The 115,343-nt window shown below is 42.6% G+C and carries 109 protein-coding genes (2 of these 109 running past the window's edge); 82 read left to right on the top strand and 27 right to left on the bottom strand.

Annotated elements, in window-relative coordinates; genetic code table 11:
• Both IGI82_RS14330 and IGI82_RS14325 read right to left on the bottom strand, forming a co-directional pair.
• Positions 1–209: the 5' end (the start) of an LURP-one-related/scramblase family protein gene (locus IGI82_RS14330; protein ID WP_005228514.1), read on the bottom strand. The gene continues 313 nt to the left of window position 1, outside the view; only the first 209 of its 522 coding nucleotides appear in the window; the start codon lies at positions 207–209; its stop codon lies beyond the left edge, outside the window.
• 39 nt (positions 210–248) lie between these two features.
• Positions 249–1,118: a Cof-type HAD-IIB family hydrolase gene (locus IGI82_RS14325; RefSeq protein WP_010749892.1), complete on the bottom strand. Its 870-nt coding sequence runs from the start codon at positions 1,116–1,118 to the stop codon at positions 249–251.
• 132 nt (positions 1,119–1,250) lie between these two features.
• On the opposite strand from IGI82_RS14325, the gene IGI82_RS14320 reads away from it, so the two are divergent.
• The 5 genes from IGI82_RS14320 to IGI82_RS14300 all read left to right on the top strand — a co-directional run bounded on the left by IGI82_RS14320 (position 1,251) and on the right by IGI82_RS14300 (position 4,802).
• Entirely contained in the window at positions 1,251–1,940 is a 690-nt protein-coding gene (locus IGI82_RS14320; RefSeq protein WP_015510245.1) for a uracil-DNA glycosylase, read from the top strand.
• Positions 1,941–2,081: 141 nt separating this feature from the next.
• Entirely contained in the window at positions 2,082–3,065 is a 984-nt protein-coding gene (pta, locus tag IGI82_RS14315; RefSeq protein ID WP_005228517.1) for a phosphate acetyltransferase, read from the top strand.
• Positions 3,066–3,279: 214 nt separating this feature from the next.
• Positions 3,280–3,753, top strand: a complete 474-nt coding sequence (gene tsaE, locus IGI82_RS14310) for a tRNA (adenosine(37)-N6)-threonylcarbamoyltransferase complex ATPase subunit type 1 TsaE (protein WP_349707722.1) — start codon at positions 3,280–3,282, stop codon at positions 3,751–3,753.
• A complete protein-coding gene (locus IGI82_RS14305) occupies positions 3,746–4,270 on the top strand; it encodes a GNAT family N-acetyltransferase (protein WP_438842374.1) in 525 nt (174 codons plus the stop codon). Before tsaE ends, IGI82_RS14305 begins: the two co-directional genes overlap by 8 nt.
• A 16-nt stretch (positions 4,271–4,286) precedes the next feature.
• Positions 4,287–4,802, top strand: a complete 516-nt coding sequence (locus tag IGI82_RS14300) for a GNAT family N-acetyltransferase (protein WP_010749887.1) — start codon at positions 4,287–4,289, stop codon at positions 4,800–4,802.
• A 75-nt stretch (positions 4,803–4,877) separates the two neighbouring features.
• Here the strand turns inward: IGI82_RS14300 and IGI82_RS14295 are convergent, their stop codons facing one another.
• Both IGI82_RS14295 and IGI82_RS14290 read right to left on the bottom strand, forming a co-directional pair.
• A complete protein-coding gene (locus IGI82_RS14295) occupies positions 4,878–5,411 on the bottom strand; it encodes a 3'-5' exonuclease (protein ID WP_010749886.1) in 534 nt (177 codons plus the stop codon).
• Positions 5,412–5,495: 84 nt separating this feature from the next.
• Complete coding sequence (locus tag IGI82_RS14290; RefSeq protein ID WP_010749885.1) at positions 5,496–6,248, bottom strand: exodeoxyribonuclease III; 753 nt, start codon at positions 6,246–6,248, stop codon at positions 5,496–5,498.
• A 213-nt stretch (positions 6,249–6,461) separates the two neighbouring features.
• Here IGI82_RS14290 and IGI82_RS14285 point away from each other — a divergent pair, with 213 nt between their 5' ends.
• The 4 genes from IGI82_RS14285 to IGI82_RS14270 all read left to right on the top strand — a co-directional run bounded on the left by IGI82_RS14285 (position 6,462) and on the right by IGI82_RS14270 (position 9,441).
• The gene (locus IGI82_RS14285; RefSeq protein WP_005228523.1) at positions 6,462–6,737 is read left to right on the top strand and encodes an AbrB/MazE/SpoVT family DNA-binding domain-containing protein; all 276 of its coding nucleotides are present in this window, start codon (positions 6,462–6,464) and stop codon (positions 6,735–6,737) included.
• A 49-nt stretch (positions 6,738–6,786) separates the two neighbouring features.
• On the top strand, positions 6,787–6,906 hold the full coding sequence (locus IGI82_RS14280; RefSeq protein ID WP_284591101.1) for a type II toxin-antitoxin system PemK/MazF family toxin: 120 nt from the start codon (positions 6,787–6,789) through the stop codon (positions 6,904–6,906).
• A gap of 312 nt (positions 6,907–7,218) precedes the next feature.
• Positions 7,219–8,103 carry a UDP-N-acetylmuramate dehydrogenase gene (murB, locus tag IGI82_RS14275; protein WP_438842612.1) on the top strand — a complete coding sequence of 295 codons (885 nt, stop codon included), beginning with the start codon at positions 7,219–7,221 and terminating at the stop codon, positions 8,101–8,103.
• 117 nt (positions 8,104–8,220) lie between these two features.
• Positions 8,221–9,441, top strand: coding sequence for a hypothetical protein (locus tag IGI82_RS14270; RefSeq protein WP_438842373.1), 1,221 nt, complete (start codon positions 8,221–8,223; stop codon positions 9,439–9,441).
• A 66-nt stretch (positions 9,442–9,507) separates the two neighbouring features.
• Here IGI82_RS14270 and IGI82_RS14265 read toward each other — a convergent pair whose 3' ends face one another.
• Genes IGI82_RS14265 through IGI82_RS14250 form a run of 4 tightly spaced genes read right to left on the bottom strand, consistent with a single transcriptional unit; the run spans position 9,508 to position 12,480 of the window.
• On the bottom strand, positions 9,508–10,152 hold the full coding sequence (locus IGI82_RS14265) for an ECF transporter S component (protein ID WP_005228527.1): 645 nt from the start codon (positions 10,150–10,152) through the stop codon (positions 9,508–9,510).
• Between the two features lie 2 nt (positions 10,153–10,154).
• Positions 10,155–10,712, bottom strand: a complete 558-nt coding sequence (gene coaC, locus IGI82_RS14260) for a phosphopantothenoylcysteine decarboxylase (protein WP_005228528.1) — start codon at positions 10,710–10,712, stop codon at positions 10,155–10,157.
• A 32-nt stretch (positions 10,713–10,744) separates the two neighbouring features.
• On the bottom strand, positions 10,745–11,494 hold the full coding sequence (gene coaB, locus IGI82_RS14255; protein ID WP_074535480.1) for a phosphopantothenate--cysteine ligase: 750 nt from the start codon (positions 11,492–11,494) through the stop codon (positions 10,745–10,747).
• Positions 11,491–12,480: an acrylyl-CoA reductase family protein gene (locus tag IGI82_RS14250; protein ID WP_438842372.1), complete on the bottom strand. Its 990-nt coding sequence runs from the start codon at positions 12,478–12,480 to the stop codon at positions 11,491–11,493. The genes coaB and IGI82_RS14250 overlap by 4 nt, the downstream gene beginning before the upstream one ends.
• 386 nt (positions 12,481–12,866) lie before the next feature.
• On the opposite strand from IGI82_RS14250, the gene IGI82_RS14245 reads away from it, so the two are divergent.
• From IGI82_RS14245 to IGI82_RS14225, 5 genes are read left to right on the top strand one after another with little or no spacing between them, the layout of a single operon-like run.
• Entirely contained in the window at positions 12,867–13,409 is a 543-nt protein-coding gene (locus IGI82_RS14245; protein ID WP_015510239.1) for a helix-turn-helix domain-containing protein, read from the top strand.
• A gap of 16 nt (positions 13,410–13,425) precedes the next feature.
• Entirely contained in the window at positions 13,426–14,514 is a 1,089-nt protein-coding gene (locus IGI82_RS14240) for an ABC transporter ATP-binding protein (protein WP_005228533.1), read from the top strand.
• 12 nt (positions 14,515–14,526) lie between these two features.
• Positions 14,527–15,336, top strand: a complete 810-nt coding sequence (locus IGI82_RS14235) for an ABC transporter permease (protein WP_005234157.1) — start codon at positions 14,527–14,529, stop codon at positions 15,334–15,336.
• Entirely contained in the window at positions 15,333–16,169 is an 837-nt protein-coding gene (locus IGI82_RS14230; RefSeq protein WP_005228535.1) for an ABC transporter permease, read from the top strand. Before IGI82_RS14235 ends, IGI82_RS14230 begins: the two co-directional genes overlap by 4 nt.
• Positions 16,166–17,239, top strand: coding sequence for an ABC transporter substrate-binding protein (locus IGI82_RS14225; protein WP_010749877.1), 1,074 nt, complete (start codon positions 16,166–16,168; stop codon positions 17,237–17,239). Before IGI82_RS14230 ends, IGI82_RS14225 begins: the two co-directional genes overlap by 4 nt.
• A 558-nt stretch (positions 17,240–17,797) precedes the next feature.
• Here the strand turns inward: IGI82_RS14225 and IGI82_RS14220 are convergent.
• Positions 17,798–18,643, bottom strand: a complete 846-nt coding sequence (locus IGI82_RS14220) for a helix-turn-helix domain-containing protein (protein ID WP_181409182.1) — start codon at positions 18,641–18,643, stop codon at positions 17,798–17,800.
• 689 nt (positions 18,644–19,332) lie between these two features.
• On the opposite strand from IGI82_RS14220, the gene wgkB reads away from it, so the two are divergent.
• From wgkB to IGI82_RS14190, 6 genes are all read left to right on the top strand, one after another.
• Entirely contained in the window at positions 19,333–20,436 is a 1,104-nt protein-coding gene (gene wgkB, locus IGI82_RS14215; protein WP_438842371.1) for a radical SAM/SPASM peptide maturase WgkB, read from the top strand.
• A 6-nt stretch (positions 20,437–20,442) separates the two neighbouring features.
• On the top strand, positions 20,443–20,766 hold the full coding sequence (gene wgkC / locus IGI82_RS14210) for a PqqD family peptide maturation chaperone WgkC (protein ID WP_115232705.1): 324 nt from the start codon (positions 20,443–20,445) through the stop codon (positions 20,764–20,766).
• A 16-nt stretch (positions 20,767–20,782) separates the two neighbouring features.
• Positions 20,783–22,099 (top strand): MATE family efflux transporter, encoded by a 1,317-nt coding sequence (locus tag IGI82_RS14205; protein ID WP_181409181.1) that lies wholly within the window; start codon positions 20,783–20,785, stop codon positions 22,097–22,099.
• Between the two features lie 1,000 nt (positions 22,100–23,099).
• Positions 23,100–24,857: a 1-deoxy-D-xylulose-5-phosphate synthase gene (locus IGI82_RS14200; protein ID WP_438842370.1), complete on the top strand. Its 1,758-nt coding sequence runs from the start codon at positions 23,100–23,102 to the stop codon at positions 24,855–24,857.
• A gap of 290 nt (positions 24,858–25,147) precedes the next feature.
• Positions 25,148–26,326: an MFS transporter gene (locus tag IGI82_RS14195; protein ID WP_061053172.1), complete on the top strand. Its 1,179-nt coding sequence runs from the start codon at positions 25,148–25,150 to the stop codon at positions 26,324–26,326.
• A gap of 125 nt (positions 26,327–26,451) precedes the next feature.
• The gene (locus IGI82_RS14190) at positions 26,452–27,339 is read left to right on the top strand and encodes a MurR/RpiR family transcriptional regulator (RefSeq protein WP_008380734.1); all 888 of its coding nucleotides are present in this window, start codon (positions 26,452–26,454) and stop codon (positions 27,337–27,339) included.
• A 35-nt stretch (positions 27,340–27,374) separates the two neighbouring features.
• Here the strand turns inward: IGI82_RS14190 and IGI82_RS14185 are convergent, their stop codons facing one another.
• On the bottom strand, positions 27,375–28,196 hold the full coding sequence (locus IGI82_RS14185) for an MBL fold metallo-hydrolase (RefSeq protein WP_008380735.1): 822 nt from the start codon (positions 28,194–28,196) through the stop codon (positions 27,375–27,377).
• Between the two features lie 98 nt (positions 28,197–28,294).
• Between IGI82_RS14185 and IGI82_RS14180 the strand changes: the two genes are divergently transcribed.
• From IGI82_RS14180 to IGI82_RS14170, 3 genes are all read left to right on the top strand, one after another.
• A complete protein-coding gene (locus tag IGI82_RS14180; protein WP_008380736.1) occupies positions 28,295–28,450 on the top strand; it encodes a hypothetical protein in 156 nt (51 codons plus the stop codon).
• A 213-nt stretch (positions 28,451–28,663) separates the two neighbouring features.
• Entirely contained in the window at positions 28,664–30,520 is a 1,857-nt protein-coding gene (locus tag IGI82_RS14175; protein WP_315037105.1) for a beta-glucoside-specific PTS transporter subunit IIABC, read from the top strand.
• 11 nt (positions 30,521–30,531) lie between these two features.
• On the top strand, positions 30,532–31,956 hold the full coding sequence (locus tag IGI82_RS14170; protein ID WP_016612701.1) for a 6-phospho-beta-glucosidase: 1,425 nt from the start codon (positions 30,532–30,534) through the stop codon (positions 31,954–31,956).
• 124 nt (positions 31,957–32,080) lie between these two features.
• Here IGI82_RS14170 and IGI82_RS14165 read toward each other — a convergent pair whose 3' ends face one another.
• Positions 32,081–32,965 carry an AraC family transcriptional regulator gene (locus IGI82_RS14165; RefSeq protein ID WP_266167220.1) on the bottom strand — a complete coding sequence of 295 codons (885 nt, stop codon included), beginning with the start codon at positions 32,963–32,965 and terminating at the stop codon, positions 32,081–32,083.
• A 132-nt stretch (positions 32,966–33,097) separates the two neighbouring features.
• Here IGI82_RS14165 and bglB point away from each other — a divergent pair, with 132 nt between their 5' ends.
• Both bglB and rhaM read left to right on the top strand, forming a co-directional pair.
• Complete coding sequence (gene bglB / locus IGI82_RS14160; RefSeq protein WP_010749873.1) at positions 33,098–34,204, top strand: beta-galactosidase BglB; 1,107 nt, start codon at positions 33,098–33,100, stop codon at positions 34,202–34,204.
• 39 nt (positions 34,205–34,243) lie between these two features.
• Entirely contained in the window at positions 34,244–34,555 is a 312-nt protein-coding gene (rhaM, locus tag IGI82_RS14155; protein WP_060791390.1) for an L-rhamnose mutarotase, read from the top strand.
• Positions 34,556–34,711: 156 nt separating this feature from the next.
• Here the strand turns inward: rhaM and IGI82_RS14150 are convergent, their stop codons facing one another.
• From IGI82_RS14150 to IGI82_RS14140, 3 genes are read right to left on the bottom strand one after another with little or no spacing between them, the layout of a single operon-like run.
• Complete coding sequence (locus tag IGI82_RS14150; protein ID WP_005234181.1) at positions 34,712–36,163, bottom strand: response regulator; 1,452 nt, start codon at positions 36,161–36,163, stop codon at positions 34,712–34,714.
• A complete protein-coding gene (locus IGI82_RS14145) occupies positions 36,160–37,929 on the bottom strand; it encodes a sensor histidine kinase (RefSeq protein WP_142965484.1) in 1,770 nt (589 codons plus the stop codon). The genes IGI82_RS14150 and IGI82_RS14145 overlap by 4 nt, the downstream gene beginning before the upstream one ends.
• On the bottom strand, positions 37,898–38,554 hold the full coding sequence (locus IGI82_RS14140; RefSeq protein ID WP_010749870.1) for a DUF624 domain-containing protein: 657 nt from the start codon (positions 38,552–38,554) through the stop codon (positions 37,898–37,900). Before IGI82_RS14140 ends, IGI82_RS14145 begins: the two co-directional genes overlap by 32 nt.
• A gap of 264 nt (positions 38,555–38,818) precedes the next feature.
• Between IGI82_RS14140 and IGI82_RS14135 the strand changes: the two genes are divergently transcribed.
• From IGI82_RS14135 to IGI82_RS14065, 15 genes are all read left to right on the top strand, one after another.
• Entirely contained in the window at positions 38,819–40,129 is a 1,311-nt protein-coding gene (locus IGI82_RS14135; RefSeq protein ID WP_128488426.1) for an ABC transporter substrate-binding protein, read from the top strand.
• A 188-nt stretch (positions 40,130–40,317) separates the two neighbouring features.
• Positions 40,318–41,277, top strand: coding sequence for a carbohydrate ABC transporter permease (locus IGI82_RS14130; protein WP_016608843.1), 960 nt, complete (start codon positions 40,318–40,320; stop codon positions 41,275–41,277).
• Positions 41,278–41,280: 3 nt separating this feature from the next.
• The gene (locus tag IGI82_RS14125; protein ID WP_438842369.1) at positions 41,281–42,114 is read left to right on the top strand and encodes a carbohydrate ABC transporter permease; all 834 of its coding nucleotides are present in this window, start codon (positions 41,281–41,283) and stop codon (positions 42,112–42,114) included.
• Between the two features lie 75 nt (positions 42,115–42,189).
• Positions 42,190–43,803: a glycosyl hydrolase family 28 protein gene (locus tag IGI82_RS14120; protein WP_347482711.1), complete on the top strand. Its 1,614-nt coding sequence runs from the start codon at positions 42,190–42,192 to the stop codon at positions 43,801–43,803.
• A 421-nt stretch (positions 43,804–44,224) separates the two neighbouring features.
• On the top strand, positions 44,225–45,478 hold the full coding sequence (locus IGI82_RS14115; RefSeq protein WP_438842368.1) for a glycoside hydrolase family 28 protein: 1,254 nt from the start codon (positions 44,225–44,227) through the stop codon (positions 45,476–45,478).
• A gap of 51 nt (positions 45,479–45,529) precedes the next feature.
• Positions 45,530–47,047: an MGH1-like glycoside hydrolase domain-containing protein gene (locus IGI82_RS14110; protein WP_336682220.1), complete on the top strand. Its 1,518-nt coding sequence runs from the start codon at positions 45,530–45,532 to the stop codon at positions 47,045–47,047.
• A gap of 374 nt (positions 47,048–47,421) precedes the next feature.
• Positions 47,422–48,936 (top strand): extracellular solute-binding protein, encoded by a 1,515-nt coding sequence (locus tag IGI82_RS14105; RefSeq protein ID WP_010749864.1) that lies wholly within the window; start codon positions 47,422–47,424, stop codon positions 48,934–48,936.
• Between the two features lie 279 nt (positions 48,937–49,215).
• Entirely contained in the window at positions 49,216–49,884 is a 669-nt protein-coding gene (locus IGI82_RS14100) for a DUF1961 family protein (protein WP_159160783.1), read from the top strand.
• Complete coding sequence (locus IGI82_RS14095) at positions 49,884–50,558, top strand: YesL family protein (RefSeq protein ID WP_016608833.1); 675 nt, start codon at positions 49,884–49,886, stop codon at positions 50,556–50,558. Before IGI82_RS14100 ends, IGI82_RS14095 begins: the two co-directional genes overlap by 1 nt.
• A complete protein-coding gene (locus IGI82_RS14090) occupies positions 50,533–53,046 on the top strand; it encodes a hypothetical protein (RefSeq protein WP_438842367.1) in 2,514 nt (837 codons plus the stop codon). Before IGI82_RS14095 ends, IGI82_RS14090 begins: the two co-directional genes overlap by 26 nt.
• Positions 53,031–53,978, top strand: coding sequence for an ABC transporter permease (locus tag IGI82_RS14085; protein WP_005234199.1), 948 nt, complete (start codon positions 53,031–53,033; stop codon positions 53,976–53,978). Before IGI82_RS14090 ends, IGI82_RS14085 begins: the two co-directional genes overlap by 16 nt.
• Positions 53,979–53,989: 11 nt before the next feature.
• A complete protein-coding gene (locus IGI82_RS14080; protein ID WP_005234200.1) occupies positions 53,990–54,868 on the top strand; it encodes a carbohydrate ABC transporter permease in 879 nt (292 codons plus the stop codon).
• 86 nt (positions 54,869–54,954) lie between these two features.
• A complete protein-coding gene (locus IGI82_RS14075; RefSeq protein WP_438842366.1) occupies positions 54,955–57,165 on the top strand; it encodes a helix-turn-helix transcriptional regulator in 2,211 nt (736 codons plus the stop codon).
• Between the two features lie 193 nt (positions 57,166–57,358).
• On the top strand, positions 57,359–60,031 hold the full coding sequence (locus IGI82_RS14070) for a beta-galactosidase (protein ID WP_438842365.1): 2,673 nt from the start codon (positions 57,359–57,361) through the stop codon (positions 60,029–60,031).
• Entirely contained in the window at positions 60,003–60,854 is an 852-nt protein-coding gene (locus IGI82_RS14065) for a sugar phosphate isomerase/epimerase family protein (protein ID WP_213356853.1), read from the top strand. Before IGI82_RS14070 ends, IGI82_RS14065 begins: the two co-directional genes overlap by 29 nt.
• A gap of 150 nt (positions 60,855–61,004) precedes the next feature.
• Here the strand turns inward: IGI82_RS14065 and IGI82_RS14060 are convergent, their stop codons facing one another.
• Positions 61,005–61,868 carry an SDR family oxidoreductase gene (locus tag IGI82_RS14060; protein ID WP_151195179.1) on the bottom strand — a complete coding sequence of 288 codons (864 nt, stop codon included), beginning with the start codon at positions 61,866–61,868 and terminating at the stop codon, positions 61,005–61,007.
• Positions 61,869–61,878: 10 nt separating this feature from the next.
• Positions 61,879–62,580, bottom strand: coding sequence for a deoxyribose-phosphate aldolase (gene deoC, locus IGI82_RS14055; protein WP_438842364.1), 702 nt, complete (start codon positions 62,578–62,580; stop codon positions 61,879–61,881).
• A gap of 163 nt (positions 62,581–62,743) precedes the next feature.
• Between deoC and IGI82_RS14050 the strand changes: the two genes are divergently transcribed.
• From IGI82_RS14050 to IGI82_RS14015, 8 genes are all read left to right on the top strand, one after another.
• Complete coding sequence (locus IGI82_RS14050; RefSeq protein WP_123833593.1) at positions 62,744–63,157, top strand: PTS sugar transporter subunit IIA; 414 nt, start codon at positions 62,744–62,746, stop codon at positions 63,155–63,157.
• An 18-nt stretch (positions 63,158–63,175) separates the two neighbouring features.
• Positions 63,176–63,670 (top strand): PTS system mannose/fructose/N-acetylgalactosamine-transporter subunit IIB, encoded by a 495-nt coding sequence (locus IGI82_RS14045; protein ID WP_096741589.1) that lies wholly within the window; start codon positions 63,176–63,178, stop codon positions 63,668–63,670.
• 12 nt (positions 63,671–63,682) lie between these two features.
• Positions 63,683–64,513 (top strand): PTS mannose/fructose/sorbose/N-acetylgalactosamine transporter subunit IIC, encoded by an 831-nt coding sequence (locus IGI82_RS14040; RefSeq protein WP_123833592.1) that lies wholly within the window; start codon positions 63,683–63,685, stop codon positions 64,511–64,513.
• A 12-nt stretch (positions 64,514–64,525) separates the two neighbouring features.
• The gene (locus tag IGI82_RS14035; RefSeq protein WP_005234209.1) at positions 64,526–65,335 is read left to right on the top strand and encodes a PTS system mannose/fructose/sorbose family transporter subunit IID; all 810 of its coding nucleotides are present in this window, start codon (positions 64,526–64,528) and stop codon (positions 65,333–65,335) included.
• A gap of 36 nt (positions 65,336–65,371) precedes the next feature.
• Positions 65,372–66,271, top strand: coding sequence for a class I mannose-6-phosphate isomerase (locus IGI82_RS14030; protein ID WP_313150984.1), 900 nt, complete (start codon positions 65,372–65,374; stop codon positions 66,269–66,271).
• A 42-nt stretch (positions 66,272–66,313) separates the two neighbouring features.
• Positions 66,314–67,024: a GntR family transcriptional regulator gene (locus IGI82_RS14025; protein ID WP_096741586.1), complete on the top strand. Its 711-nt coding sequence runs from the start codon at positions 66,314–66,316 to the stop codon at positions 67,022–67,024.
• 159 nt (positions 67,025–67,183) lie between these two features.
• Positions 67,184–67,270 (top strand): LacI family DNA-binding transcriptional regulator, encoded by an 87-nt coding sequence (locus IGI82_RS14020; protein ID WP_096741585.1) that lies wholly within the window; start codon positions 67,184–67,186, stop codon positions 67,268–67,270.
• 24 nt (positions 67,271–67,294) lie between these two features.
• Entirely contained in the window at positions 67,295–68,062 is a 768-nt protein-coding gene (locus tag IGI82_RS14015) for a histidinol-phosphatase (protein ID WP_159160792.1), read from the top strand.
• A gap of 68 nt (positions 68,063–68,130) precedes the next feature.
• Here the strand turns inward: IGI82_RS14015 and add are convergent, their stop codons facing one another.
• The 4 genes from add to IGI82_RS13995 all read right to left on the bottom strand — a co-directional run bounded on the left by add (position 68,131) and on the right by IGI82_RS13995 (position 73,308).
• Positions 68,131–69,147 (bottom strand): adenosine deaminase, encoded by a 1,017-nt coding sequence (gene add, locus IGI82_RS14010; RefSeq protein ID WP_438842363.1) that lies wholly within the window; start codon positions 69,145–69,147, stop codon positions 68,131–68,133.
• Positions 69,148–69,298: 151 nt separating this feature from the next.
• On the bottom strand, positions 69,299–70,405 hold the full coding sequence (gene ald / locus IGI82_RS14005; RefSeq protein WP_081116086.1) for an alanine dehydrogenase: 1,107 nt from the start codon (positions 70,403–70,405) through the stop codon (positions 69,299–69,301).
• 148 nt (positions 70,406–70,553) lie between these two features.
• A complete protein-coding gene (locus IGI82_RS14000; protein WP_016608824.1) occupies positions 70,554–71,276 on the bottom strand; it encodes a C39 family peptidase in 723 nt (240 codons plus the stop codon).
• Positions 71,277–71,376: 100 nt separating this feature from the next.
• The gene (locus IGI82_RS13995; protein WP_438842362.1) at positions 71,377–73,308 is read right to left on the bottom strand and encodes an ABC-F family ATP-binding cassette domain-containing protein; all 1,932 of its coding nucleotides are present in this window, start codon (positions 73,306–73,308) and stop codon (positions 71,377–71,379) included.
• A 217-nt stretch (positions 73,309–73,525) separates the two neighbouring features.
• Here IGI82_RS13995 and IGI82_RS13990 point away from each other — a divergent pair, with 217 nt between their 5' ends.
• Positions 73,526–74,200: a redox-sensing transcriptional repressor Rex gene (locus tag IGI82_RS13990; protein ID WP_005228549.1), complete on the top strand. Its 675-nt coding sequence runs from the start codon at positions 73,526–73,528 to the stop codon at positions 74,198–74,200.
• Positions 74,201–74,293: 93 nt separating this feature from the next.
• On the opposite strand, the gene IGI82_RS13985 is transcribed toward IGI82_RS13990, so the two are convergent.
• The gene (locus IGI82_RS13985; protein ID WP_438842361.1) at positions 74,294–74,656 is read right to left on the bottom strand and encodes a thioredoxin family protein; all 363 of its coding nucleotides are present in this window, start codon (positions 74,654–74,656) and stop codon (positions 74,294–74,296) included.
• Between the two features lie 220 nt (positions 74,657–74,876).
• Between IGI82_RS13985 and IGI82_RS13980 the strand changes: the two genes are divergently transcribed.
• The 13 genes from IGI82_RS13980 to IGI82_RS13920 all read left to right on the top strand — a co-directional run bounded on the left by IGI82_RS13980 (position 74,877) and on the right by IGI82_RS13920 (position 85,262).
• Positions 74,877–75,824 carry a permease gene (locus IGI82_RS13980; RefSeq protein WP_438842360.1) on the top strand — a complete coding sequence of 316 codons (948 nt, stop codon included), beginning with the start codon at positions 74,877–74,879 and terminating at the stop codon, positions 75,822–75,824.
• 3 nt (positions 75,825–75,827) lie between these two features.
• Positions 75,828–76,658 (top strand): TIGR03943 family putative permease subunit, encoded by an 831-nt coding sequence (locus tag IGI82_RS13975; RefSeq protein ID WP_005228555.1) that lies wholly within the window; start codon positions 75,828–75,830, stop codon positions 76,656–76,658.
• A 145-nt stretch (positions 76,659–76,803) separates the two neighbouring features.
• Entirely contained in the window at positions 76,804–77,070 is a 267-nt protein-coding gene (locus tag IGI82_RS13970; RefSeq protein WP_005228556.1) for an IreB family regulatory phosphoprotein, read from the top strand.
• Positions 77,070–77,501 carry a Holliday junction resolvase RuvX gene (ruvX, locus tag IGI82_RS13965; protein ID WP_005234242.1) on the top strand — a complete coding sequence of 144 codons (432 nt, stop codon included), beginning with the start codon at positions 77,070–77,072 and terminating at the stop codon, positions 77,499–77,501. The genes IGI82_RS13970 and ruvX overlap by 1 nt, the downstream gene beginning before the upstream one ends.
• Positions 77,502–77,523: 22 nt before the next feature.
• Positions 77,524–77,841, top strand: a complete 318-nt coding sequence (locus IGI82_RS13960) for a DUF1292 domain-containing protein (RefSeq protein WP_005228559.1) — start codon at positions 77,524–77,526, stop codon at positions 77,839–77,841.
• A 104-nt stretch (positions 77,842–77,945) separates the two neighbouring features.
• Positions 77,946–78,362, top strand: a complete 417-nt coding sequence (locus tag IGI82_RS13955; protein ID WP_438842359.1) for an NUDIX hydrolase — start codon at positions 77,946–77,948, stop codon at positions 78,360–78,362.
• A 151-nt stretch (positions 78,363–78,513) separates the two neighbouring features.
• Positions 78,514–79,617 carry an alpha-hydroxy-acid oxidizing protein gene (locus IGI82_RS13950; protein ID WP_010749842.1) on the top strand — a complete coding sequence of 368 codons (1,104 nt, stop codon included), beginning with the start codon at positions 78,514–78,516 and terminating at the stop codon, positions 79,615–79,617.
• 176 nt (positions 79,618–79,793) lie between these two features.
• Positions 79,794–80,420 carry a glycosyltransferase family 32 protein gene (locus IGI82_RS13945; protein ID WP_010749841.1) on the top strand — a complete coding sequence of 209 codons (627 nt, stop codon included), beginning with the start codon at positions 79,794–79,796 and terminating at the stop codon, positions 80,418–80,420.
• Positions 80,421–80,533: 113 nt separating this feature from the next.
• Positions 80,534–81,043, top strand: coding sequence for a GNAT family N-acetyltransferase (locus IGI82_RS13940; protein WP_015510214.1), 510 nt, complete (start codon positions 80,534–80,536; stop codon positions 81,041–81,043).
• 122 nt (positions 81,044–81,165) lie between these two features.
• The gene (locus IGI82_RS13935) at positions 81,166–82,008 is read left to right on the top strand and encodes a DUF368 domain-containing protein (protein WP_015510213.1); all 843 of its coding nucleotides are present in this window, start codon (positions 81,166–81,168) and stop codon (positions 82,006–82,008) included.
• A gap of 258 nt (positions 82,009–82,266) precedes the next feature.
• On the top strand, positions 82,267–83,718 hold the full coding sequence (locus IGI82_RS13930; RefSeq protein ID WP_438842358.1) for an amidase: 1,452 nt from the start codon (positions 82,267–82,269) through the stop codon (positions 83,716–83,718).
• 12 nt (positions 83,719–83,730) lie between these two features.
• Entirely contained in the window at positions 83,731–84,582 is an 852-nt protein-coding gene (locus IGI82_RS13925; RefSeq protein ID WP_016608817.1) for a transporter substrate-binding domain-containing protein, read from the top strand.
• Positions 84,582–85,262, top strand: a complete 681-nt coding sequence (locus tag IGI82_RS13920; protein WP_015510210.1) for an amino acid ABC transporter permease — start codon at positions 84,582–84,584, stop codon at positions 85,260–85,262. Before IGI82_RS13925 ends, IGI82_RS13920 begins: the two co-directional genes overlap by 1 nt.
• Positions 85,263–85,386: 124 nt before the next feature.
• Here IGI82_RS13920 and IGI82_RS13915 read toward each other — a convergent pair whose 3' ends face one another.
• Positions 85,387–85,707, bottom strand: a complete 321-nt coding sequence (locus IGI82_RS13915) for a helix-turn-helix domain-containing protein (RefSeq protein ID WP_005228576.1) — start codon at positions 85,705–85,707, stop codon at positions 85,387–85,389.
• 255 nt (positions 85,708–85,962) lie between these two features.
• Here IGI82_RS13915 and IGI82_RS13910 point away from each other — a divergent pair, with 255 nt between their 5' ends.
• The 6 genes from IGI82_RS13910 (at position 85,963) to IGI82_RS13885 (ending at position 90,248) form a co-directional block, all read left to right on the top strand.
• Positions 85,963–86,298, top strand: coding sequence for a PTS cellobiose transporter subunit IIB (locus tag IGI82_RS13910; RefSeq protein WP_010749837.1), 336 nt, complete (start codon positions 85,963–85,965; stop codon positions 86,296–86,298).
• 13 nt (positions 86,299–86,311) lie between these two features.
• A complete protein-coding gene (locus IGI82_RS13905) occupies positions 86,312–86,668 on the top strand; it encodes a PTS lactose/cellobiose transporter subunit IIA (RefSeq protein WP_438842357.1) in 357 nt (118 codons plus the stop codon).
• A complete protein-coding gene (locus IGI82_RS13900) occupies positions 86,658–87,176 on the top strand; it encodes a hypothetical protein (protein ID WP_034858949.1) in 519 nt (172 codons plus the stop codon). The genes IGI82_RS13905 and IGI82_RS13900 overlap by 11 nt, the downstream gene beginning before the upstream one ends.
• Complete coding sequence (gene celB, locus IGI82_RS13895; protein ID WP_438842356.1) at positions 87,169–88,521, top strand: PTS cellobiose transporter subunit IIC; 1,353 nt, start codon at positions 87,169–87,171, stop codon at positions 88,519–88,521. Before IGI82_RS13900 ends, celB begins: the two co-directional genes overlap by 8 nt.
• 147 nt (positions 88,522–88,668) lie before the next feature.
• A complete protein-coding gene (locus IGI82_RS13890; RefSeq protein ID WP_159160803.1) occupies positions 88,669–89,307 on the top strand; it encodes a GyrI-like domain-containing protein in 639 nt (212 codons plus the stop codon).
• The gene (locus IGI82_RS13885; protein WP_074535512.1) at positions 89,304–90,248 is read left to right on the top strand and encodes an ROK family protein; all 945 of its coding nucleotides are present in this window, start codon (positions 89,304–89,306) and stop codon (positions 90,246–90,248) included. Before IGI82_RS13890 ends, IGI82_RS13885 begins: the two co-directional genes overlap by 4 nt.
• A 43-nt stretch (positions 90,249–90,291) precedes the next feature.
• Here IGI82_RS13885 and IGI82_RS13880 read toward each other — a convergent pair whose 3' ends face one another.
• Both IGI82_RS13880 and IGI82_RS13875 read right to left on the bottom strand, forming a co-directional pair.
• A complete protein-coding gene (locus IGI82_RS13880; protein WP_438842355.1) occupies positions 90,292–91,491 on the bottom strand; it encodes an AI-2E family transporter in 1,200 nt (399 codons plus the stop codon).
• Positions 91,492–91,693: 202 nt separating this feature from the next.
• Positions 91,694–92,062, bottom strand: coding sequence for a PaaI family thioesterase (locus IGI82_RS13875; RefSeq protein ID WP_005228593.1), 369 nt, complete (start codon positions 92,060–92,062; stop codon positions 91,694–91,696).
• Between the two features lie 188 nt (positions 92,063–92,250).
• Between IGI82_RS13875 and menB the strand changes: the two genes are divergently transcribed.
• From menB to menC, 6 genes are read left to right on the top strand one after another with little or no spacing between them, the layout of a single operon-like run.
• The gene (gene menB / locus IGI82_RS13870; RefSeq protein ID WP_005228595.1) at positions 92,251–93,066 is read left to right on the top strand and encodes a 1,4-dihydroxy-2-naphthoyl-CoA synthase; all 816 of its coding nucleotides are present in this window, start codon (positions 92,251–92,253) and stop codon (positions 93,064–93,066) included.
• Positions 93,066–94,565 carry an o-succinylbenzoate--CoA ligase gene (gene menE / locus IGI82_RS13865; protein ID WP_438842354.1) on the top strand — a complete coding sequence of 500 codons (1,500 nt, stop codon included), beginning with the start codon at positions 93,066–93,068 and terminating at the stop codon, positions 94,563–94,565. Before menB ends, menE begins: the two co-directional genes overlap by 1 nt.
• Complete coding sequence (locus tag IGI82_RS13860; protein WP_438842353.1) at positions 94,543–95,907, top strand: isochorismate synthase; 1,365 nt, start codon at positions 94,543–94,545, stop codon at positions 95,905–95,907. Before menE ends, IGI82_RS13860 begins: the two co-directional genes overlap by 23 nt.
• Positions 95,900–97,612 (top strand): 2-succinyl-5-enolpyruvyl-6-hydroxy-3-cyclohexene-1-carboxylic-acid synthase, encoded by a 1,713-nt coding sequence (gene menD, locus IGI82_RS13855; protein ID WP_438842352.1) that lies wholly within the window; start codon positions 95,900–95,902, stop codon positions 97,610–97,612. Before IGI82_RS13860 ends, menD begins: the two co-directional genes overlap by 8 nt.
• Positions 97,609–98,448, top strand: coding sequence for a 2-succinyl-6-hydroxy-2,4-cyclohexadiene-1-carboxylate synthase (menH, locus tag IGI82_RS13850; protein ID WP_438842351.1), 840 nt, complete (start codon positions 97,609–97,611; stop codon positions 98,446–98,448). The genes menD and menH overlap by 4 nt, the downstream gene beginning before the upstream one ends.
• A gap of 15 nt (positions 98,449–98,463) precedes the next feature.
• Positions 98,464–99,591 (top strand): o-succinylbenzoate synthase, encoded by a 1,128-nt coding sequence (gene menC / locus IGI82_RS13845; RefSeq protein ID WP_438842350.1) that lies wholly within the window; start codon positions 98,464–98,466, stop codon positions 99,589–99,591.
• Between the two features lie 72 nt (positions 99,592–99,663).
• Here the strand turns inward: menC and IGI82_RS13840 are convergent, their stop codons facing one another.
• Together IGI82_RS13840 and IGI82_RS13835 are read right to left on the bottom strand one after the other, a co-directional pair.
• Positions 99,664–101,202 (bottom strand): AMP-binding protein, encoded by a 1,539-nt coding sequence (locus tag IGI82_RS13840; RefSeq protein WP_266166989.1) that lies wholly within the window; start codon positions 101,200–101,202, stop codon positions 99,664–99,666.
• 194 nt (positions 101,203–101,396) lie between these two features.
• Positions 101,397–102,020 carry a DapH/DapD/GlmU-related protein gene (locus IGI82_RS13835; protein WP_438842349.1) on the bottom strand — a complete coding sequence of 208 codons (624 nt, stop codon included), beginning with the start codon at positions 102,018–102,020 and terminating at the stop codon, positions 101,397–101,399.
• A gap of 94 nt (positions 102,021–102,114) precedes the next feature.
• Here IGI82_RS13835 and IGI82_RS13830 point away from each other — a divergent pair, with 94 nt between their 5' ends.
• The 5 genes from IGI82_RS13830 to IGI82_RS13810 all read left to right on the top strand — a co-directional run bounded on the left by IGI82_RS13830 (position 102,115) and on the right by IGI82_RS13810 (position 109,171).
• On the top strand, positions 102,115–103,308 hold the full coding sequence (locus IGI82_RS13830; RefSeq protein ID WP_081116350.1) for an NAD(P)-dependent oxidoreductase: 1,194 nt from the start codon (positions 102,115–102,117) through the stop codon (positions 103,306–103,308).
• A 54-nt stretch (positions 103,309–103,362) separates the two neighbouring features.
• Complete coding sequence (locus IGI82_RS13825; RefSeq protein ID WP_005228608.1) at positions 103,363–104,016, top strand: GntR family transcriptional regulator; 654 nt, start codon at positions 103,363–103,365, stop codon at positions 104,014–104,016.
• A 135-nt stretch (positions 104,017–104,151) separates the two neighbouring features.
• The gene (locus tag IGI82_RS13820; protein ID WP_005228609.1) at positions 104,152–105,366 is read left to right on the top strand and encodes a quaternary amine ABC transporter ATP-binding protein; all 1,215 of its coding nucleotides are present in this window, start codon (positions 104,152–104,154) and stop codon (positions 105,364–105,366) included.
• Positions 105,359–107,083, top strand: a complete 1,725-nt coding sequence (locus IGI82_RS13815) for an ABC transporter permease/substrate binding protein (protein WP_005228611.1) — start codon at positions 105,359–105,361, stop codon at positions 107,081–107,083. Before IGI82_RS13820 ends, IGI82_RS13815 begins: the two co-directional genes overlap by 8 nt.
• Positions 107,084–107,410: 327 nt before the next feature.
• Complete coding sequence (locus IGI82_RS13810) at positions 107,411–109,171, top strand: family 43 glycosylhydrolase (RefSeq protein WP_438842348.1); 1,761 nt, start codon at positions 107,411–107,413, stop codon at positions 109,169–109,171.
• A 44-nt stretch (positions 109,172–109,215) separates the two neighbouring features.
• On the opposite strand, the gene IGI82_RS13805 is transcribed toward IGI82_RS13810, so the two are convergent.
• Positions 109,216–110,046, bottom strand: coding sequence for an AraC family transcriptional regulator (locus IGI82_RS13805; protein ID WP_438842347.1), 831 nt, complete (start codon positions 110,044–110,046; stop codon positions 109,216–109,218).
• 169 nt (positions 110,047–110,215) lie between these two features.
• Between IGI82_RS13805 and IGI82_RS13800 the strand changes: the two genes are divergently transcribed.
• The 3 genes in view from IGI82_RS13800 to IGI82_RS13790 are tightly spaced (at most 17 nt apart) and all read left to right on the top strand, a layout consistent with a single transcriptional unit that may run on beyond the window.
• Positions 110,216–112,630, top strand: a complete 2,415-nt coding sequence (locus IGI82_RS13800; RefSeq protein WP_438842346.1) for a glycoside hydrolase family 2 TIM barrel-domain containing protein — start codon at positions 110,216–110,218, stop codon at positions 112,628–112,630.
• The gene (locus IGI82_RS13795) at positions 112,627–114,114 is read left to right on the top strand and encodes a glycoside hydrolase family 30 protein (protein ID WP_438842345.1); all 1,488 of its coding nucleotides are present in this window, start codon (positions 112,627–112,629) and stop codon (positions 114,112–114,114) included. The genes IGI82_RS13800 and IGI82_RS13795 overlap by 4 nt, the downstream gene beginning before the upstream one ends.
• Before the next feature lie 17 nt (positions 114,115–114,131).
• Positions 114,132–115,343, top strand: partial view of an ABC transporter substrate-binding protein gene (locus IGI82_RS13790; RefSeq protein ID WP_223597542.1) — the 5' portion only. Its footprint extends 75 nt past the window's final position; 1,212 of the gene's 1,287 nt are visible here — the first part of the coding sequence; it begins with the start codon at positions 114,132–114,134; the stop codon falls past the right edge of the window.

Genomic DNA, 115,343 nt, shown 5'->3' with positions numbered 1-115,343 from the left:
TCTTTGTAGATCTCAAAGCGCGTACCAAAAGTAAAACTGATTTGTTTGATACTAGCAACCATTTGCCCATTCAAGCGGTAAAGGGAAAGAGCATCACCCTTAGTTCCCCAACGGCCCACCATTAAAAACAGTGATTTGCCTGTTTCATCTTTGACAATGGTGCGTGTGACTCTGCTAAGTTGTCTGTCTTGGATGAAAAATTCTGACATACTTACGCCTCCTCATGTATCCCCAAAAAGCTGCGTGATTTAAAGATTTTCATCAATTGCCCGAACGATCGCTTTGCCGACACCAGACTCAATATTGGTGTCCGTCAAATACTTCGCGGCTTCTTTTACCTCTAGCTCGCCATTTCCCATTGCAAAACTAACGCCTGCCAGTTGCAGCATACTTACGTCATTTAAGTTGTCACCGATCGTCATCACTTCCTCCAGTGAGATCATCCGATCCTTAGCGACATGCGCCACTGCGATTCCTTTTTGCGCGTTTCGGTGGTTGATCTCAATATTGTTTTGTCCAGAAGAAGTCACCACTAGATCGCCGTACCCATCGATGATTTTCGTGATAGGACCCAATACCCGCGCACCATCTTGATGGAAGCAGATCACTTTCAAAAATTCTAATTCTTCGATCGAAAACAACTCACTGAAATCATCGACATAATTGATCGGTAAAAATTCCAAACGGGCTGCTGTCATAGCAATCGCCATCTTATGGGTTAAATGGGGCATTGCTTCTGCCGTGTGGATCGCAAAATTTTCGATCCGACGTGTTTGGCTTTCCGAATAGATCCCGTTGCTCGTGGAGATCTCAAAATAGATGTCGTTTTCTTTGAGTAGGTCGATCAACGAACGAGTTTGTTCATGGCTGATCGGCACAGTAAATAATGAATTACCCGCTTCGTCGTAGACTTGGGCACCATTCAAGGTGATCATTGCACAGTCGATCCCGGCTTCTTGCAGCGGCGGCAAAGCCTCTTTGCGGTTACGGCCAGTTGCGACCATAAATTCGATTCCTTTGGATTGGGCATATTTGATTGCTTGGATATTTTCTTCTGAAATCTGCATACTAGCATTTAAAAGCGTACCATCCATATCAGAAGCAATTAATTTGATCATTGTCAGCGTCCTTTCTTAATCGTTTCTACAAATAGTGTACCATAAATCGCGCATTTTTTTTCTTTCGAAGAGTAATTCTTGTTTCTAAGGGGAGGGATTTGTTATCCTAGAAGAAAACAAAGGAGATTCGCCATGAAACGACTATTGGACAATGATTGGCAAGAACAATTGCAGGAATCATTTGAGCAGCCGTACTACCAACAACTGCGGACTTTCTTGAAACAAGAATATGCCCAGCAAACGATCCATCCAGCAATGGATCATATTTATGAAGCCTTAAAACTGACACCATACCATGACGTAAAAGTTGTCATCTTAGGTCAAGATCCTTATCATGGCCCTCACCAAGCCCACGGACTGTCGTTTTCCGTACAGCCGGGGGTCAAAATACCGCCTTCGTTGCGGAATATTTACAAAGAATTAGCTGATGACTTAGGGATTCCACCTGTGTCCCACGGTTATCTCGTACCTTGGGCGCAACAAGGGGTCTTATTGTTGAATACCGTGTTGACAGTACGTGAAGGGCAAGCCTATTCACATCACGGGCATGGCTGGGAGCAGCTGACTGATACGATCATCGAAAAATTGAATCAACGAGAAGAACCGGTCATTTTTGTGCTTTGGGGCAAACCCGCCCAAAAGAAAGCCGCGTTGCTAGATACTAGCAAACATATTATTATAACAGCGCCTCATCCAAGTCCGTTATCAGCGCATCGAGGATTCTTTGGTTCGAAGCCTTTTTCAAAGATCAATCAAGCATTGCTGGCGTTAGGGGAAGAACCGATTTCCTGGGCGTTGCCCGAAAAAATAACACAGTTGTAAAACTGTGTTATTTAGAATGAGTGAATTTGTGAAAAAGGTAACGATATTTAAAATAATCGACTAATACAGGATTTTTATCTGTTCTTTTTTTCGCAATTATTGTACAATGGAAGGGTATAAAAAAACTGGAGGTCTTTACCCGTGGAATTATTCGAAAGTTTAAAATTTAAAATCGTGCGTCGTCATATCAAAATCGTTTTTCCTGAAGCAACAGATCCTCGTATCCTAGGTGCTGCTAGCCGTTTACGTTCAGAAGAACTAATTGAACCTGTTTTGATCGGTAACCCGGTTGAAATCGAAAAAGCAGCGGAAGCTCGCGGAATCAACGTATCCAACTTTGAAATTTTAGATCCTGAAAATTATGATCGTTGGGATGAAATGGTTGAAGCTTTTGTGGAACGCCGCAACGGCAAAGCAACGAAAGAACAAGCAGAAGAAATCTTAAAAGATGTCAACTATTTCGGTACAATGTTGACTTACATGGGCATTACTGAAGGAATGGTTTCAGGAGCGATCCATTCTACGGGTGATACAGTAAGACCCGCTTTACAAATCATCAAAACAAAACCAGGTGTGAGCCGTACAAGTGGTGCTTTCTTAATGGTTCGTGGTCGTGACCAAGAAAAATACTTGTTCTCAGACTGTGCCATCAATGTAAACCCAACTGCACAAGAATTGGCAGAAATCGCTGTTGACTCAGCGAAAACCGCTGAATTATTTGAAATCGATCCAAAAGTTGCTATGTTAAGCTTCTCAACGAAAGGGTCTGCGAAAGCACCAGAAGTAGATAAAGTCGTTGAAGCAACAAAAATCGCCAAAGAATTGGCACCAGAATACCAAATCGATGGAGAATTGCAATTCGATGCTGCGTATATCTCAGCAGTTGCGCAATTGAAAGCTCCTGAATCTGAAGTAGCAGGTAAAGCAACCGTCTTTGTTTTCCCAGATTTACAATCAGGAAACATTGGCTACAAGATCGCCCAACGTTTCGGTAACTTTGAAGCGATTGGACCAATCTTACAAGGATTGAACAAACCAATCTCTGATTTGTCTCGTGGTTCAAATGAAGAAGATGTCTACAAATTATCAATCATTACTGCGGCACAAACACTAATGGAAAAATAAGCAGCCAATCGCTGCACTTATGAAAAACTGATCCCTTGAGGGTCAGTTTTTTGTTTTGCTCTTGGAAAGTTGAGGGCAGCAAAGGAGGAAGTGTGCGCAAAAGCAACGATCCAGTGATCGTTGGGGAATTTTTCCTAAGCTCCTTCTTTACAATTCCTTGAAAAACAAGCTATACTAGCAACTAGTAAATTAGATTGATCAAAGGATGGGGACTATGTTTACCATTAACGACTTAGAAGCAACCGCAGCATTTGCAAAAATCATTGGAGAGGCAGCCGAGCCAGGGGATAATCTGGTATTGACGGGCGATTTAGGTGCTGGCAAAACAACCTTGACGAAAGGCATCGCCTTGGGGCTAGGAATCGAGCAACTGATCAAAAGTCCGACCTATACGATCATCCGTGAATATACCAATGGGCGGCTACCACTGTATCATATGGATGTCTATCGGGTGGAATACGGTGCAGATGATTTAGGACTGGATGATTATTTCGAAGGGGATGGCTTGTGTGTGATCGAGTGGGGCAATCTCTTAGAAACCTCCCTGCCAGAGGATTATTTAGAACTGATTTTGGAAAAAGATGATACAGATGAACAAAAACGTCTTGTGAAATGTCATGCATATGGCACCAAAGCAACCGCCTTTTTGCAACGGATCACAACAAAATGGCAGGCAGCCCATGAGTGAGATCCAATTACAGATCAAAGAAGCCACGGGTGCTGATGCCAAAGCTGTGTTAGCAGTCAGTCAGCAGCTAGGAGAAGAAACGGATTTTCTCTTGATGGACGAAAGCGGCTTGGCGTTGCCAGAAGCCTTATTGGCAGAACAGCTGGAAGCTATCTATGAACGGGACGACTATTTGCTGTTGTTGGCATTTGATCAAGAACAATTGATCGCCATGGCATCAGTCAAAGGCCATGAAGAGTGGCAATTAGCCCATGTCGGGGAGATCGGTATCTCGATTTTAAAAGACTATTGGGGCTTGGGCTTAGGTTCGCTCCTGATTGAAGAATTACTGGACTGGGTAGTAGAAGTTGGCGAATTGACCCGCATCGAGTTGACCGTCCAAGCGAGAAATCTACGGGCGATCCATCTGTATCAAAAATTTGGTTTTCTAACAGAAGGCTGTATGAAAGAAGCGGTGCAAACCCGCGAGGGGCAAAAAGTTGACGTCTTGATGATGGCACGTCTTTTTGAATCATAAAAAAGGAGTGAAGGAAATGGAGTTTCGGGAACCGACGATCGCAGACTGCGATCAAATCGAAGCGTATCGGCAAGCCTTCGAGAAGAATCAAGAAGTCATCCATGGTGGGGCAGGACTTGTAGAAAGTCCGACAGCCAAAGACTGGCTAGAGGGATTGGTGGATTTTAAAACAGCAGAAACGGTACCAGAAGGATTCGTTCCCGCCCGTACCTATCTGGCTATCCAAGATCAAAAAGTGGTCGGTCTCTTGAATCTGCGTCTGACACTTAATGCGTATTTGCGCCAAATTGGCGGACACATCGGGTATTCAGTGCACCCAGACCATCGAAAGCAAGGCATCGGCTCGGCAATGTTGGCACAGTCATTGGTAAAGGCCAAACAATTTGGCTTGAACAACGTGTTAGTAACCTGTGAAGAAGCCAATCGCGCCTCCGCCAAAGTCATTGAAAACAACGGTGGTAAATTGACAGAAAAAGTCATTGATCCTGAAGATGGCGCTATAATCTGTCATTATTGGATCGATCTGACTTAAAATGAATCCTTCCTTAAATGAAAACGTGCGTCCTAAAGGCTAGCGCAATGCTGACTTTAGGACGCACGTTCTTATTTATTTGACTAAAACCAATTTTTTTAATGGATCGATACCAAATTCTTCTTCTTGACGCAATAAGATTTGGGCACATGCCCGACTATCTTCTAGTGCATCATGGTGGTTTAGTAAAGGAATCTGTAATTGCTCACAAACCGTGTTTAATTTGTGGTTCGTAAATTCTGGATACAGCTTGCGGCTCGTTCGCACCGTGCATAAGGAAAGATAATTTGGTTGTGACAACCCATAATAATCAAGACATCCCGCCAAAACTCCAGTATCAAAACCAGCGTTATGCGCAACGATCAAACTGTTCAGTTGATAATATTGTTGGATTTGTTTCCATACGTCAGGAAACTTAGGCGCTTCTTGTACATCTTCTGGACGGATGCCATGAATTTGAATGTTTTTCCAAAAAAATTCCGTTTCCGGTTGGATTAATGTGTAATATTCGCCCACGATTTTGCTATCTTGTACCATGACTAGTGCAAGGGAACAGGCACTATGCTTTTGATAATTTGCTGTTTCAAAGTCCATTGCGATAAAATTCATCAGACTCACCTCATTGCCATTCTAGCACAAAATCAAAGAATGAAAAGTGAACAAACGTTAAGAAAAACTGAAGTTTTCTTACGGTTAGTTGAGATCCAGTTCCACCGGACAATGATCACTACCAATGATATCTGTATGGATCTTGGCGTCTAGCAAGCGCTCATTTAAGTCATCCGAAACGACAAAGTAATCGATGCGCCAGCCAGCATTGTTTTTGCGAGCGTTGAAACGGTAGCTCCACCAAGAATAAATACCTTCTGCATCTGGATAGAAATAGCGGAACGTATCGGTAAAGCCAGCAGCCAAAAGAGTCGAAAACTTTTCCCGTTCTTCAGGTGTAAACCCAGCACTTTTTTGATTGGTTTTCCAATTTTTGATGTCGATATTTTTATGGGCAACATTCAAATCACCGCAGAGAATCACTGGCTTTTGTTGTTTCAATTCAGTCAAGTAAGCCAAAAAGGCATCTTCCCAAGTCATGCGATAATCCAAGCGGCGCAATTCATTTTGGGAATTCGGTGTGTAGCAAGTAATCAAGAAAAATTCAGGATACTCCAGCGTGATGACGCGACCTTCCGTATCATGTTCTTCGATTCCTAATCCATAACAGACCGATAGTGCAGGTTCTTTTGCGAAAATTGCTGTGCCAGAATAGCCTTTCTTCTCCGCATAATTCCAGTATTGATGATAGCCTGGTAAATCCAATTCGATCTGACCTTCTTGCAGCTTTGTTTCTTGTAAACAAAAGAAATCAGCATCGAGGGCTTCAAACACTTCAGAAAAATTTTTTTTAACGATGGCCCGTAAACCATTCACATTCCAAGAAATAAATTTCATTGAGACTCCTCCTTGTTTTCCACTACGCCTCCCATTTTACCTAAAAAAGCCAGAAGCGCAAAGCAAGTGAGCGGAATGAGGAAAACAAGGAGGAAGAATGAGGATTAAATTTGGATGCTAGAGAAAATTCGTTTGTAGTACGGAAAAGGAACGATGGCTCCTTACGTTTACTTCCATTTTATGATACAGTCATTTTGAAAAGGGGGCAGTTTCATGACGATCAAAGCGCAAGTTTCAGCGAAAATGACTTCGAAAAATCAAATAACTATTCCAAAAAGTGTGCGGCAAATACTAGGCTTAAAAGAGAATCACTGGGTAATTTTTGAATTTACCCCAGAAGGTGAGATCAAGGTAAGAGGCGAAAAAGCAGCACCTTCTTTTGAAGCTTTTTGGAAACAAGAATTAGCGATCATAGAAGAAATGGGAAAATTTGACACAGGTGAGATGTTTTTTGAAAAAGATTTAGGTGAGGAGAACATTGAATGGTAAGGCAAGGAGATATTCTTTTATTGACTTAAATCCCACCAAAGGAAATGAAATGGCAAAAAAAAGACCGTGTGTAGTGGTTAGTAATGATTATTATAACAAGAGTTTCAATACCGTCTTAGTGATGCCACTCAGTAGCTCAAAAAAATATGTAGAAGAAAAATTTGCTTGATCGAATGCGTTTCAAACCGTTACCGAAACACAAAAGAGTAAAGTTCAAGGGACGATTCTTTGTCAGCATATTCGCAGTGTGGACTTCTTGCATCGCAGCAACTTAGAAGTAGTCGATAAAGTCACTACCGTGATGAAAGAACGATTATCTGAAATAACAAAACACTTTTTTTGAAGCTGACTCTTTATTAATCAGGTCATTTGATTATTAAGCTTTTCTTTGATTCACCAGAGGTAGCAACTTTTCCTTGAACATGCTAAAATAAGTGAGATGTTTATTGTGAAAGGAAACCTTCTCGTGAATAAAGACTTGATGATTGCGCAATTCCCTGAAATTGCCTTATTAAAAGATGAACCCTTATTGAACTATACGTATACAAAAACTGGTGGATCGGCAGACATTTTGGCTTTTCCCAAAACAGCAGATGAAGCCAAACAGCTGCTTGATTATTGCCGAGAACAAGCGATTCCTTGGATCGTCTTAGGAAATGCCAGCAACTTGATCGTCCGTGACGGTGGTATTCGTGGCGTGGTGATCATGCTATCAGAAATGAACCAAATCGTGGTAGACGGCACTTCTTTGATCGTCGATGCTGGAGCAAAGTTGATCGATACCACCTATGTCGCTTTGCATGAATCGTTGACTGGTTTTGAATTTGCCTGCGGGATTCCTGGCAGTGTCGGCGGTGCCGTCTTTATGAATGCTGGCGCCTATGATGGCGAGATCCAAGATGTCTTTGCGTCCTGCGACGTTTTGCTGGCTAATGGTCAAATCGTGACTTATACCAAGGAAGAAATGGAATTTGCTTATCGTCATAGCAAATTACAAGAGCAAAAGATGATCATTTTAAGCAGTCGCTTTGATTTAGCAAAAGGCGATCAAGAGCAAATTAAAAAGCGGATGGATGAACTGACAGAATTGCGGCAATTGAAGCAACCGCTAGAATACCCCTCTTGTGGGAGTGTCTTTAAACGTCCAGTCGGTCATTTTACCGGCAAGCTGATCCAAGATGCAGGCTTACAAGGATTGAAATGGGGCGGAGCCCAAATTTCGGAAAAACATGCGGGCTTTATCGTGAATGTCGATCAAGCCACTGCAACGGATTACGTCGAACTGATCGCTCATATACAACAAGTCATCAAAGAAACCTTTGATGTCACCTTAGAAACAGAAGTCCGAATCATCGGCGAAGAATAGATTAGCGAGAAGATTGTCCCGAGGGGCAGTCTTTTTTTTATGAGAGCTGATAAAAAAGAGCTTAGGTTTGTAAGCTTTCTCAGTCTTCGGTACAATAAACGAAAAGGAGTGAGCAGGATGAAAAAGTGGGGACGCGTCATTTTGTTTGTTGGGTTCGCCTTTCTTTTCGGTGGTTGTACGAAATTACCGCAAGAACAGTTTGCCGAACAGTTGACGAATCAGCAAGCAGCGAATGCTGGTGAATTCCAAGCGACGATCGATACCTTTGAGATGGGCAGCAGCAGCGAATACGGTCAAGAAGCCGATAGGTATGCCTCCATGTTGATGTCACAGTTAGTCGGTTCGTCATTTAAAGGGGACTTCGTCCAGGACAAAGAAACCAAAGCGATTTTACTCAATCTGGCAGTCGCTTTTGGGGGGCAGGAGCTGCCGATCAAGCTGATCGTCGATCCAGAAAAACAAGAAGCGTATGTGTCAGCTGAAATCTATGAAACACTGCAAGGGTATATCAGCGCATTTGGTAGTGACAGTTATGGGACAAAACCAGACGCTGCGGAATATGAAGGCAAATACCTGCGCATCGATCAAGAAACCTTAGATTCTTACTTTGGCGAAGGAACTTTTGCAGAGGACGGCGAGGGGACAACCGAAGCAGAAAAAGAGCCTGAAAACCTCTTTACCATGAACAGTCTTTTTCATAATGAAACGTTTGCAGACTATTTGAAAACCTTTGAACCAGATGCTTTCAAAAGAGATGGAGATACGATCAGCCACACGTTTACCAAAGAAGAATTGGCAGATTATGCAACCTATGCTCAAGAACACGGCGCCGATCAAAATCAAGTCGCCGAATTAGAAACGATGCTGCAAGAAGTTGAGCAGTTTGACTTAACCATGACCATCAATACGAAAACAAATCAGCAGAAAATGGCTTTTCACTTCGTGCAAGCGGATGAGCTGCAAACCACTATCGGAGCCACGGTGACTTTTACAGGGAAGAAAAGTGATACTGCTGTTGCAATCCCTACAGCGGAAGAATTGATTGACCCAGAAGAATTGTTTTCTCCCTATGATTATGGTTGGGATGACAGCTATGACGATGGGTATGAAAATGATTATGATGATGAGTACTGGGATAGCTATGATGAAACCGATGATTGGTCTTCTTATATGCTGACGGATGAGGAGTTTGAAGAACTGCTGCTGCAAATCAAGCAAGAGCTGCCTTATTTGACCCAAGCAGATATCGATGATTATCTGACATTTTATGAAGAGTATTTGACCCAAGAGCAGTATCAAGAGCTTGTCGAAGCACTCCAAGTGACACAAAGTTTATAAGACACTCAAAAGGGAAGCGACCGCCTAAGTTAGCCAAAAAGCTAATTTTGGGCGGTCGCTATTTTTTTAGATACGATTTTTTTTGCGGTTCATGACTAAGCGCAAAAGGACGGTTCCAACTGCCATCGTGGCGATTCCCGCTACAATGGCTTCAGGTACACCTTGGGCGAAGATTACACCCAAAATCGCTGCATAGACAGCATTGCCAGCTTTCCCCACAACCTCCGCATATTCTTGCTGGAACAAGAAGTAGATCAAGTTCATTACCAGGATCGTATTCGTCAAGCCTCCAGCAACACCAGCAATCAGTAGCGAAAGACTTTGCTGTTTGTTTTTCCAGATTTTTTGACAGCCTTTGTAAACAAAGTAAGGAACGACACCAATCAAAATACGAGGAATCAACGCTACGAGGATCGCTTTCCAGCTTCCTTGATCACTCCCATAAATCGGTACGAAAGGGGAGAAGACAAAAGAAAGCGGGGTGATGATCCAGGTCGAACGCACCATACTGATGATCCCAAAGGCGCCGCCTAAAAAGCCGCCGATCCGAGGGCCTAATACAATGGAAGCGATGATCACAGGAATGTGCATCGTTGTCGCATTGATTGGTCCTAAGGGAATAAACCCAAGAAAGGGAACCGATGCTAAAAGAATCAAGATTCCTAAAAAGAAAGCTGTTAAGACAAGTTCAAAAGTTGATATTTTTTTCATTGTTAGACACTCCGTACTTCCAAAGCAGTCAATGCTTTTTCAAGAATCGTTTCTGTTGCTGCTAATGCGCCTCTGCCGAAATCACCGCAAGCCAGTAACGCTTCACGGGGTTCAATCTCTTGGAAGCCGACTTCTTTCAAAATTCCCAAATTTCTTTGAACAATCGGGTTTTCGTACATGACGGTATTCATGGCTGGCGCAATCAAGCGAGGCACGGATAACGGCAACGCTAAGGCAACTGTTGAGATCAAATCATCGGCTATCCCATGCGCCAGCTTGCCAATACTGTTGGCACTGGCTGGGGCGAGCAAGAAAAGATCGGCTTGTTTGGCTAGTTCAATATGATTGATCCGATCTGGTTGACGTTCTTGCATAACATCGACATGGATCGGGCGTTTGGATAATGACTGTAACGTCAAAGGCGTAATAAATTGTGTGCTGTTTTGTGTCATTAAGACATCCACTGCATAGCCCTTTTTGGTTAATTCATTGGTTAGGTCGGCTGCTTTGTATGCAGAGATACTGCCGCTGACGCCAAGCAGAACGTGTTTTTGTTTCATGTTTCTTTCTCCTTTTCTAAAAAAACATCTAGCTAAGCACGCAGGTCATTGCGTAATGTGTCAACGATCAAGGTTGCGATCTCAGCTTTTGTGCGGCCAGTCCCGATTTGTCCTTCTTGTGTCAAAAGGTGTCCGACATGCTGGTTTCCAGAAATTTGCGTCAAGTCGTTGGCTAACACATAATCCGCTTGGCTAGCCAGCAGACTTTTTCGTGCGACCGCAAACAACTCGGCTTCCGCTACGTCTACTAATAATTTGAATCCGACTAATAAGGTTGTCGGCTGTAATGCTTTGATGGTTTGGATCACTTTCGGGGTTTTCTTCAACACTAAAAACAAATGATCAGTATTGGAAGAAACTTTGCCTGCCGTTGTTTCAGATTGTGTGAGCACGTGTGCCATCAATGCCGGAGTGACCTGGTTGTCATAAGCTGGTAGGGCATCGTTGATTGCTTCATAAAACGCTGCTTCTGAAAAATGAGCAGCAGGGGTGAAATCACTGACTGCCATACTGTGGATCACAGCAGCATACGAATGGGTCGTCAATAAATCGGTCAACTGCGTCAACAAGTCCGTGGTCCCTTCAATGAAATGACAGGTAACGCGTGGATCGGTCGGCGGTTGTTTGGCAGTTTTCGTCGTAACGTAATCGATGGCCACCTCAGGGTATTGCAGCCATTCCTTGGCAATGGCTTGACCAAGTGAGCCCGTGGAATGATTCGTGATTGCACGGACATCATCGATTTTTTCGGAAGTACCGCCAGCCGTAATCAAAATTCTCATTGCGCTTGTGACACCTCAACGATCGTCCGTCCTTGGTGCGTACCAGCTAATAAAGCTGCCAATGTTTCTGGCAAGTCTTCCAAAGTGATGGCTTTCGTGTAAAGCTGATCGATCACATTCCACTCACCCGCTAATTTCTCCCATAATGCCGAGCGGATCTCATGGGAAACATTGACCGAATCGATCCCAATTACGCGAATCCCACGCAAAATAAATGGTAAGACAGTCGTTTCGATTTTGATTCCACCAGCATTGCCGCATAAGAAGGCACCGCCCCCATACGCGATTTGCGGAAGCACTGCCGCAAGCAATGGACCGCCAACTGTATCGATGACCGCTGCAAACGTTTGTTTTGCTAATGGTTTGACCTTTTCGGGTACCACTTCATCCGGACGGACGATTTTCGCTGCGCCTAGGTCCAACAACCATTGCGCATCGGTTTTCCGAGATAGCGCCACTATATTTGTATAGCCCAGTTTTTTCAATAAAGCAATGCTGACACTGCCGACGCCACCGCTAGCACCTGTCACCAAAATAGCAGCGTCTTTTGCTAAGTGCAGCTGTTCTAATTCTTGCACCGCTAAAGCTGCTGTGAACCCAGCAGTGCCATAGGTCATACTGTCTTTTGCTGAAAAACCAGCAGAACGTTTCACGAGCCACTCGGCTGGGACCCGTTGAAATTGACTGTAACCGCCTGGGTGAGAAACCCCTAAGCCATAACCTGTCACTAAGACTTGGTCGCCTGGGGCAAAATCAGCAGACTGACTGTCCACGACTTCCCCTGCTAAATCGATTCCCGGCGTCATCGGATACGTGCGGATCACGCCGCCATTTTCTTTTGCTGCCAAGGCATCTTTGTAATTGACATCTGAGTAATCAACACGGACAAGCACATCGCCTGCTGGCAGCTCGTCAAGGGTTGCAGTTGTGAGTGAAGCAGTAAAATTTGGTTCATTCATGACACGAAAGGTAGAGAAATTCGTCATTTCAGACACTCCTTTGATGGTTTGTACTCATAATACCATAAGTTTTATTTTTTTAACCAGTGAAGCAAGAAAAGGCAGGTCTTCTTATCAAAAAATCAGCAAAAACAGATCATTATTAAATCTACCTTTTCTTCGTTAAAATAGAAGTTGTTCTTTTAAACCTTTAAAAAGCGAAAATGCCGGGACCACCAATCGTTTCCTTTATAACACAAGCGTTTAGCGTCACTCCTTTTTTTGATCAGGGAGAAAAGAATTCAAAAAAATGAAGAAAAAAGGCTTGTGTTTTTTGCAATTATTTGTATACTAGAAAAAGTGAAATTAAACATGAAGTTTACTTATAGCAAACTTTTTTATTTGAAGTTGTGTCAATCAAAGGGGGAATGAACATGGAGATTGGCGAGAAGCTGCGCAATTTGCGCGTTCAAAAGAATTTGACCCAAGAAGAATTAGGCGAGCGGACCGATTTGACGAAAGGCTATATCTCACAGTTGGAGCGTGATTTGAGTTCGCCTTCTATGGAAACTTTTTTTACGATCTTAGAAGTTTTAGGCGTGACACCAGAGGAATTTTTCCGAGAAGAAAATGCGCAGCATCAAGTGGTTTATCGCGAAGAAGACAGCACGCTTTATTATGATGAAGAAAATGGCTATGAATTGAAGTGGCTGATTCCCGATTCCAATGAAAAAGAAATGGAGCCCGTCTTGCTGACTTTTGATAAAGCGGGCGAATACAAGACCTTTGAACCATCGTTAGCAGAAACATTTATCTATGTCTTAGAGGGCAGTGTGGCGTTGACACTAGGAGAAACGCAGTACAAGGCTCGTAAAGGCCAATCGATTTATTATCAGGCGACTGAGCCGCATCAATTAAAAAATATTGCGGGCAAAAAAAGCCGTGTGCTTGTAGTCGTGACAGATTCTTATTTATAGTACAGGAGGAAAGAGTGTGGGAAAAACAATAATTTCATTCAACAATGTGGTGAAGCGATTTGATGATGATGAAACAGTTTTGAAAAAAGTGAGTTTTGATATTGAAGAAGGTCGCTTTTATACATTGTTAGGTCCTTCAGGTTGTGGAAAAACAACCATCTTACGCATCATTGCGGGTTTTTCGGACGCAACAGAAGGCGACGTTTATTTTGATGGACAAAGAATCAATGACGTTCCTGCCAATCAACGGCAAGTGAATACTGTCTTTCAAGATTACGCCTTATTCCCACATATGAACGTTTTTGAAAATGTGGCATTTGGTCTGCGAATCAAAAAATTACCAAAAGATGAAGTGAATAAAAAAGTCTTAGAAGCGTTGCGGCTAGTGCAGCTTCCTGGTTATGAGAATCGTGAAATCAGCGAAATGTCTGGAGGACAACGCCAACGGGTCGCAATCGCACGAGCGATCGTCAATGAACCCAAAGTATTGCTCCTGGATGAACCCTTGTCCGCATTGGATTTGAAATTGCGAACCGACATGCAATACGAGCTGCGGGAATTGCAGCAGCGACTAGGCATCACCTTTATTTTTGTCACCCATGACCAAGAAGAAGCGTTGGCGATGAGTGATGAGATTTTCGTTATGAATAAAGGGAAGATCGTTCAAAGCGGCACACCAGTGGATATTTACGATGAACCAATCAACCATTTCGTGGCGGATTTTGTCGGTGAAAGCAACATCGTCACAGGTACGATGATCGAAGACAACTTAGTGGAATTTGTCGGCAAGCAGTTTGAATGTGTCGATGGCGGGATGCGGCCGAATGAAGCCGTTGAGATCGTGATCCGTCCGGAAGATTTGAATTTGACGACGGCGGAAAAAGGCAAGCTGGTCGTTGAAGTGGATACGCAATTGTTCCGAGGCGTGCATTACGAGATCATTTGTTACGACGAACAAGGCAACGAATGGATGGTTCACTCTACAAGAAAAGCCACTGAAGGAAGCAAGATCGGTCTTTCCTTTGAACCAGAAGACATCCACGTCATGCGTTTCAATGAGTCCGAAGAAGATTTTGATGCTCGTTTAGAGAGCTACGAAGATTAGGAGGGAAAGCTAATGACGAAAATGCGTCGTTTTTATGCGATACCCTATGTCTTTTGGTTATTGCTATTTGTTATTGCACCAGTCTTATTGATCATCTACCAATCTTTTTTTGATATGAACGGCAACTTTTCGCTGGTCAATTATCAAAGCTACTTAGGTTCTGGCAAATATTTGATCATGACCTTAAACTCGGTTTGGTATGCCTTTTTGATCACCTTGATTACCTTAGTGATCAGCTACCCGACAGCGTATTTCTTAACTAAGCTGCGGCACAAAGATTTGTGGCTGCTGTTGATCATCTTACCAACGTGGGTCAACTTATTGTTAAAAGCTTATGCGTTTATTGGGATTTTCGGCATTCATGGCAGTGTCAACAACTTCCTAGAAATCATGGGTGTTGGACCAAAGCAGATTTTGTTTACCGACTTTAGCTTTTTGACGGTTGCCGTCTATATCGAACTGCCCTTTATGATCATGCCGATTTTTAATGCCTTAGAAGAAATGAATCCCTCTTTGATCAGTGCCAGTCGCGATTTAGGGGCAAACAGCTATGATACGTTTCGACGAGTGATTTTCCCTCTGTCGTTAAACGGTGTGAAAAGCGGCGTCCAAGCCGTCTTCATTCCGTCGCTCTCCCTCTTCATGTTGACCCGTTTGATTGGGGGCAATCGCGTGATCACGCTTGGTACGGCGATCGAGCAGCACTTTCTCGTTACCCAAAATTGGGGCATGGGTTCGACCATCGGCGTCATTTTGATCATCGCCATGTTCCTCGTGATGCTGTTTACGGGAGAAAAGAAAAAAGGAGGGCAACGTAAATGAAAAAATTTCGCTGGTCCAATCTTTATCTGATCGTCGTCTTTATTCTTTTGTACGTGCCGATCTTTTATTTGATTTTCTATTCCTTCAATGAAGGAGGCACCATGAATGCTTTTACGGGTTTCACTTTTGAACATTACCAATCCGTCTTTCAAGATACCCGCTTGATGATCATCGTGTTGAACACCTTTATGCTGGCATTTTTATCAGCATTACTGGCAACGATCATCGGCACATTTGGTGCGATGGGCATCTACTATACCCGCAAACGTCGAACGAGAACGGCATTGTTGAGTTTGAATAATATTTTGTTGGTTTCACCAGATGTCATCATTGGTGCCAGCTTCTTGATTTTCTTTACGATGATCGGCAACTTGTTCCGTGGGTTTAGCTTAGGCTTTTTCAGCGTATTGCTTTCGCATATCGCCTTTAGTATCCCGATCGTGGTGTTGATGGTCTTGCCGAAACTGCAAGAGATGAACGATTCAATGATCGACGCTGCCCGTGATTTAGGCGCGAATAATTTTCAAGTCATTAAAAATATCATTTTGCCTTTCTTGACACCTGGCATCATCGCCGGCTATTTCATGGCATTTACTTATTCACTCGATGATTTTGCCGTGACATTCTTTGTGACAGGCAATGGCTTTAGTACCTTATCGGTAGAGATCTATTCTAGAGCACGTCAAGGAATCAGTTTAGAAATCAATGCATTAAGTACACTTGTCTTCTTATTCTCCATGATCCTGGTGGTAGGCTATTACTTTATCAGTAAAGAAAACGGCGCGAAGAAATTGCGTAAAAACCGCCGTGTGGAGGTGGCAAATCTGCGATGAAACGACTACAATCTCTGATTATCGGTATTGTTGCGATTGTCCTGATCTTGCTCTTTGGTGTCCGTGAATTGGAACGCTCCTCTGGTATGGCAGGCGCTGAGGTCGTCAACATCTACAACTGGGGCGACTACATCGACCCAGATTTGATCAGTAAGTTTGAAGAAGAGACTGGCTACAAGGTCAATTATGAAACCTTTGACTCAAATGAAGCGATGTTCACGAAGATCCAACAAGGCGGCACGTCCTATGACATCGCCATACCGAGTGAATACATGATTGAGAAAATGATGGAACAAAATCTTTTAAAACCATTGGATCACAGTAAAATCAAGGGGCTAGACAATATCGACCCTCGCTTTTTGGACCTGAGTTTTGATCCTGGCAATCAATATTCGATTCCTTATTTCTGGGGAACACTGGGGATCGTCTATAACGATAAGTTCTTTGATGAAGGTGAGATCACCCAATGGGACGATCTTTGGAAACCCGAATTAGCAAACAGCATCATGCTGATCGATGGCGCGCGTGAAGTGATGGGATTAGGTTTGGACAGCTTAGGCTATTCTCTTAACAGCAAAGACGATGATCAGCTGCAAGAGGCATTCAATAAGCTTCGGACCATGACTCCAAACATCAAAGCCATCGTCGCAGATGAAATCAAGATGTACATGGCCAACGAAGAAGCATCGGTTGCGGTCACATTTTCTGGGGAAGCAGCCGACATGATGTACGAAAACGAGCACATTCATTACGTGATCCCTTCGGAAGGCTCCAACCTGTGGTTTGATAATATGGTCATTCCTAAGACCTCACAAAACGAAGCCGGTGCTTACGCCTTCTTGAACTTTATGCTAGAACCCGAGAACGCTGCACAAAACGCAGAATACATCGGCTATTCCACACCTAACCAAGAAGCCATGGCATTACTGCCTGACGAGATCACCGAAGACGAACAATTCTATCCATCCGATGAATTAATGGAACACCTCGAAGTCTATGAAAACTTAGGTGCTGAGTATCTGGGCATCTATAATGATTTGTTCTTGGAATTGAAGATGTATCGGAAATAAGAATTAAAAATTAGATAAAATTGGTTAAATCAACGAGCAAAGAATAATAAGTCGCTTATGGATTTTTTAGGTTCTATTTTACTGGGCTTTTTGTCAATAATGACTGATGAGTTGTGTAAAAAAATCTGGGTCAGAATGAATTTCATTCTGACCCAGATTTTTTTATTGGCGTGAGTTATTAATGAAGATGGAGTTGAAGAATCATTTCTGATACGTCAATTCCGCAAACTATAGAGTCTAGAAATTACTCCTTTAAAACTAAAGTGAAGGAGATATTATTTCATATTTCTTAAAGTGAAAAAGTACAGTTTTAAATGCAATATGAACAATAAGTATTAAATGTGTAACAGATATTAAATGAAGTAGCCAAGTTAGAGGAGAAAAATTAAAGCATACTTATTTGGTAAGTTTTGAAAAGATGGCGATCCATTTTGTTTAAGTTTGTACTTGTAAGAAACGTTAATTGTTGATGGTTTCTCTTTACTATAAAGTTGTCTCATAACATAACGTATAGAATTATCTCATGACAAATAATGTCTAAAATGATTGAAGGTAATTTCAAAAAAATAGTGCTTCTTCTTTTTTTATTGATTCAAATAATAATTGATCATCAAATAAGTTCGCAATTTGCAAGGATTTTTTTAACAATTTTTTATCTTTGCACAAAAAGCTTTTTCGAGCAATCGCTATGGAGTAATAATCGGAACGCTTTATTTTTTTTGCAAGAGGAATTACTAACTCTAGAGTTGTCTCTGCGTCTTTAAACTGTTGATTTTGCAAGCATAACAAAACAATATTCAAGTGAATTGCACACTCTAAATAAGCTGTGTTTTCGAAGTCATTATAACGTCTTAGTTGAATAACCAACTGGTTTGCAATACTTATTGCTGTTTCAGTTGGAAATAAATATAAGCAACAGTTTATTAATTTAATGTCATCAATATTCCACCATAAATAATTCTGCATATCTTCCCACGGAACAGTCAGAAGAATTTTAGGAAAACAAGGAATCACTTTTTTATTATTTTTAGATAGTTCTATTAGAGAATCGATTATATAGACTAGTAGATCTATCGTTTTACTAAATGATTTTTCTTGAAAATCTAGGCATTCATTCTTTAAACCAAGCAATTTAGATACTTCATTATTTGAAAATAGAGAATAAAATTGATTAAGAATTCGTTGTTTTTCATTTGTTCGATATCCTTGATTGATATAAAGAAATTCGTTAAAACTAACATCAATCCTGTTTATGAGTTCAATAAAAGTTTGAACAGAAGGGATTACTTTTCCATTTTCAAATTTAGACAAGCTGGTTCTTGAAATGAAATCTTTGCAAATCTCTGATTGTGTTATTCCTTTACTTTTTCTTATTTCGCAATAAGTTTTTCCGTAATCGCTCATAAGCAACTCCTTTCCTAAAATAAATGTGATTTTAGTTTACAAGTTAAATTTTTCTTTTTGAATCCAGTATAGTTAAATTATAACAAATATAACTTAATTTTAGGAAGGAGCATTGTTATGGAACTATTTGAGATTTTCACATGCTGGTTAATTGGCGGATAGGTTCTAATATTTAGAGTGTGGCGACTCTTCATATAAATATTATTGAAGGAGGTGATTTATTTGAAATTTAAAAAAGAATTTAAAACTCCAAAAATGGAAAGTGTTCATGTATGGGGGAAAAATTAAAACGTCATGACTATCAGATAAAAATAATTATGGAGAATGTGTTTTTTTCGTGAGGATATATTCTGATAATCAACGACTAGCAGGTTATTCAAGAGGTGTCATTAACACTATTTCTTGACATACCAATTAGAAAACGAAATAAATATTAGTTATTTCCGTGGTAGAATCTATTTTTTCATCTCTCTAATATGTAGATAAAGTAAATAGCGCCACGGAAATGACTATGGTTACATATTAACGATTAAGGAGTGTTAAACGGAATATTCAATACCCTCTGAATATTCTAGTTGACATTTTTTATTTTTATATGATTTGTATAGTTTCATAGAATGCTATCTCAAATCACATAGATCGTACGTTATTTAAAATTTGATTCAAGAACTAACTTGAAGGAGGTTAATATGAGAAAATTTTATAAAAGCCCATTACTTGTAGATTTATGTGTAACGAATAGGTGTAATCTTAGTTGCGAGTATTGTTCCGCTGAATCTGGTCCTTTTGCTAGCAAGAAAGGGGAAATGACTGTTGAAAAAATTGATTCTATCTTTAGAGAACTTGATTTAGCGGGAGTTCCACGAGTAGCAGTAACGGGTGGTGAACCGTTTATGAGGACCGACATAATCGAGATATTAACGCATTTTGATAAGTATAATTTCACTAAAATTCTAAACACAAATGGAAATCTGATTACTCAGAAGAAGGCAAAAGAGTTGTCAAAACTTAATTTAGATAGAATTTGCGTTACTGTAGACGGTAGTAGATCATCAGTTCATGATATGTCAAGAGGAATAGGTAGCTTCAAAAAAACAATAGAAGGTATCAGAAATCTACAAAAATATAATTTACCCGTATCAACATTATTCACTTTAGGTAAGCATAATGTAGATGATTTGATTAATACTATCAAGTTAAATGATATGCTTAATATAGATTTTATGAGCGTTATGGTTATTTGCCCCACAGGACGAGCCAATGATGGGAGTATATTGGCTGATAAGGAGCATTGGTATCCTGTTTTCATGGAGTTAACAGAGCGTATACAAAAAAAAGAATTTAAAGTACATTTTAAAATTGTTCCACCCAATGAAAGTGATATTTTTTGGCAACATTATTTTCCTTTAGCCTATTATGATAGACTTGACTTATTAAGCGTTTGGGGCTTTAGTATGAATGAGTTTGATAAAGAAAGAGAAATTTCTTGTCAAGCTGGGATCAAATCTTGCTCAATATCCCATCAAGGTGATTTATATGGATGTGATTTAATGAATGGTATAGATAGTTTGATTGCTGGTAATATAAATAAACAATCATTTTTAGAAATATGGAATGATTCCCCTGTATTCCAAAAATTAAGAAATATTGAATTTAAAGATATCTCCGGTAAGTGTTCTGTTTGCCCTCATACATGGTGTGGCGGCGGGTGTCGGTGCAGTGCATTAGAAATGGATGGAAGCTTATTAGGTTCAGACCTTGCATGCTTTTATGATCCAGAAGAAAGTAGGTAAGAATAAATGGAAAAAAAACAGTTCAAAATTAAAGGAAAAAAAGATTTGTTTTTCAAAAGAGATGGTGATTCATTTACAGTATTTGATCCTGTATTTTTAGAATATTATGGTGTAGATATTGTAGGAGCCGAAATTTTGTATTGTTTATCAAAAAACTTTACTCTGAATCAAATAGCAGCCTGTCTAGTTGAGGAATATGATATCGATACCGAACTTTGTAAAGCAAGTATTATTGATTTTCTAAATAATGTCCCTATAAAAGATTTAATTTATCCGAATCTAATTCTAACTGATATTTATCTAGAGCTAGAACCTTTTGCCAAAGTATGAGTAAGGAGAATTGAGAGTGAACAAGAAAATTCAATCGTTTACACTGCCATTAATTGCATCTAACATATTGCAAGTAATTATCTCGCTAGTTTCACTATCTATAATCTCTCGTAAATCAACTGAGTCGCTTGCTGCTATTGCCATGATCGATAGCTTTCTATATGCTTTTGGAGGAATATTAGGGGTCATTTGTTTTGCTTTCAATATATACGGAGCAAAAGCGTTAGGCGCTAAAGATGATAAAAATTTAAAAGTCTATATTTCCTCGATATTTTATTTAAGTATAATAATTGGAATAGCTTTCATGTTGATTATTCTACTTTTTGGTAGAGAAATTCTTCGTATTGTTTATGGTTTTACGGGGGATTTATTAGGAACTGCCACTATTTATCTTTTTATTATGTCTCCATATATTCTGTTTACATTACTATCATTTGTTTTTACAAATCTTTTAAAAATTGAAAAAAAGACCAATCACATTTTTTATGTTTCAATGTTCACCGCTTTATTGCAGGTTGCTCTAAGCTATATATTTATTAATGGTGAGTTAGGAATATCTCCTTTGGGAGTGTTAGGAAGTGGTCTTGCAAGTATAGTTTCGCTGATTTTTATGGTGATAATTTATTTCATTAATTTGAAGGGAATTCTATTAGGCAGTATTAAAAATGCCCCACGCAAAATGAAATTTCTATTGTTCAAGTCTATTCCAATGGTTCTTCAAGAATGCTGTGAAGGAATTTTGTTTATAATCGCATTTGAAGGTGTTGTTGCTCGATTAGGCGTCAACATTCTAGCAACTTATGCTATTATTGGTCAAGGATTAATGATTGCAAGGTTACCAACATTAATGTATGGGAATGCAGTGACAGTTTTTGCGAGTGAAGCAAATGGTAGAAAGAGCAGCAAGGGGGTTTTTCAAATTGGAAGGATTACATTATTTTCTTCTTTGATGATGTATTTAGGAGTTATATCCCTTATATGGATATTAAAAGACTCCTTCTTTCAGTTTTTCACTAACGATCCTAGTGTATTTCAGTTAATGCCGAGTATGTTGCCAATAATATTTATTGTGATGGTGGTTAGTCCATTATATGAAATATCCAAATATCTTTTACAAAGCTTGGAACGTAGTACAACTGTTTTTACCTTGACAATCAGTATAAACACTATTGTAATGATTATAATTCTTATTTTGATGGATTCGGATAAACTAAATTTCACGCGTTTGTATAGCTTATATGGAATAAACTTTCTTGTACTTGGTATTTTATTTACTCTTACATTTATGTCTCATATGAAAAATAAATTTTATTATAAAGAGATGGGAGATTAATAAGATAATTTAATACATATATATTATCAAAATTATCTTCCAAAGAGATAGTTTTGATATATATATGATTTTTCTATAGATAACAGTAGAAAGTGCTTTGTAAAATAACCGATTTCGTAATGTTTCTACTGGTTGGGAACATTGTTTTTTTTTTATAAAAAAAATGGGTATAAATGGTGATTTCTGATACTAAGGATAGCTCTTATCATTTTTATATCATTTTAAATAATCAACCAGATTTTAGCAAAAATCTGTATCAGAAACTATGTAATTGTAACTCCAGTAAAAAATGGTGGGAGCTCATATAAGAAGAATGAACTAACAATTTAACATTTGGTATTTCATTTTCTAATAGAGATTTAAGATTATTTGTCAATAAGGAATATTTAATTTTGCAAAATTAATGCCTAACAAAATAAGATATTATCTTGATTTATCAGCCAATAAATTATAGAACTGTTTTGTTAAGAATAACTTATATTGTGATTTCCTGTAGTTTTTAAATCGTGAACTTAATGATTTAGGAATCATATTCAAGGTACCTTAATATCTTTTTATTCTTAAGGGAAATAGTAATTGTCTATATAAAAGGGTATTGTATAATATAAATTTATATTAATTACTTGCGTTTCTACGAGAAAATAATCATTCTGTTAATTAATGAAAAAAATAGAGAATAATAAGTTAGAAAAATCCCTTAGATTAGATTGGAGAGTTCTTGTTAAAAATGTTTCAATAACCACTTGACCTAAAGTCAACTCTAGGTGGTATCTTTTTAGATAGAAGAAATGAGCAGCGATTGTTAGAACTAAGAAAAATCACAATTTCCCTTCAGGATAACTTGCTATTTCTTGGTTTGACAGGAATTTAAAAAAGAGCGTCCATCTCCGATTGCCGCTTTTTTTCATTTTAGAGAACGATCCACTCATTTCGATTTCGTGTCTTTTTCCTTGTGAGTAAACACACGAACCATTCAAACATTTTTACAGGAGGTATGTACATGTTATTAGAAAAAATCAAAAGCCCCAAAGCGTTAAAAAAATTGACCAGTGGGCAACTTCAAGAACTGGTAGTAGAAGCACGAACTGCTTTATTGGAAAAAATCAGTCACCATGGGGGGCACAATGGCCCCAATCTGGGGATGGTTGAGATGACGATCGCGTTGCATAAGGTCTTTGATTCCCCCACCGATAAGCTGATTTTTGATGTGTCTCATCAGACCTATATCCACAAAATGTTGACGGGACGCGCCCATGCCTTTCTTGATGCTGCTCAGTATGATGCGGTTTCTGGTTACACGAATCCGAAAGAAAGCGAGCACGATCTCTTTACGGTCGGTCATACCTCCACCTCAGTTTCGTTGGCAAATGGTGTGGCGAAAGCCCGTGACCTAAAAAATGAAACGTATAACGTCGTTGCCGTCATTGGCGATGGTTCTCTATCAGGTGGCTTAGCGTTTGAAGGCTTGAACAATATTGTGGAATTAGGCACCAATACCATCGTGATCCTCAACGACAATGACCAATCAATCGCAGAAAACCATGGGGGGATGTATCAGAATTTGCGGGCATTGCGGGAAACCAAGGGGCAAGCAGCAGATAATCTGTTCAAAGCGATTGGTTTTGAGTACCACTATTTAGATGACGGAAATGACCTCGCTGCCTTGATCGCTTTATTTGAAAAAGTGAAAGACATTGATCATCCTGTTTTATTACACATTCATACGATCAAAGGCAAAGGCTTCAAGTTTGCGGAAGAAAATCGTGAAAAGTTTCATGCAGGTGGTCCCTTTCATTTAGAAACAGGCGAATATATTTCTGCTGGCGGCAATCAAGTAACCTACAACAGCTTAACGACGGATTATTTATTAGAAAAAATGGCGACAGATCCTAAAGTTGTGGCAGTAAATGCTGGTACACCGATGCTGCTTTTTTCTCCAGAACAACGAGAAAAAGCAGGTAAACAATTTGTAGATGTGGGTATTGCAGAAGAACATGCGCTATCGATGGTTGCTGGGTTAGCAAAAAATGGAGCGAAACCTGTCTGGGCCGTTTTTTCTACCTTTATGCAACGTAGTTTTGATCAAATTTCCCATGATTTGGCCCTAAATCATCTGCCGGGAACGATTCTGGTATACGGTGCATCGATTCATGGAATGAATGACGAGAGCCATTTGGGAATTTTTGATATCCCCTTTTTGGCACATATTCCCAACCTTGTTTATCTTGCGCCAACCTCTAAAGAAGAATATCTAGCAATGTTGGATTGGTCGCTGGAACAAACCAACGCTCCAGTTGCGATCCGAGTACCGGTTGGACCTGTCAACGAAACGGCAGTGGCAGCCTCTACTGACTACAGCGATCAAAAAAATGAGGTGACTCAAGCTGGTACGCAGGTAGCCATCGTCGGTGTCGGAAACTTTTATGCGCTAGCAGAAGAGATCGCTGAACAATTGGAAATGCAACATGGAATTACGCCAACGGTGATCAATCCTAAGTTTATTTCAGGGGTCGACAAAGAGTTGCTGGATGCTGTGGCACGAGCGCATAAACTCGTTGTCACGTTGGAAGACGGCATACGAGAGGGCGGCTATGGACAAATGATTGCCAGCTATCTTGGTGATCGTGAGATTGCCGTCAAAAACTATGGCTTAGAAAAGAAATTTTATGATAACTACCGAGCAGCGGACGTTTTATCCGAACTTGGTATCACTGCTGAGGCAATTACGAAAGATGTCATAGAACAGCTGCAGAAATAAGTTCTCTTAGGGTGTTTTGTGTAGCTGATAGGATTGTTAAAAAATGAATGATCGAAGGAAACCTTGCAGTAAAACAAACTGCAAGGTTTTTTCGCAAACAATCGGTGACGATCTCCAGCAAATGCAGAAAACCAATGCTTTTCAAGCATAAAGCCTCAGCGTAGGAAGCATTGGTCAAAAGCTGGCGATCCAGCAAATAATAAAGAGGTAGGAAAAGATTGCTTTGGTGTCTTATCCGGTTGAGCTCAGAGAAACAAAAATAGTATTTTGTAAAAAGAAAAGGGGTAATTATGAAATTTTTTTCTATGAAGTTGTTGGCACTGCTGTCGGTGGCAATGGTTGTCTATTCGGCACCGGCGATTTCTGCCAATGTCCCAGCGATTGCGGCAAGTTTTCCAGAAGTTGATGCGGTCTACATTGGGTTACTGACCACGATTCCATCATTGTTTCTTTTACTGGGGATTTTTACTACCAGCATGATCGAAAAAAGGATCGGCAAAAAATACACGATGGTCACCGGCTTGGTCATTGTGGCGGTTTTTGGCACGCTGCCGGCATGGTATCAGGGGAGCTTTCCCGTCTTGTTTCTTTCTCGAGGGATTCTTGGCTTCGGGATCGGCTTATTCAATCGTTTGGCGATTCAAATGATTAGTTTGCTGTTTCAAAATGAGCCGCAAAAGAAAGCCAAAGCTCTTGGATTAGAAAGTGCCGTCGGTGGCTTAGGTGGTATCTTTATGACTTTGCTGGTTGGGCAGCTAGTGAAAATCAGTTGGGAAATGTCCTTCTTGGTTTATGGCTTTGCCCTGATCAGTCTCTTCTTTGTCCAGCTGTTTATTCCAAACGAAACACAGGCTGTGACTAATGAGACGTTATTGGCGAACGTCACGGTTTCAAAAGAACGGAAACAGCGATCATTCGTTCTGGGTGTGCTCTTGTTTCTAATCGTTGTCTTATTTATTAATTACAATTTACAGATCACACCATTGTTATTGGAAAAAGGAATCGGGGACGCCACTGAAGGCAGTAACATGATTGCCGCCATTGCGACGGGAGCATTTATCGCCGGCAATGCCTTTGGCTTGATATACAGTCGCCTACATCGCTGGTTGCTGCCCATTGCGGCATTGCTTGCAGGAAGCAGCGTCTATTTGACTTATCCATTGCAGACAGTGGGGCTACTCTTGGGTTGTTCTTTATTATTAGGCTTTGCCTTTCGCAGCATCATGCCTTTTTTCACCCACTTGCTGACGACTGGTGGTGAAGCAGAAGCTAAGTTTGGCACGATCGTCTCGATCGTTGCTTACAATTTAGGGGTCACGCTCGCACCCTATGCATCACGCTTGCTGATACTAGTCAGCGGCAATGAAACAGCAGGGATGCAGATGATCTTATCAGGGGGCATGCTATGTCTGATTGGTATGATCGCCCTTTTGGGAAATAAATTCTTTTTGTATTTTGAACGAGGGTAGGCATACGCTGGCGTGCTCCACGCTTTTCTGTCTTCAATTCATCACTTTCAGTGCTTTTAGATAGAAAGAAACGTGAATGAATGGGACGTGTAAAACTAACAGCAGCAATCAGAAGGGAGAACCAGATGTATCTTTTTCAAAAAATTGAAGAAGCAGCGTTTAAACAAAATGATGCAAGAAGGACGATCGGTGATTTTTTACTAGGCAATCGGGAAAAAGTCAGTGAGTATACTATGGAAGAAATCGCAAAACTGACCCATACCTCAAAGCCGACGTTAGTCCGTTTTGCAAAATATTTTGGCTTTTCCGGTTGGAAAGAATTTGTGTATGCCTTCGTGCATGAACTGGCACACTTTGATGATGGCTCAGCAACGATCGATGTGAATATCCCTTTTGGTGAGGCGGCAGACACATTAGAAATCATTGAAAACTTGGCGAACTTGCGCATGCAGACGATTAAAGAAACAGCGGCACTTATGACGGTAAAAGACCTGAATCAAGCCGCTCGACTAATCAATGGCGCTCAAAACGTTGTCATCTATGGGCGTAGTCCAAATTCGTATTTCGGGCAGCTGTTTAAACGCAACTTAAACACGATTCATAAAAAAGCCTTTGTTGCGGATACGGACGAAGCGGGCTTGATTTCCCAAACGCTGACCCCGCAGGATTGTGCCATTCTTATCTCTTATTCTGGCAATAATTCAGAGACCTATCCTATGAAAAATGTGAAAACATTGCTGAAAAATGGTGTGCCAATTATCAGTCTTACGAGTGGTGGGGACAACTATTTGCGGGACTATTCGACGATCGTCTTGACGATTGCTAGCCGAGAAAAACTATATTCTAAAATCGGAAATTTTTCCACAGAAGAATCGATTCAATTCCTTTTGACGGTTTTGTTTGCTCAGATTTTTTCCCTCGATTATCAGGAGAATATCCAAATGAAAATCAGCAACGCTCGTTATTTAGAAACGAGTCGAAGAACGACGTTTAAAGAGATGGCAGAAGAATAAAAGGACCACACCAAAAACGGTGTGGTCCTTTTTTCCTATTCTAAATTGTTGGAAGTGGTTGATTTCAATTCGATCGGCTCACCGGCAGCAACTAGACGAATCCGTTTCGGATTGACGATCCGATCGTACAAAGCTTCAGGGTCCCCATTAAAAGCATCGATATGCGGAGCATCCACTGTTCCCCAATGGGAGAGGATCAATTCAGCATGAGGATAGGTATTTGCCAGTTTCACGGCGTTCTCAAAGCCGATATGCCAAGCGTTGTCGTTAAAGTCAAATAAGATCGCATCTGGTTGAGGCATCTCTAATTGTTCTGGTAAAAGACGAGAATCGCCAGGAATCCACAAGGAACCATCCGGAGTATCGATCCAAAAGCCGCAATAGTCCTCAATTTGGAAGACACGGTCAAATTTTGTCGTCTCATTTTGCCAAAGGTGATACGCCTTTGTTAAAGAAATCTCCAAATTTTTAACGGTGAATGAATCATAGATTTCGTGACCTTGGGCAGCAACTTGAAAGTGCTCTTGCATAAGTTCGGCAACATATTTGGGTCCATGGAAGCTATCGGTAACCGGGACTAATTTTTCAATCGTCGGAATGCCGTAGTGATCATTATCTGAATGGGTGATCAATACCGCATCTAAGTGAGGGACTGCCGCCGGTTTGATTGGCAGATCGATCAGTAACGGCAGGTCAAATCCTTCTAAGACCGGATCGACCATGATACATGTACCACGGCTGTTTAGAAGAATACCGGAGTTTCCTAACCAGCGAATGATCGTTTGATCTGTTTTTTGAAAAGCTTCTTCATGAAAGAAAATCGTTTTTGGGGGTATTGCTTGTTTCGCGTTTGTCATGTTTCTTCGTTCCCTTCGCCTGTTTTTTATAAATCCAACCTAGAATAGCCGTTCATAACAGGCTAGACCAAATCGTTGATTCAGTAAGGATTGCTTCAATGGTTGGGGGAAGAAGCAGTGGTTTGATCCGTTGTTGCGGGATCATCGGGGCGCTCTTTTTCGGTTGGTGGGTCCATTACGTTGAAAAAGCCTATTATGATCGCGATAAATCAAAAGTAACACAATCATCTAGTAAATTATATCATTGTTTCTAGTGGCTTCGTCAAGGCGATGTTTGGTCTTTTAATGGAATGGATTTCGAAAAAAGAGCGGTTTTTAATGAAAAGATGAAATCCATTTCGTCTTTAGGAAAATATATTGGAAACGCTCTCTATAAATGGTACATTGCTGGCAGAAAGAACAGTATGTTATACCGGTAAGCACATACAACATAGATTTTCTTTGAAATTTATTTAGGGGTGGAATGTATGAGTGAAAATTATCAATCATTAGCAAAAAAAATCGTCCAGTATCTGGGGGGACAAGAAAATATCACGGATGCCTATCACTGTCAAACCCGATTGCGCTTTAAAGTCAATGAAGAAAAGCGTATAGATCAAGGAGAACTAGAGGCACTCGATGGGGTTGCCAAATACATCAATAACGCAGGGGTACATCAAGTCGTGATCGGAACACATGTCAAAGATGTCTATGAAGAAGTCACAAAATTGGTTTCGCTTCAATCATCAGGGGCGTCGGAACCTGGGGAGAAAAAAGGACCAGCAGCTGCAGTGATCGATTTTGTGGCAGGAACGTTTCAACCAATTATTCCCGCACTGTCCGGTGCCGGAATGGTTAAGGCAGTTTTGGCTTTATTGATCGTTTTTGATGTGATCACGGCTGATTCGCAAACCTATTACATGCTGAATCTTTTTGCAGATGGTGTTTTCTTCTTCTTACCAATGATCCTGGCCTTCACTGTGGCACAAAAATTGCGATGCAATCCGATTTTAGCGGCTTCAGTGGCTGCTATGATGATGCATCCTAATTGGGGTGCCTTGGTCACAGCAGGCGAACCCGTTCACTTTTTTGGGGTTATTCCTTTTACATTAGCAAATTATACGGGATCAGTCATTCCGATCCTGATCGTGATTTTTTTCCAATCGTATGTCGAAAAGTTTTTGAACAAAGTGATTCCAAAATCAGTGGAGCTGGTTTTTGTTCCGATGCTAACATTCTTGATAATGGGTACATTAGCCTTCTCGCTATTTGGACCGATCGGTAGTATCTTGGGTGGTTATTTGGCAACTTTCTTTACCTTCTTAAGTGTCCATGCTAGCTGGGTTCCAGCGGTTTTGATTGGGGGCTTTTTGCCAATCATGGTGATGTTTGGATTGCACAATGGGATTGCTCCTTTAGGGGTGATGCAAATGGCAGAACTTGGGTATGACAGTATTTTTGGTCCAGGGGCATTGGTCTCAAACATTGCTCAAGCAACCGCAGTAGCAGTTGTCGCATTGCGTACGAAAGAGAAAAAAACTAAGCAGTTGGCGGTATCAGGGGCAATCACTGCCTACATGGGGATTACCGAACCCGCTTTATATGGCATCAATTTGCCCAAAAAATATCCGTTGGTTGCGGCAATGATTGGTGGGGCTTCTGGTGGTTTGTATGCTGGCTTGACCAATACGCATCGCTTTGCGACCGGTTCGTCTGGTCTCCCAGCAATCTTACTATATATCGGTGATGATACGATGCGCTATTTTTGGAACATCATTATCGCATTGGTGATTGCAGCTGTGGTGAGTGGGGCCGTTACCTATGTCTTAAGTTTCAAATATGAAACAAAAGTGACAATTGATGTTCCGGAGATGAAAGCAGTAGTACTAGAAGATACCGGCTTGATCAATCCTGTACCGGGAATCGTGATTCCGTTGAATCAAGTCAAAGATGACGCATTTGCTTCTGAAGCACTCGGAAAAGGATTTGCGGTCGATGAACCCATCGGTGAAGTCATTGCGCCTTTTGATGGAAAAGTCGCTGCTGTTTTTCCTACCAAACACGCGATTGGCTTGGTTTCAGACACCGGAATCGAATTGTTGATCCATGTCGGTTTAGACACAGTGGAACTAAATGGTCAGTATTTTGATGCTTTAGTAGAAGCAGAGCAAAAAGTTACAAAAGGGCAGCGATTGCTGACGTTTGATGTACCGCAGATAAAAGCTGCAGGATATGTCACACAAGTACCGATCATCGTTACCAATACACCACAATATACCGCAGTCGAACGTGTGAAAGAAGGTTTGGTAGCTAAAGAAGAGGAAGTACTTGTGGTCAAAGTTTAGGAGGAAATAACATGGGATTATCAGATGATTTTTTATGGGGCGGTGCAACGGCTGCCAATCAAGCAGAAGGTGGTGTATTAGCAGGAGGACGTGGCTTATCAAATGTCGACCTCTTACCAACTGGTCCTGATCGCGCAAGAGTCGCTGCTGGTGAGTTGAAGATGTTAGAATGGCAGGAAGATTCTTTTTATCCAGCCCAAACGGCCATTGATATGTACCACCATTATATGGAAGATATTACCCTTTTTGCCGAAATGGGTTTTAAAGTGTATCGGATGTCACTTTCTTGGTCAAGGATTTTTCCAAATGGCAATGACGAAGCGCCCAACGAAGAAGGACTGCTTTTTTATGAGAAAATCTTCAAAGAATTGAGAAAACATCAAATCGAGCCATTGGTCACGATTGCCCACTTCGATGTTCCGCTGCATTTGATCAAGGAATTTGGGGGCTGGAAAAATCGTCGGCTCATTGATTTCTATGTGACCTATGCGGAAACCGTCTTCCAGCGCTATCGCGGGTTGGTCAAATATTGGCTGACGATCAATGAAATCAATATTTTGCTACATCAGCCCTTTGTAGGTGGCGGGATCGTCTTTAAAGAAGGGGACAATCGTCAAGAAATCAAATACCAAGCAGCGCATCATCAGTTAGTCGCCAGTGCCTTAGCAACCAAAAAAGCTCATGAGATCGATCCGACCAATAAAGTCGGCTGTATGCTGGCTGGCGGCAGTCATTATCCTTATACTTGCCGACCTGAAGATTACCAAGAAGCAATCAATCGTGATCGCGAAGGCTATTTCTTTATCGATGTGCAAGCCCGAGGCAAATACCCCAATTATGCCTTGAAAAAATTTGAGCGAGAAGGCTTAACGATCAAAATGACACCTGAAGACGAGGCGATTTTAGCGGCTTCTCCTGTTGATTTTGTCAGTTTTTCTTATTACTGTTCGCGAACGGTCAGTGCCCATCCAGAAGACTATGCGCAAGCGACCGGGAATCTCTTTCCATCAATTAAAAATGAACATCTACCATCGACTGAGTGGGGGTGGCAGATTGATCCGTTAGGACTGAGAAATTCATTGAATCAATTGTATGATCGCTATCAAAAACCGTTGTTTATCGTAGAAAATGGGTTAGGGGCGATCGATACCCCTGATGAGAACGGGGTTGTCGCAGACGATTATCGGATCAACTATTTAAAAAAACATATTCAAGCCTTCAAAGATGCGGTGATGATCGATGGCGTGGAACTACTTGGTTATACTACTTGGGGTTGTATTGATCTTGTAGCAGCCAGCACGGGTCAAATGAGTAAACGCTACGGCTTTATCTACGTGGATCGAGACGATCAAGGCAATGGTACCTTGAAACGAACCAAGAAAAAATCCTTTGAGTGGTATAAAAAAGTGATCGCTTCAAATGGGGAAGTTTTATAATATACAAAAAGAATGACACGAGAAAATGTGTCATTCTTTTTGTATTGTGTCGTGCAACATCAGGACAGGCAAGCAGGAACTCTTTTTTTACACGAGCCAATGGTGGACGCTTTGCAATGGCTTGCTATTTTTTCCCTGCAAAATGCGCAAAACGGACAAATTGATTTTGGGCTTCTTCTCGTAAAAATTCTTTTGGTGTCAGCTGAAATTCTTGTTTAAAGCAGCGTAAAAAATGGGTATAGGAGTTGAAGCCGCAAGCTTCGAAGGTGGCGGTGGCGCTTCTGGTTTTACGTAAAATTTCTTTGCTCTTTAAGAGTCGTTTCTTGACGACATAGGCATGAAAGGCGACGCCAGTTTCTTTTTTGAAGGTCCTTGAAAGCGAGTATGGACTCATGAAAAGGGCCTTGGCGACGGTCTCTAAGGAGAGATCAGCGGTCAAATGCTGATTGACATAGGTAATGGCAGCCAAAATGTCTTTATTTTTGTAAAGTGAATCGGATAAAAACAGCGGTTCTTTTTCCTGATAGGCAATCGTATTGATGGAAATCAAAAACGCGATCAAATGATTTTGATAAAGTAAGTCGGTGCCATAATTGCTATCCGTTTTTTTGCGCAAAGGTCGCAATAGCTGGTCTAGTTGGTCGGCATCGATCGATAAAATACGACTGTTGATGCCGCCGTTGCTACGAAAACAGGCAGTGAGATCTGTTTGGGTAGTGGAGAGGGCAGCGAGATAACTAGGATTGATATACAGGTAGGTTCGCTCGAAAAAATCAGAAGTTTGATGGACGATTCGATGCAAGACATTCGGAGGAATCAAGATGATCGTACCAGGTTCTAGAGGGAATTCTCCGCCATCGATAAAGAAGACCGCTGATCCTTTTAAGGTACAGTGAATCTCATAAAAACTATGGTAATGATAAAGGGTATTGTTTTCTTCTACGATGTCTTTGATATGAAAGGCCTCAAAGCGATCGTTGATCATCGTGTCCGCACTTTGCTTCTCCATGATTGGCTCCTTTCGTGCTCGTTTGATTTTATCATACAAGAATAGATAGTAAAGTGTCAATAACTGCTATTTTTGTGTAAATGTAAGCGTGTTACGATCAATCTATCAAAGAGAAATGAGAGGATGAACCCAATGGTGATTTTAGAACAGTTATTTGTGGAAAAACGTGTTGTGGAAGAAAAAATTGATCGCATGATCGAAAATTTAACGACGATCAAGGATGATAATGGTGAATTTCTATTAGACTTTGACGGCTTGATCGTTGATGATAAAAGCTGGGGGATTTGGAACTGGCCGCAAGGGGTGGGACTATATGGCATTTATAAAAACTACCAAATCACCAAAAATCCTAAAGCGCTCCAAGTTGTGGAAGAATGGTTTGAGCAGCGGATGTTAGAAGGCGCGCCCCCTAAAAATGTCAACACGATGGCGCCGCTTTTAGCAATGGCGTATCTTTATGAAGACACCAAAGATTCTCGTTACTTGCCTTACCTTGAACAATGGGCGGAATGGGTCATGCATGATATGCCGCGAACCGATGAAAATGGTCTGCAGCATGCGACCTATGGACCAGAAAATCGCAACCAGCTTTGGGACGATACCTTGATGATGACTGCTTTGCCTTTGGCCAAAATTGGCATGTTGCTGAATCGTCCGGCTTATATCGAAGAAGCAAAACAACAATTTATGATCCATATCAAATACTTAGTGGATAAAAAAACTGGGCTTTGGTTCCACGGCTGGACCTTTGAAGAACGCCACAATTATGCACAAGCGCTTTGGGCAAGAGGCAACTGCTGGATCACCATTGCGATTCCTGAGATCATTGAAATTCTCGACTTGCAAGAAGGAGACGCGTTACGGGGCTTCTTGATCAATACCCTCTTAGACCAACTAACTGCCTTGCAAGAAATGCAAGATGAAAGTGGCCTGTGGCACACCTTGTTAGACGATCCTAGTTCGTATGTGGAGGCTTCCGCGACGGCTGGTTTTGCCTATGGGATTTTAAAAGCCGTTCATAAGCGTTACATTGACAAAGCTTGGGAAGATGTTGCCTATAAAGCGTTAGCCGGTTTGATCGAACAAGTCGCAGAAGATGGAGAAGTCCAAAATGTTTCCATCGGTACTGGAATGGGAGAAGACTTGGCGTACTACAAAAACATCGCGATTACGGCGATGCCTTACGGGCAATCACTGACAGTCTTAGCATTTACTGAACTATTGGTTTCATTTTGTTAAGTTAAACACCTTACGCAATGAAGAGAGGAGCAGACAAAGATGATCAAAAAAGCGATTCGGATGAAGCTACATCCTGGTTATGAAGCAGAATATGAAAAACGGCATCGCGAACTATGGCCAGAACTAAAAGAGCAGCTCATAGCACACGGGGCGAAAAGCTACCAGATTTTCTTAGATCCAGAAACCCTTGCGTTGTTTGGCTACCTTGAGATTGAAGATGAAACCCGCTGGCAGCAGTTAGCGGCAACCGAGATCAACCAAAAATGGTGGCATTACATGGCAGAACTCATGGAAACAAATCCTGATGATTCGCCAGTGACACAGGAGTTAAAGGAAGTCTTTACGCTGTAAGCTAGACAAAAATGCTCATTCCTTAAAACGAACACGGTCGCATCAGTTGTTTGACATCAATCACTCGTTAGTCAAAGAGGTAGTTCGCTCACATTCGTGAGCGGACTACCTCTTTTGTTGAAATAGCAAAACAATGCTTTCGTTATAGAAGAAACGTTAAGAGAGAAGGGCTTTTTCTTGCTGCTTCAAAAATTTCTTTGGTGTCATACCAGTAATCTTTTTGAACGTTTGAACAAAATATTCGGGCGCATTGCTAAAGCCCGTCATCGCTGCCACTTCGTAGACTTTGTAGTTTTTCTTCAGCAGTTCTTGTGCTTTTTGGATGCGGTATTCGGCTAATTTTTGATTGAAGCGAATCCCGGTTTCTTTGTAATAGGTTTTTCCTAAGTATTCAGGATTTAAGTACAAAAGATGGGCTGCGATCCATTTCAATGACAATGCTTCATGGTCATAATATTCTTCGATGATCAGGTTGACTTTTTGGGACAGCTGCATGTTCTCGCTATCATCTAAGCTGCCCCGCATCAAATCGATACAGTGAAGCAGCATAAACTGGAGTTCGTGCCAATTATTCAAGAGCATGATCTTTGGGGAATAGTCATCAAAGTAAATGTCTTTTTTGATGCGATGGTTTTCAAAAATTGCCGATAACAAATCGTTGACCTGCAGCCGCAATAGTTGGACAGGGTAAAGCTCCATGCGACAGGTAGAAAAAAAGTTTTCCGTAAGAACTTGGGCTAAAGTCAGTTCGCCTTTGTCGATCAATGCCAAAAGTTTTTCACGGTATTCCATATAGAGACTATTTTCATAGACATTTTCTTGTGAGATTTGGGCTTCTTGGATGACTTCAAAGGTATCAAAATAAAACTCCTTATCCAAGTTTCGCTTGCCTAAATGATAACTGAGTAAAAATTTTTCGGGAGTTTCGACCCAGCAATTGATGGCGATCCCTTTTCCTAGATGCGCAGCCTGTACCTTCGTTTTAAAAAAGAGATTAAAGGTATTTTCCGTACTGAAGTTCAGGATATAGCCAACTTTGTTTTGATGACCGATCACCAACTCGTGATGGTTCTCATAGCTTTCGATCCGCTTAGCGATGGCGTGATAGAATTTCGAATCAAATAAGTACATACAAAATGGAAAAACGAACGATTCAGGCAGCGGTTCTTCTCCGCAGCTATTGATGTATTGTTCAATTTGTTGTTTTAAATAGAGGGTAGATTCCATTTGGCGACGTTCAGAGCGTTCGATCGTCTCAGCCAACGCTTCTGAAAGCTTGCTCGGAAAAACAGGTTTTTCAAGGAAAAATTTGACCCCTAAAGCCATCGCTTCTTTGGCAAAGGAGAAGCTGCCAAAGCCTGTCAAAATAATGATTTGAATCGCAGGATTGATGGCTTTTAATTTTTTGATCAAGGCAAGTCCATTGACTTTAGGCATATTGATGTCGGTAATCACGATGTCGATGGTGTTTTGCTGACAAAATGCCAAGGCTTCTTCACTGTCTGTGTAAATTCCTTTGACCACTAATGGGAAATCAAAAGAAGCAACGAGGTTAGCCACACCATTTGCTATCAAGGGTTCATCGTCAACAACGAGGATATTTTTCATGTTTCACTCACTCCTTTTAAGGGGATCACAAAGCGCACCGTCGTCTTTTTGAAGGGAATCGAGGAGACGATGGCTAACGACGCTTGATCACCATAATGCAGTTGCAATCGTTTTTGAATATTGGTCAATCCGATGCCGCCTTCTTTTTCAATCGAGAAGTTGGCTTTAAAACCAGGGCCATTGTCAGAGACACTGACTTGGAGAAAGGTTGCTTGTTGTTCAATCGTAAGGACGAGGCGACACGTCTCCTTCATATCATTGACGGCGTATTTAAAGACATTTTCAATCAATGGTTGAATCAGTAACTTAGGAACCTTAAAGGACAGGTCATTCACCAAAATTACTTCGATATACTCGATCCGTTTCCCGAAGCGAACGTTTTGAATATTGATATAGGCATGCACGATATCTAACTCATCTTGCAGCGTCGTGAAGTCAGACTTGGTATCGATTTTTTTACGAAACAAATAGGCAAGGGAGGTGACCATCTCTGAGATCTGCCACTGCTGATTTTCAATGGCGATCCAGTTGATCGAGTCTAACGTATTGTAGAGAAAATGTGGATCTAATTGCGCTTGCAATCCCTTAAATTCGATTTCTTGGGACAAAATACGCATTTCATAATTGTCCTTGATCAAGGCATTTAATTCATCGATCATCGTATTGTAGCTTTCGTAAAGGACCATGATCTCTTCTTGACTATTTTCTGGGACAGCGAGGGTCTTTAAAGAGGCCAGTTTTTTCGTTTTCCGCAGAACGGCCATTTGCGAAGCCAAGTCAGCTAAAGGACGGGTCAGCTGATTGCTTATTTTCCGAATCACAACAATAATCAAACATAAAAAAGGCAAACTCACAGCGATGGAAAGGCCTTGTAGTTTATAAAGATCCGCTAAGACTTGGTTTTCAGGCAGTAAATAAATGAAGGTCATATTCGGCATCGTCTTCCGATCCATTGCATAGTAGTACTGGCGATTATCAAACGTCATGGAGCCGATCGATCGCTGGAAGGTTCCCATTTTCTGCTGCAAGGTATTTTGATCCGCAGCGAGGGTTTGCTCGTCATTTGCGGTACTATAAAATTGGTTCTGATACGCCATGAAAAATTGGTTTTGTTCAGAGACAATAGGAAGACTTTCGATCTCGTTACGAAAGAAGGACGTATTGACTAGAAATATCACCGTACCAATATAGGTTAAAGAAAGATCGGCTGTTGAATAGATTTTTCGCAGGTAGACACCTTGAGAAAGGTCTTTTGCAAAAAACCAACTCCCTTTGGCAGGCTTATCGGGCAAAGTCTCGATCATATCTTTGATGGTTTGGCCATTAAAGATATGGTCGGTCTCGGCTAGAAAGTTGATCATGTTTTCGTTCGTTGGGGTAAAGAGATAGACGTTTTGAATCGTTGATTCATTGCGTACGAGGGCGTTGATTTCTGCACTTAAGGCATTCTTTTGGTCGATCGCCTCTAAGGATTGCAAGGAATCTTGTGCCAAGATCCTTTGTAGGCCATTTTGGATCGGTGCACTATCGATAATGCGAAAAGAGAGGGTTTCGACGGCAGTTAAACGTTTGGCGATATTTGTTGAAATGATCGAGACATCTTTATACGCGGCTTCTTTCAGCTGCGCCATGTAGACTTGTCGCCAAACTAAGGTCAGGAGAACAGCCAATGAGACGATAATTGCCACCGTCGCAAAAAAGACAAAATGTAACTGTCGCTCAAAAGGCTGCTTTTTAAAGTGATTGATCAGCTTCTGGGACTTCATGGACACTGCCTCGCTTTGCTTGCAATTGTTTGGTTTTTTCAATCATCTGACCATGAAAAAATTCAGCGAAAAACAAGAAAATCACCAGTCCAAAGACGAGTAACAAGGAGGTTTTGGCAGTCAATAAGAGAAACAATAAATACCAGGTAAACAACAAGGCAAGGCCTTGCAGTGGGTAGCGAAAGACTAGAAAGATACTGACGTACAAGGTCTGTTTCCAAGCGTGTTGTTCGGCTTTGGCATAGGTCATAAAGCTGATGAATGCAGTGTAAAGGAGGAGAATCGTTAAAAGTAAATAGACAGGGCGCAGCCAAGCCATTTCAGTCGGGAAAAAATGAGTAATCCGTAAGTTAAACAACAACAGGAGTACTGTACTTAATAATCCGATGCCAAAAAGGGAAAAGGTGCGAAAGGCTTGCTTGTAGGCTTGCCAGAAGGCAACAGCTGAATAGTCATGACCAGTTTTACGAAAATCATGTAAACATTTGATCGTGACAGCGGTGGCAGGACCGAAGCCAAAAATCCCCAACCCTAAAAGGGTAAAGAAAAGCCATAAAAGGTTTAATTTAGCAAAATAAGCTGTTACCGTAAAAAGACGAAACAGTCCGGTTTGTATTTTTTTCATTGTTTCCACCTACCTTGTTTTTTGAAAAGTAAGCCTTTTCAACGCTAGTATAGCATAGTATATTGGAAAAAATAGAGCATGTCTGTTTTTTTACATTTTTCATCTGTTTTTCTATTTTTTTCTAGCTATTGCCGGTGAAGGCTTAGCCTTCAGCAAAAACGGCAGTCTAGTTTTTCACATATTTGCTCTTGTTTTTTCATTTTTATTAACGAGGATTTCCATTACAATCACCTTGTAAGCGCAAACAAAAAGGAGTGTAGAAGAATGAAGAAAACTTTTTTAAAAGCAGCGAGCTTGTTGTTTCTTGGTGCGACCTTAGCAGCTTGTGGCAACAACGGCAATAGTAGCGGAAGCTCAGAAGCTGATGCAGATGGGAAAACGACGATTTCCTTTACCTGGTGGGGCTCAGAAGTCAGACACGAGAAGTATATCGAATCGATCAAAGAATTTGAGAAACAAAATCCTGACATCAAAGTTGAATATGAATATGGTTCTTGGGATGACCATTGGAAAAAACTAGCAACAAAAGCGGCTTCTGGAGAATTACCTGATGTGATCCAGATGGATGTGCAGTACATTGCGCAATATGGAACGAAAAATCAATTAGCAGATATGTCGGAATTTATCGGCAATGAGATTCAAACCGATGATATCAAAGAATCGATTTTAGCAACTGGCGAGTTAGATGGAAAAGTTTTTGGCATACCAACTTCTGTCAATACGATGGCGATGCTCTACAATCCATCATTGGTAGAACAAGGGGGCACTGGGATCGACTTTAGCAATTATACCTTCGATGACCTTGTAGAAAGTACGGCAGCGATCGCTGAAGCAACCGGTGATTATGGTTGGAATGATAACAATGACAACAGTACGATTTTGCAATACTTTTTACGTACTAAAGGCGAAGATCTATACCAATACGATGCAGACGGCAAACCAGAGATCGGTTTTACCAAAGAAAACTGGATTGAATTTATGGGGGCTATCGCGGACCTTACGGAAGCCAAAGCAATGCCAACCGCAGAAGTGACTAGCAATGCCAACAGTATGGATCAATATCCGTTTTCTCAAGGAAAAGCAGCTTATATGATGACTTGGTCCAATCAATACTTGACCTATAAGGCCTCCGCCGCAGAAGATGTCGAAATCAACTTGGCTCGTCCATTCGACTCAGAAAACGGGGCGATGGCGTATCGACCAGGGTTCTTTTATTCGATCGCGAATGCTTCTGAATCAAAAGAAGCAGCTGCGAAGTTTGTTGACTTTTTAGTGAATAGTGAAGAAGCCAATAAGATCATCGGTACTGAGCGGGGGATTCCTTCCAATGATGCCATCAAAGAATTGCTTTATGCCGACATGACACCAGAAGAACAAGAGTCCTCTGATTTCTTAGATGATATTGCAGACATCGTCGGTGATCCATCCCCAATCCCACCAATTGGGTTTGCTGAAATCAACACGTACTTTAAAGAGCTGTACGCAGAGATCACTTATGGCACCATGACACCAGAAGAAACATATGATGCCTTTACGCAACGCTGCGAAGAAATTTTTGCAGAAAACTATCAATAAACATAGATGCGGCGCCTTTACTGACTTTTTCAGTAAAGGCGTTTTTTTAGGAGAAGCAATGGAGGAAAAAATATAGGTCCTCTAGTTTTTCACATTTCTGTGCTTTTTTTTCTATTCATTCTTAAGAAGCACTTCGTTAAAATCAACTTGTAAGCGTAATCAACTATAGGAGGTAGGAAGTGAAAATTATGGAACTACAATCAAAATCACCCACGGCAAAAGAACCTGGGAAACTCAAAAGCTGGTTTAATCGATTACCAGAATCAAAACAGAATATGGTTACAGGCTACTTATTTATCTCACCCTTCATCATTGGCTTTTTTGCTTTTATTATCGTCCCGATGGGGATTTCTCTTTTTATGTCTTTTCATGACTATGATTTATTGACAGAGGCGCAATTTGTTGGCTGGAATAACTTTAAGACGATTTTTACGAATGATCCCAAGTTTGTTCAGTCACTGACTGTTACGCTGAAATATGTTGTGTTGGCAGTCCCTTTACGGCTGATCGTCGCATTAGCAGTGGCGATGCTGATCAACCGCCCATCGAAATTAAGCGGCGCTTATCGGGTATTATTTTATATCCCTTCGATTTTAGGTGGGAGCGTGGCGGTCTCGATCATGTGGCGGAATCTTTTTGGCGATTCAGGGTTGATCAATGGCGTGCTAGCGGCGATCGGCTTAGACCCGATCTACTTCTTTAAAAGTCCTGGCTTAGCGTTGATGACCTTGATTTTATTAGCAGCGTGGCAATTTGGCTCGTCGATGTTGATTTTCTTATCCGGTTTGAAAAATATTCCGAAAGATTATTACGAAGCGGCAGAAATTGATGGGGCAGGAAAAATCAGACAGTTTTTCAATATCACGGTTCCAGTCCTGACGCCAATCATCTTTTTCAATCTGATCTATCAAACGATCATGGCCTTTTTGACGTTTACACCTGCGTTTATCATTTCGAATGGGACGGGTTCACCCCGTAACGGCACGTTAGTCTATTCCTTGTACATGTATCAACGAGCCTTTACCGATTTCAAAATGGGCTATGCTTCAGCCTTAGCGTGGATTTTACTGGTCATCGTCGGGTTGATTACGATTCTGTTGTTCGCAACATCGAAATTTTGGGTGTTTAAAGAAAACGAGGAGGTTTGATTGATGCGTGAACAAAAACAAAATTATTTCTTTGATGCCGTGATCTTAGTTGCTGCATTACTGATGCTTTATCCGATTTTCTGGCTGCTGTTTAGTGCCTTTAAACCTAGTAGTGACATTTTTCGAACGGCAACGGAGTTGATCCCCCGCAGCTGGACGTTAGAAAACTTTACTAAAGGCTTTGAAGGGATCGCAGGGATTTCCTTCATTCGCTATATTTTCAACTCGTTGCAAATCGCGTTGATTTCAATGGTAGGGGCGGTCTGTTCTTCGGCTGTCATTTCTTATGGATTTGGTCGAATTCCTTTCAAAGGAAAAGGCTTTTGGTTTGCTTGTATCTTGGTCACGATGATGCTGCCGCAAGAGATCATCATGGTGCCTCAGTATCTTTGGTTTAATCAATTAGGCTGGCTTAACTCGATTCGTCCGGTAACCGTTCCTTCATACTTCGGACAAGCTTTCTTTATTTTCATGATGGTTCAATTCGTCTCTGCGATCCCGACAGATTTAGATGAAGCAGCAAAAATGGACGGCTGTGGACGGGTCGGTATTTTCTTCCGCGTGATTCTACCGTTGATGAAGCCTTCCTTGGCAAACGCTGCGATCTTCTCTTTCTATTGGAAATGGGAAGAACTGATCGGACCGATGCTGTACCTTACACGTCCGCAAAACTACACGGTATCGATTGCCTTAAAGCAGTTCCTAGATGCTAGCAGCACCTCCAATTGGGGAGCGATGTTCGCGATGTCTGTCGTCTCCTTGCTGCCTGTGTTGATCATCTTCTTTATTTTCCAAAAATACATTGTTGAAGGCATCAGCACGACTGGTCTTAAATAAGTGTGGAAAAAGATATTCGCTGTTTTGGAATATCTTTTTTCTATTGAATGAATTCGTTGAAGAAAGGACAAACCGATGCAACCATTTCAAGTAATTGATTTTCATGTCGTACCAAGCACGATCGGCGCTCATCAAGCGACCCTTATTTGGGAGAAGCCGCTGCACGCCCAAGCTATTTTTGGTTATCAATTGTTTTTAGACAACGATTTGATCCAAACCAGACCAACAAACAAGACGCATTGGACGTTGACAAACTTATCTGCCGATCAAACGTATCAAGTAACGATCATCTGCCTCGATCATCAGGGGTGCCTGCTTACAAATACCGCAGTCACGACGACCTTTCGTACAAAGAAAAAAAGTGTTGTGTTAGATGTTACGCAAGCACCCTACCATGCTGATAGCGCAGGCAAAGAAGATAGTACCGCCATTCTCCAGCAAGCGATCAACGATTGCCCTAGCAATGGCACTGTCTGGATCCCAACAGGGGCGGTGATCCTTTCTGGTGCGTTGGAGCTAAAAAGCAATATGATTTTTCAGGTAGATGGTACATTGCAAGCAAGCCTCGACATAGAAACGTATCGGGTTGCCCCTCACGAGTATTTAGGAAGCGTGAATCAAGAGGGCTTACCATTAAGCCGTTATGAAGGCTGGGAATTGTTTTGCTTCCGTTCATTGATCAACATTGGGTATATCGATCGGGGAGATCGAGGGCGTATCGTTTGTGAAAATGTCCGTCTTTGTGGCAAAGGAACGATCATTGGTGGCGGGAATCCATTAGGACTGGCGATGCGAAACTCTTATGCAGACCGTGAACAGTATCCAGAATATGTTTCTGATGGAAAACCTGGAAGACGAGTAAGGGGACGTTTGATCTGTATGATGCAGGCCAAAAACATCCATTTGACAGAGCTGACGTTGATTGATCCACCATGCTGGACTGTCCATATGATTTACTGTGACACCGTTGTGACCCATGGAGTGAATATTCAGTCCAAAGGCATCGACAATGGCGATGGTTGGGATCCTGATTCTTCGCAAAACTTGCTGATTTTTGACACCGTTTTTGATACGGGTGATGATTGTATCGCAATCAAATCTGGCAAAAATCCAGAAGGAAATCAGATCAATAGACCAGCGAAAAATATTCGGCTGTTTGATTTGGCTATTCGTGGGGGACATGGCATCGCGATTGGTAGTGAGCAATCTGGTGGTGTCGAAAATATCTCCTTTCGAGATTGTCAACTGACCAATACGCTTTATGGGCTAGAATTGAAAGCGCAGAATGATCGTGGTGGCTATATTCGTCAAGTGACGATCACCGATTGCCTGTTGGATCGTTTCATGGCTCATCCTGTTGCTTACAATGCCGATGGTCAGGCAGCCCAACAGTTACCGATCATTTCGGATATTTTGGTCAAGAATACCCGTATCGTAGGGCAGAACCCTTTGGTCGAGCTAAAAGGGTTTGTCGATGAACAAACACAGCAGGTTTCACCGATCCAACGCGTTGCTTTTGAGTCAGTTGCCTTTGAATCAGCTAAAGGGCAAAAGAAAATGATTTTTGAACAGTGTCAGGAGGTCAGCTTTAAAGAAGCAGCCGTTATTGATCGAGCGGCCATAAGTGACGCAATAAGTTGCCAAGAAACAGTCGAACTATCCATGGTGGGACAAAAGAAACTCACGTAGAACAAGCTTTTGAAAATGATCTGCGTTGGTTCTCCCAATGAGAAACAGTTAGTTAAGCACCTTATTTACTCCCTTGACAGGTTGCGCCTTTTTGCTTTTGTAGACAAAAAGGCGCATTTTTCTAACAAGAAAGGACGATGCAAAAAAAGACGATCCCCAGAAATCAAAAAGGACTTTCTTTTCCCGCTAAGGGGACTATAGTAAAGAATGTAGGGAAAAGGACGCCAGAAAGCACATGGGAAAAGACAACGAGATGTGCCAAGAGGAACGCTTTACTTGATGGACAGCGCCAGTAAGAAGCACTCAGTTCTATCCAACGAAATGATAGATGAAAAAAGGTTGGCGATGCGCAATTTTTACAATCATGGGTATCGACAAACCTATCAACAGCTTAAAACAAAAACGTAGGAGGCAAGCAAGAATGGAAGACATCACGCAATTATTGCAACGAGAAATTGACCAAGCATCAACTGTGCAGGGAACAGTGATTACACCACCCGGCGCCTATCAAATCGGCGCATTGTTTTTAAAAAGCAATGTGCACTTGATTGTCTCAGAGGATACGATTCTGTATGGTAGTCAAGAACTGGCCGATTATCCCGAAGTAGATAATCGGGTCGCAGGGATCAATATGAAGTGGCCTGCAGCGATGATCAATGTTTTTCACGCAGAAAATGTCATGATCTCTGGAAAAGGAAAACTTGATGGTCGTGGAGAAACATGGTGGCAAACGTTTTGGGGAACAGATGAAGCCAGCGGGATGATGGCGGATTATGCAAAGAAAGGCTTACGCTGGGCAGCAGATTATGATTGCAAGCGTCCACGGAATATCCTTGTTTATGAAAGTCAGCAAGTAACCATCAAAGATATTTCGTCGGTACAGTCGGGTTTTTGGAATACCCAAATCACGTATTCTCACCACATATTGATCGACGGCATCACGATAGACAATGGAAAAGGGCCTAGTACTGATGGCATCGATATTGATTCCTGTGAAGAAGTCACGATTCAAAATGCCCACATTTCCTGCAACGATGACAATATCTCGATCAAGGCGGGACGTGGGGCAGAAGCCATAGCCCAGCAAAGAAGCTGTCGGAAAATCACGATCAAAGACTGTCAGTTAGGGTATGGTTCAGGAATTGCCATTGGTAGTGAAACTTCGGGTGGGATCGAAGAGATCAAAATCCAAAAAGTTGTCTTTGAGCAAACTGGCGCAGGGTTTCGGGTCAAATCCGCCAACAATCGAGGTGGATTTATACGCAAGGTCACTGCTTCGGATTTAACGATGAAGGATGTTGGCTTTCCTTTTCTCTTACAAACAAATTGGTACCCAGATTATAGTTATCCAGAACTACCAGCTGATTATGAGGAAGAGATTCCCGACTATTGGCACAAATTGATGGTACAACCAGCTATTCCAGTAGGTCCAGCAAAGGTCTGCGACATTACTATTGAAAACGTGCAAGCCACCAAAACAGGACAACAAAGCGTGCGTGCTTTTTTCATCGAGGCCAGCCCAGCAGAACCGATCCGCAATCTAACATTAAAAAATCTTTCCATCCATGCCGACGAGTTCGGCAAGATTGCAGGAGTTGAGAACTTAAATATGGTGGAAACGATCGTCACTGCGTTAGCGCCGACCTTGGATCAAAATGATGTGTATGAGCGGTAGTAGAGAGACAACGAGAACGTACATCGCTAAGTAGGAAAAGAGAGGGGCACAATGAGGGAAAATCTTATAAAGAAATATATTGATACATTTAATCACAATGATGAAGAACTTTATTCTCAATGTATATCAAATGCTGACGCAGAAACCTGGATGATGCAAAACGTCCCAGTATTTACATGTAATCAACCATTATTTGAAGAAGCATATTATTTTCGATGGTGGGTATTTCGGAAGCATCTGAAAGCCACACCAGAGGGAACGATCATAACTGAGTTTTTACCACCCGTTCGTTGGTCAGGACCATACAATTCCATCAATTGTGCTGTTGGACATCATCTTTCCGAAGCTCGTTGGTTAAAATGTGGTCGCGAACTCATTCACGAATATGTTGATTTTTGGTTTAAAGGCAGTGGAAATCAGTATGCCTATTCGTCTTGGATCATTGATGCGATCAAAAATTATGCGATTCTTTGGTCAGATGCTGAGTATGGTGTTCAGTTATTACCTCATTTGGTAACCTTTTATCAAGAGATCGAAACGCATCATCTGACTCGTTATGGTTTGTTTTGGTCAAATGATGACCGGGATGCCATGGAGTGTTCTATTAGTGGTAGCGGATTGAGGCCAACATTAAATAGTTACATGTATGCCAATGCCTTAGGAATTGCCTATTTTGCCGAGCAAGCAGGTGATTCTTCACTTGCTAAAGACTATCGAAATAAAGCGTCACTTTTAAAACAAAATATAATAAAGTATTTATGGGATTCTGAAGAAGAATTTTTTAAAGTGATTCCCTTAGAGGATAAAGATGCGCAAATTGCAACATTTGATTTTAAACAAATACCAAAGCAACACAATGTAAAAGAATTGATTGGCTATCTCCCTTGGCTCTTTGGTATTGCCGAAGATACTCATGCGAGGGCTTGGCGCTATTTGAGTGATCCCATGTGTTTTCACGGTGAGTATGGTCTGACTACAGCAGCCAGAGATCATCTGTGTTATAACTTACCCAGTGAGAAAAATCATGAGTGCCTTTGGAATGGACCATCTTGGCCGTTTGCCACAACCCAAACAATCGATGCAATGATAGCCTCACGTCAAAACAAAAATAGTTCACTTAAAGCAACAGACATTTCACGAGAATTGCTGACCTATGCGAATAGTTTTTATCGAAACAAAGCAGATGGGACAAAAGTCAATTGGCTTGATGAAAATATTGATCCAGATACAGGAGAATGGCTTTCCAGAAAAATTTTAAAAGACCAGAACTGGCCCATAGGAAAAGGTGGCTATGAACGTGGAAAAGATTACAATCATTCTGCTTTCAGTGATTTATTCATTCGTGGATATTGTGGTATTCATCTTTCTGATGAGGGACTGCTGACGATCGATCCAATTAAAGATACGACGCTTGAGTATTTTTCTTTTGAGGATTTGCCGATGAAAGGTGATTTTATTTCTGTCTGGTATGATCGATCAGGAGAACATTTTGGCAAGGGCGTAGGCATTACGGTATTGATCGATGGCAAACACTATCAGAGTAAAAATAAGATTGAAATCAGTTTGTAAAGGACCAAGAAATTGGTCTTTTTTAATTTGAAAAATTTACAGCCTAATTGGTTTGGTCACAAGTAACTTCTTAAGAGAATGTGCTACTTGAGTAAGAAAGATCTGTCCATCTATTTAGAAGCATAGCATGAAATTAGAGACGGATAGAGAAAAGAGAGCGAAGATTTTAAGCCAAGAGCCAGTGCTTCAGATGTTCTTACTTTTTTTGGGAAGGGAAGACTCAGCAGATCGTTGTCAACAAACCCCTACCTAGCCATATATCAACGATTAACAAAAAATGTCAATTGCTGGAAATCCTGCTTTTCGTTATGCTTTTGGTATTGAAAGCGGTTTATTTAATCGGGCTCAACAACAAAATCTAAGGAGGAAAAGTAGTGAAAAAATTAAGTACGATTCTTGGTTTGGGGTTACTATCAGTCGCTTTTTTGTCGGCATGTGGGAAGGAGGAAGCAGGTTCCACAACAGATTATGATACGATTTCGATTTTATCGCCGTACATTGAAACTGAACCACCTGCAAGTGACAACGAGATTTTGAAGCAATTAGAAGCGTATACTGGCAAAAACATTGATATTACCTGGGCACCCAATACATCCTACGAGGATAAAATGAATATTACGTTAGCTTCAGATGATATTCCAGAAGTGATGGTCATTCAAGGAAAATCAGGAGGATTTATCAAGTCAGCAGAAAATGGCGCTTTTTGGGATTTGACCGACTATTTAGCTGATTATCCTAATCTCTCTCAATCTAACGAGGATGTTTTGCGTAATTCTTCTGTGAATGGCAAAGTGTACGGAATTTATCGGAAACGTGATGCGATGCGGACGGCGGTGATCATCCGAAAAGATTGGTTAGAAAACTTAAACTTAGATGTACCAGAAACGATCGATGATCTCTATGAGGTTGCCAAAGCATTTACTGAGAACGATCCCGATGGGAATGGTGAAAATGATACGTTTGGTTTGATTATTCCCCAATGGCCTGGCTCGATCAATTCAAATAGTCCTTACGATGTGTTAGCTACTTGGTTTGGGGCAGGAAATGCTTGGAAAGAAATAGACGGCACTTTAGAGCCATCCTTTATGCAACCAGAATACCTAGAATCAATGCAATTTGTTAAAGATATGGTGGAACAAGGCTATGTCAATCGTGATTTTGCAACCATGGCAGCAGATAAATGGGATGAGCCGTTTATCAATGGACGTGGTGGGATCATTATTGATACGTATTCACGAGCAGCACAAATCAGCAATAAATTATTGCAAGCTGGAGAAGAAGACCTCGTCGTCTTTACAGGGAATTTAAAAGATAATAGCGGTACGATGAATGCGTTACCGACAGATGGCTATTCTGGTTTCTTGGCGATTCCTAAGTCGAGTGTCCAGACAGAGGAACATCTAAAAGAGGTGTTGACGTTCCTTGATAAATTAAATGATAAAGAAGCACAGGTATTGCTGAACAACGGAATCGAAGGAATCAATTTTGAAGTAGTGGATGGAATGTCCGTCGCACTAGAAGGATCAGAAGCTGAAGCGTTAGCCAATGCGGTCAAAGGGTACTCACAAATTGGGATGAATGTAACGGAAGATACCCTGTACTATATTGCTAAGCCTGATACAGAAGCGGCTACTGAAAGCTATGAAAAACGATTGTCATTGATGGAAGCTGATTTAGAGCACGCTGTCTTTAACCCAGCAGCCTCCTATAATACAGATACGTATGTAACAAAAGGGGCACAGCTTGATCAGATCATTAGTGATGCGCGGGTTCAATTTATTGCAGGACAAATCGATGAAGCGGGTTGGGAAGCTGCGATCGAACTTTGGAAGAATCAAGGAGGCACGCAGCTGATGGAAGAAACGAATGCCCTTCATCAAGCACAATAACGACAGTCGAAGAAGGTTGAGTGGATCTTGCTCTCAACCTTTTTCTTTTTCAATAATTTTTTTCAGCTAATTATTCAGCTAATAAAATGGAGTACTATTTAGGTGAGACGAGACAGGTAGTAAGAAATCAGAAAAGAAAAAATGGAAAAAAACAAGTGGAAACCCTAATCTAACGCTTGATATCAAGGAATTCAAAAAAAGTCAATTGTTAGAAATGTAGGTCAAGTTTACTATGAAAAGAGAAAAGTAGCTCATATACGCATAAAAGGAGAAGAAGAAATGTTAGCGAAATTGATCTATGAAAATCCGCTGAATCAAGCAGCAGATATTCAACACTTTATTGCTGAAGGAGAGCCCAAGATTACTTTCCAAGACGGGATGATTCTGGCGAATACGTATTCTGAAGAATCAAACAAACAACCACATTTTGTTTTATGGCTGCCTCAACAATTTCCAGCGGACCTACGAATCACCTGGCAGTTTCAACCACTGGCTGAACCAGGCTTATGTATGCTCTTTTTTGCAGCAACCAATCGCAAGGGTGGCTCGATCTTCGATTCTGGAGTACCCAAACGAACCGGGGCATATCCCGAGTATCATTCTGGAGGGATCAATGCTTACCACCTTTCTTATTTTCGAAGAAAGTATGAGGAGGAACGGGCGTTTGAAACGTGTAATTTGCGCAAAAGCCATGGGTTTCATCTGGTCGCCCAAGGCGCAGATCCACTTCCGAGTGTAGCAGATGCCCGAGGGTTTTATCACCTAAAAATCGATAAGGTAGGTGCAACGATTTCCTTTCGGATCAACGACTTATTGGTGTTAAGGTACCTTGATGAAGAACAGTTTGGTCCCGTATTAACCAAAGGAGCGATCGGATTTCGGCAAATGGCGCCAATGAAGGCCCGCTATAAAGACTTAAAGGTATATTCCTTAGAGGAGGAACGGTGATGAATTGGCAGAAAGCATATCAAGCAGCAGATTTTGTCTTTTATTGTTTGCTGATAAATGTAACCGTTATTATAGGTGCACTAGTAGGTGGGATCATCTTTGGACTGGCGCCTAGCGTACAAGCAGGATTCCACGTAGCAAAGAAAACCCTTAAACAGGAATCGCCGCCTTTTTTTCAAACGTTCTTTGGGTATTACCGCAGGAACTTTTGGCGATCGAATCGCTTGGGCTTACCGATCATTCTCTTTTATTTGTGCCCCATGGTGGTGATCCAGCAAGGATTTTTAGCGGCATTGACTCAAACAGGCTTGATCCTATTGATCGTTAGCCAATGCGTCGCGATCGCTGTGATCAATACATTGCTTAGCATGTACGAATATTATGTGCTCCCAACGAAGAAGTACCTAGGCGCTTCGCTACGCTTTCTTTTTTTTCAACCTATTGGCACCTTTTTAGGCGTCCTTTGGTTTGGGATTTGTAGTACGATCAGCTTTTTTCTCCCCGGTCTCCTTCCATTTTTAAGTATTGGGATGTGGATCATTGGCACAATGGGGATTTACTTGAAATTATTTGATGAAAATGAACAAAAGCTAAAGCAACAAAACGATGCAGTTCAACCTGCAGAGAGGGAAGAGGAGGAAATCGAACATGGCATTGAAATGGCTCAAAAATAAACCTAAGGGAAAACGTGGGCTGAGTTTTGGGTATCCATGGGAAAAAGGAGCTTTACAACCTGAGGTTCTAAGGGAGGAACTGTTTTTGCTGGGGGAGGAACCGCTGCAAACGAAAGTACTGGCTTACTGGCCAGATGGCAGTGTGAAATGGACAGGACACAGTGGGCTGGTGGCAGAAACGACGCAGTTACTTTTTCAAAGAAAACAGCGTGTCCAGAAGAAACAGGCGATTGCTAGGGAAGCTTACAACGGTATTTATTTTGACAACGGTACGATCAAAGGCTTCTTCCCGAAACATGGGGAAGGGAAAAATGTTTTGGACTGGGTAGCGGTCAATGGGCAGAAAAAATTGCAAGATCTTCACGCAATCCTGCAATACCAAAACAAAAAGGTGCAGTCCAAAGTAACGGACTTGATGTTGGAAGAAAATGGTTCAGAAAAAGCCGTTATCAAAGTAACGGGCGTCATTGAGATCAATCAAGAAGTGGTGCAAGAGTTTATTTTACGGTTCCGTATCTTTCGCGAAATCAGCAAATTGGAAATCATTCATACGGTCATTATCATCAAACCACTTGCTTATGAAGGCATGGGGATAGCATTTGATTATGCGTTGACAGGTGAAAATTGGAATCGACAAGTCAAATTTATTGCAGATGCTGTGTATCATGAAGCGGCACAATTGTTACTTTCACGGCGACACTATCAGCAAAACATTCCCTATCAACAACAAGCCAGTGGACAGCTCGTTTCATTGACCCCAGCGGACGAGCCGATGCTGTCTCATGCGGTGGAAAATGCTATTTGGGACAATTTTCGGGTCAATCAAATCAATCATCGGTCATTTGAATTAGAAAAACAGACCGAAGCTGGGTACTGTTGGTTGCCCATTGGGGATGGCGAGCATTATTCAGGTACCTTTTACGCTGGGGGAGAAACCGGCGGTGTTGCTTGCAGCATGGAGAAATTTTGGGAAAAAGCACCATCTGCGATCGAGGTGACAGGCATCACCCAAAAAGCAACCCAAATCACGATGTGGCAGTGGTCACCGAATGCCAAGCCAATGGATTTTCAGCACTATTCCAAACGGGATCATATGCTTAGCGGATACGAAGGAATGGAAGAGATTCGTTCGACGGCAGTTGGCGTAGCAAATACGACGCGTTGTTGGTTGGATCTATATGAAGAAGCCCCGTCAGAAGAAGTGTTGCTGGGCTTAGCTCAAGAAAACCAAGAACCTGCCCAGATCGTTTCATTGCCAGAGCGTTATCAAGAGACGAAGGTTTTTGGCAGGATCAGTTTACCAGACGAATCAACGAAAACGAAACAGTTGCTGGAGCAACAATTGGCTAAGATGCGTCAATTCTATTTAGCAGAAGTCCAACAAAGAAGTTGGTATGGCTATTGGAACTATGGTGATGTCATGCATACCTATGATCAGTTTCGACACCAATGGCGCTACGATCTTGGTGGGTACGCTTGGCAAAACACTGAATTGGTCCCTAACATGTGGCTTTGGCTAGATTTCTTACGGACTGGTGATCCAAGCGTCTACTATCTGGCTGAAAGTATGACGAGACATACTTCAGAAGTCGATCAGTATCATGCTGGTGAATACAAAGGATTAGGGTCACGGCATAATGTCGTTCATTGGGGCTGCCAAGCAAAAGAAGTTCGAATTTCAATGGCGGGTCTCCATCGCTACTACTACTATTTGACAGCGGATGAACGCATTGGGGAGATTATGGAACAAGTCAAAGACAATGAAACCTATGCTTTTGATGCGTTACCACCGATGCGCGAGTTTTATGAACGAGAAACGAAGCGGATACCGATTCGCATCGGACCAGATTGGGCTGCGCTAGTCTCGAACTGGTTTACCCAGTGGGAACGGACGAATGATCCTGTTTACCTTGAAAAAATTCGCACGGGCATCACCTGCATCAAAGCCATGCCCCAGCGCCTATTGTCTGGTCCCACAGTGTTATTTGATCCACAAGACAAAACCTTATCTTATATGGGAACTGGGAATTTTGGCGGCTATCACATGGTCATCTCCTTTGGGGCGCCGCAAGTTTGGTTAGAACTTGCTCAAGTGCTGGAAGACCCCGAGTGGACAGAGATGTTAGGGGAGTTTGGCTGGTTTTATAGCTTGAGTCCTGAGAGAAAAGCAGAAGAATCAAACGGGGTACTGACGGAACCTCATTTTGCCTGGCCAATGTTTGCGTCGACGATGATGGCCTTTGCTGGGCGAGTGCGTAAGGATCAAGCAATCAGTCAAAGGGCTTGGCAGTTATTGCTTGATAATGACAAATCGGGTGTTCCATTGCCGATCGAAGCGACCATTGAAGCAGCGACAACGTGGAAAAAAATAAAAGAAATGCCGTGGGTATCGACCAATGTGTTGGCACAGTGGGGTCTAAATACGATTTGTTGTTTAGCATTGATCGGAGCGGAGTTAGAGGAGGAGAATGAATGGAAACAACAATAAAAAAAGTGCCGAAAACGAAAGAGCAATGGGGGAGTTTTCTCAACCATTTTAAACAAAATAAATGGCTCTATATTTTGACGATTCCCGGGATCATCTATTTTGCAGTATTTCGTTATGCACCGATGTATGGGTTGATCATTGCTTTCAAAGATTATGTGCCTTTTTTAGGAATCGCAGATAGTCCATGGGTTGGAACACAAAATTTTATGGATTTCTTCAATAATCCTGATTTCTTTCGGATCTTGTGGAACACGTTGATGATTGCCTTTTTAAACATCTTCTTTTCGTTTCCAGCACCCATCTTTTTGGCACTGTTACTGAATGAATTGCGCAACAAGCTGTTTCAGCGGACCATTCAAACCTTCGTCTATGTACCACATTTTCTTTCATGGACGATCGTCGTTAGTCTTTGGCATATCTTATTCAACATCGATCATGGAGCGATCACTCAATTTATCGCTTCGTTGACAGGCGTTGAAATCGACTTTCTCTCAGACCCGCAATGGTTCCGCCCCATGATCGTAATGCAATCGATTTGGAAAGAGATCGGTTGGGGAACCATTATTTATTTAGCTGCCTTATCAGGTGTAGATCAGGAACAATACGAAGCCGCGATCATGGATGGTGCAGGACGTTTCCGTCGTGTGTGGCACATCACTTTGCCTGCGATTCGTTCGACGATCATCATTATGCTGATCATGCGGATCGGGTCGATTTTGTCTACTGGGTTTGATCAGATTTTCTTGATGACCAATCAGTTGAACCGAACAGTAGCAGATGTTTTTGATACGTATGTGTATATGATGGGGATCACCAATGGCGCTTACAGTTACTCAACAGCCGTCGGATTATTTAAATCGATCGTTGGGATCATCCTCGTACTTTGTACCAATAAATTAGCGAAACGCTTTGGCGAAAGCGGCTTATACTAAGGAGGAAAAAGATGGATACTTTACACAATACGAAGGCAGGGAAAATATTTGACATTTTTAATGCGCTATTTTTGGCATTGATTGGGTTATTCATGGTGATTCCTTTTATTTATGTGATCGCAGGTTCATTTGCTACGGAGTTAGAATTGACCACACGTTCGTTTTTCTTATGGCCAAATGAGATCAGTCTCGACTCCTATCGCTTTATTTTTTCAACCAACACCTTTATCCGTAGTTTGCTTGTAACGGTCGGCGTTACCATCGTTGGCACGCTGGTGCAGCTTTTCTGTACCTTCACCTTTGCCTATCCTTTATCACGCAAGCACCTAAAAGGACGGAACACCTTGTTGAATCTCGTGATTTTTGCAATGCTCTTTTCAGGTGGGATGATCCCAACGTTTATCGTGGTGAAAAATTTAGGACTGATCAATTCTTATTGGGCATTGATTTTGCCAATCGCGATCAATCCGTTCAACTTAATGATCATCAAAAACTTTTTCCAAGAAATGCCGATCGAGTTGGAAGAATCCGCCAAGATGGACGGCTGTACGGAACTAGGGATCTTATGGAAAATCATTTTGCCTTTATCAAAACCAGTGATCGCGACCTTCACCCTTTTTTACGCCGTTGGTATCTGGAACGACTTCATGAGTGGATTGCTCTATATCAACGATTCAGCAAAATGGCCGATTCAGTTATTGTTAAGACAGATCACGATGGCCTCCAGTGGTGCCAATGCGTTAGCAAGTATGGACCCCAACTATGTGCCGCCTGAACAAGGAATCAAATTTGCAGTCATCATTGTGGCGACTTTACCAATTTTGATCTTCTATCCGTTTTTGCAAAAACATTTTGCCAAAGGAATGCTGATTGGATCCGTCAAAGGATGATACACTTCAATAGTTGTGGATAGGTTGTCATGCGTTTTTTCGCATGACAATTTGTTACATAAAATCTATTACAAGGGTGTTTGGGAATGAAGTACTTTAAAACAGGCGGTTTTCATCGAAAACTGCAGCTAGCCAGTCTATGGATCGTCGTGCCGCTATTAGCCGTTGCAATTTTTTTGCATGCCTATTTGATCGGACCATTACAACGATCGTATCAAGAACTAAACAATCGCCAAGTTGAAGGAATCGTTAGTAACATCAACCAACAGTTCTCGCAGCTGGAAGTGACTTTAAGCGTTTGGGGGCAATCGTTTCAAAGGCGCTACCAAGAAGATTTATTGGAAACGGCGAATTATCAGACGTTGATCCAGCTGTCGGAAGAATTGTTTTACTTAACCAATAGCTCCAATTATGTCAATCGAATCGGTATTTATTCGCTCGGAGAGGCGCCCTTTGGGATTGAAAGTGGCGGCACGTATGAATTAACGCTCGAGCAAACCAAAACAGCATTTGAACGCTATCGGATCGATAATGGTAGGCAGTATCAGTGGAAGATCATTGAAGAAGAGGATAAATTGATTTTTGTACAAAACATTGATAGCCAAGGCGAAGATCAGCCTAAAATTTTTTTAGTTGCAACGATCGACGAGCAATCATTGTTAAAGTATTTTTATGATACTCAAATTGAAAATGGTCTCGCAGCGATTTCCTTTAATCATGAGAGTTTTCGTTTTATTGGCGATCAGAACTTAGCGAATGTTATCCAACCGCTGAGTGAGGAGCATCAAGGAACCTGGGTCGAATCGATCAATGGCAATGATTATAGCATGATCGCCGTAAACAGTACGCGACTCAACCAAATATGGACATTTTATACCGTCGTTCCCTTAGCATTGATTACCGAGCCAGTCACTCATTTGGCTAGAGTGCTGATCGTCGTAAGTATTCTTTTTATTGCTTGTGTGGCAGTCATGAGTCTCTTTTTGGCAAAAAAACAATACCAACCTTTTGAAAAAACGATGGATCAGCTCTTTGGTAATACCCAATGGAAAAAAGAAAACGATCTGGAGTTTTTGGTGGACCGTTGGCAACAATTAAGTCGGGAAAAAGGATTGCTACAAAATCAGGCGGAACGCTTTCAAGATTCGCTGAAGCGGCAAGTGATCCAACATTTGATGGAAGGGTATTATGGCTATTTGTCAGAGGAAGAATCGCAACAATTACTGCAGCAAAAAAACTGGCGCTTAAGTGACAAAGGGTATCGCCTGTTTTATTTCCAACTCAATGATCTATTAAGCAATCAAGCAAATTCACAAGATGAAACCCACATTTTGTTTGCGCTAGAAAACATTATAACGGATGTCACAGCCATGTTTTTCCCAGAATCAACCATCGTTTCGTCAAATGAAGGGCGGATTTTGGTTTTTGTGGTCAATCAAGAGCAGCAACTGACAGATTACTTCACGATGGTCACCAAGCAAATCAATTTGATCGTCTGCCGTTATGTCACCATCGTTAGTTCGCAACAAGAAACTGAGATTCGCAAGTTGCCTGAAGTTGCCCAACGTCTCAAAAAGCAAATCCATCTGCAACGGTTGATTCCCGAAAATCAAGTGCTTCAAGGAGAGAAAATGCGTCCGCTGCCGAAGTATTCTCTTTCGCAAGAAAACTTGATTTTAACAGCGCTGAAAAGTGGCTATCATGAAGAATTGCAACGAAGTGTCCAGCGGTTTTTGGAACAGGTCGTGGCAGAAAACAATCAACAGGCTGCGGTGATCTATGTGGTCAATCGACTGTACGATCAAGTCGATTACCTTTTAAATGAAAATGGTGTCTCACGAACGGATTATGTATCGAAAACGGTTGTGTTAGAGCGAATCGAACGACTTTTGGACATCAATCAAATCCAAGCCTTTTTGTACCATCATTTCTTAAAGCCCGTTTCCATCCTCTGGCAAGAAAATGTCGCTAATTCTTATAGTGAAATGATCCAAAAAGTAGCGGAGTACATCCAATCTGATTTTCGCAATGAACAAATTTCGTTAGAATATGTTGCGGATCGTTTCGAAGTAGACCCAATCTTTTTGAGTAAGGAGTTCAAGCGTGCCAAGCAGGTCAACTTTATTGATTATTTAACCAATGTTCGCATCGTAGAAGCGAAACGGCAGTTGCTAGAAACCGATCATCAAATCAATGAAATCGCAGAAAACCTTGGGTATAATCCCAGTTACTTCAATCGTTTATTTAAAAAGTGCACGGGAATGACCCCAGGACAATATCGAAAAGGTCAGAGCTGATCACTGTTGGTTGCTGCGGAAAAGCTCGTATTTTCGCAGCTTTTGCTCTGATTTTTCCATGTTTTCGTCAGCCAATGTTTTGTATAATAGAAAAGAAAGCGATTTCTAATGCAGCTTAAGTTCAGCAAGAAAACCAGCGGACTTGTCAAAGCTGTTGGAAATCTGATAGTAAATAGATGGAGGAAGAAAAGAAATGAAAATCGTTCTAGGCGGAGATTCAACCATGGCGGATTATCCCCTTGATCAACAGCCAATGATGGGCTGGGGACAAGCCTTACCAAGCTATCTATCCCCAGAAGTAAACGTACGCAATTTTGCAAAAAACGGCAGTACGACTCGTTCGTTTATCGAAGAAGGGTTGTTTGAGCAACTCCTGCAAGAAGTCGAACCGAATACAGTCGTCCTACTGCAATTTGGACATAATGACCAAAAAGAGAAAAATCATGTCACGATGGAGGCGTACATTGCTCATTTGACAGACATGATCCGTCAAATCAAAGAAAAAGCAGGAATCCCGATCCTGTGTACACCTGTTGAACGGCGGGTAGGAGAAGAGGGACGATTGGCGCATACGTTGTCAGCATTTTTACCTGTCTTAAGAGAACTTAGTCGAACGGAAGAAGTAGTTTTGTTTGATTTAAATCGCTATACCTATCATTATTATGACACATTAGGACTAGAAGCTTCCAAAGCACTCTTTGTTTGGTTAGCACCGAATGAGCACCCCAATTATCCTGCAGGTCTTGCAGATGATACCCACTTTTCAAAGCTCGGGGCGCATATGATCGCTCGCTATGTAGCGATTCGTCTACAGGCGTTTTTCCATGAGCAACCACTGTTTCCTGATATTTATTACGGCGCCTGCATGTATCCAGAAGTCTGGTCGGAAGAAATCATGCAAAGTGATAGTCACACGATGAAAACGTTGGGCATGAATTTTGCTAGAATTGGGGAATTCATGTGGCGCGACTTGGAGCCTCAACCTGGAGAATATGATTTTTCGTTGTTGGAACGTGCGCTAGAACAGTACCAAGCAAATGGCATCGATGTTTGCTTATGTATTCCAACGCCGACCCCACCCCGCTGGTTTACAAAACAGTACCCAGAAGCATTGGTCACTAACCAAGATGGAACGAAGATGCATCACGGCTCAAGACAGCATGTCTGTACCAACAACGAGGACTTTCGCCGTTATGCCTATCGTTTGACGAGAAAAATCGCTGAGATTGCCGAAAAACATGAAAATGTCGTTATGTTGCAATTGGACAATGAGTTTAAATGTCATGTCGATCTATGTTACTGTACGACGTGTCAAACGCGTTGGCATACGTATTTAAAAGACAGCTATCAATCCGTGACTAACCTCAATGAGTGTTGGGGAACGAAGGTGTGGAGTGAGTGGTATGACGCATTTGAGGATGTCGTCTTGCCGCTAACAACCCCATTTTTGCATAATTCTTCCTTGATGAATGCCTTTCGCCGCTTTACCACTGATACGTTGAATGAGTTTGCGCATGATCTTTGTCATTTTATCCGAATGGAGACCGCGTTACCCATTACCCATAACTCCGCTTTTGGGTTTAACTTGCAAAATGATGAGCTATTTGCTGATTTAGATATTGCTGGTTTTGATACGTATGCACCGGCAGACAACTATCCAGCGTATACGATGAACTTGGATCGTTGGCGGAATGTCAAACCGCGCAACAAGGAAATGTTATTGTTAGAAACTTGTACTGCCAATGCAGGTCATATTGAAAATTATGCGGCACCTCGTCCTCATGGGTTTGTCACAAGTGAAGCGTTCATTGGCTATGCTGGTAATTTGAAATCCTTCTGCTTTTGGCATTTTCGTGGACATCGCTATGGTGTGGAGCAACCCCATAGTGCCGTGTTAACTGCTTGGGGAGAGCCAGATCGTGGGTATGAAGAGGTAGCTCGGATTGGCGAACTAAGACAACAGATCGCACCACTTTTAGCGGAAACGAAGTATGTATCGGCAAAAATAGCCATTATCTACTCGGATTACTCGAAACGTTTTTACACGATCGATCATGGGGGTGTTTATGATTATCGCAGCCTGTTTACCGAATTTTACGGCAGTCTGATTCGCCAAGGGATTCGTGTAGAAATTATTCAAGAAAATAGTCCGTTAGAAGAGTATGATGTTGTTCTTGCCCCATTTGTTCGTTGGATCAGTCCTACCTTGTTGAAAAAATTTGCCGCCTTTACTGAAGCAGGAGGCAAGCTGATTTTAGGCCCGATGACGGGGGATCGGACAAAAGAGCTGGCGTGGCCAGCGACGAATGGCTTAGATCGTTTAGGAGAATGGCTCGGGTTTGACCAAATCCAGCAGTTTACGGTGAAAGGACTGACTTATCAGCTAACCTATGACGGCCTAAAAGAACCTTTGGATCATTTGGTCACAGTTTTTCACTGCCCAGAAGATTGGGAAACGATCGGACGTGGGAATGACCAAACGCTACTAGCTAAGAAACAACTGGCTCAAGGAGAGATCATCTATTTAGGTGCGCTACCTAGCAATTTACCAGACAGTTTGATATGGCAGTCGTTTTGTCGCAAAGAACTTTTCCCTTATGAATCAGAGCGCCAGTTGATCAAATGTTCGGAAGGTGTGATGAAGTATCGCCGAGAGTCAGCGACCCATGTCCAACTCTGGATCAGTAACTTAGGGCTGACGACAGCTGATTTTACCTTACATCTACCCGGTTTCGAACGCTTATCAGGTGAAGCGCTGGCGCGGGGGAACCATAGGCTAGAACCTTATGAAAATTTGATTATTGAATGGGAAAAAATAGTAGAAAGCGAGGAGTCAGATGATTCATTTAGCCATCCGAGGGCATGACCTTTCAGGAGAATATACACCAAAGCAGTTAGCACAAGCGGTAGGTGCAAAGAAAATAAAAAACGTTCAGTTTGCCTTGAATGCGTCTTTTCCAGATCTAAGTGCTCCTGAAAAGATGAATCCAGGTATGGGAACCTTCTTCAAGAATGAATTCCAAGAACAAGGCGTTCAAATCGCTTTGTTAAGTTGTTATAGTAACTTGATTCATCCCGAACCAGAGGAACGAGAAAAAATCTTACAGAAATTTGAGCGCTATTTATTCCATGCCCGTTATTTTGGTGCCAGCATGGTGGCTTCAGAAACAGGCTCAGTCATTGCCGCACTGGGATATAGTGAAGAGAATTTTTCAGATGAGGTTTTTGAAGACTTGATCCATGTGATCCAGCGACTCGTTCGAGTGGGAGAAAAATATCAAATCATGGTAGGGATCGAAGCCGGACTGAATCATCCGCTGTATTCGAATCAGCGCATCGCCGAGCTGATTGAACGTGTTCCTTCTGATTATTTAGGGATCATTTACGATCCAACGAATTTGATCACAGCAAAAACGGCTGCTGATCAAGTCGCATTGGTAGAAGAAGCATTTACTCTTTTCGGAGAGAAAATCGTCTGCTTGCACCTAAAGGATTTTCAACTCTCGGGAGAAGAAGTGATCCCTGTCCCGTTAGGTGAGGGACAAATACGGTATCCAGAAATTTTACAGCTTCTGATCAAACACAAGCCATACTGTTACGTGGTGCTAGAAGAAACAAAAGACGCTGGGATCGATCGTGCGGTGGCGTTGATTGAAGAGAGAGTTGGACAGGGGGGCTCTTACAACTAACACAATATTTTCAAATAGCTGCTTGATAACGAAAGCACGTACTGCTAGAAAAGCCAGTACGTGCTTTTTTCGTATGGTTTTCATTTCATTGACAATCAATCGTACCGAATAATTCGTAGCCTTTTTGGCTAGGGCTTTTGGAGATCATTTTTATTGCCAGCCAAAATCTTTCAGACATTCGATCACATCATTTTGAGAAGAAGATAGTGACAGACCATGGCTTTTTATTTTTTCAGTGGCTAAACGAAGATCACGAGGCGCCTGTGCGTAACGTTCCTCATCTGGCAAAACATACTTTCTACATAATTTTTCATCAAAGCCAAGCTCTTTGGCAATAAATGTCGCGAACGCATAGGTAGACAGTGAGTTCGTACTAGAAAAATGATAAATGCCAGTTGGTAGTTGAAGGATTTTTTCAAGCTGATCAGCAAATTTTTTGGCGTAAGTGAGTCCCCTTACCTCATGTACTGGAAAAGAGGTTGGCTGCTGATACAAGAAGGCGCTTATTACCTGCTTGAGAATATTCGGGCTGGCAGAGACTTCGGGATAAGAAAGACCCATCATCCATGAAAGGCGTAAGATCAAATAATCGCAATCAAAGGTTCTTAGGAAGGTTTCGACCGCTAGTTTTTGTTGCCCATAGATCGATGCGCTTTTGGGCGAATCCGATTCTGAATAGGGACCGACTGCGTTATCGTTGAAGACTTGTTCAGTACTTAAAAAAATGAAGCGAGCATTCTTTTTTTTACAAATCTTTGCTAATTCAATTGCACTGTCCGTGTTCACTTTTTTTGTTTCAAAGGGATGTGCTTCACAGTCGGCCGTTTGGGTACGTGCAGCGGTATGGATGAGTATGTCAAACGTTTGCTTTTCAAAAAACTTATTGACGGCAGCTAAATCTTCATAATCGACATCCTTACGAGTGATAGGAAGAAATGTGAAGGTTTCGTGATTCTGTTTCTGAATCAAAGAGGCTAAATAGCCGTTGGCTCCGGTAATCGCGATCGTAGTCATATACTCCTCCTTAAATAGTTATATATCCATCCAATGCGTCTGCTTTTAGTGTTTCGATGATTGAGATACCAGAACTTGTCCCAATGCGACTTGCTCCGAGTTGGATCATTTTTAAGAATGTTTCTGCATCACGGATACCACCTGCAGCTTTGATCGCTACATCCTCTCCTACATATTGTTTCATGAGTGTTATATCCTCGAAAGTCGCCCCAGATGGTGCAAATCCAGTGGAGGTTTTAATAAAATCTGGTCTGATTTCTTTGGCGATCTGACAAAGTGCAATCTTTTCTTCCTGAGTTAAATACGCATTCTCAAAAATAACTTTGGAAATAACTTGTTTTTCTCGGCACAAAGAAACGATGGTTTGCATTTCTTCTTTAAGATAATCCCAATTTTGGGCTTTTACTTCAGTGATATTGATAACATAGTCGATTTCTGTCGCACCATTTTCTATTGCATCTTTTGTTTCAAAGGCTTTTGCTGCAATTGATGTTTGTCCTAACGGAAATCCTATTGCTGCACCAATCCCAATATCCGTTTCTTTTAAGTGGGTATAGCATCGGTTAGATTGAACTTGGTTGATGGCAACCATTTTAAAGTGATACTCTTTTGCTTCCTCGCACAAAATCTTTAAGTCTTCTTCGGTTGCAAATGGTTTTAAGTTTGTATGATCAATGAAACGAGCCAATTGATCAAGCGAAAATTTTTTCATGGTTTCCCCTCCTGATATGTAATTACAAATCAGATGATACTTTACAATAACTTTTTTGTCAAATAGTTAAATATATTAATTTTACCATATTGACAACGCTTACCTGGTAGGTTTAGTATAAAGGTAACAATTTTATTTGTAATTACATATTGGAGGGGAAACAATGAAAGTGATCGTAGCATCTCATGGAAACTTTGGAACAGGGTTATTACAGAGCTATCAAATGATTGCTGGGGAGAATGATCAGTTGATAGCGATTCAGTTGACAGATGCAGGTGTAGAGGCGTTCAAAAAACAGTTCTATCAAGTAATGGAACAATTGAAGGAAGAGGAGGTTTTGATTCTTACAGATATCAAAGGAGGAACGCCTTTCAATGTTTCTTATAATTACTTATTAGAGCAAAAGAAACCAATCAAATTAGTTGCTGGTATGAATCTACCCATGCTCTTGGAAGTTGGTTTAGCAGTGGGAAGTCGATCGTTCGATGCTTTGTTTGATTTAGCGATTGCTGCAGGTAAAGATGGGGTGACTTTTATCGAGGACGATAATGAATTTGAGGATGAGAATATATTTTAAAGATAGGGGAGATTGAAGATGACAATAACTTTAGCACGTGTGGATGATCGAGTGATTCATGGGCAGACAACAACGAGATGGACAAAGTCACGACCGGTACAAGGAATTCTTGTTGTTGGCGATGATATCGCTCAAGATGAATTACGTAAAAAAGTCTTGAAGGCAGCTGCAGGTAATTTAAAACTAGGTATTTATACGACTGAGCAAGCAATAGAAAGTATCCCAAAAGGGAAACAATCGGAGAAAAATTTTTTCTTGATCAGTAATTCTCCACAAACATTTGCTGAACTTGTAAAACTGGGGGTTGATTTTGGAAAACAACTAAATGTTGGGCCTATGAATACAAGAGAAGGTGCAAAAGTATTAGGTAGAACCGTAGCTATTGATCAAAAGGATTATGAGGCATTCGAGTATATCACATCAAAAGGAATCGAAGTTTTGTTTCAACTATTGCCAGATGATGATAGTAAAAGCTGGGAAACAATGAAGAAAAAATACGATTCTCTAGGATAAGGAGGAAACAAAATGAATGGGAGTTTATTATTGCCAGCATTGTTAACGGGGATATTCTGCTATTTAGGTGCGATTGAAAGTCCGTGGCTTTTTGGGATGAGTGGAGGGTTCTATGTTGTTGGCCGTCCGCTTATCGCAGGGTTTCTAACAGGGATCGCATTTGGGGATATTCAGGCGGGTGTTCTATGTGGATTAGCGGTTCAGGCAGTTTTCATTGCCAATCTTTCGACAGGGGGCGCGACAAATAGTGAAATTACCTATGCTGCTTATGGTGGCATCGGACTTGCATTAGCGACGACTAAAGATCCAGCAGTTGCAGTTACCTTAGCAATTTTAATTGGCCAAACATTTGGATTGATTTTTTATAATACACGAATGGCTTTGTATTCATTCTGGAATACGCGTGCTCAGACTGCGGCTGAAACGATCGATGAGCGAGGGATCGTCATGAACCATATCGTTTATCCACAGATCACAACCTTTTTGTTGAGAGCTGTCCCCATTTTTGCGGCGATTTTCTTTGGCCGAGGATTGGTTGATTGGTTGTTAAACAATGTCCCAGATGTCGTTACGGATATTATTTCTGTTTTAGGCGGCGTGCTACCTGCCTTGGGGATCGCAATGTTGATGGGGATCGTCATTAAAGAAAAAGCACATTTAGTGTTCTTTTTTGCAGGGTTTGTTTTGATGGCATTTGCCAATCTGAATATGATCGCACTTGTTTTCTTAGCGGCGATGGTTGCTTATATCGTTTATTTGAGTACAGGGAAGACCACGATGACTCAAACGGCTCCAGAGGTTCAAGGAACAAATGTAGCTTATGAAGATGATGATTTGTTTTAGGAGGGGTTAATTATGGAGAATACATTAAGTAAAAAAGAATTGCGTAGCATATGGCGTCGTTGGGGATTCACTCATTTGTCGTCCATGAGTTATGAGAAATTGCAAGCACACGCATGGGCATATTCTTATATTCCATTTGCTGAAAAATATTACAAAAATGATCCTGAGGCAAAACGACGCTTGTTTTTGCGGCATTCAATGTTTTACAATACAGAACCCCAAACGGGACAACTGATCAATGGAATCGTGGCTTCATTGGAAGAAAAAATTGCTTTAGGTGCAGATGTACCAGAAGAAATGCCAATCAATATCAAAACTACATTGATGGGGCCACTCGCAGGAATCGGCGATTCAATCATTCAGGGAATTATTGTTCCAATCCTCTTGTCCATTGCAATGGGATTAGCTGCAGGTGGGAATCCATTAGGTCCACTCTTTTATTTAGTGAGCTATGGCATTATTGGACCATTGATTTCGTATATTTGTTTCATGAATGGTTATCGATTAGGTGTAAATGCGATCGATGTCATTGTTGGGGAAAATGCGAAACGAATCACTGATGCATTCAATATACTTGGGGTGATGGTAGTTGGCGGCTTAGCTGCATCCAATATTGCATTGACGACTGCCCTTGAAATCCCAATGGGTGAGGAGGTTCAGGCACTACAAACCGTATTAGATGGGATTTTCCCTAAGATTCTCCCCTTAGCAATGGTTTTACTTGCTTGGTATCTCTTGACCTCAAAACAAATGACTGCAACAAAAGTGATTTTAGTGTTGACGGTTATTTCTGCAGTAGGCGTTATCATCGGTGTGTTTTAGCAGGCGTTTGCCCAAGCAGATTAAGGAGGAATCGTTGTGTATATTTTAGTCCCTGAATTACGAGAGCGAATATGGGGAACACCTCGTTTGAAGCACTATATTTCCAGCGCAAGTGCCAAAGTTGGCTCGATCTATTCTCTGAGCGGAATTCCAGAGATTGATTGCAAAGTGAGAGATCAGGAGGTGACTTTGAACCAACTGATCCAAGAAAACCCAGCGAAGTTTGGCTTGCCGCTAGGAGCAGTTTATCCTCTGATCATTTCTTTTACGGCTTGTGATGAAGACCTGAGTATTCAAGTACATCCGACAGACCAAGTAGCAAGAGAAAAGGAAGGGATGCCTTATGGGAAAAGTGAAGCATGGTATTTTCTAGAAGCTCCGGAGAAAAAGTGGATCTATGCTGAACAACGGATTGCCGATAAAAAAAGTTTAGTACAAGCGATCGCTCAGGGAAGCTATTCTCGTCTATTAAAGGAATATCCCGTGTCCCAAGAAGATTTGATCTATATTCCCTCAGGCACGATCCACGCTCTGACCAAAGGAGCATTGGTCTATGAAATCCAGCAAGCAACCGACATTACGTATCGGTTTTATGATTACGACCGAACCGATGAATTTGGCAAAAAAAGACAATTACATGTAAAACGTGCAGTAGAAACGCTACAACCGATGCAAAAAGTCATCAAGACAACTTTTAAACTTGGAGAAGAAGTTCAACTAAGAGAATTCACGATCAAGCACTTAGTTGTCGAACAGACACTCAAGAATTCAGCTGATGTAGCGAGTGTCGTAACGATAGTAAATGGTGAGTTAAAAATAGCGGGATCAGTGTGTCAGTCGGGACAAAGTATTTTACTGTTGCCTCATGAGTGCATCTCAATAATTGGAAAAGCTGAAGCCATTATAGCGACTCCTCATATTTATTGGTCATCCTAACCTATGTTATAATGAAAGCAAGAATTAGAGGAGTAGGTGCCAATGAACATTCCGCTGCATAAGAAAATACGACAAGATATTTTGAATAAGATCGAGACAAATGAATATAGCGAAAATCAACTCATTCCTACTGAATTAGAACTAGCTGAAATCTATGGTGTCAGTCGTCCTACGATTCGTCAAGCCATTCAAGCGCTAGTCAATGAGGGCTATTTAGAGAAAAGAAAAAGACGAGGAACCATCGTACGTAAGCCCAAAATACAACAAGAATTTACCCATGTCATTGAAAGCTATGACTCTGAAATGTCACGCAAAGGATTAATGCCTGAAACACACGTCTTAAAATTTGGTGTGGTTCGTGCGACTGAGGAAGTTTCCGAAAATCTTGCCTTAGCACCAGGCGCTAAAGTATATAAGCTGACCCGTCTACGTTTTGCTGAAAAAAAACCGATAGTTTTGGTTACAAGTTATATCCCGTTTCATCTATTTCCAGAGTTGATTCATGCCGATTTTTCACAGGAGAAACTTTATCGTAAATTTGAGGAGATGGGGTATCCGGTAAAAACAGTATCGCGAAAGCTAGAAGTGATCAAAGCTGACGAGACAGCGAGTGATTTACTGGATATCGATTTAGATGAACCGTTGTTTTATTTCCATACCCAAGGGTTTTCTTATGATCGTTTACCAATCGAATACTCCATTTCGAAATATCGTGGAGATCTTAACTCCTTTATTTTTGAACTGTCTGAGTAATCATGAGTAGTGAGGACTATTTATTAAATAGCAAAAAGCAGTTGAAGTATCCGTAATCAGGAAACTTAAACTGCTTTTTTTTGTTTTATTGACCAAATATCTGCGAAATAGAGGGATAGTTTGTTATTATAGAAGAAAGCGTTTTAATCGAATGGGGGGATGGGAAATATGCAAGATGTGGCAAAGCTTGCCAATGGGTCTGTGAACACCGTTTTACGAGTAATTAATAAAAAAATACATGAGTGAAGAAACACAAAGGAGTGAATAACCATGTGGAAAGCAAACTATCATACCCACACAACTCGATGCAAACATGCACGGGATTCTGATGAAGACTATGTGATCAAAGCCATCCAAGCTGGCTTTAAGGAAATCGGCTTCGCTGATCATTGTCCCTGGCCCTTTGAGGATGGGTATGTCTCCCCCATGCGGATGGATGTTGCGCAATTGGAAGATTACGTTTCATCGGTGAAAAGCTTACAGGAAAAGTACCAAGGACAAATCGATGTGAAATTAGGATTAGAGTGTGAATATTTTGAAACAATGATCCCTTGGCTGGTTGCAGAGAAAGAAAGGCTGTCGATCGACTATTTGATTTTTGGCAATCACTTTCCTGAAATCGAAAGCAATCACTATTACGACCATACACCCGGGGATTCGGTAAAAGCGATCAAAGATTATCTCCGTGTTTCTTTACAGGGAATTGAATCAGAAATTTTTGCTTATATGGCACACCCAGATGTGTTCATGCGGGGCTATAAAACCTTCGATTCTCATTGTGAAGAAGTTGCCTACCGCCTATGTGAAAAAGCCAAAGAGTATCAGCTGCCGTTGGAGTATAATTTGGCAGGCTATACGAACGGTGGCTATCCGCATCCTGAATTTTGGAAGATCGCCAAGGAAGTCGGCTGCTCTTGTATTATTGGGATCGATGCCCACGAGAGTGCGGCTTTAACGAATACAGAAATTTACGAAAGAGCTCTTTTAGAAATCGATGCCTTGGGGTTAACACGGAACGATCGGCTCTTCTTTGCGTGAAGGAAAGAGAGTTGATCGTTTTGGAAATAAACATGGACGCCAGTGGGGATCACTAGCGTCCATGTTTATTAGAATTGCCATTCTTGAATTTTTTTCAAGAGTACCGCTTTGTCGGAAGCTTCCGCAAAGGAATGCTGAGCGGCAGTCTCGTTTAAGAAGCGCATCTCTGATTCGGACATGTCGCAATGATGAGCCATTTGCAGGTATTCATTGGTCAATGTCGTGTTTGAGACCGTTCGGTTATCGGTGTTCAAACAAAAAGGGACCTTGGCCTCCAGCCATTCTCTTAATGGGTATGCCGAGTATGTGGGAATCGCACGCGTATGAACATTGCTGGTAGGACAGCCTTCGATACAGCGATTTTGTTCTCGAACAAACGCTTGAGCAGTAGGATCTCCTTTTAAGGCGATGCCGTGGCCAATCCGCTGCGCACCGCTTTCGATGGCTTGATAAATGTTTTGCACACAGCCGCATTCGCCTGCATGTAAGGTCAGCTGGACACTTTGGTCCTTGAGGAACACTTGATAGCTGGCAGCTAAATCAGGGACGTACCCGTCTTCTTCTGGACCTGCCAGATCAATGCCGACGACTTTTTCATCGGTAAGAGCGATCGCTTCATCAAAAATCGCCGTAATAGCTGGTAGGTCTTCTTGACGCATCCCAATGACCAAAACATTGCCTTTGATTGGGTAGCGTTCTTCTGCGCGTGCGATGCCTTCGATCACCGCTTGGATGGTCTGGCTGCAAGTGAGTCCTTTGTCCATCGATAAGCTGGGAGCAAAGCGGATCTCAATATAAGCGACCCCATCTTGAGAGGCTTGTTCCATCACGTCATAGGCGGCAGCTGCTAACGCTTCTTGTGTTTGCAAATACGGCCGAACGAAATCAAAGCAGCGAAGATAATCCCTCAGGTCATGACAATCTTTGGGGGCTTGCATCTGTGCTTTCACAGCTTCTATGTCTTGCTCGATCGGTAGTTCTTGCTGATTGGCGATGGCGATCAATGTTTCTGGACGAATGGAACCGTCGAGGTGGCAGTGAAGTTCTACTTTGGGAAATGCTTGGATTTGTTGTTGAGTAAGCACAGTGTTCCTCCTGTCTAGGTCGAATTTTTTTAAGTATGAATATAGCATACTTCCAAAGCCCATGCTACCCAAAAAAGGAAATTCTCATAGAAAGCAAAACAGCAGCCGCGAATTACTTGTGCGGCTGCTGTTTTTATTGTGGGAGAGTGACTCAAATCAATTCCGATAGATCGGTAAAAGGCAATGACAGATCGTGAGCGGCTTCTTTTGAAGTAAATGCGCCCTCATAGGCGATGACCCCTTTGGCAAGTGCCTGATTTTCTCGCAACGCTGCTAAAGGATCGTTCGCTAGCTGCTGGGCATACGGTAAGGTGGCAATGCTCAATGCGATGGTTGCCGTTTGCGGCACAGCACCTGGCATATTCGCCACTGCATAGTGAATAACTTCTTCCCGGATATAGGTTGGCTCGTCGTGGGTGGTGACTTTGTCTTCGGTCTCAAAAATTCCGCCTTGGTCAATGGCAATATCGACGATCACGGATTTTTCAGGCATCTGTTTCACCATGTCGCGGGTCACTAAGCACGGAGCTTTTTGTCCTGGCAATAAGACGGCTCCTACCACCAAGTCTGCGGATTGGATCGTTCGTTCGATATTCAAGCGATTGGAATACAAGGTTTGGACTTGACCAGAAAATTGTCGATCCAGCTCTTGTAAGCGTGGGATCGAAACGTCTAAAATCGTCACTTGTGCGCCTAAACCTACAGCGACTCTCGCGGCATTCTCACCGGCAACGCCACCACCAATGATCGTTACCCGACCTTGACGGACGCCGGGAACACCTGAAAGCAGGATCCCTTTTCCGCCATATATTTTTTCGAGAAATTGTGCGCCGATTTGAACAGACATTCTTCCAGCGATCTCACTCATAGGCGATAGCAAAGGCAGGGTGCCGTTCGCCAGCTGGACGTTTTCATAAGCAACAGCGATCACTTTGCTGTCGATCAACGCTTGAGCAAGCTGTTGATTGGCGGCTACGTGGAAATAGGTGAATAAAACCAGTCCCTCATGCAAAAAGGGGTATTCTTCTGGTAAAGGTTCTTTGACTTTCATAACCAATTCAGAGGCCCAAACCTCTTCAACGGTAGTAATCGTAGCGCCGACTTCCTGATACGCTTGATCAGAAAAGGTTGATCCTGCACCAGCGCCTTGTTCAACGAAGACTTCGTGTCCGTCTTGGACTAACTCATAGACTCCCGAGGGCGGCAATGCCACACGATTTTCATTGTTCTTGATTTCTTTTGGGATACCGATTTTCATAGACTTCACACCTTTCTTTCTTCCATTATAATAGAAAGCGGATTCCCAAGGGGAGAAAAAATGGTTTTTTTATTAAAAAAGTAAGATCCAGTTGCTGCCTACGCCACGACAAAGAAAAAAGCCCCGAAAGGGGACTTTTTTTGATCAATCAGCTGAAGGTCCAAAAGCGTAAGCTTTGATTAGCGATTTCATCTAGTGTGTAATAGATAGCGTAATGGGATTTTTCTGGATCATCATTGGGATCTAAGACAAACACTTGATCGTCCATCATTCCACCTAAGACCATAATATGGCCGCCATCTGTAAATTCCCCTGGAGTCACAGAAACGATGACGGGATGATTTTGTTGCAAGTAAGCTTCAACGCTGGCTAGATCTGTGCCAAGATCATAATAGTTGTAGCCGTTTGCATCGGCAAAGTCAGAAAAAATCCGCCAGTCCGTTCCTTGGCCGTCAACGTAATAATGATCTCCTGCCCAATCAAGGACTTCTAGTGGCGAAATGGGATAGCCTTCAAGATAGGATTGAACCATCGCAAGAGAAGCAATCGCACAGCCGTTTTCTGCTAAGGTTTGGCTGCCGTCATTGCCATAGGATCTATCGGCCCAATCTTCGTTCGTCTGCAAGAAAATCGGTGTCGTGATGTCCATTTCCCATAAATAAGCATTGATGTCATCACTAAAGATAGCCTGAGAATAAACATATTCGTCGTCATAACTCTCATCATAGGCAACGACGGTGTGCACGTGTTCGGACAACTCTCCGTACAACACGTGATGAGAGATTCGATTGAACCCTATCCAAATCAACACCAATCCTGCCAAAACAACCATTGGCCGACGCTTTCGATAAACATCTGTCTGTTTTTGCATTTTTCCCTCCTTGTTTTACGAATCGTACGTATTCATCCTGTTCTTTTAAGTAAAACAAAGGAGGGGGCGCTTGTCATCGGCCTACAGACCGATTCCTCGATCAACTGTCAAATGCTTCTAGTTCTAAGCTGGTATTTTCCCATGCTTCTAGTAGAGCTTCTTGTTCAGTGCGGGCTTGTTCTAACGCTTGATTCAACGCGGTCAATTTGACATGATCATTCAACGCATCTGGTGCGGTCATGTCTTGTTCCAGTTGTTGGATCGTTTCTTCTATTGCGGCAAGTTCTTCTTCGATTTGGGTGACTTTTCGCTGTAAGGTTCTAACGGCTTTTTGCTGTTCCTTGCTTTGGACAAAGTTTTGCTTGCCCGCTGAGAGGGTGGTTTCGGTTGTTTTTGCTTCCAACATCGCTGCGATCTCAGCTTCTTCTTGTTTCTTTTCTAAATAATAATCGTAATCGCCGAGATAGAGCTTGCTGCCGTTTTCAGACAGTTCCACGACCTTGGTGGCGATTCGATTGATAAAGTAGCGGTCATGAGATACGAAGAACAAAGTGCCTTCATAATCGATCAGGGCATTTTCTAAGACTTCTTTGCTGTCGATGTCTAAATGGTTGGTTGGCTCATCCAAAATCAAGAAATTGTCATGGTCCATGGCTAATTTTGCCAAAGCGACACGGGCTTTTTCGCCACCGCTTAACAGCGTGATCGGCTTTTCAACATCTTCTCCCGAAAATAAGAAGCTGCCTAATATATTGCGAATCTCGACTTCAGGTGTGGTGCTGTGGTCATCCCAAAGCTCATTAAGGATCGTTTTGGTTGAATGCAGATCGGATTGAGTTTGGTCATAGTACCCGATTGAGACATTGGCGCCAAAATGGACCTTTCCTTGAATAAAGGGGATTTTATGAATCAGCGATTTCAGTAAGGTTGATTTGCCGATCCCATTCGGTCCCACTAAAGCGATCGCATCTTTGCGCCGAACATCTAAGTCGATGGGCGCCGATAAGACTTCTTCTTCAGAATAACCGATAGCGGCATTTTCTACTTGCATCACAACATTTCCTGAAGGCTTTTCAATGGAAAAAAGGAAGTGGGCGGATTTTTCATCTCCTTGCGGGCGATCCAGCCGATCCATTTTCTCTAATTGCTTACGGCGGCTTTGCGCGCGTTTGGTGGTAGACGCACGGACAAGGTTGCGGGCAACAAAGTCTTCCAGTTTATTGATTTCTTCTTGCTGCTTTTCAAAGGCTTTCCATTCACTTTGCAGTTGCTCCGCTTTCAGGGTCAAATAGCGGCTGTAATTGCCTTTGTAGTGGCGCATTTTTTGGCGACTCAGTTCGTAGACTTCGTTGACGACTTTGTCTAGGAAGTAACGGTCATGGGAAACGATCAGCAACGCACCGGCATATCCTTGCAGATAGTTTTCCAACCAAGATAACGTTTCGATGTCTAAATGGTTGGTCGGTTCATCGAGGATCAAGATATCAGGTTTTTGCAGTAGCATTTTTGCTAATGCCAAGCGGGTTTTTTGACCACCAGAAAGGGTATTGATTGCTTGCGTGTAAAAAGAAGGATCAAACTGAAAACCGTGCAAGACGGAGCGAATCTCATTTTCATAGCCATAGCCATTTTTTTCTGCAAATTCATGCTGCAATTGGTCGTATTCTTTCAGGAGATTGCCAGATTCAGCAGCAGGATCTGCTTCGGAGATGGCGATCTCTAAGGTACGCATGCGCTGCTCCATCTGTCGAACCGTTGCAAAAGCTCCCAGCATTTCTTCCCAAACAGTGGCCTGACTATCAAGTCCGGTATCTTGAGCTAAGTAGCCCATCGTAGCGGTCTTGTTTTTAGCGATCGTTCCTTTATCAGGACTTTCGAGTCCAGCAATAATTTTCAGTAGCGTTGATTTACCAGCACCGTTGCGCCCAACAAGCGCGATTCGGGAATTGCTGGCAATTTCTAATTGGATATTTTCAAATAAAACCTCGGCTCCGAAAAGACGGGCGATTTGGTTGGCTTGTAATAAAATCATGTGTATGTCATTCCTATCTTTAAGAAACTTGTCTGTATCAAGGTTGCAATACTACAAGTCTATCATATTTTAAGGGAAACGGCGATTGGGAAAAAGTTTGATTTTACCATTATAAAATTTATATTTCAAATTATGAGCATTCAAATTGATTTTTGAACAATGTATTTGTTATGATAGCTTCATCACAAGTGAATTTTTCACAATGGGGGAGTATTCTTTGAAAGATCATCAAATTCCAAAGGCAACAGCGAAGCGATTGCCTTTATATTATCGTTACTTGCGTATTTTGCACCAAGCTGGCAAATTAAAAGTTTCTTCGACCGAACTAAGTGAAGCTGTTCAAGTTGATAGTGCGACGATCCGCCGCGACTTTTCCTACTTTGGTGAATTAGGAAAACGCGGCTATGGCTATGACGTTGAAAGCTTGATGCAGTTCTTTGCGAAGACATTGAACGAAGACCACATGACGAATGTAGCTTTAGTCGGTGTCGGAAACTTGGGGAGCGCCTTGTTGAAATACAAATTTCACCAAAGCAACAGCATTCGGATCAGTGCTGCATTTGATGTCAACGAAGATCTAGTTGGTCGAATCGTAGATGGTGTGCCGGTCTATCCAATGGATGACATGAAGGAACAAGTGAAGATCCAGCAGATCGATGTGGCTATTTTGACGGTTCCCGCACAACATTCACAAGATTTAGTGAACGAGCTTGTGAAAGCTGGCATTAAAGGAATCTTGAACTTTACACCTGCACGGATCACTGCACCAAAAGGCGTGCTGATTCAAAACGTTGACTTAACCAATGAATTGCAAACATTGATTTATTTCTTGCATTCAGGCAACGTCTTGTCCCATGAAGAACCAGTAGAAGAACCATCACTAAGCGAATAATCGCATCACATAAATAGGAACCAACAAAACAGCTGCCAGATCGTAGTATATACAACGATCTGACAGCTGTTTTTTGCTTTTTCACCACTGATCTTACTCGTCTAACTGGTCAAAAAGTGATTCGTAGGAATCTTGCTCTTCAACGCTTGTGAGTGCTTCTTGATACCGCAAGATTTGTTGAGTCAAACGTGTGAAATCGATGATGCGGGCTTCACGATGCACTTCTTTCCCATTCGCGAACAAGAGGACGACGGGAACCGTCAAGACCGAAAATAAACTGGCTGCTTCTGGCTCTGCCAGCGTGTTGATGGTAAATAGGGGGAGTAGCTGGGTTTGTGCCAGTTTTTGGATGCGTGGTTTGTCCGCAACACAAATACTGCAATTCGGTTGAGAGAGATAGAGTAGTGCCAACGGTTGTTGGGCGAGCTGCTCTTGGATCGGTAGATTTTTTTGCATAAGTCATTCCTCCATGGAAAATGTACGCTGTTCTTGAGGAAAAGTCAAAATATCTGCTAGCAGCTGATCGCTTAGGTGAGTAAGAAGGATTCAAAGATAAGGGAAATCTAAAGCAACGATTAAAAAAATAGGCTGCTTTAAAAAAAACGTTGTATAAAAAAAGGAAAAAACGTATAGTAATTCCAGCGTTTCGAATTTATTGATAAAGAAGGTTAAAGTTATGTTTCAGGCATTACCGAATTCTGTCCTGCAAATGAGTGTTATTTTTTTATCTATCGTCATTGAAGCCTTGCCGTTTGTCATATTGGGCTGCTTGATCTCAGGTGCCTTACAAGTCTTCTTGACGCCAGAAAGAGTCAAGAGGCTCTTACCAAAAAACAAATTGGCATCGATCACAGTTGGTTGTGGTCTGGGGGTCTTTTTTCCTTCCTGCGAATGTGGGATCGTACCGATCGTTAATCAGTTCGTAAAAAAAGAGGTGCCAGTGTATACGGCGTTTGCCTTTATGCTGACTGCACCGATCATCAATCCTATCGTGATTTTTTCTACATTCATTGCCTTTGGAAATTCCGCGAAGTTCGCCTTTTTGCGTGTACTGGGCAGCTTATTGGTCGCGATGGTCGTGGGGATCTGGCTGGCGTATTTTAACAAACAAGAGATCTTAAAAACACGGCTTGCCAATCAATTAAGTGGCGGGAATGAGCAGGCAGCTCACCCACACCATCAGGGGCATGATCACGCCCACCATCAAACGGAAAAGAGCAGTCATCCGCTCCTTCGGCAGATTCGTCATTTGCTGCAGCATAGTTTGGATGAGTTTTTCGATACTGGGCGTTATTTGATCATTGGTGCGTTGATCGCCTCAGCGATGCAGACCTATCTGCCAACTGGATTGATGCTGACATTAGGCTCCACGAAGCTGTTAGCGGTCTTCGTCATGTTGCTGTTAGCATTAACGTTATCCCTATGTTCCGAAGCAGATGCCTTTATCGGCTCTTCGTTGTTGAGTTTATTCGGCACTGGACCAGTCGTCGGTTTCCTGGTTTTTGGTCCAATGGTAGATATTAAAAACCTGTTGATGATGAAGCGGTACTTTTCGGGGCGTTTTATCGCTTCTTTAGTTGGATTAGTCGCAATCGTCGTTTCAATTTATGCATGGGTGGTGTAAAGAATGGTTCGTTTTTTGATCTTATCAGGCTATTTTGAATTGATGATGTATTTGCAAGTGACGGGCAAACTCAATCAGTTTATCAACATTCATTATCGCTATCTCGCTATTTTATCCATGATCATTTCTTTATTATTGGCTTTGGTCCAGCTGTATTTTTGGGTCAAACAAGAGCCCGAGCATCATCATGACGATGAGCACCAGCATGGATTAGAGAAAAAACACCAACGAGTGATTGCGTATTTTCTATTAGCCTTACCGATCATCGTGGGTCTCTTTTTCCCCACCGTTAGCTTGGATACGACGATCGTTGAAGCAAAAGGGTTTAATTTCCCCCTAAGTGAAGAATCTGTGGGGGATCCAGAAATGACGACCCAATATCTGAAACCCGATACAAGTCTTTATTTTAACAAAGAAGATTATGACACTCAGATGGATGCAGCGTTGGCACGTTACGCCAAAGATGAGACAATTGCGGTAACGGAAGAAAATTACTTGGAAGTCATGGAGTTGATCTATACGTACCCGAGCGAATTTATTGGCAAGAAAATCACCTATGATGGATTTGTGTACCATGCAGATCAAGATGATGCCAATGAAATCTTTTTGTTTCGTTTTGGCATTATCCATTGTGTGGCTGATTCAGGCGTTTTTGGCTTGCGAGTGGAATTACCGCAACAAACAACGGCAGAAAATAACCAGTGGCTCCACGTGGAAGGGACGATCCAATCGAAGTACTATCAACCCTTCAAACGGGACTTGCCGATGGTGGTAGCAGACCAAGAGAAGACGATTGAAGCACCAGAAAACCAGTATGTCTATCGCGCTTTCTAGCTTTTTTTAAGAAAGTTCATAAAAACATCATAAACCTTTGTTATAATGGAGAAAATCTAAGCATATGTTTGTAGTTTTATCAAACGTTTAGTACAATATAGTAGGAACATATGCTAAAATCTATACAAAAGAGAGGTGTCGTGAAATGGGTTTTACAGATGAAACAGTTCGCTTTGATTTTGATGATAGCCGTAAAAAAGAAGTCAGCGAAACATTAGCTATCGTCTACCGAGCATTAGAGGAAAAAGGATACAATCCGATCAATCAAATCGTCGGTTATCTCCTTTCTGGCGACCCGGCTTACATTCCTCGTTATCGGGATGCCCGGAATTTGATTCGTCGTCACGAACGGGATGAGATCATGGAAGTTCTGATCCGTTATTATTTAGGCAATCACGGGATCAACCTATAATGAGAATCATGGGATTGGATGTTGGTTCGCGGACAGTCGGCGTGGCGGTCAGTGACCCAATGGGCTGGACAGCACAAGGGATCGAGATCATTCGCATCAATGAAGATGAAGGCAATTTCGGTTATGATCGACTTGCTGAATTGGTGAAAGAATATGAAGTCTCACGTTTTGTGGTAGGACTACCTAAAAATATGAATAATACGATCGGACCTAGAGCGGAAGCTTCTATGGCTTACGGCGCAGCGATCGAACAGCAATTCGGTTTGCCGGTCGTTTACCAAGACGAACGTCTGACGACCGTTCAAGCAGAACGAATGCTGGTAGAACAGGCGAATACATCGCGTGCCAAACGAAAAAAAGTGATTGATAAATTAGCAGCAGTCATGATTTTGCAGAATTATTTAGATGGTGCTGGGAAACAGCTGTTTTAATTTACAGAAAAGAGGAAAATAAATGTCAGAACATACACACGATCATAACCACGATCACGATCATGAAGGACATGAACACATTACTTTAATCGATGATCAAGGAAATGAAACCTTATACGAAATTCTATTAACGGTTGACGGTACGGAAGAATTCGGCCGCAACTACGTCTTGCTTTATCCAGCAGGCGTACCAGAAGAAGAAGACGTTGAATTACAAGCGTACGCTTATATTGAAAACGAAGACGGTTCTGAAGGTGAATTAGAACAGATCGAAACAGAAGCAGAATGGGATATGATTGAAGAAGTCTTCAACACATTCATGGCGGAAGAAGAAGAGTAATAAGTTGCAAGTGCTGACCCTTTCCATAAGGGATCAGCACTTTTTTTGATTTAACGACTGTTTATTTTAGAAGCATGTCTGCTTTTTTGAAAGGAATGAGAAAAATGAGTAACGTAACGATATTCGAGCTTGAAAAGATCGCAGAAGAGCAGCTAGTTTTTGCCGTGATCATCAGCAAGTACCAAGAAAAGTTCGTCTATGTCAAACACAAAGAACGAGACACCTTGGAGATCCCTGGAGGCAAGCGAGAACTAGGAGAAAGCATCACAGAGTGTGCTACCCGAGAATTAAAAGAAGAAACAGGCGCCAAGCACTTTACCCTAGAACCGTTATTTATCTATGGTGTAGAAAAAAACGGGGAGACCGATTACGGCTTGGTGTTTGAAGCCCAGATCACGGACTTGCAGGATGAATTGACCTCAGAAATCGAAGCAATCTATGTAATGGCAGAGCCGCCTGCCAACTGGACATATCCAACGATTCAGCCGTTGTTGTTGGCAGAATATTTCTCACGAACATAAAAATAATTCAGCCCACTCAAATGGAGGGCTGTCTTGAGTGGGAAAGTAAAAGCAGCGTGTTGAGTAGGAGTGAGCGAATGAGTTGCGTGATCCTGCAATCAGGCGTAGGATGAAAATGTAAACGTTATCTTATTGGAGAGTAGGGAAAGGCATGGAAAAAATTTATCAAGCAAGTACCGCAGAAGGAGCAATCGATTTTATCAATATGCGCGATTTGGAGATCGCGGCAGAGGAAGTGATTCCTAAAGGTGGGTATGGCTATATCAGCAGTGGTGCGGGGGATATTTTTACCTATCAAGAAAATGAACGCGCCTTCAATCACAAATTGATCATTCCTCATGTCTTAAAGGACATTGAATTACCGGACACAACGTTGTCCTTTGGCGGTGATACGTTGTCAGCGCCAATCATTATGGCGCCTGTTGCCGCCCACGGCTTAGCAAATGTTGCGGCAGAACAAGCGTCAGCCAAAGGGGTTTCACGTTTTGGCACGATCTATACGGCGAGTTCGTATGCCTCTTGTACGTTGGAAGAAATCCGAGCAGCTGGTGGTCAAGAAGCTCCGCAGTGGTTCCAATTTTATATGAGTAAAGACGATGGCATCAATAAAGACATCTTGGCGATGGCAAAACGCAATGGCGCCAAAGCGATCGTTTTGACCGCAGATGCAACTGTTGGGGGCAATCGAGAAACGGATCGCCGCAATGGCTTCACCTTTCCGTTGGCAATGCCGATCGTTCAGGCCTATCAATCAGGGATCGGACAAACGATGGATGCCGTTTACGGCTCCTCAAAACAAAAATTAAGTCCCCAGGATGTCGCTTTTATCGCCAAAGAATCTGACTTGCCAGTTTATGTCAAAGGGGTGCAATCAGAAGAAGATGTGGAACGAGCTTTAGGGGCAGGTGCACAAGGGATTTGGGTCTCAAATCACGGGGGACGCCAATTGGATGGTGGTCCAGCTTCCTTTGATTCCTTACAGATCGTGGCTGAAGCAGTGGCAGGTCGGGCGCCGATCGTCTTTGATAGCGGGGTACGGCGTGGACAGCATGTCTTTAAAGCGATTGCTTGCGGAGCAGATCTAGTGGCGATCGGCCGCCCAGTGATCTATGGGTTGGCTCTAGGTGGTGCTACCGGTGTTCAACAAGTCTTTGATTTCTTCAAAAAAGAATTGGAGATGGTCATGCAGCTTGCGGGGACGCAAACGGTGGCAGATATTAAAAAAGCCGTTTTACGGGACAATCGCTATTTATAAGTAATCCCTCAAAAAGGCGCTAGAATCGCTGATTCTGGTGCTTTTTTAATGGATTTTTCTGATCATGCCCAGGAGCAGGAACAACTGCTTTCGCTGAAAAAAGTGTATATGATTTTGAAACAATTGCAAAATCAGCTACACTTAAAAGAGACCAATAAACTAAAGGAGAGAGATTGATGATTCCAAAAATTATTCATTATTGCTGGTTTGGCGGCAATCCATTAGGTGAACAAGAAAAGAAATACATGGATACCTGGAAAAAATATTGTCCGGATTATGAGATCAAACGTTGGGATGAATCAACGATCGACCTTTCAAAATTCGGTCCTTATCTAAAAGAGGCCTATGACCAAGAAGAATGGGCCTTTGTGTCAGATGTGGTTCGTTTGTATGCATTAGTGACAGAAGGCGGTATTTATATGGATACCGATATCGAGGTGGTCAAACCTTTAGATGAGCTCTTGACACTGGAGGCATTTATGGGCTTTGAGATCGAAACCAAGATTTCTACTGGGATCATTGGAGCGGTGCCGCATCATCCCTTTATGGAAGAATGGTACCACGATTACGATGACCGAAAATTTGTCCGGGCAGAAAAAACGGAAGATGTCGTCACCAATGTGATTCGAGTGACGGAACTGTTGCAAAACCACGGATTAGAATTGAATAATCAACGACAAACCGTTAAGGGTGTAGAAATCTTCCCGCAAATGACGTTTTCACCAAAAAGCTATATCACTGGTGAGGTCGAGGAAGATCCGAGTACGATGGTGATCCATCAGTTTTCTGGCTCTTGGTTATAAAAGAGTAAGTCTATGAAAGGACGGACAGTGGGGAAAGCTGTCTGTCCTTTTTGCTTTTGCAAGGGATGATGGAGATGTGATAGAATAGCTTGAAAAAATGAGGAGGCGTTTTGATGGCTATCAAACGATGTACTTTGGCAGATTTAGAAGAATTGGGAGAAATCAGCGTATCCACCTATTACGATACATTTGCTCCTTTCAATACGGAGGAAAATACTCGTATCTATCTAGAAGAAGCCTACAATCTGCCGAAACTGACCCGAGAGTTAGAAAATCCGCAGTCGGCGTTTTATTTTTTACAAGAAAATGATCAAACCGTAGGATATATCAAACTTAACTGGGGTGAGGCGCAAACGGAAGCGATTGCCCCAGAGGGGTTGGAAATTGAACGAATCTATATCAAAAAAGAACATAAGCGCAGAGGCTATGGCAAAACACTGCTGCTGTTTGCTCAAGAGACCGCCAAAGAGCTGCAGAAAAAGTCGATCTGGTTAGGCGTTTGGGAATTTAACGACAATGCGTTGGCTTTTTATCATACGATGGGCTTTGAAAGAGTTGGCAGTCACTCCTTTTTTATGGGGGATGATGAGCAGACGGATTTCTTGATGCTGAAAGAACTTTGAAATCTGCCTTTGTATGAGGAATTAGAAATTACTTTCCATTTTTTTGGCAATCAAGTATAGTTAAAGGGATTGATGAAAAAAGAACGATTGGTGAAAACCATCGCTAAGGAGAGCAATTGTAAATGGAAAAACAGAGAAACGAAAGTATTTTGTCACGTTTTCTTAAAGGCGTGGTGATTGCCTTGGGCTTTATCTTGCCTGGTGTTTCAGGTGGCGTATTGGCAGCCATCTTAGGCATTTATGAGCGGATGCTGCGCTTTATGGCACATCTGACGAAGAATTTTAAAGAGAATCTCCTCTTTTTCCTGCCAGTAGGGATCGGGGGAATCGTAGGGATCGGGCTTTTATCAAAGCCATTAGAGTGGCTGCTGCAAAACTATCAAATCATCGTTTTGTGGGGCTTTGCGGGGGCAATTATTGGGACGTTACCAGCACTTGCTAAAGAATCGACCTTGAAAAGCAAACGGACAACCGGCGACCTGCTTTGGTTCTTCGGCAGTATGGTCATCGGCTTCTTGTTCCTCTATTTTATGGGCGATATCTTAGGAACGATCCCTGCCAATTTCATAGGTTTTGTGATCGCCGGCGGTCTGATCGCGTTAGGTGTTTTGGTTCCTGGCTTGAGTCCTTCAAACCTTTTGCTCGTTTTGGGACTTTATGATCCGATGTTGAAAGGCTTTAAGAGCTTTGACATCATGGGGGTCTTTCTACCGATCGCCATTGGCGGCTTGGCAGTGATGCTGCTGTTTTCGAAATTGATGGAGTGGCTATTGACCCATTATCATTCAAAAGTCTATCACTTCATTTTAGGGATCGTTATTGCCTCAACGATATTGATCGTGATTCCTCCGGTGGCAAACTATAGCGGCTTTACTTGGGTAACGGCTGTCATCGGAATTATTTTGTTTGTCTTGGGGGCTTGGTTAGGTCTTTGGATGAGCAAGCTGGAAGAAAAATATAAGTAAATCAAAACGGCACATCGTTTGGCGATGTGCCGTTTTTGTTAGGTAATGATGGGGACAGCTAAGAAGAAGCGTTGGTCGACAACTGGTAGTAAAAAGATGGGAACGTTTGATAACGATATGATACAGGTTTAAAAACTGTTCTATTTTTGTTGAAAGATTTCCTAGTGTTTGGTATATTGTAGTCTATATAAAGAAGAATTTTTCATGTGTTACAGTTTAGATAATTGTTTGAGGGTTTGAGGAAAAGGAGGGGCAAGCATGCAAGATGCGACCTATTGGACGGAACAATTGCGGCAAGGAAAAATCAGTTTTGCAGAGCGGGTGGCGATGATCGAAGAAAAAGTCAATCAACAAAATCCGCTTTTGAATGCGCTTGTAACATTTGATCCGCAAGCAGCGATCCAGCATTACGAGCAGCATCTTCAAAAAACGGTTTTTGGGGGACAACCCATGCCGTTAAAAATACTCGGCCAAACCAAAGCAGGGTGGCCAGCAACGTCAGGAGCCAAACTGTTTGCTAAAGCACGAGCCAGCCGCACGGCTCATTTTGTCTCTCGTTTAGAAGAGGCAGGCTTTGTGCCGTTAGGGCAAACCAATGCACCAGAATTTGGATTCAAAAATATCACTGATCCAACATTGTATGGGCCTACACGTAATCCGTGGAATCCTGCCTATTCAGCTGGTGGTTCCAGTGGTGGTGCGGCAGCGGCAGTGGCTTCGGGGATGTTTCCGATTGCGGGTGCCAGTGATGGCGGCGGATCGATCCGCATTCCAGCATCCTTTAGCGGATTGATCGGTTTGAAGCCAACCCGTGGTACGATGCCAGTGGGTCCTAGTGAATGGCGCAGCTGGCAAGGCGCTTCCATCAACTTTGCGTTGACGCTTTCCATGCGTGATACGGAACAGTTGTTTTATGCGTTGCGGACGTCACAGCCGACAGCCCCTTATCAGGCACCGCAAGTAGAATGGCATCATCGGCAAGCGAGTCAAAAACCGCGGTTGAAGGTTGCTTTTACTACCGCATCGCCGACCGGTGGCCAAGTGTCTGAAACTGCCATCCAAGCAGTCCGAAGTGCAGCCGCATTTTTAGAAAAGCAGGGGCATGAAGTCGTTGAAGTGGGCTATCCAGTGGATGGTCAGCAAATGATGACCACTTATTACGCTATGAATGGCGGCGAAACAGCTGCGATGTTTGCTGAGATCAATGCTGCTCGTCAAGTACCGGTCAGACGGGAAGAGATGGAATTGATGACCTGGGCACTTTACCAATATGGCAAAAAACTGCCTGCCGCCGATTACGTTCTTGCCTTGCAGTGGTGGGATCAATTGGCAGAAAAAATGGAAGAAGTCTTTTCAACCTATGATCTCTTTTTGACCCCGACGACGGCTTATCCAGCCCCTTTGATTGAGGAAGACTTACAAAGCGATAGCATTCGCCAAAGACTGCATGAGATCGAATCGCTTGGAAAAAGTGCTGCGGGTGAGTTGATCGAAGAAATGTTTGCCAAGAGCTATGCTCTGACACCTTACACTCAATTAGCCAATTTAACGGGGCAGCCAGCCATCAGCTTGCCAACTGCTCTTAGCGAGGAAGGGTTGCCGCTAGGGGTCCAATTTATGGCGTCTAAAGGCAGAGAAGATCTACTTTTCCAAGTCGGCTATTTATTTGAAACACAGCAACGATTTCTGTTGCCAAAACAAGGAAACTAAGAGGAGGATATTATGAAACAAGTTAGAAAAGGGAAAATCGTTGCAATGGTTGGCTTTTTAGGTTTATTTGCGGGGGTCCTGTTAAGTGCCTGCAGCAAACCAACGGAAGAAGACACCAGTCTAAGTAAGGTAGAAGAAGCCAAAACATTGGTTGTTGCTACTTCGGGAACCTTGTATCCATCGTCTTACTATAACGATGAAAATGAACTAGTGGGCTATGATGTCGATGTGGCAAAAGAAGTCGCCAAACGATTAGGCGTAGAGATCACATTTAAAGAGTACAATGTCGATGGACAAGTCTCTTCTTTAACACGTGGAGAAGCCGATTTTGCTGCCAACGATTTTGGTTTGACGGATGAACGGGCGGAAAAATTCAGACTTTCAACGCCTATCAAATACTCGTTCGATAGTATGATTGTGCGAAAAAGTGATGACTCTGGGATTGCTTCTTTAGAAGATTTGGATGGCAAAAAAGCTGCTGGTGAACCGAATACCAGCTACATGCGCTTAGCCGAATCCTATGGGGCAGAATTAGTGACTTACGATAATGCAACGAATGATCAGTATTTGACAGATGTTGCGAATGGTCGAACGGATGTGATCTTGAACGATTACTATTTGCAAAAAATGGCAGTCGCTGCTTTGCCAGATATCCCTGTAAAAATTTTGGAAGATGTCTACTTTAATCCGAATGAAACGGGCTTCTTATTTGTGAAAGATCATCAGGCATTGCAGGAAAAAGTGGATGCTGTTTTAGCAGAAATGAAAGAAGACGGCCGTTTAAAAGAACTTGCGGAAACGTATTTTCAAACCGATATTTCAGTAAAATCTGATCAAGCGATTCAAACGGTTGAAACAGACTAATGTATATTCCAACCCTTGATTTGCCGTTGATGTGGGAGTCATTGCCCTATTTGCTGTCGGGCTTGTCCTATACGGTCGGCATTGCTGTCGTTTCGTTTCTAGGTGGCAACGTATTAGGGATCATGCTCACCTTCTTAGGGATGTTGGAAAATCCATTCATTAGAGGGTTCGTGCGGGGCTACCTCTCATTTCTAAGAGGCGTCCCAGCGTTGGTCTTGTTGTTCCTACTGTATTTTGGCTTGCCTTATCAATTGTCGGCGCTCAGTGCTGCGATCATCTGTTTTACATTGACCAGCAGCGCATTTATCGGGGAAATCTACCGAGGATCAATTGCTGGTGTGGATCGTGGGCAATTTGATGCTGCCTATGCGTTAGGGTTATCCTTTACGAAAACGATGCGTCTGATTATTTTGCCACAAGCCTTTCGTATTTCTGTACCGGCATTGAGTAATGTGGCAATGGATTTGCTGAAAGGAACCTCCTTGGCAGCAATGATCACGATTCCTGATATTTTTCAAAAAGCCAAGATCGTTGGCGGACGAACCTTTGATTACATGTCCATGTATGTGCTAGTTGCCATCATCTATTGGCTGTTGTGCATTTTGATTGAAGCCGGGCAAAAGCGATTAGAACAACATTTTTCAAAACGCTTTGCCGCTAATGAGGCTGTAAGACAATAAAAAAAGAGCCGAGGCTCTTCAGCTGCTGTCAATGTTTCCTTGTGAGACATTGACAGCAGTTTTTTCTTTAGGTAATGAAGCAGCACCACAAGTTAGCCAGAGAAAAAAGGCAGAATAGTACCGTTTACTCTGGGCGGTTTTTTATAAATTCGATAAAGGTAATGATTTCAGATAGTTGATATTCAGTAAAGTCCTCATTGATTCTTGAAGCCACACGAATCTGTTTCATAGAGAGGGCTTCCAAATCATTCGGACGTCCATGCAAATAATCGAGACTGACATTGAAGTAATCAGCAAGTTCTTTTTGGATCTCAATATCGGGCATCCGATTGCCTTGCTCATACGAAGCATAGGTTGTTTTGGCGATTCCTAAATATTTTGCCATTTTTGCTTGTGTTAAACCAGATCGCGTTTTCCGCAACTGTCTTAAACGATCTTTAAACATGAAATCCCCTCCACAAAATTATTCTACTATGACACGATAGAAGCAGAAAGAAATTAATGTTTTATATCACTAATAGAGTTTTATTGCATTTACAAAGTACTCGATATGTAATACTATTTATGTGAAGAAGGATTACTACCTGTAAGAATCAGCAGATAGTGAATCGTTCTCAAGGATTTTTTATAGCATGAAGGAGGGTAGAAGAAAGGAATAGATACACCAAAATGGAAGCGTTTCATAAAAGGAGGAAGTGAAATGAAAAAAGTATTGATAATTTGTGCAGCAGGCATGTCTTCATCGTTGATCGCTAAAAAAGGAACAAGCTTTTTAACCACAGAAGGCTGGTCAGTGAGGATCGATGCCATCTCTGCTTCAGAGGGGATCGCTACGATCGCTAAGGATGAGTATGATTTATATTTAGTTAGCCCGCAAACGAAAATGCATTTTGCCAATTTAAAGAAAAGCGCCGATAAATACGGCAAACCAATCGTGAATATTCCCCCGCAAGCATATATTCCGATACCGATCGGGATCGAGAAATTAGCACAGCTAGTCAAAGAAAGCATTGCATTAGAAAAAAGTGCGAAATAAATGGAGGTAGGCTATGGATAGTGAAAAAATTCAAGAAATATCCTTTGAACTTATTTTAGCAAGCGGTGATGCCCGCACGATGATTCATCAAGCCTTTGAACAGATGCGAAACAGCAGTTGTCAAGAAGCGCAAGAGTTGTTGGACATAGCCAATGATTCATTAGTCAAAGCCCACCGCATCCAGTCAAAAATGCTGCAAGAATATGCTTCAGGGACTTCATTTACCTGCGATATCTTGTTGATCCATGCACAAGATCATTTGATGACAACCATGACCCTCAGAGAAGTAGCACTAGAAATGCTAGGGATTTATCAAAAAATGAGTAGCCTTGAAGAAGCGATCCAATACAGGAATGCAGATGGCGAGTAAGCAAGCAAAAGTTGCTCAAAGAGATGCGTCGCAAAAACTGACGAAGAAAAATCTCTATTTTCAACGGCTGTTGCTATTGCGGTATTTAGTCGCATTCTTTTTCTTTTTTAACCTATATTGGCTGTTGGCTGCTTCTTTGGCAGGGCAATGGCTGCGTGTGGTTCCACTGAGCCTGTTGCTTTTTTCAATGGGAGCGATCAGTGAGTTTATCCGCTTATATGGACACCACGCAACCATCGTTTCCAAGCAACTCTTTTTTACTACATGGTATTTACGCCTTCAAATGGGGACAATGGCCATTCTTTTTTTATTGACTTTTTTTGGAGTGACAGAAGTTATTTTCCCCTATTTCACCTCGCAAAGTATCGAGTATGTTCGCATAGTTCTCTGGATAAGTGGCGTCTTTGCATGGAGTGGTATCAGAAAACTGAAGAAAATTTTTCGCAATAAAGACCGACATTGGCAATGGATTCGCGAATTTGAAGAGATAGAAAGAAAGGGTGATTGATTTGACAGAATCGAACAATAAACTATTTCAACTTTTAGAAAAAGCAGTAATGGGTCCGATGGGAAAGATTTCCCAATACAAAATCGTTCGTAGCATCATGGCGGCTGGGATGGCGTCGATTCCTTTTACGATCGTAGGCTCAATGTTTTTAGTATTCAACATTTTACCGATCACGTTTCCGTTTTTAGCTGACTTTTTTGAAGCGACTTTTTTGAATTTCAGTGATTTGTATATGTTAGCAAATAGTACGACCATGGGGTTATTGGCATTATATTTTTGTATCGTTCTGGGCTATGAGTATTCCAAGATCATTCAAGTCGAGGAGAATCTCGACCTGACGCCGATCAATGGGGCGTTGTTAGGTGTTTTTGCTACATTGATGTCGATTCCTCAGCTTGTTTTTGACGGCGGAAAAATGACACGGATGAATGATGTGGAAGAAGGGCTGATCAATGGTTGGTTGATTGGTGCCGACGGGGTCGCACGTTTAGGAACTGTTGGTATTTTTACTGGGATCGTGATGGCGGTCGTTGCCGTTCAGCTGTATCGTCTCTGTGTAAAAAACAACTGGGTCATCAAAATGCCTGAAGAAGTGCCTGAAGGTGTGGCTCGTAGTTTTACGGCACTGATACCAGCCTTTGTGGTGGCAGTCGTGGTTCTGACCATCAATGGTGTTTTAGTTGTTTTAGGGACGGATATTTTTCAACTAGTAGCAATTCCGTTCGGGTTTGTTACCCACCTTACGGATAGCTGGTTGGGAATCATGGTGATTTATTTCCTCGCGCATGCCTTGTGGTTGGTAGGGATTCATGGATTCAATATCATTAGTCCACTGATCACCCCGACCATGTTAGCTAATTTAGCTGCCAATGTTGAAGGGGCGAGTTTCCCATTAGCAGGCCAATTTACCAACGGGTACGTGACATTAGGTGGTTCGGGAGCAACCCTTGGTTTTACCTTATTTATGATCTACATTGCTAAATCGAAACAGATGAAAGTATTAGGGAGAGCTGCCATCGTCCCGTCGATTTTCAATATCAATGAACCGATCATTTTCGGCGTGCCGATCATCTATAATCCTTATTTAGCAATTCCTTTCTTGTTAGCACCGATGGCATCCGCCACGATCGCGTATTTTGCCACAAGGATGGAATTGATTCGTCCCATGATCGCCAATATTCCTTTCCCAACACCCGTTGGACTTGGTGGCTTTATTGGCACCGGTGGAGACTGGCGTGCAGGCGTCGTTGCCATTGTTTGTGCAGTAGTTTCTTTCTTGATCTATTTTCCATTTGCGAAGTTTTATGACACAAAATTGCTGAAAGAAGAACAAGAAGCCGCATAAGACGAGCAGTTGGGAAAACAGCAAGTAGCTACATTATCCCTATAAGAAAAAAACAGTTGTCCCATTGCAGTTGAAGGGATAACTGTTTTTACAATGGTCCTTCTTTTTCATGGTAAAATAAAGAAAAGCAAATCGAGGAGGGTCCTTATGAAGTATGAATGGCGCAAACTAGAAAAAGAGCTCTATCTTCCCAAAAAACCAACAGTGATCGAGGTGCCAACGTATCAATTTATCAGTTTGAGCGGCAGCGGCAATCCGAATCGACCTGAATTCAGCGAAGAGATCGCCGCTTTATATACGATTTCTTATTCACTCAGGATGGGATTAAAAAAAGGGGCTTTTGGCAATGAACCCTTTGAATACACGGTCTTTCCTTTAGAAGGTGTGTGGACCTCTCTGACAAAGCCAGACGGTGCCGTCAACAAAGAAGAATTGATCTACAAAATCATGATTCGCCAACCAGAACCAGTCACGGAAACACTGTTTCAAGAACAGCTCTTGGCCGTCAAAGAGAAGAAAGACAATCCAAATCTAGAAAAGCTCATCTTTGAGCGCTATGAAGAAGGATTGTGCCTGCAAGCGATGCATACAGGCTCTTTTGACACTGAAGCGGAAACCTTTATGAAAATGAAGGAGCTGTTAAAACAAGAACAGTTAGTGATCCGTCCAACGATGGACACGTTCCAGCATCGAGAAATCTATTTGTCTGATCCGCGAAAAGTCTCACCAGATAAAGCCAAAACCGTCCTGCGATGGGCAGTAGAAGCAGAGGGTGGGATTCAGTGAATAAAAACTATTTAAGCATCGACATCGGCGGCACGAAAATCAAATCGGCTGTCATTGATCGCTCGGGGAATATTCTGACACGAGGACGGATGGATACGCCGAAAAATCTTACGGAATTTCTGACAGGGATTGAAACGATCGTTGAAGACGTTCATGGGAGCATTCGGGGCATTGCTGTTAGTACTCCAGGAAAAGTCAACCCAGAGACAGGGACGATCTCGTTTGGCGGGGCATTGCCTTTTTTAGATGGAGTCTCCTTAAAACAGCTGCTGGCAAAGTACCAAGTGCCGCTGGCTGTGACCAACGATGGCAAGGCAGCCGCATTAGCTGAATGGTGGCTAGGAAACCTTAAAGGGATTCAAAATGGGGCTGCCATAACCTTAGGTACTGGTTTGGGTGGTGGTGTAATCGTTGAAGGAAAACTGATCCAAGGTGCACATTTTCAAGCAGGGGAATTAAGTTTTCTACTAAATGCCACTAAGAGAAGCGATGCTCCAGAAAACGCTGAGCAACCAAATAATCAGGGATTGACCCTGCAGCAATTGGCAGGTTTTAGCGGTTCAGCGGTCGCCATGATTCGCCGCAGCGCCCAACTGCTAGGCTTAGCTGATCTTGCGGATGGTGAAGCAGTTTTTGACGCTATCAATCAAAAAGAGCCACAGGTCTGGGCGCTGTTTACAGCGTATTGCCGAGAAATTGCGTGTGTCATACTCAATGTTCAAGCCGTGATCGACTTAGAGCGCTTCGTGATTGGTGGTGGCATCAGTGCCCAAGCGATCGTGGTGGAAGAAATCGACCGTCAGTATCAGCAACTGCTGGCTAGTTTACCGATTTTGCAGCAGACCTTGACGAAGCCGGAAATCCAAGCCTGCAAATTTCAAAATGACGCCAATTTATTAGGGGCGCTCTATCATTTCTTTTTGGAACATGAGATGAAATAAAATAGAAAAAAACTGCCGCGAACCAACGATTCGCGGCAGTTTTTTAGGCTTTTTTCTTGGTGTCTTTGTCTTCGTCACCTAGGTAATCTTTGCTAGTGAAGGCACTGTGGAAGTATTTGCCCTCTTGACCGTAATAGCGGTTGTAGCGCTGCTTGAATTTGCGGAACACGTAAACGACAAGAACTTTTAGCAGACAATAAATCGGGATTCCGAAAATCACCCCAACGATCCCCATCAAATCACCCATCACTAATAAAACAACCAGAATCGTAATAGGATGGATTTTCAATCGGTCACCCATCACACGGGGCACGACTAAATCGCCATGAAGCAGCTGTACAGCAAACCAAGCAATCAAAAACTTAACCAACATCCCAGTGGAGTCTTGTGCGGCAATGAAAAGCCCCGGGAAAAAGACGATAAAAGGTCCGATATAGGGGATGATGCAAAGCAGACCAGCAGCGATCGCCAGAATACTGGCATACTCTAGGCCGATCAAGAGAAAAACGACCCAATAGATCGCCCCTAAAATCAAGGATGAAATGATTTGTCCTTTCAAAAAGGCACCGACTTGTAAGTCAGAGATCTTGACGATTTCATTAAAGTCTTTGCGAAAACGCGGTGGTACTAATGAGAGGACCGAAAAATAAAACTTGTTGGGGTTGCGCAATAAGAAAAAGGCAATGATCGGTCCAGTAAACAAAGCAATGAACAAGGTCGAAATGGTTGAAAATAAACTGCTGAGCCCAGCGGCACCAGTTTGCCAATAGTCTCCAATAAAAGTCATGATATTACTGGTGATATTTTGTAGTGTGTCTGTAATTTGTGCCATCTCATCTTGAAATGGGGTATTTTCTAAAAAGGCGGTCGCGTTTTTCTCAAAGTCACTGACCAAACTTGGTAAGCTATTGATCAGATCGGTGGTTTGCTGCTCCAAAATCGGATAAAGCTGGAAACCAGCAAAGACGATCAACAAAAGAATCAACAGATAGATCCCAGCAATCGAAGCACTGCGGGGAATTTTTTTCGTTTCCAATTTATCGACCACCGGATTAAACAGATAGTAAAGGATCAGCCCAAATAAAAAGGGTGGGATAATAGCTGTAAGAATGGCTGAAAAGGGTGTAAATAAAAAAGAAATCTGATTTAGCAAAAAGACAGCAACTGCCGACAAGATAATCAGTCCTAAGACATAATAGCTTGTTTTGCCGCCTAAAAAGTGGATCAATCGGTTATTTTTCATAATAAGCCTCGCTTTCTTAGCTACATTATAACGAAAGACCCCTATTCTGTAAAAAAACAACGTACCTTTCGAAAAAACCGCGCTCACATTCTCAATATCTTTATAATGAAAGAATATCTTTAATAAGGCGTTGACTGGTGACCTCTTTCTTCAAAACAGACCAAAAAACGCTCCCGTGAGCACAATGCAGGAGCGTAAAGGATTATTTGCGCACAGTCGTTAAGGTGCAGCGCCCAACGGCAGTTTTTAACCCGCTAGCTAACCAAATAGTGGCTTGCCAAGTTTGGATACGAGCGCCGATACGATCAGGACTAGCTTCTACAATCAGGGTTCCTTCTTGGGCGGCGGCTAGATGATTGACTTGCAGGTCAACGCCGGCGGCAAAGGCTTCTTCTTGAGCCAAAGCTTGATTGGCACCGATGCTGCAGGCGGTCTCGATCAAAACACCGTTAATGCCACCGTGAACGAGACCAAAAGGCTGTTTGTGCTGCGCTTTGATCGGCATCCGTAAACGAACAAAATCGGCTGTTGCAGCTTCTACTTCGATTTCTAAGGCTTCCAGTAAATTCATTTTTTGCTCCTTTTTCTAAGAAAGTTACCATGATTATAGCACGAGTTTTGGTAGAAATAGCCGAAGATCTCAGAAAGTCGGCAACAGGGGGAGAAGTCTTAAGAAATTCCCTTAACCAAAGCAATTTCTAACGAAAAGCGACTAGATATGTGTATAATAGAGCTATGTGAATTGAGGAGGAACAAGTAATGAGAGAATGGAAAACCTTAAAAGAGTACGATGAAATTTTGTTTGAACAACATGGAAAAGTGGCGAAAATCACGATTAACCGCCCAGAAGTCCACAATGCGTTTACACCAAAAACGGTGTTTGAAATGATTGATGCATTTTCGATCAGTCGCGATGAACCAGGCATCGGCGTGATTATTTTGACAGGCGCCGGCGATAAAGCCTTTTGTTCAGGCGGAGACCAAAAAGTCCGTGGTCACGGTGGCTATGTTGGGGAAGATCAGGTTCCTCGCTTAAATGTATTGGATCTGCAGCGCTTGATTCGCACGTTACCAAAACCGGTGATCGCCATGGTCAAAGGCTGGTCGATCGGTGGCGGAAATGTTTTACAATTGGTTTGTGATTTAACGATCGCCGCTGATAACGCTAAATTTGGTCAAACAGGACCAAATGTCGGTAGTTTTGATGGTGGCTATGGTTCGGGCTATCTTGCACGGACGATCGGTCATAAAAAAGCCAAGGAAGTTTGGTTCATGACAAAACAATATACCGCCGAAGAAGCATTGGCGATGAACTGGATCAATACAGTCGTTCCTCTTGATCGAGTAGAAGATGAAACGATGGAATGGGCAGAAACGATGCTGCAAAAGAGCCCGTTGGCGTTACGCATGATCAAAGCATCAATGAACGCCGATACGGACGGATTAGCTGGCATTCAGCAATTAGCTGGCGATGCGACCTTATTGTATTACACGATGGATGAAGCCAAAGAAGGTCGTGACGCGTTTAAAGAAAAACGTCAACCAGACTTCGACCAATTCCCTAAATTCCCATAATGACTGGGAGTTGGCTGCAAAGGCAAGCACAACTTCATCCAGAACGACCAGCTTTTTATTGGCATGAAAAAAGCTGGTCGTTTGCTGCCTTGCAAAAAGAGGTTTATGCTTACGCTGCTTATTATCAAGAACAATTCGTTGATCAGCCAAACCGGGTAGCTCTTTTTAGCAATAACTCCCCTGAAATGGTCTTTACGATCCTTGCGTTATGGGAGTTGGGGATCGAAGTCCAGCTGCTGAATACGCGATTGACAGCCGCTGAAATCTCCTTCCAATTGCAAGATGCCCACTGCGACTGGGTGATCGCGGCGGATCAGGCTGCGGTTTCGGGTGTTCGCAGCTTGACCTTTGGACAAGCGATCAAACAGGCGGAGGCTTTTGTTGGTTCTGTTGTTCCTTCGTTTGTTCCTAATGAAGCAATCTATCAAGCAGAGCAAGTGGCTTCAATTATGTATACATCTGGTACGACTGGCAATCCCAAGGGTGTGCCCCAAACCTTTGGGAATCATCTAGCAAGTGCCGAAGCGACTCAAAAAAACTTAGCCATCACTAGCGAGGATTGTTGGCTTTGTGCAGTTCCGCTGTATCATATCAGTGGGTTATCAATTCTCTTGCGGTCCTTGCGACTTGGGATGAGCGTTCGTTTGTATGAGCGCTTTGATGCTGGAGAAATGGCAAAAGACCTTGAAGCAGGGAAAGGGACGATCGTTTCTTTGGTGGCAAAAATGTTGACAGATTTGCTGCCCTTGGTGCCCCAACAAGGCTTTGATTCGTTGCGTTATATCCTGCTAGGCGGCGGTCCGATTGCCAAAAGTGTATTGGAAAAATGCCAGCAAAAACAGCTTTCTGTGATTCAATCCTATGGGATGACAGAAACCTGTTCACAAGTGGTGGCATTGCCGCCAGAAAAAGCTTCTGAAAAAATCGGCGCCTCTGGGGTTCCCCTGCAAGGTGTTCATTTACGAATTGCGACTGATGGGAAAATGGCAGACCACCAGACTGCTGAAAATACCCAGCCGATCGGAGAGATCCAACTGCAAGGACCTGCGATCACGACTCGTTACTTGAACGATCGCAGTCCACAGCAGTGGGACCAAGAGGGCTGGTTTGCCACAGGAGATCTAGGTTATCTTGATCAAGAGGGCTTTTTGTATGTAGTCAGTCGTGCAAGCGAACTGATCATATCTGGTGGAGAAAACATCTATCCCGCAGAAGTGGAGCAAGCCTTGTTGCAGCATCCAGCGGTCAAAGAGGCAGCTGTGGTGGGGGAACCAGACGAGGAGTGGGGACAATCTGTCGCGGCTTATTTAACGTTAAATCAACCGATCCACTTCCAAGCTTTATTGGATACGTTAGAAGGGCAGATCGCCCACTATAAATTTCCGCGCCGTTTTTATCACGTGCGAGAAATGCCGCGCACAGCAAGCGGTAAAGTTTTAAAAAGGCTATTGCTGAGTGAAGAAAGAGTGAACTACATTGAACAGCAAATCAACAAGTAATTATGAGGCAGCGATCGCTGCCGGGAAAACCTATTTGAGTGAGTATCAACCTATAGAAAAGTGTGACTTACTGGCTCTTTATGCAGCGGCACAAGAATATCGAGGGGAACGCTACTTCTGGCGTACCCCTGATGAAACGACCAGTATAGTAGGGTTGGGTTGGTTAGCCACTTTTTCGCAACCCAAACTTGCAGACTTTTCAGAAGTCCGCTCTCTCTTAAAGCAAGCCCACTATCAACCAGAGGCACCTTTTCAGGCGCAGTTAGTTGGCGGCTTTGCTTTTGATGAACAGGCAGAAGTCAGTCAGGATTGGGCTGAGCTAGGTGCTGGTCTCTTTGCGTTGCCAGAAATACTGGTCAGCAAAACTGGAGATCAGTGTGGCGTCGTTTATACAGTAGCCGCTTCTTCCGAGGAACAACGACAACAAAAAGTCGCTGCCTTACAGGAAAAAGTCGCAAGCTGGTTGCATGCCAATTCGGACAAGAGTCTTGTAGCAGAAACGCCTGCTTTTCAGGCACAAGAGGAACTAGATGTGCCCCAATGGCTGCAAGCGGTCGAAGAGACAGTGGCAGCCATTCGCTCAACTGAAACACCGTTGAAAAAAGTGGTTCTGGCAAGACGAATGAAGGTAGAAACGAAGCAGTCGATCATTAGTGCTGCGGTGTTGCAACGGTTGGCGCAACAGCAGCCGAATACCTATCTTTTTGCCATCGAACATGGGGGCCATGTTTTTGCTGGTGCGACGCCAGAACGCTTGCTAAAAGCGACTGTCGATCAGTTTGAAACGGTAAGTATCGCAGGTTCCGCACCAAGAGGCAAAACCAAAGAAGAAGACGAGGCACTGGCACAAGCCCTCTTAGCGGACGCAAAAAATACCCATGAACATCAAGTAGTTGTCGATCGCTTAGAAACGGCATTGGCCACTTTGTTAGCTGACGGCTTTCAATCAGAAGCCCGTTCCGTGATCAAAAATCGTGACATTCAGCATTTGTTTGTTCCTTTAGCAGGGCAAAGAAAGGCAGGAGTCAACTTTCTGACCGCCGTGCAAAAACTACACCCGACCCCAGCATTGGGGGGAGAACCGAAAGAAGCAGCCGTCTCATGGATTCGTACCCATGAACCAGCCAGCAGAGGGATGTACGGTGGACCGATCGGTTGGTTGGGTATTCAAGAAGATATTGGCGAGTTTGCTGTGGCGATCCGCTCAGGATTCTTTAGCGGCAATCAAGCAACGCTGTATGCGGGTTGTGGGATCGTTGCCGATTCAGATGCGGAATCCGAACGTCAAGAAACACGGTTAAAATTTCAACCGATGAGGAGAGGGATCTTAGGAGATGAATAACCAGACAGTCATGACAGACTATTTACTAGCGGCGATCCAAGGACTAAAAGCAGCGGGTGCGAAGCGAGCAGTCATTAGTCCCGGTTCACGCTCCACGCCATTGGCGCTACTATTGCATCGTGATCCTGAGATCACCTGTACGGTGGCTGTCGATGAACGTTCGGCTGCTTTTTTTGCTTTAGGGATGGCCAAAGTTGATCTCCAGCCGACGATCTTACTGTGTACCTCTGGAACTGCAGCAGCCAATTATTATCCAGCTGTTTGTGAAGCAGAAGCTACCAACTTGCCACTGATCGTCTTAACGGCTGATCGCCCACCAGAACTGCGGGGCGTTGGGGCGCCACAGGCAATGGATCAACAGAATTTGTATGCCTCTCATGTCAAAAAGATGGTAGAGATGACGGTGCCAGAAAACGATCCTGCTTTGTTGCGTTATAGTTTTTGGCAAGCTGCAACTTGCACGATCGAAGCGCAAAAACAGCCGAAAGGCCCTGTCCAAATCAACTTTCCATTACGGGAGCCGCTGTTGCCTGACTTTAGTCGCCAATGCAGTATGCAGCAAGACGTGAGCTATCTGGCACCACAACAAGAGCTGTCAGCAGAGATGATCACCCAGCTAGCCCCTTACTTTGATAAAAAAGGTATTCTGATTGCTGGAGAAAGCCTTACGATCGAAGAAGCGCAGCAGTTGCTGGCTTTTTCGGAGAAATTAGGCTGGCCGATCGTCGGCGATCCATTGACCAATCTGGCGACAGCCGGTACCAAAGTAGGAACATTTATCAGTCAAGCCGATCTTGTTTTCCCACAATTGACTTCTGCCTTCCAACCAGAAGTGGTCGTGCGTTTTGGTCGCTTACCAGTCACCAAAAATGTCCTATTATGGTTGAACAAAGCAGCCGATACGACGACGTGGCTCTTTGTTGATCCATCAGGGCAGTGGCAAGATCAGCTGCATCGGGCAAACTATTTGATCGAAGCAGCGATCAGCACTTTCGTGGCGGCCATCACCCAGTTGCCGATCGTCAAACATACGGCGTGGCAACAACAATGGCAAGCACTTCAAGCGCGGGCAGATCAGGTGATTGCTGCAAGTCCCCAGTTGCAACAATGGGATGAGAGCAGCGCTGTGCGCATGCTCCAACAATGTTTGCCTGAAGAAGCGCAAATTCTTTTGGCAAACAGCAATGCGATCCGTTTTTTTGATCGCTACGGCAGCAAAACTTCCTCCACTTATCGCGTGTATGGAAATCGGGGCGTCAATGGGATCGACGGCCTTGTCTCGACCGTGGCTGGGATTGCTTCCGCCAGTCAAAAGCCTACCTACTTGTTGATTGGTGATTTAGCGTTGTACCATGATATGAACGGCCTACAACTACTGCGCCAGTATCAATTGCCAGTAACGATCATTTTACTGAATAATAACGGTGGTGGGATCTTTTCCTTTCTGTCACAAAACACCTTAGAACCAAACGACTTTGTCCCGCTCTTTGGTACTCCGTTAGATCTTGAGTTTCAAAAAGTGGCGGCCTTATATGAGGCAGATTGGCACACACCGACCTCTTTGCTAGAGTTTCAAACGATTTTAACGGAAACAAGTCAACAGCCGCGCTTTCAAATAATCGAAGTGAAGGGTGAGCAAAAAGATCCGGTCAACACTTGGCAAGCACTCCAACAGCAGTTTAGCGAGGCAGGAGCGCAGCAATGAAGGACACGATAAATGGCGTCAGTTATTTTTACCAGTGGCTGCAGCCGTATCGACCATCCTTACCAACCCTTGTGGCATTGCATGGCTTCACGGGTTCTTCGGAAAGCTTTCGATCGGTTTTTGCAGAGGAAGGTTCTTACAATGTATTGGCAATCGATTTGATTGGACATGGACGCTCATCGATTTATGTCCATCCCATGCGTTATGAACTTCCTTTACTGGTGGAGGATCTCGCACACCTTTTAGCGAAGATAGGGATTGAACGTTATGGCCTGTATGGCTACTCGATGGGGGCGCGAATCGCACTTGTCTGGGCGGTCATGGAACCAACGGCAGTGACCCATCTTTTGCTTGAGAGTGGTTCACCCGGGTTAGCTGATCCAGCGGAACGACTCGCTCGACAGCGACACGATCGTCGCTTAGCGTTGCGCTTACTAAGGGAGCCTTTGGTCGATTTTGTCGATTACTGGCAAGAACTGCCGTTGTTTGCTAGTCAAAAGGAGCTACCTTTAGCGCAGCAGGCTGCTGTACGGCAAGGACGCTTGCAGCAAAACAAATTTGGCTTGGCAGTAAGCTTGGTTTACGGTGGTACTGGCAAACAGCCAAGCTGTTGGTCGGCACTTCCGCAGCTAGCTTGTGAAATTCTTTATTTAGCGGGGGAAAAAGATGTAAAGTTTCGTAAAATCGCCCACCAAATGAAGCAGCTGCAACCAGAGATGACCATCAAAGTCGTTGCTAATGCTGGACATTGTATCCATTTAGAACAGCCGACACAGGTTCGTCATGAAATCGATCAATGGTTTGTAAAAGGATCGGGGCCACAGTCAGCTGATTGACAAGGAGAGAACGCAATGAAGATTGAAAAAATTGAACGCATCGCCTGTCGCTTGCCCCTCAAACAACCCTTTGTGACAAGTTATGGACAATTAACAGAAAAAGCTTTTGATCTTTATTTGGTGACGACAGAGGATAAAACGATGGGCATCGGTGAATTGGTCGCTTTTGAGCAGCCAGATTACATTGAAGAAACCCTCTTTTCTGCTCGACAAGTGATTGAAACAGCACTGATCCCATTATTGATTGACCAAGAGATCGAGCATCCGCAAGAAGTTTGGCAGCTGTTTCAAACGGTCCAAGGAAACTACATGGCAAAATCGGCTTTGGAAACAGCGATTTGGGATCTATATGGCAAGCAAACGCATCAAAGTGTGAAAGAGCTTTATACCGCAACCCGACCGAGTGTCGCTGTTGGCGTTAGTCTTGGCATACAAGACTCTGTCGAAAAACTAGTGGCTCTTGTTGCCGATTATGTCGCCCAAGGGTATCAACGAATCAAATTAAAAATCAAGCCTGGGCAAGATCTGGTACCCTTGCGAGCGATTCGACAAGCCTTTCCAGAATTGCTTTTGATGGCAGATGCAAACGGAGCCTATCAGAGTGAGCCAGAACGCATTTTGGCACTTGATGACTTAGGCTTGGTGATGATCGAGCAACCACTTAAGGTACGAGATCTGGTGGGGCACAGTCAGCTACAGCGGCAGATGAAGACGCCTCTATGTTTGGATGAAGATATTCGAACGGCAGAAGACGTCGATACCGTCGCAGCCCTGGACAGCTGCCGTGCGATCAACCTGAAAATCCCCCGTGTCGGTGGGATCACCGAAGCCTTGCGAATCCTTGATCGATGTCAAACCCATGGACTACTCGTTTGGTTAGGCGGCATGTTTGAGTCTGGTGTGGGACGAGCCATGAATTTGCAATTTGCGAGTCAAGATATTTTCCATTTTCCTGGGGATCTTTCCGCTTCTGATCGTTACTTTTATGATGATGTCATTACACAGCCTGCAACTTTGCATGAAGGCAAGCTGCTGGTACCTGATGGAAAGGGCTTTGGCATCACGCTAGCAGAAACAAAGCTAAGTCAATATGGGCAACCTAAAGAATGTATCTACTCAAGAAAACGATCAGTGAAAGAATAACATCAGCAAAGAAAAAACAGTAAAAATAAAAGAAAGGACCAGCAGGGAAATCTGCTGGCCGTTTCTTTTGCGTTATTCTACATTTTTGAATTCTTTTTCAATTTGTAGTCGTTGGACTTTCATGGTTGCTGTTCGTGGGATATCTTCGTAGTCGCGTAAAATTGGCTGATTGAGGTGAGGGAGATCTTCCACCATTTTCCACCAAGCATCCCAATCCATTTGACGATTTGGTGCTAAAGCAATGATTGGTTGCGGTGAGTTTTCTTTGTCGCGAACGATCACGACTTCGGCAAGGAAGTCTAAATGATCCAGCAAAAGGTCTTCCAAGGCAAGATTGCTTTCAATATTTTTGATCAAGTCCACTTGACGGTCTTTTAAGTAAAGATGTCCCTGATCATCCATCATGCCGTAATCACCACTGTCCCACCAAGCGCCATAGACATTGTCAGCAAAACGCTGATCTTCTTTATAATAGGTCAACGCGCGTCCTTTTGAAAGGAAATGGATGTGCCCATCGGTATTGGCTGGCAGCTCGTTGCCCTCGGCATCGGCGATCCGTGCTCTCGTTAAGTCCTCCAGACCGACACCCATATCACGGGCATCGTTGGTAGCGATGCTTTCTAAGGTATGTGCTTTTAGGATCATTGGCCCGCATTCACTTTGACCATAGACTTGCAAAAAGAGTGCTTCTTTTGTTGCTGAAGTATTTAAAAAAGTCGCCATTGTTTGATTGTTGATAGCATCAAAGGTTGAGTGATAGTAACGAATATTAGCAAAAGCATCTGGTTGTTCTTTTGCCACAAAGCTCCACTGGACAAAATTGTTTGGATGAGTTTCCAAAGCGATCGGTGGGTATTCTTTTAACATGCCTACGACATGAGCACCGTTGGCATTGGCTAATGGCATCATCGGGAAGCCCATCGCCATCAAGGAGGAGATACCGATATTGAAGCGGGAGTGCACCGGTGAAATATGGAACGCAATTAAATCAGAGTCAGCTTTGGTGCGATCGATCTTGGTGAAGATCGTTTTTTGCCATTTTGTCCGCCAGCCCATGGAGTTTGCTGAATGACAAATCAATTTTGGAATACCCGTCGTTCCAGAAGTATGGGTCATATAGGAAATTTGATCCACCGGTAATTCAGTTTGTTCCACTGGTTCCTCTGGTTGTTGTAGCAAATGGCGAACAGCGATCTGTTTGTCAGTACTGCTATTTTTCACTTGTGCGACGCGGCCTTCGGTTTCTTCATCAAATAAGATGTAAGGATCTTCTAAGCGATCCACAAACACTTCGATGGTTTCAGCAGGAAAATGATAGGAGATCATAGCAGGAACGGCACCAAGGTAAGAAGCAGCCGTTGCTAACAAATACGTATCGAATTTTGAAGATTTATACAGAATGATTTTATCTCCTGCTTGCACGCCAAGTGAGGCAAGTTGATAAGCACGCTTTAAAATCATTTCATGGCTCGAACGGTAGGTACTACGATAGCCAAGCTCAGGAAATGCTGGCAACACTTCATCATGGATGATGGGGGTGTCAGGAAACGTCTCAGCAGCTTCGCGATAATTGGTGTATAGATTCAATGGACGATAGTCTAAAATGGACAAATAGAACACTCCTTTAAAAGTTCGTGAAAAACTTCATTTGATTTCTCCATTTTAGCACAGGAATTCCTCGATACAATAGATATTTTGTGTTTTTTATTTATTTCTAAAAAATCATTCGGGCAAAGACTTTCGAAGAATGAATGACTGTGATGTGTTATCATTCATTCCTCGTACTAAGCGGAAAAAGTGCATAATCAACGGGTGTATTTTGCTACAAAATCTTCGATTGGGAGGCGAAAGTCTAAATAGCGTGCTTTTAATTCTGCACGATTCCAATTCCACCAAGCGATTTCTTGCAAAGCAGTGATCGTTTCTGGATCAAAGCGGTATTTGATCACTTTTGCTGGAACCCCGCCGACGATCGCATAAGGCGGCACATCTTTGGTTACGACTGCGTTTGAGGCGATCACGGCACCATCACCGACGGTCAAACCAGATTGGATCACGGCACCGTGGCCGATCCAGACATCATTGCCAATGACGGTCGTTTTTGCTTTGCGTTTTTCTAAGAAGGACTCGTCCTTTGGCGCAAATCCATAGCCTTCGCCATTATAGGCAAAAAGATGCTGACTAGGGCGTTCATAGGGATGATTGGTAGGGGCGATGCGGACCATCGCTGCGATACTGATAAAACGTCCTAATTGGCTGTTCTGAATAAAGCAATATTGCCCCGTATAGGTATAATTGCCGATGGAAGAATGATCAATGTGATTGGCTTCGCCAATTTCGACATAGTCTCCTAAAGTTGTGTCTTGAAGCTGCGAGTTTTTGCCAACGATCGGCTGTTCATCTGGAAAATTTGTGATCGATAGGTGCATAGAAATCATCCTCTCTTGCGTATTGCTATCATTTTACCGCACTTTTTTGTACTATTTGACTAATACGCACTAAAGACAAAAGGAGGTCTGCTTTATGGAGACGATTTATCAGTTAGATAAGATGACCGAAACGATAGCTAAGCGAGCAATCAAAAAAGGATACTCGTTAAAAAATCAAGCGGCCCCAGAGGCGCTGTTTGTGCGCAGTTCAACGGTTCCTAACGAATTGATCACTCCAGAATTAGCTGTGATCGCTCGCTCAGGAACAGGCACCAATACGATCGATTTGGCACGGTGTACTCAAAATGGCACAGTAGTTTTCAATAGTCCTGGTGTCAATGCCAATGCAGTCAAAGAGTTGGTGCTATCCAATTTATTTCTCAGCGTTCGCCCCTTATTCAAAGCGATCCAGACGGTAGCCGATTTACAAGAAGAACTAGCGTCCGGTCAAATTGAAGCAGAAGAGGTGTTGAAGGTAGCTGAAGAACGGCGAAAAGAAGTGATTGGCGAAGAATTAGCTGGAAAAACCATCGGTATTTTAGGGTTAGGAGAGATCGGTGAACGGGTGGCAAAAGCCTGTCATCAGCTAGGGATGGAGGTTTTGGGCTATGCCCGAACGAAGAAAGCAGCACACGATTACGAGCAAGTCAGTGACCTGCAAATGCTGTTGACCGAATCAGATTTTGTGGTGGTCTTGCTCCCTTTAAGTCAAGAGACCAAAGGCATGCTGAATCGACAAACGATTCAGCAGATGAAAAAAAATGCAGTGCTGATGAATTTTGGTCGCGGGGAAATCGTGGAAGAAGCAGCCGTCTTAGAAGCATTAGCCAAAAATCAGCTCAAACAATACATCACTGATTTTCCTAGTGCGGGCTTGATCGGACAACCGAAAGTGTTGTGTTATCCGCATATCGGCGGCAGTACTACCAATGCCTTGGAAAAGGGGGACCACGTAGTTTTTGATCGCATGCATGCCTATTTACGCGCTGGGACGATTCAAGAATCGGTCAATTTCCCCCATGCAGAGTTGCCTTTTTTGGCACCGTATCGCTTAGCGCTGTTTTATCACGACAAGCCTGGTGCTTTTGCCCCATTATTGCGGATCATTTCTGAAGCAGGCGTGGATATCGATAATTTGGCGAGTGAGAGAAAAGCCGGAGTTGCCTATACTTTGATTGATCTTGATGAGACAAATGAAACACTGCTGCAAGATCTACAGCAGCAGATACAGCAAGAAACAGCGATCATTCGTGCCCGCTTGATCAAAAATTCGCGAACCAGTGAATAGTTGCCACCAACAATGTTTCTTGTTATGATGAAAAAAAAGTAAAGGAAGTTCATCATGACGAATAAGTTTCAAGATAAAAAGAAGGTCGCTTTGCCTCGTTATCAGCAGATTGCCGTAGCGATCGCGGAACGAATCGTTGAAAATCGCTACCAAGTTGGGCAAAAGATCCATGCACGCTCAACATTAGCCAGCAATTTCAATGTCTCTCCTGAAACAGCCCGCAAAGCGATCAATGTATTAGTTGATTTAGAAATCATGGACGTCCGTCATGGCAGCGGCGCCTATATTGCTTCAAAGGAAAAAGCACAGGCCTTTGTGGAACAATACCAAGATGTGCAGTCGATCCAAGAAATTAGACAAGATATTTTAGACAGTGTGGAGCGGCAGCAGCAAGAGCTGGATAATTTTTCTGACTTGTTGAACACGCTAGTGCAGCAAACCAAAAAGGTACACCACATGAGTCCGTTTGTGCCCTTTGAGCTTCAGCTGACGGAACAGGCGCAGCATTTGGAAAAAAGTATCAACGAATTGAATGTTTGGCAGGCAACAGGGGCGACGATCATAGCGATCCAAACAACCGAAGAATTGTTGTTGTCACCGGGACCTTATGCGAAATTCAGTGCAGGCAATACGATTTATTTTGTCGGGAATGAATTGGCGTTGCAGCGCATGACCAATTTCTTCTATCCAACGGACCATTCAGCGTAATTCTTTTTCCTGATTCCCATGCTTTTTTTGCAAAAGAAAAAGCATTGGGAAATTTTTTTTGACAAAGTGACCACATCTTGTTAAGATAGTATGGTCACTTTCGTGAAATTTTTCAGAAAAAGGAGTATTAATCATTTGAGTAAAGTTAAAGTGGAACACTTAACCAAAATCTTCGGTAAGAAAAAGCAGCAAGCTCTTGCCATGGTCAAAGAACAACGCAGCAAAAACGAGATTTTAGAAAAAACGGGTGCCACCGTTGGGGTCTATGATGTGAACTTTGAAGTCAACGAAGGCGAGATTTTCGTCATCATGGGCCTTTCTGGAAGCGGGAAGTCAACATTGATTCGACTATTGAATCGATTGATCGAGCCGTCTGGCGGAGATATTTACATAGATGGCGTGGATGTTGCCAAAATGAGTAAAGAGGAACTACGAGAAGTTCGCCGTCACAAAATCAACATGGTTTTCCAAAGCTTTGGCCTTTTCCCTCATCGGACAATTTTAGAGAACACAGAATACGGACTAGAAGTCCGTGGGGTCTCGAAAGAAGAACGAACAGCGAAAGCGGAAAAAGCGTTAGAAAACTCAGGATTGCTTTCTTTTAAAGACCAATACCCTGACCAGCTGTCTGGAGGGATGCAACAGCGTGTGGGACTTGCCCGTGCGTTAGCCAATGATCCAGAGATCCTCTTGATGGATGAGGCCTTTTCAGCATTAGATCCGCTGATTCGCCGTGAAATGCAAGATGAACTTTTAGAATTGCAAGCCAATGTTCAAAAAACGATTATCTTTATCACCCATGATTTGAACGAGGCCTTGCGGATCGGTGACCGGATCGCTTTAATGAAAGATGGTCAGATCATGCAGATCGGTACAGGAGAAGATATTTTGACGAATCCTGCCAACCAATACGTGCGTGATTTCGTGGAAGATGTCGATCGTTCCAAAGTCTTGACTGCGCAAAACATCATGGTCCCAGCATTGACGACGAACATCGAGATCGATGGACCAAGCGTAGCATTGAACCGGATGCGGAAAGAAGAAGTCAGCATGCTGTTAGCCGTCGACAAACGTCGTCACCTAAAAGGAAGCCTGACAGCCGAGTCTGCTCGTGAGGCACGGAAAAACAATCTGACCTTGAAGGAAGTTATTGATAAAAATGTTAAAAAGATCGATAAAGATATGCTGGTAACGGATATCTTCAATTTGATCTATGATTCGCCTACACCTTTAGCCGTGGTAGAAAACGATCGTTTGATCGGAGTCGTGATTCGCGGAAGTGTGATTGAAGCATTGGCTGAGACTGATTCAGCCGCTCAAGCAGAGGAAGGGGTAGTGACAAATGGATAATTTCTTACAACATACGATTCCGGTGGCTGATTGGGTCGAAAACTTTACTGATTGGCTAACAGGAACTTTCAGTGGATTGTTTTCAGCCTTACAGTCTTTCGGACAATTTATCATGGACGCTATTACAAATGTATTATTGTTTGTACCACCGTTATTAATGATCGTCTTATTGACGGCTGCTGCCTTTTTCGTTTCACGCAAAAAATTCGGCTTGCCAGCCTTTACTTTTGTCGGGTTGCTGTTCATCTATAACCAAGGGTTATGGACAGACTTGATGAACACCGTCACGTTGGTCTTATTGTCGAGTTTGGTTTCGATCATCATTGGGATTCCACTAGGGATCTTAATGGCGAAAAGCGAAAAAGCGCAAAGTATCGTGACGCCGATCTTAGACTTCATGCAAACGATGCCTGGTTTCGTTTATTTGATTCCTGCGGTTGCTTTCTTTGGGATCGGGATGGTTCCAGGGGTCTTCGCCTCAGTGATCTTTGCTCTACCACCAACCGTTCGGATGACGAACTTAGGGATTCGCCAAATTTCTCGTGAATTGGTGGAAGCCTCTGATTCCTTCGGTGGGACTGGCTGGCAAAAACTGATCAAATTAGAATTGCCACTAGCCAAAAGCACTATTTTGGCTGGGGTCAACCAAACCACGATGCTGGCATTATCAATGGTCGTGATCGCGTCAATGATCGGTGCTCCTGGGTTAGGGCGCGGCGTCTTGTCCGCCTTGCAACGAGCACAAGTCGGTAACGGATTTGTCAGTGGGGTATCCTTAGTTATTTTGGCGATCATCATGGATCGCTTTACCCAGAATTTGAATCGTTCGGCACATCAAAAAGCAGCCAGCAAGACAAGTCGCAAACAAAAACGTCTTTTTGGCGGGATTGCTGCAGCGGCAGTCGTTGCTTTGATTGGCGCATCGTTTGCCTTTGGAAATGTTTCTGACAGCAAAGGCACGGTGAACTTGGCGTATGTCGAATGGGATACGGAAGTTGCATCTACCCATGTGGTGGCAGAAGTTTTGTCGCAAATGGGCTACGAAGTCAATACGACGCCTTTGGATAATGCCATCATGTGGGAATCGGTGGCAAAAGGGGAAGTTGACGGGATGGTCGCTGCTTGGCTGCCATCTACGCATCAATCCCAGTATGAACAGTACCAAGACCAAGTTGAAAACTTAGGTCCTAACTTAGAGGGGGCAAAACTGGGGATCGTTGTACCAAGTTATATGGATGTAGATTCCATCGCAGACCTTTCTGACGAAGCTGGAAAAACCATCACTGGTATCGAACCAGGCGCTGGTGTCGTAAATGCAGCGGAAAATACGGTTGCAACTTATGACAACCTTTCCGATTGGAATGTCGCTACCTCTTCTTCAGGAGCGATGACAGTGGCATTAGGCCAAGCCATCAAGAACCAAGATGAGATCGTTATTACTGGCTGGTCTCCACATTGGATGTTTGCGAAATATGATCTGAAATATCTGGATGATCCAGAAGGAACAATGGGTGAAGCAGAAAGCATCAACACTGTTGTACGCCAAGGATTAGCAGATGACATGCCAGAAGTCTACGAAGTACTTGATCGTTTCAACTGGACACAAGAAGACATGGAAGAAGTCATGTTAGCAATCAATGACGGAACGTCAGCCGAAGATGCAGCCAAAGATTGGGTAGCCAATCACCCAGAAGAAGTTGCTGCTTGGACGAACTAACTTCTTTCAAATAAATGTATAAAATCTTCAATCGATTTTAATGTTGAGAAAGCACGCATCCACCTTCGGATGTGTGCTTTTTTTGATCGTTTATTTGCTGCACAAACTTCAGGTAAAAAGAAAATGAGCAAACAATGACCGATGATTTTTGACAAGAAATAGCAAAGAATGGCCAGTCAATGGAGTCGCTCGTGTAAGAAAATAGAAAAGCAAGTGTTTCAAAATCTTATAAAAGTTCGTTCATCAACTTATACAAATTCACGGGAACTTCTATAAAATGAGAGAGAAGGAAGTCGAGTGCCTAGAGAAGGAATTAGGAGGGATTGGATGACGGCTTATTTATTTTGTCATTTCACTGGCGAGCAAAAAAATGGTGAACAAGTATACTTTAGTGTGAGCAAGGATGGGTTGACTTTTACAGATTTAAATCAAGGCCATCCCGTTTTGAAAAGTGATCTTGGGGAAAAAGGAGTCAGAGATCCTTTTCTAGTTAAGGGAAAGGACACGTATTATCTCATTGCGACAGATTTGCGTATTGAAAAGGGACTTGGCTGGGCAAAGGCTCAAACCAATGGTAGCCGCCAGATGGTTATCTGGTCATCAACGGATCTTGTGTATTGGACAAACCCATGGACCGCAACGATCGCTCCAGAAGATGGCGGGAATTTGTGGGCGCCAGAGGCAATTTATGATGCAGAAAAAGAGACATTTTTTGTCTATTTTGCTGCAAATGTCAGTGGAAAACATAAGATTTATTCTGTTTCTACCAAGGATTTTCAGACGTTTACTGAGCCAGTGCTATTTATTGAAAAAACGATGGATGTGATCGATACAACGATTGTTTTTAGTCAGGGGTATTATTATCGTTTTACAAAAAACGAAGAAAATAGTCGCATTTTTTTAGATCGCAGTCAACAGCTGACAGGAGACTATCAGGAAGTAACTTCTGAATATCTCGCTCAATTAGAAGGGGTTGAAGGACCGCAATTGTACCAATTACCTGATGGCAAATGGGCGCTGATCGTAGATCACTTTAAAAAAGGCACCGGATATGGGATCGCAGTAAGTGATGATCTCGCAACAGGCGTTTTCGAACCTGTTTCTGCCTTTGACTTCGGTCAATCTATCAAGCGCCATGGTGGAGTGATTACGATCACAGATGATGAGTACCAACGATTACTGACCTATTATCAACAGAAAAACCCGGTTTTAGATGGTCTTTATGCAGACCCTGATTTGGTGTCATTTAACGGGAAATTTTACTTATATCCAACATCAGATGGTTTTACCGATTGGTCTGGGACAAGCTTTTCGGTATTTGAATCAGAAGATCTTACTCAGTGGACAAATAAAGGAACGATCCTTGATCTAGCATCCTCGCAAGTGAAATGGACGATCGGTGGTGCGTGGGCACCTTGTACAGCAGAAAAAGAAGGAACGTTTTATTTTTACTTTACTGGAAAAATGGCGGATGGACGCTCAGGAATCGGTGTCGCTTATGCGGATCATCCAACAGGTCCCTTTATTGCAGATGAGAAACCGCTTTTGAGTCCTGACCTTATCGATGACTATGGGTTAAACATGAGTCAAGTCATTGATCCATCTGTTTACGTAGAAGCTGGAAAGTACTATCTATTGTTTGGCAATTCTGCGGGAGGAACGGCTGCGATCGTAGCGTTGGGAGATGACATGCGAACAGTCAAACTTGATACGCTAGCAGAATATCAAGGGCTGGAAGATTTTCGAGAAGCCATTACCGTTTTGAAAAAAGATGATTTGTATCATTTTACTTGGTCGGGAGAAGATACCCGCAGCGAAGACTATCATGTGAATTATGGTACCTCCTCTTCATTGTATGGACCGATTCACTATCATTATCCTGTCTTACAAAAAAATGGTGAAAAAGGCATTTTAGGAACCGGTCATCACAGTATTTTAGAGCATTCTGATAGGTATTATATTGCTTATCACAGCTTTGCTGTTCCACTTAGTAAGTATCCAGAAGAAGCCCGCGGATTTCATCGACAGGTTCGCATTTCCCCATTAGATTTTGACGAAGCAGGCTATATGAAGCAAGTAATCGTATAAGAAAAAGGGTGCAGCGATGCATCCTTTTTTGTCTGCAAATTCAGTTAGTTTCTTTTACGAACGTTAGAAGGAGCAAGATGATAATGCTTTTTAAATAGTTTACTAAAATAAAAAGGATCATGATAACCTACTTTTTCTGCGATTTCTTTGATGGTCAAATTGGTATGAAGCAACAGCTCATAGGCATGTTTGAGCCGAATCTCGATCAAATATTTAATCGGACTACGACCAGTGATTTTCCGAAAGACTTTTGAAAGTTGGGCAGGACTAATATAAAGCATGTCTGCTAGCATTTCCAATGTGATGTCTTCTTGGTGATGATTCTCCAAATAATAAATCGTATGGTTCACTAGCGTTTGTTTTTGTTTATCTTTTTCAGAGATCGCTGCCAGGCAATTGTTTGGATCGGAGGGCGTCAAACTTCTTAAAATCAAAGCTAGCATTTCGAGAATGATTCCTTTGCCCATCAAATCGTGATGAAGGTTATGGCTATTGAACTCCTGGGTCAGCTGCCAAGCTTTTTTGAAAAACGCTTCTTGATAAATTCCCAAGTCTAGTAGGGGATTTTCATTTGGAAAGGTATTAAAAGGAAGTCCTTCGATCAGAATATTGGAAAGGCCGATATGAAGTTCATGGGATTCCATCCCAGCCGGATGGATTTCAGTATGAGGAAGACCAGGGTTAAAAAGGAGGGCATCTCCAGTAAATAACCTTGTGCGGGTCTCATTAAATTCGTAATCAACGGTTCCTTCTAATACGATGCTGATCTCAATGAAATCATGATGGTGGTAGCCCCGAAGATTTTTCTTTTTATTCCAAAAGTCAACGACATAAATAATTTCAGGATTAAATATATTCGAATGGATGTGGTACATAGTTCCCTCCTATTACCTACGAAAAGGTAGGCGCTTTTTTTCTTCATATCATATAATACATGAAAATGAATCGGATAGACTATGTTCTTCATTAAATGTTTTAGTAAAATTAAGTGAAAGAAAGCGATTTCTTTACTTGAGTATTGGTAAAAGGGAGGTTAGGGATTAAATGGAAAAACGTTTTTTGAATGAATGGCGATTCTCAAAACAAGAAGAAAAAGAAGCATGGAAAAAAGATTTTGATGATTCTACTTGGGAAAAGGTAACGATTCCTCATGATTGGGGTGTCTCTTATCCCTTTGAAAAACACTTTTCAAGCGGAACAGGGTATCTACCCGGAGGGATAGGTTGGTATCGAACCAAACAGTCGCTGCAAGCGTTGGGTGACCTTACGAATAAAGTCGTAAAAATTCATTTTGAAGGTGTTTATAAAAACGCTCGGGTTTGGATCAATGGCTATCATATGGGGATGAGACCTTCAGGATATGCTTCATTTTATTATGATTTGACAGAGATTTTAACTTACAATTCGGATGATAGCTTGCTTATTAGTGTCCGTGTCGAGCACACGGATTTGGCAGATTCAAGATGGTATAACGGAAATGGAATCACGCGTCCCGTTTCTCTTGAAATTCATGATTCTATTTATATCGACGAATACGGAACGAGTTTTTCAACCCCATGTGTTACAGACCAGCAAGCAGAGCTAGTGATTGAACATCGGCTAGTAAATACCTTAAAACAAGACCGTGTTGTTAGGATCGAACAAATGCTGGAAAGCTTACAAACGGAAAAAGTGAGGAACATAAGTCAGGAAATCCAACTTAACGCAGGGGAACGCCGCACAGTCACATTGAAGGCAAAAATTGAAAAGCCAGAGCTATGGTCACCTGAAGTGCCGAATCTTTATCAGCTACGAACAAAGCTGAGCTATCAAGAAGAATCCTTGAAGGAAAATGAGAGCGTATACAACGAGTATGTCGGGATCAGATCCTTTCAATTTGATGTCAATGAGGGTTTTTCTTTAAATGGGCAGCAGCTGAAAATCAAAGGTGTTTGCTTGCACGAAGATGCGGGCTCTTTCGGTACAGCTGTTCCGATGGAGGTATGGGTACGGCGTTTAATAAAGTTAAAAGAGATGGGGGCAAATGCGATACGAATGGCACACAATCCTCATTCGTTTGCTTTGTATCGTTTATGCGACACCATGGGATTTTTAGTCTTTGATGAAGCATTTGATGAATGGGAAAATCCTAAAAATAAATGGTGGCAAGGTCATAATGTGTATCCACCCAAGTTAGAAGGAGCAGCAGAACATTTTCCAACTTGGTATGAAAAAGATTTGGAAAATATGATTTTACGCAATCGAAACCATCCATCGATCATTGCTTGGAGCATTGGCAATGAGATTGATTATCCCAATGATCCATATGCTAGTCCATTGTTTGCTGAAATGACAGGGAATAATGACAATAGCAAACCAGAAGCTGAGCGTATCTATAATCCACATCGCCCTGATATGAGAAGGTTACGCATGATAGCCGAAAAGCTGGTCCGTTTGAGCAAAACACTTGATCCGACTCGACCAGTTACCTTGGCAGCAGCTTTTCCAGAATTATCTACGAAAATTGGCTTGATCGATCACTTGGATGTCGTTGGCTATAACTACAAAGAACATCTATACGAAGAGGATCATCGCAAATTCCCAGATAAACCTTTTATTGGGAGTGAGAACAGTCACGGGTTTAAAGAATGGCAAACGGCAAACACTCTTCCGTATATCGCTGGACAATTTTTATGGACGGGCATTGATTATTTAGGGGAAGCCCATGGCTGGCCAATTCACGGATCTGGGGCAGGCTTATTGACATTGGCTGGTATTGAAAAGCCTAGTTATTACAAGAGAAAGAGCTGGTGGAGTCAAGAACCGACTGTTTATTTGACAACGATTCCTTACGAGAAAAACAAACGAAGAGCAGAATGGGAACCCACCTATCGAAAATGGTCTTACCCAGCTGAGCAAGAAATTGAAGTAAGGTGTTATACAAATGCAAAAGAGATTCGATTGAAGGTTGGCAACTTGGAAGTACCCAATGTTCGTTATGATGATACCTTTGGTTATTATGTTGCACGGATCAACTATCAGCCAAAAACCTTGTCGGTGGAAGCGGTATTTGAAGAAACGATTCTGCATGATGAAATAAGACCCGAAGCAGCGCCAACTTCTTTGGTAGCTATGAACTATGAAATTCCTCAAAGATGGCGGGAGAAATTGGCTGCTACCGATTTAACACTAAATAAGAACCTTCATCAAATCGAATGCCAAGTCTTAGATTATGCTGAAAATCCGTTAGCAGCAGAAGTAATGGTCTATGTAGAAGTCGAAAATGGGACATTACTAGGTTTGGAGAATGGTGATCTAGCAGATACTACCGCTTATACAGAGTCATTCCGTCGAACGATGCAAGGAAAGTTGCTTTGCTTTGTAGCAGGAGCGCGCAAGAAAGAGACAGTTGTGTCGCTGCGCTCACCTGGACTACCAGATACACGATTGATTCTAAAGAATAGAGAGGGAAGTACATGATAAAAAAGCGGACACTCCTTATTCCTTTGGTCTTATTGAGTATACTGACAGCGTGTGGAACGGTCGAGGAAAATACACAGAAAGAAAAAGAGCCAGAGACAGATGAAGTCATTGAAACGGCGACGATCACCTTAAATACGGCAGAAACCTATCAGACAATTGAAAGCTTTGGCGCAAGTGGAGCTTGGTGGAGTCAAGATGTCGGTGGCTGGATCGAAGAAGAAACAGCAGAACTTTCGAAGCGAGAATATATCGCAGAATTATTATTTGATCCGCTTGAAGGGATTGGCTTGACGTCGTATCGCTACAACTTAGGCGCCGGAAGTACGTTACAAAATAGTCCTCGCATTGGAGATCCCTGGCGACGAGCAGAAAGTTTTGAAGAAGGACCCAAAGTCTATGATTGGTCGAAGGATGAAAATGCACGATGGATGCTGAAAACAGCGGTTGATTATGGAATTGATGATATCTATTTATTCGTCAATAGCCCATTGACGAGGTTAACGAAAAATGGTTCTGCATATGGTGATCAGCTGGAAGAAAAACGCAGTAATCTAGCTCCTGAGAATTATCAAGCATTTGCTAACTACGTCTATGATGTAACGGAACACTTCTTAAAAGAAGGCATTCCCGTCACGCATGTGTCGCCAATCAATGAACCACAATGGGATTGGACTGGTGGCCAGGAGGGAACCTACTACGATCCAGCTGAAGTAGTCGCACTCTTAGAGGTATTTATTGAAGAAAAACAAAAAAGACCAGAGTTGAAACAAATAGCGCTATCGATGCCTGAATTAGGAGAATGGGCAAACACCAGCAAGGAATATTTCGAAGCAATCATCGAAAATGATACATTGATGAATTACTTTGACACGTGGGAAATCCATTCATATTGGACCACTTACGTCGAGAAAATGAATTTTAAAGAGTGGTTAGACGAAAAGGAAATCGATGTTACCTTAAAAATGTCAGAGTGGACAGAAATGATCAATGGTCGCGACTACACTATGGACTCTGCCCTAAACTTAGCCAACGAGATGCACGATGATTTAACGATCCTTGATGTGGTTGCTTGGCAATATTGGATCGCAGTCAGTAGTTACGATTATCGAGATGGTCTGATTTATGTAAATTTGGGTTCAAAAGAAATTATTCCGACAAAAAGACTTTGGGGGATGGGAAATTTCAGCAAGTTTATTCGACCAGGGTACACGAGAGTTTCCGCAATCAGCGACGACAAAGAGGTGAATGTTGTAAGCTTTTTGGGGAAAAATGAAGCAAACGAAGAAGAACTTATTACAGTGCTTATCAATAATAGTTTTCAGGAAAAAGAGATTGATCTTCAAGGCGTCGGATTTGACGAAATCATCAGCTATACGACAGATAGTGAGTCTGATTTAAAAGAGCAGAGCATCGCTTCTCAGGCTCTGACAATCCCTCGGCAATCGATCGTTACCTTGAAGAGCGTTACAACGAATGAATAAGAAAAGGGGAAATGGCTATGAACTTTGGGAAAATTGCTAAAACATCTTTATTGGCGTCTTCAGTAGTCTTATTTGCTGCTTGTGGGCAAGAAAACAACAATAATGATTCGGATGGAGAAATCACGACGATCCAGTTTTATACGTGGGGAGGTGAAGGTGACCTTCCCATCTATGAGCCACGTATCAAAGCCTTTGAGGAAGCGAATCCTGACATAAAAGTAGATTTCGTTCAAGTGCCAAGTGATTATGACACCAAACTGCAAACAATGTATGCCGGAAATGAAGCACCTGACGTTGTCCAAGTGGCAGAAAATGGGCAAAACTTTGCTTCTAAGGGATTATTTATTGATCTTTCAGACTATATTGCGGAATCATCGATTGACGTAGAAAGCAATTGGGGGGATGCAATGACCCAATATACCTATGATGGCCAACCATTTGGTTTGCCGGATAGAGGGGGCCCAGAAATTCTTTACTACAATAAAGACTTATTTGATGAAGCAGGGATCGAATACCCGACGAATGATTGGACGATTGAAGAATACACAGCTGCTGCCGAAAAATTAACAAAAATAGAAAACGGCGAAACGGTTCAGTATGGTGCTAGTGGAATGGATTGGGTGCCAAACTGGGGAGTATTTATCAAGTCCAATGGCGGTTCCCTTGTGGAAGATAACGAGGTTGTGATCAATTCTCCCGAAAACTTAGAAGTTCTTACTTGGTTTAATAATCTATACCAAGACGGTTATGTTGGCACATATGAATTTTATGAGTCTGTTGCGCAGTCTGGTGCGGATTCAATGTTCTCACAAGGTAGAATTGGTATGTTGACGACAGGATTTTGGAATATTGGCAACTTCACACAACTGGATGATTTAAATTTTGATATTGCACCGATGCCTTTTTTCAATGAAAAAGTTACGTGGCCTTTCGGAAGTGCCTTAGCGATTTCTAAGCAATCGACCAAACAAGATGCCGCCTTTCGATTCATTGAATATATGACGAGCGAAGAAGCACAAAAAATTCTTGGTGAAAGTTTAGTGGATTCTCCTGCCAATATCAAAGTATTGAACTCTGAAGAATTTACCAATAGACAAGTAAATGGGAAAGATCTTCGCTTGGACGTCGTAGGAATCTCGACAGAACGTGTTGTGATCGATGGTATTTTCGAAGGTCCTTACTACGGAGAACTGACCGGAGAGTTCAGCAATCAAGTAAAAGAAATGCTC

It is taken from the genome of Enterococcus sp. AZ067 (assembly GCF_051715005.1).
Lineage (GTDB): Bacteria > Bacillota > Bacilli > Lactobacillales > Enterococcaceae > Enterococcus_D > Enterococcus_D casseliflavus.
This window is presented reverse-complemented; position numbering and strand designations above follow the sequence as displayed.

Coding starts and splice junctions, on each gene's coding strand:
- IGI82_RS14325 (WP_010749892.1), bottom strand. CDS start 1,118: ATGATCAAATTAATTGCTTCTGATATGGATGGTACGCTTTTAAATGCT.
- IGI82_RS14320 (WP_015510245.1), top strand. CDS start 1,251: ATGAAACGACTATTGGACAATGATTGGCAAGAACAATTGCAGGAATCA.
- tsaE (WP_349707722.1), top strand. CDS start 3,280: ATGTTTACCATTAACGACTTAGAAGCAACCGCAGCATTTGCAAAAATC.
- IGI82_RS14305 (WP_438842374.1), top strand. CDS start 3,746: ATGAGTGAGATCCAATTACAGATCAAAGAAGCCACGGGTGCTGATGCC.
- IGI82_RS14300 (WP_010749887.1), top strand. CDS start 4,287: ATGGAGTTTCGGGAACCGACGATCGCAGACTGCGATCAAATCGAAGCG.
- IGI82_RS14295 (WP_010749886.1), bottom strand. CDS start 5,411: ATGAATTTTATCGCAATGGACTTTGAAACAGCAAATTATCAAAAGCAT.
- IGI82_RS14290 (WP_010749885.1), bottom strand. CDS start 6,248: ATGAAATTTATTTCTTGGAATGTGAATGGTTTACGGGCCATCGTTAAA.
- IGI82_RS14285 (WP_005228523.1), top strand. CDS start 6,462: ATGACGATCAAAGCGCAAGTTTCAGCGAAAATGACTTCGAAAAATCAA.
- IGI82_RS14280 (WP_284591101.1), top strand. CDS start 6,787: ATGGCAAAAAAAAGACCGTGTGTAGTGGTTAGTAATGATTATTATAAC.
- murB (WP_438842612.1), top strand. CDS start 7,219: ATGATTGCGCAATTCCCTGAAATTGCCTTATTAAAAGATGAACCCTTA.
- IGI82_RS14270 (WP_438842373.1), top strand. CDS start 8,221: ATGAAAAAGTGGGGACGCGTCATTTTGTTTGTTGGGTTCGCCTTTCTT.
- IGI82_RS14265 (WP_005228527.1), bottom strand. CDS start 10,152: ATGAAAAAAATATCAACTTTTGAACTTGTCTTAACAGCTTTCTTTTTA.
- coaC (WP_005228528.1), bottom strand. CDS start 10,712: ATGAAACAAAAACACGTTCTGCTTGGCGTCAGCGGCAGTATCTCTGCA.
- coaB (WP_074535480.1), bottom strand. CDS start 11,494: ATGAGAATTTTGATTACGGCTGGCGGTACTTCCGAAAAAATCGATGAT.
- IGI82_RS14250 (WP_438842372.1), bottom strand. CDS start 12,480: ATGACGAATTTCTCTACCTTTCGTGTCATGAATGAACCAAATTTTACT.
- IGI82_RS14245 (WP_015510239.1), top strand. CDS start 12,867: ATGGAGATTGGCGAGAAGCTGCGCAATTTGCGCGTTCAAAAGAATTTG.
- IGI82_RS14235 (WP_005234157.1), top strand. CDS start 14,527: ATGACGAAAATGCGTCGTTTTTATGCGATACCCTATGTCTTTTGGTTA.
- IGI82_RS14230 (WP_005228535.1), top strand. CDS start 15,333: ATGAAAAAATTTCGCTGGTCCAATCTTTATCTGATCGTCGTCTTTATT.
- IGI82_RS14225 (WP_010749877.1), top strand. CDS start 16,166: ATGAAACGACTACAATCTCTGATTATCGGTATTGTTGCGATTGTCCTG.
- IGI82_RS14220 (WP_181409182.1), bottom strand. CDS start 18,643: ATGAGCGATTACGGAAAAACTTATTGCGAAATAAGAAAAAGTAAAGGA.
- wgkB (WP_438842371.1), top strand. CDS start 19,333: ATGAGAAAATTTTATAAAAGCCCATTACTTGTAGATTTATGTGTAACG.
- wgkC (WP_115232705.1), top strand. CDS start 20,443: ATGGAAAAAAAACAGTTCAAAATTAAAGGAAAAAAAGATTTGTTTTTC.
- IGI82_RS14200 (WP_438842370.1), top strand. CDS start 23,100: ATGTTATTAGAAAAAATCAAAAGCCCCAAAGCGTTAAAAAAATTGACC.
- IGI82_RS14195 (WP_061053172.1), top strand. CDS start 25,148: ATGAAATTTTTTTCTATGAAGTTGTTGGCACTGCTGTCGGTGGCAATG.
- IGI82_RS14190 (WP_008380734.1), top strand. CDS start 26,452: ATGTATCTTTTTCAAAAAATTGAAGAAGCAGCGTTTAAACAAAATGAT.
- IGI82_RS14185 (WP_008380735.1), bottom strand. CDS start 28,196: ATGACAAACGCGAAACAAGCAATACCCCCAAAAACGATTTTCTTTCAT.
- IGI82_RS14180 (WP_008380736.1), top strand. CDS start 28,295: ATGGTTGGGGGAAGAAGCAGTGGTTTGATCCGTTGTTGCGGGATCATC.
- IGI82_RS14175 (WP_315037105.1), top strand. CDS start 28,664: ATGAGTGAAAATTATCAATCATTAGCAAAAAAAATCGTCCAGTATCTG.
- IGI82_RS14170 (WP_016612701.1), top strand. CDS start 30,532: ATGGGATTATCAGATGATTTTTTATGGGGCGGTGCAACGGCTGCCAAT.
- IGI82_RS14165 (WP_266167220.1), bottom strand. CDS start 32,965: ATGGAGAAGCAAAGTGCGGACACGATGATCAACGATCGCTTTGAGGCC.
- bglB (WP_010749873.1), top strand. CDS start 33,098: ATGGTGATTTTAGAACAGTTATTTGTGGAAAAACGTGTTGTGGAAGAA.
- rhaM (WP_060791390.1), top strand. CDS start 34,244: ATGATCAAAAAAGCGATTCGGATGAAGCTACATCCTGGTTATGAAGCA.
- IGI82_RS14150 (WP_005234181.1), bottom strand. CDS start 36,163: ATGAAAAATATCCTCGTTGTTGACGATGAACCCTTGATAGCAAATGGT.
- IGI82_RS14145 (WP_142965484.1), bottom strand. CDS start 37,929: ATGAAGTCCCAGAAGCTGATCAATCACTTTAAAAAGCAGCCTTTTGAG.
- IGI82_RS14140 (WP_010749870.1), bottom strand. CDS start 38,554: ATGAAAAAAATACAAACCGGACTGTTTCGTCTTTTTACGGTAACAGCT.
- IGI82_RS14135 (WP_128488426.1), top strand. CDS start 38,819: ATGAAGAAAACTTTTTTAAAAGCAGCGAGCTTGTTGTTTCTTGGTGCG.
- IGI82_RS14130 (WP_016608843.1), top strand. CDS start 40,318: ATGGAACTACAATCAAAATCACCCACGGCAAAAGAACCTGGGAAACTC.
- IGI82_RS14125 (WP_438842369.1), top strand. CDS start 41,281: ATGCGTGAACAAAAACAAAATTATTTCTTTGATGCCGTGATCTTAGTT.
- IGI82_RS14120 (WP_347482711.1), top strand. CDS start 42,190: ATGCAACCATTTCAAGTAATTGATTTTCATGTCGTACCAAGCACGATC.
- IGI82_RS14115 (WP_438842368.1), top strand. CDS start 44,225: ATGGAAGACATCACGCAATTATTGCAACGAGAAATTGACCAAGCATCA.
- IGI82_RS14110 (WP_336682220.1), top strand. CDS start 45,530: ATGAGGGAAAATCTTATAAAGAAATATATTGATACATTTAATCACAAT.
- IGI82_RS14100 (WP_159160783.1), top strand. CDS start 49,216: ATGTTAGCGAAATTGATCTATGAAAATCCGCTGAATCAAGCAGCAGAT.
- IGI82_RS14095 (WP_016608833.1), top strand. CDS start 49,884: ATGAATTGGCAGAAAGCATATCAAGCAGCAGATTTTGTCTTTTATTGT.
- IGI82_RS14090 (WP_438842367.1), top strand. CDS start 50,533: ATGGCATTGAAATGGCTCAAAAATAAACCTAAGGGAAAACGTGGGCTG.
- IGI82_RS14085 (WP_005234199.1), top strand. CDS start 53,031: ATGGAAACAACAATAAAAAAAGTGCCGAAAACGAAAGAGCAATGGGGG.
- IGI82_RS14080 (WP_005234200.1), top strand. CDS start 53,990: ATGGATACTTTACACAATACGAAGGCAGGGAAAATATTTGACATTTTT.
- IGI82_RS14075 (WP_438842366.1), top strand. CDS start 54,955: ATGAAGTACTTTAAAACAGGCGGTTTTCATCGAAAACTGCAGCTAGCC.
- IGI82_RS14070 (WP_438842365.1), top strand. CDS start 57,359: ATGAAAATCGTTCTAGGCGGAGATTCAACCATGGCGGATTATCCCCTT.
- IGI82_RS14065 (WP_213356853.1), top strand. CDS start 60,003: ATGATTCATTTAGCCATCCGAGGGCATGACCTTTCAGGAGAATATACA.
- IGI82_RS14060 (WP_151195179.1), bottom strand. CDS start 61,868: ATGACTACGATCGCGATTACCGGAGCCAACGGCTATTTAGCCTCTTTG.
- deoC (WP_438842364.1), bottom strand. CDS start 62,580: ATGAAAAAATTTTCGCTTGATCAATTGGCTCGTTTCATTGATCATACA.
- IGI82_RS14050 (WP_123833593.1), top strand. CDS start 62,744: ATGAAAGTGATCGTAGCATCTCATGGAAACTTTGGAACAGGGTTATTA.
- IGI82_RS14045 (WP_096741589.1), top strand. CDS start 63,176: ATGACAATAACTTTAGCACGTGTGGATGATCGAGTGATTCATGGGCAG.
- IGI82_RS14040 (WP_123833592.1), top strand. CDS start 63,683: ATGAATGGGAGTTTATTATTGCCAGCATTGTTAACGGGGATATTCTGC.
- IGI82_RS14035 (WP_005234209.1), top strand. CDS start 64,526: ATGGAGAATACATTAAGTAAAAAAGAATTGCGTAGCATATGGCGTCGT.
- IGI82_RS14025 (WP_096741586.1), top strand. CDS start 66,314: ATGAACATTCCGCTGCATAAGAAAATACGACAAGATATTTTGAATAAG.
- IGI82_RS14020 (WP_096741585.1), top strand. CDS start 67,184: ATGGGAAATATGCAAGATGTGGCAAAGCTTGCCAATGGGTCTGTGAAC.
- IGI82_RS14015 (WP_159160792.1), top strand. CDS start 67,295: ATGTGGAAAGCAAACTATCATACCCACACAACTCGATGCAAACATGCA.
- ald (WP_081116086.1), bottom strand. CDS start 70,405: ATGAAAATCGGTATCCCAAAAGAAATCAAGAACAATGAAAATCGTGTG.
- IGI82_RS14000 (WP_016608824.1), bottom strand. CDS start 71,276: ATGCAAAAACAGACAGATGTTTATCGAAAGCGTCGGCCAATGGTTGTT.
- IGI82_RS13995 (WP_438842362.1), bottom strand. CDS start 73,308: ATGATTTTATTACAAGCCAACCAAATCGCCCGTCTTTTCGGAGCCGAG.
- IGI82_RS13985 (WP_438842361.1), bottom strand. CDS start 74,656: ATGCAAAAAAATCTACCGATCCAAGAGCAGCTCGCCCAACAACCGTTG.
- IGI82_RS13980 (WP_438842360.1), top strand. CDS start 74,877: ATGTTTCAGGCATTACCGAATTCTGTCCTGCAAATGAGTGTTATTTTT.
- IGI82_RS13975 (WP_005228555.1), top strand. CDS start 75,828: ATGGTTCGTTTTTTGATCTTATCAGGCTATTTTGAATTGATGATGTAT.
- IGI82_RS13970 (WP_005228556.1), top strand. CDS start 76,804: ATGGGTTTTACAGATGAAACAGTTCGCTTTGATTTTGATGATAGCCGT.
- ruvX (WP_005234242.1), top strand. CDS start 77,070: ATGAGAATCATGGGATTGGATGTTGGTTCGCGGACAGTCGGCGTGGCG.
- IGI82_RS13960 (WP_005228559.1), top strand. CDS start 77,524: ATGTCAGAACATACACACGATCATAACCACGATCACGATCATGAAGGA.
- IGI82_RS13955 (WP_438842359.1), top strand. CDS start 77,946: ATGAGTAACGTAACGATATTCGAGCTTGAAAAGATCGCAGAAGAGCAG.
- IGI82_RS13950 (WP_010749842.1), top strand. CDS start 78,514: ATGGAAAAAATTTATCAAGCAAGTACCGCAGAAGGAGCAATCGATTTT.
- IGI82_RS13945 (WP_010749841.1), top strand. CDS start 79,794: ATGATTCCAAAAATTATTCATTATTGCTGGTTTGGCGGCAATCCATTA.
- IGI82_RS13940 (WP_015510214.1), top strand. CDS start 80,534: ATGGCTATCAAACGATGTACTTTGGCAGATTTAGAAGAATTGGGAGAA.
- IGI82_RS13935 (WP_015510213.1), top strand. CDS start 81,166: ATGGAAAAACAGAGAAACGAAAGTATTTTGTCACGTTTTCTTAAAGGC.
- IGI82_RS13930 (WP_438842358.1), top strand. CDS start 82,267: ATGCAAGATGCGACCTATTGGACGGAACAATTGCGGCAAGGAAAAATC.
- IGI82_RS13925 (WP_016608817.1), top strand. CDS start 83,731: ATGAAACAAGTTAGAAAAGGGAAAATCGTTGCAATGGTTGGCTTTTTA.
- IGI82_RS13920 (WP_015510210.1), top strand. CDS start 84,582: ATGTATATTCCAACCCTTGATTTGCCGTTGATGTGGGAGTCATTGCCC.
- IGI82_RS13915 (WP_005228576.1), bottom strand. CDS start 85,707: ATGTTTAAAGATCGTTTAAGACAGTTGCGGAAAACGCGATCTGGTTTA.
- IGI82_RS13910 (WP_010749837.1), top strand. CDS start 85,963: ATGAAAAAAGTATTGATAATTTGTGCAGCAGGCATGTCTTCATCGTTG.
- IGI82_RS13905 (WP_438842357.1), top strand. CDS start 86,312: ATGGATAGTGAAAAAATTCAAGAAATATCCTTTGAACTTATTTTAGCA.
- IGI82_RS13900 (WP_034858949.1), top strand. CDS start 86,658: ATGGCGAGTAAGCAAGCAAAAGTTGCTCAAAGAGATGCGTCGCAAAAA.
- IGI82_RS13890 (WP_159160803.1), top strand. CDS start 88,669: ATGAAGTATGAATGGCGCAAACTAGAAAAAGAGCTCTATCTTCCCAAA.
- IGI82_RS13880 (WP_438842355.1), bottom strand. CDS start 91,491: ATGAAAAATAACCGATTGATCCACTTTTTAGGCGGCAAAACAAGCTAT.
- IGI82_RS13875 (WP_005228593.1), bottom strand. CDS start 92,062: ATGAATTTACTGGAAGCCTTAGAAATCGAAGTAGAAGCTGCAACAGCC.
- menB (WP_005228595.1), top strand. CDS start 92,251: ATGAGAGAATGGAAAACCTTAAAAGAGTACGATGAAATTTTGTTTGAA.
- menE (WP_438842354.1), top strand. CDS start 93,066: ATGACTGGGAGTTGGCTGCAAAGGCAAGCACAACTTCATCCAGAACGA.
- menD (WP_438842352.1), top strand. CDS start 95,900: ATGAATAACCAGACAGTCATGACAGACTATTTACTAGCGGCGATCCAA.
- menH (WP_438842351.1), top strand. CDS start 97,609: ATGAAGGACACGATAAATGGCGTCAGTTATTTTTACCAGTGGCTGCAG.
- menC (WP_438842350.1), top strand. CDS start 98,464: ATGAAGATTGAAAAAATTGAACGCATCGCCTGTCGCTTGCCCCTCAAA.
- IGI82_RS13835 (WP_438842349.1), bottom strand. CDS start 102,020: ATGCACCTATCGATCACAAATTTTCCAGATGAACAGCCGATCGTTGGC.
- IGI82_RS13830 (WP_081116350.1), top strand. CDS start 102,115: ATGGAGACGATTTATCAGTTAGATAAGATGACCGAAACGATAGCTAAG.
- IGI82_RS13825 (WP_005228608.1), top strand. CDS start 103,363: ATGACGAATAAGTTTCAAGATAAAAAGAAGGTCGCTTTGCCTCGTTAT.
- IGI82_RS13815 (WP_005228611.1), top strand. CDS start 105,359: ATGGATAATTTCTTACAACATACGATTCCGGTGGCTGATTGGGTCGAA.
- IGI82_RS13810 (WP_438842348.1), top strand. CDS start 107,411: ATGACGGCTTATTTATTTTGTCATTTCACTGGCGAGCAAAAAAATGGT.
- IGI82_RS13805 (WP_438842347.1), bottom strand. CDS start 110,046: ATGTACCACATCCATTCGAATATATTTAATCCTGAAATTATTTATGTC.
- IGI82_RS13800 (WP_438842346.1), top strand. CDS start 110,216: ATGGAAAAACGTTTTTTGAATGAATGGCGATTCTCAAAACAAGAAGAA.
- IGI82_RS13795 (WP_438842345.1), top strand. CDS start 112,627: ATGATAAAAAAGCGGACACTCCTTATTCCTTTGGTCTTATTGAGTATA.